Here is a 112,661-nt window from a genome sequence, read left to right as displayed (position 1 = left end):
CGCTTGAGAGAACTATGTTGAAGGAACTCGGCAAATTGCACGCGTAACTTCGGAAGAAGCGTGACCCCAATTTACGCAAGTATATTGGGGTGGCACAGACCAGGGGGTAGCGACTGTTTATCAAAAACACAGGGCTCTGCGAAGTCGCAAGACGACGTATAGGGTCTGACGCCTGCCCGGTGCTGGAAGGTTAAGAGGAGAGGTGCAAGCTTTGAATCGAAGCCCCAGTAAACGGCGGCCGTAACTATAACGGTCCTAAGGTAGCGAAATTCCTTGTCGGGTAAGTTCCGACCTGCACGAATGGCGTAACGACTTCCCCGCTGTCTCCAACATAGACTCAGTGAAATTGAATTCCCCGTGAAGATGCGGGGTTCCTGCGGTCAGACGGAAAGACCCCGTGCACCTTTACTATAGCTTTACACTGGCATTCGTGTCGGCATGTGTAGGATAGGTGGTAGGCTTTGAAGCAGGGACGCCAGTTTCTGTGGAGCCATCCTTGAAATACCACCCTTATCGTCATGGATGTCTAACCGCGGTCCGTTATCCGGATCCGGGACAGTGTATGGTGGGTAGTTTGACTGGGGCGGTCGCCTCCGAAAGAGTAACGGAGGCGCGCGATGGTGGGCTCAGACCGGTCGGAAATCGGTCGTCGAGTGCAATGGCATAAGCCCGCCTGACTGCGAGACTGACAAGTCGAGCAGAGACGAAAGTCGGTCATAGTGATCCGGTGGTCCCGCGTGGAAGGGCCATCGCTCAACGGATAAAAGGTACGCCGGGGATAACAGGCTGATGACCCCCAAGAGTCCATATCGACGGGGTTGTTTGGCACCTCGATGTCGGCTCATCGCATCCTGGGGCTGGAGCAGGTCCCAAGGGTTTGGCTGTTCGCCAATTAAAGCGGTACGTGAGCTGGGTTCAGAACGTCGTGAGACAGTTCGGTCCCTATCTGCCGTGGGTGTAGGAATATTGACAGGATCTGTCCCTAGTACGAGAGGACCGGGATGGACATATCTCTGGTGGACCTGTTGTCGTGCCAACGGCATAGCAGGGTAGCTACATATGGACGGGATAACCGCTGAAGGCATCTAAGCGGGAAACCCACCTGAAAACGAGTATTCCCTATCAGAGCCGTGGAAGACGACCACGTTGATAGGCCGGGTGTGGAAGTGCGGCAACGCATGAAGCTTACCGGTACTAATAGCTCGATTGGCTTGATCGTTCTCATTGATCAATGCTCATCTCCCGGGCAAGGCAAAGCCTTGCTCCGGACGGTGATGCAAGACGTGTTCACACATAAAAGCGGTTGAAAAACTGCACCAGCTTCTCAAAGTTGCGCTTCGCTGACCTGGTGGTCATGGCGGGGTGGCTGCACCCGTTCCCATTCCGAACACGGCCGTGAAACGCCCCAGCGCCTATGGTACTTCGTCTTAAGACGCGGGAGAGTCGGTCGCTGCCAGGTCTGCAAAACGCAACTAATCTTCTCATCACAGTCTACGGCCCAAAGCCGATCAAAGGGCCGCTCGCAAAGCGGCCTTTTTGGTTTGAAACCCTATATCAGACTGAAAAATTGGCGCATCACATCTATAATGGTGCGTCCCTCGCGGGGTGGAGCAGCCCGGTAGCTCGTCAGGCTCATAACCTGAAGGCCGCAGGTTCAAATCCTGCCCCCGCAACCAAATCATCTTCATGGATACAAAACAGAATAAACAAAGCCCGCGTTAAGCGGGTCTTTTGCGTTCAACTCTATTGTGAGCGGACGGCACGCGGGATTGGGCGGGGAAGAAATGAAGTAGGCCAAAAGGCCGAAGACTCTACCGCTCGCCATGTCTCACGACGCAATCTTCACGACAGTATATTTACGTGCTAATGTAAACCTGCAGTGATAGATTTTGATCATGCCCTGCGTGGCGACAGTTTGTCAGGCCAGCGTTATTTCATCGGCCCCGCCACGTATCTGCATATATCCAGATAATTTCTTCCTCGGGGAGGGAACCATGGGGAAATTTGCGGCCTTTCTGGCGAATATTCTGCATATCAGATTCTCGTTTTCAGCGAGCAGGGCTTTCGGCCTTCTTGTCTCGTCCGCGATGTGCCTTGCAGCCGGCGCAACTTACGCGCAGCAGCCGACTGATGCCCAGCGGAATGCGGTCCGGTCGGCGTGTCGGTCCGATTTCATTGCGCAATGTTCGGGTGTGACGCCCGGGGGCATGGAGGCGTTAAATTGCCTTCAGCAGCATGATGCATCGCTCTCCAAGGCCTGCCGCGACGCGATCTCGGCTTTGGGCGGGACGAAGAAGAAATCGACCGACGCGGCGCCGGCGCAAACGCCAGCGGTCCAGCCAACCACAGCCGCAGCTCCGGCCGTTTCACCAAAACAGACTGCGCAGCCGACGGAGGCGCAGCGCGATGCGATCAAATCGGCCTGCCGCTCGGATTTCATGGCGCAGTGCTCGGGTGTGACGCCGGGTGGAGCGCAGGCGCTTGCCTGCCTGCAGCAGCATAATCCAGCGCTTTCGCCATCCTGTCAGGCCGCCATTGGCGCGATTGGAGGAAACGGATCATCTCTTCCTGCTGCCAATACAGCCAAGGCGGCCGGTGGTGCTGGAGCGATGGCAGCGATGCCGATGGCGTCTTTCACGCCGCGCGAAGAACTGATTGTTCTCCGGCGCACCTGCGGGCCGGATTTCCGGTCGCTTTGCCGCTCCGTGCCGCTCGGTGGCGGCCGTGGGGTCAATTGTCTGCGGGACAATTTTCAACGGCTGTCGCCAACATGTCAGCGGGTGCTGACCAGCGGCCTATAGCTTCGCGATCTTCAGACGTTCCCATTGCCGTGGAGGGGGAGATGGGAGTGGCGTGCTCCATTCATGATTCCCTCAAACCTTGCGGCCGCTCGCGGCTGAACATCGCCTGCATCGATAATGCTGAAATTTCATCCATTCTCTGATCTTGCAGATCGCCGGTAGGATTCTCGCTGAAGGGCACCTGTCCGGAGACTTGGGGATCAACATGATCGAAGGGAAGGCATTGCAATGTCATCGGTTCCCCATTTCAGAACGCTGCGGCACCTGCTCGTCTGCAGCTCCTTTGCCGCCTGCCTGATCCTGCCCGCGACCGCTGCGGCCGACGATGCGAAAGATATCCTGAAGTCCATGTCGGATTATCTGGCGGGGCAGAAGGCGATATCGTTCAGCTACCAATCGTCGATCGAAGCGGTCACGCCCGACTTCGAGAAGCTGCAGTTCGTCAGCTCGGGAACTGCGAGCCTGGCACGGCCGGACAAGCTGCGGGTCACCAGAACCGGCGGATTTGCCGATGTCGATGTCAGTTTTGACGGGACGACGCTGACCGTGCACGGCAAGAACCTCGATGCCTATGCCAGTATTGAGGCCAAGGGCTCGGTGGACGAGCTGTTCGAGCGGTTGGCGGATGCGGGTATCGAGGCGCCGGGAGCTGATCTGCTGTCGGCTCATGTTTTCGACATTCTGATGACCGACGTGACGGATGCCAAGCATATCTCCAGCGCCTATGTCGGTGGGGTCGAATGCGAATATCTGACGTTCCGCACGCACGAGATCGACTGGCAGATCTGGATACAGTCGGGCGCCAAGCCCGTGCCGCTGCGCTATGTCATCACCAGCAAGCATGTCGGGCAGGCGCCGCAATACACGCTGGAGATCAGCGATTTCAAGAGCGGGCCGGATGTCGCCAAGGCGTCCTATGCGATCGAGATTCCGAAGAGCGCCAAGAAGGTCGATCTCAGCGAATTGCAGTCGCTCGATGAACTGCCCGCACCCACCCAACCTGGAGACAGCAAATGAGATATCCGAAATCCCTGCTTGTTGCCGGGCTGACCGGCGCCTTTCTCCTTGCCGACGCTCATGTCGAGCCGGGCGGATGGGTACCGTTATCGCTCAGCTTCGGCACGCCCGCCAACGCCGTGATCGGCAGGCCGTTGACACCGCTTTCCTATGCTGGCGTTGCGCGCCGGACTACGCGGCGCGTGGTAACGAGGACAACGACGACGATTGCCGTCTTGCCCGCGGGCTGCGTCTACGGCGCCTATTACGGTGGCTATTATTACAGGTGTGGATCCGGCTATTACGCCAAGAGCGGCGGCGTCTATGTGCGCGTCGTCGTTCAATAGAGCGAAGCGCTGATCACTCTGCCGCCTGCGGCGCCGTGTTCGTGCGCCGCTTTCTGTATTCCTCGAACCGTTGCAGCACAACATAGAACGACGGAACGAAGAGAACAGCAAGGCAGGTCGAGGCGATCATGCCGCTGAAGACCGATATGCCGATCGACTTGCGGGCCGATGCGCCGGCGCCGCTCGCCAGCACCAGCGGCAGGACGCCGAGGATGAAGGCGAAGGATGTCATCAGGATCGGCCGGAAGCGAAGGCGCGCGGCCTCCACCGCGGCCTCAAGAATCTCCATGCCCTCGGCCCGCTTCTCGCGCGCATATTCGACGATCAGGATCGCGTTTTTCGATGCAAGCGCGATCAGCAGTATCAGGCCGATCTGCGTGTAGAGATTGTTGGCAACACCGGCCGCACTTAGTGCGCCGACCGTTCCGAGAAGCGCCAGCGGCACCGCCAGCAATACGGCGAGTGGCAGGATCCAGCTCTCATATTGCCCGGCAAGCACGAAATAGACGAGCAGCATGGCAAGCGCGAAAACGAAGTAGATCTGCCCGCCGACGGTTTTCTCCTGATAGGAGAGGGCTGTCCACTCGTAGCCTGCGCCGGGCGGCAATGTTCGGTCGGCGATCTGCTCCATGACATCGAGCGACTGCCCCGAACTAAATCCGGCGGCAGCCCCGCCGACGATGGTGGCGGTCGGATAGAGGTTGTAGAGGCTGATCAGCGACGGCCCCTGAACGCTCTTAACGTCGACGACAGTGCCAAGCGGCACCATCGTGCCGTCGCCAGCCTTGACCTTCAGGTTGCGGATATCGTCAGGGCGGACGCGGAATTCGGGCGCTGCCTGCGCGTAGACCTGGAAGGTTCGTCCGAACTTGTTGAACTGGGTGACGTAGCTCGATCCGACATAGCCTGACAGCGCTGAAAACACCTGCCCGACGGTGATGCCGAGCGTCTCGGCCTTGATGCGGTCGACCGACACCGAAAGCTGGGGCACGCCAGCGCGAAACGATGTGCTCAGCCGCTGCAGCGACGATTGGGCATTGCCGTTGCTGACGATGGTATCGGCCATGCTCTGCAGCAGCGGATAGTCGAAATTGCCGTTGCGGATTTCCACCTGCATGGTGAAGCCGTTGGCATTGCCGATGCCCTGGATCGGTGGCGGGACGACGACCAGAGTCTTCGCCTTCAGCACATCCGACAGTGCGCCGTTCAGGTGCTCGTAGATCGACAGCAGGTCCTGTCCCTTTTCCTTGCCCCTGACATCCCAGTCCTTGAGCACGACATAGGCGACACCGGCATTCGGCAGGCTGGCGCTGTTGTCGAGGATCGATATGCCGCTGATCGTCAACACCTGATCGACGCCCGGCGTCTGCTGCGCGATCTTGCCGACCTCGGCCATGACGGCGTCGGTGCGCTCTTTCGAGGCGCCGTCGGGCAGCTGCGCGCTGATCAGCACATAGCCCTGATCCTCGAGCGGCAAAAATGCCGTCGGCAGGCGGGTGAGCCCCCAGATGGCGACGCCGATCAGCGCCAGAGCAAAAAGAACGGCAATGGCGCTGTGATGGACCATGCCGCCGATCAGCTTCGCATAGCCGTTCTCGGCCTTGTCATAGACCTTGTTGAAACCACGATAGAAGACGTTGCGTTTTTCGGGAGGCACCGGCGTGCGCAGCCAGAGGGCGCATTGCGTCGGCTTCAGCGTCATCGCATTGATGGCACTGATGAGTGCGGTTGCGGCAATCACCAACGCAAACTGCTTGTAGAGCTGCCCGGTCAAGCCCGGAAGGAAAGCGGCGGGAATGAATACCGCCATCAGCACGAGCGTGATGCCGATAACAGGGCCGAAGAGCTCGTCCATCGCCTTCTCGGCGGCCTTCTTGCCGGGCATCCCTTCCTCGATATGGCGGGCAACACCCTCGACGATGACGATGGCGTCATCAACGACGATGCCGATCGCCAGCACGATGGCGAAGAGCGTCGAGAGATTGACAGTGAAGCCGAGCGCCGCCATGGCCGCAAAGGCGCCGATAATCGTCACCGGCACCGTCGTCGCCGGAACCAGCATCGCCCGCCAATCCTGCAGGAAGACGAGAATAACGATCAGCACGAGAACGCCGGCTTCGATCAGCGTGACATAGACCTCATCGATCGATGCCTTCACGAATTTGGTCGTATCGAATGGCACGGTATAGGCGAGACCGGGGGGGAAGCCTTTCGAAAGCTCGGTCATCTTCGCCGCGACGTCCTTGGCGACGTCGATGGCGTTGGCCTCGGGAAGCTGGAAGATGCCGATACCGGCCGCCGGCCGCCCGTTCTGCATGAAGGACTGGCTGTAGGTCTGCGCACCCAGCTCGACGCGGCCGATATCGCGAATGCGGGTGATCCGGCCTCCGCTCTGGTCGTCGACCTTGATGATGATGTTCTCGTAGTCGACAGCGTCGTTCAGCCTGCCGTTGACATTGAGCGTGTATTGGAAGTCCTGACCGGCAGGCACCGGCGGAATGCCGACCTGACCGGCGGTCACCTCCTGGCTTTGCTGCTGCACCACGTTGATGACATCCTGCGGCGTCAGCCCGCGGGATTGCAGCAGCCCGGGGTTCATCCAGATCCGCATCGCATATTGGCCGGCGCCGAAGACGGCGACGTTGCCGACGCCGGGCAGGCGGGCGAGCTCGTTCTGCAGGTTGATGACGGCATAGTTGGAAAGGAAGAGACTGTCGTATCGGCTGTCAGGCGATGTCAGGCTGACGAATTCGAGGATCGAGGTCGATTTCTTTTGCGTCGTGACGCCCTGCAGCTGAACCGCGTCCGGCAGCGAGGGCATGGCGATCGCCACGCGGTTCTGTACCAAAACCTGCGCCTGATCGGGATCGGTGCCGATTGCGAAGGTAACGGTCAGCGAATAGGTGCCGTCGCTGGCGCTCGTCGACTGCATGTAGAGCATGTTCTGAACGCCGTTGACCTGCTGCTCGATCGGCAGTGCCACGGTGTCGATCAGCGTCTTGGCGCTGGCGCCGGGATAGCGGGTCGAAACCTGCACGGTCGGCGGCACGACATTCGGATACTGGGCCACCGGCAACTGGAACAGCGCAACGGCGCCGATGAGAACGAAAACCAGCGCCAGGACATTGGCGAGGACCGGCCGCTCGATGAAGAAGCGCGAGATCATGCCATCCTCCTCCGCTGAGCTGACAATGCCGGGCGCGGGCTCATTGCGCGACAGCCTGGGGTGCGGTAGCGGCTGAGGCCTCCGCCGCTGGAACGTCCATCGTCACCTTTTCCGGTGCTACCCTGTTGCCCGGAATCGCCTGCTGGATTCCTTCGATCACCACCAGGTCTTCAGCACTGAGGCCGGATTCGATAACGCGCAGGCGGCCCTCGCTCTGGCCGGTCTTTACGGTTTTCTGCTCAATCGTATCGTCCTTGCCGACAACCAATACGTAGCTGCCCTGCTGGTTGGTGCCGATCGCATCGTCCCGAACCAGAAGCGCCTTGTCCTGATGGCCAACAGGCACACGAACGCGAACGAAGAGGCCCGGGATAAGGGCATGGTCCTTGTTGTCGATGATCCCGCGCACGGTCAGCGTGCCCGTCGCCGCATCGACCTGTGGCGCCGCATAGTCGAGATGGCCCTTGAAAGGATAGCTGGTCTCGCCCTGCAGGCCGATTTCGAACGGGATGGCGGGAAGATCTGTCTGCTTGAAGGTCCTGCCCTGAGCGGCCATACCCTGCTTGATCAACAGCACCTGCGTCTCGCTAATGCTGAAATTGGTATAGATCGGATCCGTCTGGACGATCGTCGCCAGCGTCGTCGGGCCGGATACACCGACCAGCGTGCCGACATCGACGAGATGCGCTGTCACTGTGCCATCGAACGGCGCCTCGACCTTGGTGTATCCGAGGTTGATTTTGGCGAGATCGAGACTCGCTTGGGCATTGAGGATCGCTGCGTTCGATTGGTCGAGCGTTGCCTTGGCGCTGTCGAGTGCCGTCTGCGTTCCGACCTTCTGGGCGCTGAGATTGACCTGACGCGTATATTCCTGATTGGCGCCGACCTGTGCGGCCTGCGACGAAGCGAGCGTTGCCTGCGCCTGGTCGACCTGCGCCTGATAGGTGTTGCTCTGGATGCCGAAGAGCTGCGTGCCCTTGGTCACCATCATACCGTCGCGATAGTCGATGGTTTCGACGAACCCTTGGACGCGGGCTTCGATATCGACCGATTTGAACGCCGCCGTGTTGCCGGTCAGTTCGAAATATTGGGTTACATTCTGCTGCAGCGGCGGTGCCACATGCACTTTTGCCGGCGGCGGGGCAACATAGGTGTTGCTGCCGCTGTCGCATGCTGCAAGGCCCGTCGCGCATAAAGCCGCGGCGAACAATTGCAGACCTCGAGACCCCCCCTCACGCATCCTGTCACCTCATAATTTACGAGTTGCAGTCCTCATGCGCGTCCCTTTGCAGCCTACCGGTTGCAAGGTTCAAAGCTGCCACAATATGAAGCCGCATTTTGAAGAATTGCAATAGCCCTCGATTGCACAGGAAGGACGGCATCAGGCTAAGACCAAAGGGCTAGGCCGCGCGGACTTTCCGATAGGTCAATGCGCAGGCGATCACGAGGGCCACTGCGGTCGCGATGGCGATGAGAACGTGCCGGTGAAGCGGCAGATGGCCAAAAATCTGTTCGATGCCTTGTCCGAAGAGATAGCCGATGGCGGTGAAGACCGTTCCCCAGATCACGGCCGCGGCGGCATTGACGGCCATGAATTTCGCGGCCGGGACATCGGACATGCCGATCGCAACCGGGCTGATCGTCCGCAATCCGTAGATGAAGCGAAATGCGAAGATGAAGCTCGCAGGGTGGCGCTCCAGAAGCTGGGTAGCGCGCTGAAAGGCCGGTCTCCCGGCGATTTTCTGGATTCGCGGCCAGCGCCGCGCATGGCGGCCGGTGAAGAAAAACAGCTGGTCGGCGATGAAGGAACCGGAGCTCGCAGCAATGGCTGCCTCCCAGAACGTCATGAGGTGGCGATGCGAAAACACGCCACCCAGAATGACGATCGTCTCCCCTTCTATCCCGGCGCCAAGAAAGACTGCCAGCAAGCCGTATTTCGCAATCAGAAGCTCGAAAGTCATTGCTGCAGGCTCCTGCCGTTGCGGCTTATTGCTGGAAGATCAGCAGGACGTAGGCCAGGAAAAGCACCAGATGGACGGCTCCCTGCATCATGTGGGTCCGGCCGCTGGCAAACGTGATCATACTGACGGCAAGCGTCAAGGTCAGCATCACCAGATCGCTGCCTTCGAGACCCAAGGTGATGGGATGACTGGTTAGATGGGCAACGAGCAGCATCGCCGGCACTGTCAGGCCGATGGTCGAAAGCACGGAGCCGAGAAAGATGTTGACCGAGCGCTGCAGGTTGTTGGCGATCGAGGCGCGAACGGCGCTGAGCGCCTCCGGCGTTGCTACCAGCACTGCCATGATGATGCCGCCCAGAGCGGCGGGCGCGTGCACGGTCTCGATGATGTAGTCGATCGGCCGTGCCAGTTGTTCGACGAGAAAGACCACCGGCGCCATATAGGCGAAGAGCAACACGGCATGGAGCAGGATCGTGCTCTTCTGCGCTGCGCCATCGCGCTTCTCATGCCGCGGTTCGCTGCCATCGGTGAAATAGCGGTGATGGCGTCCTGCCTGGAGCATCAAGAACACGCCGTAGAGGCCAACCGAAATGACAACCAGGATCATCTGCCTTGGCGTCGAGGCCTGGCTGCCGTCGGTATGAAGAAAACTCGGCAGGATCAGGCTTAGCGCCGCCAACGGCACGATGAGACCGAGATAAGCGTTTGCGCCCTGCATGTTGTGCGACTGCTCCGGACGCCGCCAGCCACCAACCAGAAGCGACAGGCCCACCATGCCGTTCAGGATGATCATGACCACGGCAAAGAGCGTGTCGCGGGCGAGTGTTGGATTGTTCGCCCCGTGGATCATCACGGCCGAGATGGCCATGACTTCGATCGAGGTGATTGCCAGCGTGAGGATCAGCGTGCCGTAGGGCTCGCCGAGCTGTTCTGCCAGATGATCGGCGTGCCGTACCACCGACAGCGCCGAGCCAAGAACCGCCGCAAAGAGCCAGAAGAAGACCAGCACGAACCCGGCCGGACTGGACATCTGTGCAAACAGAGGCTCGCCGAAACCGAGGATGATGGCGCTGGTCAGCAGCCCGACCGCAAGAAACCATTCCCGGCGCAGGAGGCGCGACATGGTGAAGGATGGGACGGTGAGACTGTTCGTCATGGCCGCGGCAGCCGTTCAGGGATATGCCGCCGCCGAATGATCATCAACGCCATCAAGTCTCCCAACCCGGCCGCCCGCCTCTCGCGCACCGATCCTCGCTAAACCTCGCCGCAGATTACATCTGTTTGCGATTTTCAGCGAGGGCCGTTTGCAGCTGCGCTCAGGTCAGATCAGCCGGCGCAGGTCAGGCTGTCCGCAAACTGTACCCGTTCACCGCGTCAAGCATCTCGCGGACCTTGCGGCGCTCGGCTTCCAGTTCCTGCATCAAAGCCTGATTCTGCTCGGTCAGTTTCCGGGACTGGCTCACCAGATCGCGGATATTGGCGAAGTTGATTCTCCGGCCGAGAGGCGCCACCAGCGCCGAGGCGTTGGGTTGCAGATTGATGCCAGTGACGGAACTATGGAAGCGGAGATCTGCAACGTAGTAGTCGATGATCGTCTGAGCAGCCACGTCGTATCCCAGATGCTCGAAGGTCTGGAAGATCAAGTCGCCGATCTTATCCTTGGTATCGGAAGTGGGAGGCGCCACGCCGCGCATGTCCGAGAGCAGGTCCCACAATGCGCGGAAAATCAGGTAGCCGAATTCGATCGGCTGGTCATAGGACCATTCGAGGTCGATGAAGCGCTGCTGTTCACCGACGATCAGGTTGCGCGGAATGGCGTCGAGCAGCGAGCCCGGGATCATATCCGTCAAAGCTGAGGGTGCCGGATGGCCCATGCCGGTAAGGTGCTGTGCCAGCGCCTCGCGCCAGACACCGATCCAATTTGCCAGATGAGCGGCGGACCATCCATCCTGCAGCAGGCACCGCTTGCCGATGTCGCGCCACAGCAGTCCGTTCTCGAAACTCTCGTTCTCGAGATTAATCTTCAACGGCCTTCCGGCATCATCCTCGGAAGGCTTGAGTGCCTCGCGCTCGACCACCAGTTCATTGCCCTTACGGACGAACTGCACCAGCTTCTGGTAATGGGCTTCGCGCCCGCCGGTGAAATGCGTCGCCATGACGTCATGTGCGGGGATAGCCTGATCGGAGGACACGAGAAGGAACGAGTTTGCGAGGTCGCCCTGAAGACCGTTTCGAGCGATCACATCCCAGGCGAGGTCCTGCTCGAACGCGAGAAGGCTCGGCCGCTGCGGGTCGGTGTTGACGGCGCTGCGGATCAGCGACGAAAAGTCGGTCGGCAGGTCGGCATCAAGTGCCTCGTCGTTCAGCACGAAGCGGGGCAGCTTGTAGTCCGGGAAGGGGAACCAGTATTTCTGATGCGGCAGGCCGGCAGCCTTGACGCGGTGCGACAGCTCGCGCTTGCCGAAGGTGACAGGCCCCGTCTGCGTATACTGGTCCTCGACGCCGACCATCGGCCGCGACAGGTGATCCTCGGGGAAGCCTGCGAGATACTTGAGACCGATCTGGTTTTCGATGGCGATGATCAGCTGACCGCCGGGCTCCAGGAAGGACCGGGCCTTTGCCAGCATGTGATCGATCGCGTCCTGGCCTGCTTCCGCGCCGAAGAAGACGCGGGCATATTCCAGCACGCCGATCAGTGTAACCGTCGCGAATTTCTGCTGCACTTCGAAATGCTGCAGCGGCTCGGCGAGGACGGTGACATTCGGAAGGTCACGGCATCTCTCGGCGATCGTGTTTGCGCGGCGCGCACTGCCCTCAAGCGCGAGAACGGTGTGGCCTTCCTCACCTAGAAATCGGGTGATCGCGCCGCAGCCGGCGCCGATCTCGAGGATAGGTCCGCGCAGCATATGCTTGATCGGACGGAAGAGATTGGCGCGTATCGGGCTGAGATGGTAGTTCGACGGCCAGTCGGAGATCGCGCCTGCGAGCTCTTTCGAGAAGAGCGAGGTATCGGTCGCCGACTGCATGATATTCAGAATACGCGTTTCGGATGCGTCGCCATCGTTATACCGAAAAGCGCCTCGGGCGTCCTGATATGTCCAGATTTTACCGTTCTTGCGGTAACCCGATGCCTGTAAGAGGTCTTGCATGTCTTCTCCATTACGGCCGTGCTGATTCTGACGGGTGGTGGGAAACCAGTGGCACGACAGGCTGGATTGAAGCTGACGAAGGCCCTTTCCGGAGGGAGGAGTGCTCATTGCAAGATGATAGACTTCCGTGGTCTCGATCTTGCTGCCGCCAACTGCAACGCAAAAGAGCCCGCATCGACGGGCTCTTTCGTTGTTTTCAGCTGAAACTTCAGCTTCTGATCGTCGCCTTGCCTTCTTCGACGAGCCGCTGCGCAGCCTCGGCGGGCGTGGTTCGTTCGAAGGCGAGTTCATCGGCGATCGGGCGGAACAGGCGTTGGTCGAACTCCGTCGATCCCAATGGCGCCGGTGCCGGATAGTCGCCGACCTGGTCCTTCAGAAGATCCACGTATTTGACCGCTGCCTGCTCCGTCGGGTTGAGATTCGGCAGGATCGCCTGGCGCACGGCCGGCGACATCGGTACGCCGCGCTCGACGCCGAGGATCTTGCCAGCATCGGGGTCATTGACGAAGAAGTCGATGAACTTGGCGGCGGCCTCGCCATTCTTCGTCGTCGCGCCGACGCTCCAGATCAGTGCCGGGCGATAATAGTGGCCGGAAGGTCCGCCCTTCTTCTCGCGCGGCAGCGTGGTGATCGCCAGCTTGTTCTTGGAGATCAGCTGGTAGCCGACGAGCTGGTTGGAATAGGCCATGCCCATAGCCGACTTGCCGAGTGCCAGCGCGTTGGTATCGATGGTGTTCTGGTCGAGTGTCTGCACATCGGCAGCGACCGTGCCACCTTTCTTGCGCAGATCCTCCCAGAAGCTGTACCACTCCTTGGCATCGTCGACGCCGAAGCCGAGCTTGCCGTCAGCATAAAGGCTCTTGCCGCGCTGGCGCAGCCAGGCATCGAAGACATAGGTATAGCGGGCACCGTAGGGACCGCCCCAGTAATTATCCTTGCCGCCGGCCTTGGTGAGCTCGACGGCAAGCTTGGCATATTCGTCCCAGGTCAGGTCCGTCGTCGGAAGCGGCAGGCCCGCCTTTTCGAATACGGCTTGGTCGAAGAACAGCGCAAAGGAATTCAGTCCAAGGCCGATGCCATAGAGCTTGTTGTCGACAGTCGTCAGCTTCAGCATGTCCTTGCCAAACGCATCAACCTTCAGCGTCGATGGGACGAACTCGTCGAGAGCAAGGCAGGCGCCGCGCTTGGAATAATCGGAAATCGTTCCCGGCTCGAGCTGGAAGACGTCGGCAATGGCGCGGCCGGCCATCTGCGTCGCCAGTTTCGTCCAGTAGCCATCACCACTCATGGATTCGCCAACGATTTTCACACCTGGCGTCTTGCCTTCATAAAGCTTGGCAACGTCGAGTGTCCGCTTGGCGCGATCGTTCGATCCCCACCACATGGCGCGCAGCTCTGTACCCTCTGCATAGGCCGGGATGGCGCTTCCGGCGCCGAAGGCAAGCCCGGTGGCGACGCCAGCCGAACCCATCAGAAATGTCCGTCGATTGATCTGCATGATGTTCCTCCTTGTGCCTGCCCCTCGCCGTCCTCCAACATCTGAGGGCAATGCGGCGAAGACTACGCAAAAAAAATAAACTTGCAAGAAATTATATAACAATTGCAAATTTGCATTATTTGCATAAGATCGGGCCATGAACGAAATGAAACCCAAACGGCCGCGACAGGCCGATATCGCAACAGCGGCCGGCGTGTCCGTTTCCACGGTTTCTCGCGTGCTCGCCAATGAGCCGGGTATCAGCGGCAATGTGCGCGAGCATATTCTGCGGGTGGCCGCCGAGCATGGCTATCAGCCGAGGTCCACGGTCGAGCCGCCGCCCGGCGGCTTGGCGCTGATCGCCAGCGATGGGGTCACGGGTGGGCTCAGCGTCTTCTACGAAGCGATCGTCGAAGGTCTGCGGGCGAGCGCTCTGGAAGCTGGGATGGCCTTCGAAGTCCGGCTCATCCGGGAGGACCGCGCTACGCCCGAGGTTGTTCGCAGCTACATGACGACGGCGCGGGCCGAGGGGCTCTTTCTCGTCGGTATTGATCCGAGCGATGCGCTTCGCAGCTGGATCGAAGCGGAGAAAGTGCCGGTGGTGCTCGTCAACGGAACGGATCCCCGCCTGCAGATCGACGGCGTGTCTCCGTCAAACTTCTTCGGTGCCTATCAGGCAGCCGAGCGTCTGCTCGATGCCGGACATCGCAAGATCCTTCACTTCACCGGATCGCATCGCCATACGATCCGCGAACGCGTTCGCGGCTTCGATGCGGCTGTCGCCGTTCATGGCGGCGAGCGGCGCCTAGTGTCGATGGGATTTCAGGGCAGCGCCTCGCGCGAGGCGCATGAACTGATGGCTGCCGTTCTCGCAGAAAACAAGGGTTTTACCGCCGCCTTCTGCATGAACGATTTCGTCGCCGTCGGCGTCCTCGAAGCCGTCACCGAAGCAGGTCTTCGCGTTCCCGAAGACTTTGCGATCGTCGGTTTCGACGATCTCCCCTGTGCGATGATGACCAACCCACCGCTGTCGACGATGCATGTCGACCGGGCCGCAATCGGCCGTGAGGCGATTGCCTTGATGATAGCCCGCTTCCGCGACAGGACGGCTCCTGCGCGCCATGTATGCCATGCGGTCGTCCCGGTTGCCGGGGGGACTGTGCCAGATGCAAGAATCGATGAGTGATGCAGATGACCTATGATCCGGCCAGCGCCAATCCGCTCGCAGGCAATCCTCTCCAGACGCGCAGCGACATGAGCCGCGCCCTTCATGATCTCTTCAATCCGCTGCTTCCCTATTTTTCCGAGGGCAACGCGCGTGTCAGGCTCGATGGCGCGGGCGCACATTTCGACCGGGCGGCCGCTGATCTTGAAGGTTTTGCCCGGCCTCTCTGGGGCCTGGCGCCGCTTGGCGCCGGAAAGGGCGACTTCGCACATTGGCAGCGTTTCGCCGACGGTATCGCCAACGGCTCCGATCCCGATCACCCGGAATATTGGGGCACGGTCGGGGGCCGCGATCAGCGGATGGTGGAACTTGCGGCTCTGGGCTTTGCGATCGCGCTGGTGCCGGAGAAGATCTGGGAACCGCTCGATACCGCCCAGCGCGCCAATGTTATCGCCTATCTCAAGCATGCCCGCCAATTCGACTATGCCGACAACAACTGGAAATTCTTCCGCATCTTCGTCGACATCGCACTCGATCGCGTCGGGGCCGATTTCGATCGCAGCCTGACCAAGCAATATCTCGAAGAGCTCGAAGGCTTTTATGTCGGTGATGGATGGTACCGCGATGGCAATGTCCGCCGCGTCGATCACTACATCCCCTTCGCGATGCATTTCTACGGGCTGATCTATTCGAAGCTAGTCGATGACGACTATGCGAAACGCTACCGGGAACGGGCCCTGCTCTTTGCCCGGGATTTCCAACATTGGTTTGCCGACGATGGCGCGACCATCCCCTTCGGCCGCAGCCTCACCTACCGTTTCGCCTGCGCAGGCTTCTGGTCGGCGCTTGCGTTTGCGGATCTGGAAGCGCTGCCCTGGGGCGAGGTCAAGCATCTCTGCCTTCAGCATCTGCGCTGGTGGCGGGACAAACCGATGACGAACCGCGACGGTATTCTGTCGATCGGCTTCGGCTATCCGAATTTTCTGATGTCCGAGAGCTATAATTCGGCCGGTTCGCCATACTGGGCGTTCAAGGCTTTCCTGCCGCTGGCAATCCCGGAAGATCATCCGTTCTGGACGGCGAAAGAGGTGGTGCCGGCCGCCGCGCCCGTCACACCGCAGCGCCATCCCGGCATGGTGATCATGCACACTGGCGAAGATGCGGTGGCCCTGTCATCGGGGCAGGAAAATCTTCAGATGCGGTTTGGTACCGAAAAATACGCCAAATTCGCATATTCGGCCCGCTATGGCTTCAGCGTCGAAGCCGACGAGCGGAGTTTTGCCGGCGGCGCCTTCGATTCGGCACTGGCTTTCAGCGATGACGGCTTTCACTATCGCGTCCGTGAAACCAACACGGTGGCGAAGATTGCCGGCGACGTGCTCTATGCAAAATGGTCGCCTTTCAAGGATGTCAGCGTCGAAACCTGGCTCGTTCCGGCCGCGCCCTGGCATATTCGCGTCCATCGCATCCAGTCGCCGCGTGCGTTGCAGATTGCCGAGGGCGGCTTTGCGATTGCCAAGCAGGATTTCGACCTCGATACGCTCGAAGCCGCGGCCGGCCAGGCCTGCGTCCTTGGCGAAGCTGACTTCTCCGGCATCGCTGATCTCGGCTCCAGCATCGAGCGCCACGGCCTCGTGCAAAAGGCATTGCCGAATACCAACATGATCGTTGCCAAGACCCTGGTGCCGCAGCTCCGTGGTGAAATTCCGGCGGGCGAGACCGTGTTGTTCACGGCCGTCATAGCCACGGGAGATCGGCAGGCTGTGTCGCGGGCGTGGCTAACGCCACCTGGGAAGCCGGATTTGTCTTCGCTGGAAGCGATCGTCGCCAAGGAAGGCATCACGGTCAGCGCCATCGAGGCGCCAGGGCAAATGCCATGAGACAAAGAGGTATTGCGCTCGCCATGCAGCCCGGGCAGCGGACGGAGCATGTTCTCCCTGATGCCTTGCTCGACCGGCTGGAACAGCTCGGTGTCCTGCTCGACCGGCATCCGCTCGAGAATTTCAGCGATGAGCGCGCCAGGCGCATCCTTGCCGAAACCGAAATCCTGATCACCGGCTGGGGCGCGCCTCATGTTGGTGCCGATGTGCTTTCGGCCGCGAAAGGGATGAAACTTGTGGCCCATGCCGCCGGCACGGTCAAAGGCATCATCGGCGAGGAGGTCTTCAGATCAGGTGTGCAGGTCACCCATGCGGCAGAGGCCAATGCCGTTCCCGTCGCGGAATTCACCCTTGCGGCGATCCTGTTTGCCGGCAAGCAGGTCTTTCGCTTCCGGGACTACTACACGGATGACCGGAACCGCGAGCGGACCTATCCGATGCAGCGGCTGGCGATCGGCAACTACGGCCGGACGGTCGGTATCATCGGCGCTTCGCGTATCGGGCGGCGAGTGATCGATCTGCTGAAACCCTTCGAATCCAAGATCCTGCTTTTCGATCCGACATTGAGCGCCTCGCAATGCGCAGAGCTGGGCGTTGCGAAATGCGACCTCGATACATTGATGCGGATGTCGGATATCGTTTCGCTGCATGCGCCGTCGCTTCCATCGACCCGCCATATGATCGATGCGCGGAAGTTGGCGATGATGAAGGATGGCGCAACGCTGATCAACACGGCGCGCGGCGCAATCATCGACGAGGCGGCATTGCTGACGACGCTGGCCACCGGCCGGATTGATGCCATTATCGACGTCACCGATCCGGAAATTCCCGAGACGAGCTCGGCATTCTACGACCTGCCGAACGTGTTCCTCACGCCGCATATCGCCGGCGCGGTCGGATTGGAGCGTTCTAGGCTTGGCGCAATGGCTGTCGATGAGATCGAGCGCTTTCTGAAGGGCGAGCCGCTGCTCTACGCGCTGACGCTGGCCGATCTCGACCGGCTTGCTTAGGGCCTGCGCCAACATTCGAAATTGAAAGCGCCAGCTCCACTCGAACTGGCGCTTCGATTTTATTAGCCGGCTTTTACGCTATTCGGCGAGCCGTCGTTGGCCAGCTCCGGCATCAGGTCGGCGAGCGTCACCACCTTGCCCGTGCGCGAACTTTGTAGAGCTGCAATCCCGCAGAGAACAGACATTGCCCCGGCGCGCGTACCGGCGCGCTGATGCAGCCCATCTTCCATGCCGGGCTTGAAGATCATGTTGCGCATCCGGTCGTCACCACCGTAATGCCCGCCGGACGAATGCGGAACGACGATGCGTTCGAGCGCTTCCTTGCCGTTGGGGAAGTTGCGGATCAGCAGGATTTCGTCTTCCTTCTTCACCTCCCATGGCTGCGTTTCATGCTGGCGAACCTCGATCCGGCCCTTGGTGCCGTTGAACGCCAGATGATGACCCTCGATCGGCTGGAAGGTGTTCAGCGAGTAGGAAACATGCACGTTGTTGCGGTAGCGGATGCTCACCACCATCGTATCAGGGATGTCGATATCCTCGCGGAAGACGCAGCCGTCGCGGAAGTAACCGTCGATCTTCGAGGGGTCTTCGTAAAGCGTGTCCAGGAACGGATCTGCCTCAAGGTCGAGGTAGTAATCGCAGTCGGCGGTGTGAGGACAGAGCTTGCAGCGCGGGCCGCGGAAGGGGCCTTTGCGGCCGTAATTCTGCAGATCGGCAAAGGATGTGACGGCTTCGGGATCGCTGTCGAGATACCAGTTCAGCAGATCGAAATGGTGTGTCGCCTTGTGGACGAAGAGGCTGCCCGAGTTCTCGGTATAGGCATGCCAGCGACGGAAATAATCGGCGCCGTGCTTGGTGTTCAGGTACCAATGAAAATCGACAGAGGTGACGCGGCCGATCTCGCCTGAGTTCAGCAGCTCCTTGATGCGCGCTGCCGTCGGCGAATAGCGGTAGTTGAACGAAACATCGACGCGCTGGCCTGTCCGCTTCTCGGCGTCCATGATCCGCCGGATCTTGTCGACCGCTGTCGTCATCGGCTTTTCGGTGATCACGTCGATCCCGGCCTCGAGCGCCCGCACGACGATCGCGTCATGGGTATGATCAGGCGTACAGACGATCACGAGGTCGGGCTTCACCTCCTTCAGCATCGCCTCGATGTCGTCATAGATGGGGGCATTGCTGCCGATCATCGTACGCGCACGCTCGCCGCGCAGCGAGTTCTTCTCGACGATAGCGACGAGATCGACATGCTCCCGCCACCCGGCGAGCAGATCCTTCCCCCACATCGTGGTCCCGCGATTGCCGGTCCCTATCAGTGCAAAACGGCGCTTCTCCATCGAATGATCCTCCTTCATACGTGCTGAAACGAATATATCCAATTAAACCAGGCAGCAGCCATGATACCGGTCGACGCAGGTGGCGATGACCTCCTCCGCCGGGCGCTTCCACCAGTTGTCTGCCGAAAAGATCTCCACCTCCTGCGCGCCGAAGAAGCCCGCCTTCTCGATCATCCGCCTGATGCCTTTGAGATCGATCACGCCGTCGCCCATCATGCCGCGGTCGGTGAGCATGTCCTTAGTCGGCACCAGCCAATCGCAGATGTGATGCGCGAAGATGCGCTTCATCTGCCCGGCGCGTGCGATCTGTTCGGCGAGTTCCGGATCCCACCAGACGTGATAGACATCGATGGCGACGCCGACGTCGGTGCCGAGAAGCTCGCACATGTCGAGCGCCTGGCGCAGGGTATTCACGCAGGAGCGGTCGGCGGCATACATCGGGTGCAGTGGCTCGATCGCCAGCGGCACGCCTGAGGCTCTCGCATGCGGTAAGACGGCGGCGATGCCGTCCGAAACCATCTGCCGGGCAGCACCGATATCCCGCGATCCACCCGCCAATCCACCGACAACGAGCACCAGGCAATCGGCGCCGAGCGCAGCGGCCTCGTCGATCGCTCGTCGGTTGTCGTCGAGGTTTTTCTGCCAATCGCGGTCATTAGCCGCCGGAAAGAAGCCCCCTCGGCAAAGGCCGGTCAGCTTCAGGCCGTTCGATTTCACGATGCGGACGGCTTCGTCGAGACCGGCCTTGGCGATCTGATCGCGCCAGGGCGCGATCTTGGTGATGCCGTGCTTCAGGCAGAGATCGACGGCTTCGGCAAAGCCGCATTGCTCGCGGATCGTTGCGAGATTAATCGAAAGTCCTTCGACCTGCATGTCATGCCCTCCCTGCCTGATGGTTCACTGTACGCCGTGAACGGCAAGCACCTGCTTCATGCGGCTGACCGCGAGATCGGGATCGGCGAGGACCCGCGCCTTGTCAGCCAGTCGGAACAATTCGGCGAGATGCGTCAGCGACCTTGTGCTCTGCTGCCCGCCGACCATCACGAAATGGTCCTGCAGGCCGTTCAGATAGGCAAGGAACACCACGCCGGTCTTGTAGAAGCGGGTCGGCGCCTTGAAGATGTGGCGCGACAACGGAACGGTCGGGTCGAGCAGATCGAAAAACTCGTTGTTGCTGTGGCGCCCGAGCGCATCCATTGCCGCCGAAGCTGCCGGTGCGATCGCATCGAAAATGCCGAGCAGGGCGTCCGAATAGCCCTCTTCATCGCCGGCGATCAGTTCGGCATAGTTGAAGTCGTCGCCGGTATACATGCGCACCGCCTTGGGCAGCTGGCGGCGCATCGCCACTTCCTTCTCCTTCGAAAGCAGCGAAATCTTGATGCCATCGACCTTGGCGGCATTGGCTTCGATCACCTGAAGGCTCGTCGACATTGCCTTGATGTGGTCGTCATTGCCCCAGTAGCCGGCGAGCGCCGGGTCGAACATTTCACCCAGCCAATGGATGATCACGGGTTCCTTGACCTGGCGAAGGATGCGGTCATAGACCCGGATATAGTCGTCCGGGCCCTTGGCGGCGGCGGCCAGCGCCCGGCTTGCCATCAGGATGATGCGCCCGCCTTCCGCCTCGACGGCCTCGATCTGCTCTTCGTAGGCCCGGATGATTGTGTCAACCGTTACGTCAGGGCCCGGTGTCAGATGATCGGTGCCGGCGCCGCAGGCAATCAGCGCGTCCTTTCGGGTGCGTGCCTCGCGCAACGCCCGGCGGATCAGCTCGCGGGCCTCAGGCCAGCCGAGGCCCATGCCGCGCTGAGCCGTATCCATCGCCTCGGCAACGCCGAGACCGAGATCCCAGAGCCGGTGGCGGAACGCAAGCGTCCGCTCCCAGTCGATCGCCGGTGTCAGCCACGGGTCGTTGTCTTGAAGCGGATCGGCTACCACATGGGCGGCCGCATAGACGACGCGCGGAAAATCCTTGGCATCGCGCTTCTTCAGTTCGATCGGCACGCCGGTCAGCTCATAGGGCGCGATCTTGCCGTCCAGCGGGAGATTGATCGTTCTTGCCATGATCAGAATTCCAGCCGGGGAACGTCGAGCCAGCGGCGTTCGGCCCACGACTTGAGGCCGAGTTCTGCCAGCTGCACGCCCTTGGCCCCGGCCTCCATGCCATAGGGCCACGGCGCATCCTCGGCGACATGGCGCAGGAACATTTCCCACTGCGCCTTGAAGCCGTTGTCGAAGACCTGCGTATCCGGCACTTCGTCCCAGGTCTTGTAGAAGTCGATTGTCTGCGGCTGGTCGGGATTCCAGACCGGCTTCGGCGTGTTGACGCGGTGCTGGGTCCAGCATTTCGTGAGCCCCGCGACCGCGGAACCATGCGTGCCGTCCACCTGGAACGTCACGAGGTCGTCGCGGCGGACGCGAACCGCCCAGGAGGAGTTGATCTGCGCGATCACCCCGCCTTCAAGTTCGAAGGTCGCGTAGGCGGCGTCGTCGGTATCGCAAGTATAGGTCTTGCCCTGTTCGTCGACGCGGCTGCCGATATGGGTGGCACCGAGGCAGGAGACGGATTTCACTTCGCCAAAGAGATTGTCGAGCACGTAGCGCCAGTGGCACAGCATATCGAGGATGATGCCGCCGCCGTCACCCTTGCGGTAGTTCCAGGACGGGCGCTGTGCCGGCACGCCCCAGTCGCCCTCGAACACCCAGTAGCCAAACTCGCCGCGCACCGAGAGAATCTTGCCGAAGAAGCCGGAATCGCGCAGCAGCGCCAGCTTGCGCAGGCCGGGCAGGAACAGCTTGTCCTGAACGACGCCGTGCTTGAGCCCGGAAGAGCGGGCCTTCCGGGCAAGATCGACCGCAACCTGCAGGTCGTCGGAAATCGGCTTTTCGCAATAGACATGTTTGCCGGCGTCAAGCGCCCGGGACAGCAGCTCGGCACGCATCAGCGTCGTGCCGGCGTCGAAGAAAATATGGTCGTCGGGGTTGGCAAGTGCGGCGTCAAGGTCGGTCGACCAGCGCTTGATGTTATGCTTCTTCGCCAGCTCTTCCATTTTGTCGCGGTTGCGGCCGACAATGATCGGATCGATCTCCAGCCGTTCCCCCGATTTTAGCAGAAGGCCGCCCTGATCGCGGATGGCCAGGATCGATCGCACCAGGTGCTGATTGTATCCCATGCGGCCTGTAACGCCGTGCAAAATGATCCCGAGACGTGCCATTTGTTCCTCCCTGCCAATCGTTTTCCGGCAGGGAGCGGGCTTGGCCCAGCCCTCCCAAGCCAGTAACTAAACAGTTACTTGATGGCAGAAGCAAACCGGACCTGTCAATAGGCAAATCCGTTTCGGCTTCTCAGCGCTTGATGGAGGCGAGCGTCACGTGGACGATATGGCGCTCCCAGGTGTCCAGATTCGTGGCCTCGATCAGGGGGCGGCCGAAGATGGTCGAGAGCGTGTACTGGTTGGAAAGATAGAAATATCCGAGCGATGCGATCGTCAGATAGACATGCAGCGGATCGGCCGTCTCGATGAAGACGCCTTCCTTTTTGCCGCGTTCAAGCACCTGGGCCAGTTCGCCGATCAGATGCGAGTGAAGCTCCTTCAGCCGCACCGATTGGCGCAGCCAGCGGGCGCGATGCAGATTTTCCGTTCCGAGCAGACTGAGGAACTCCGGATGCTGGAGGAAATAGCGCCAGGTGAAGAGCGCGAGTTCTGTGATGCCTTCTTCCGGATTGCGGTCGCCGATATGCAGCGCGCGTTCGGCGGTGCGGATGCCGACATAGGCCTCTTCGAGCACGCGCAGGTACAGCTGCTCCTTGTCGCCGAAATAGTGGTAGAGCATGCGCTTGTTGGTGCCGGCACGTTCGGCGATCGCATCGACGCGGGCGCCGCCCATGCCGTTCTCGGCAAATTCCTGCGTTGCCGCCTCAAGGATCGCCGCCTTGGTCCGTTCGGGGTCGCGCTGAAGCACGCGCTCGCCGCTGGCGCGCTTCGGCTTTTTCTTGTCCCCAGTCTGGCCGGTATCGTTCATCGGCTTATCTCCCCAGACGCTAATGTTGCGCTCATAAGGCTTCGGTGCGAGGTTGTACAAGCGAAATTCGAAGAGGAGACCTCGCGAAACCAAGACCGCTTGACAGGCTTCGTGCTTGTCCATAGCTTGTAACCAATTAGTTATTTGTTGCAAGAGAAACCAGCAAGGAGCGTGTGGAGGCGCTCCCCAAGGGAGGAGGAAAAACAGATGACATTCAGCATTAATAGACGTGGCTTCATGGCGGGAGGGGCTTCGCTGCTCGCGCTTTCGGGTATGGGTGCCCCTGCATTTGCGCAGGACGCCCGTCTCCGGCTGATCTGGTGGGGCTCTCAGCCCCGCGCCGACCGCACCAACAAGGTGTCGGATCTCTACAAGGCCAAGAATTCCGGTGTTTCGATCACCGGCGAATTCCTGGGCTGGGGCGATTACTGGCAGAAGCTCGCGACCCAGGTTGCGGGCAAGAACGCCCCTGACGTGATCCAGATGGATTACCGTTATATCGTCGAATATGCCCGGCGCGGCGCTCTTGCTCCGCTGGAATCCTACATGCCCTCGAAGCTGCAGCTCGGCGATTTCGATCCGGCTCAGATCGAAGGCGGCAAGGTCGATGGCCATCTCTATGGCATCAGCCTCGGCGCGAACTCGGCAGCGACTGTAATCAACACCGTTGCGCTGCAGGAAGCAGGCGTCGAAGCCCCGAACAACAAGACGACGTGGGAAGAACTCGGCAAGATCGGTGCTGAAATCACCAAGGCCGGCAAACGCAAGGGCTTCTTCGGCTTCGCCGATGGCAGCGGTGCCGAGCCGCTCTTCGAAAACTACGTTCGCCAGCGCGGCAAGGCGCTGTACACGGCGGATTCGAAGATCGCCTTTGGCGTCGAAGATGCGTCCGAATGGTTCGACATGTGGGCGAAGTTCCGCGAAGCCGGTGCCTGTGTGCCGCCTGATGTTCAGGCGCTCTACAAGGATACGATCGACACCGCCCCGCTGACGATGGGCAAGGCTGCGATCGACTATGCGCACAGCAACCAGTTCGTCGGCTTCCAGGCCGTCGTCAAGGACAAGCTGACGCTCAGCAACTACCCGCGCGTCACCGCGGACTCGAAGGGCGGCCACTACCGCAAGCCATCGATGTTCTTCTCGGTGTCGGCGCAGTCCAAGGTCCTCGATCAGGCCGTCGATTACGTCAACTTCTTCGTCATGAACCCCGATGCCGCCAAGGTGCTCGACGTCGAGCGCGGCATTCCGGAATCGAAGTCGATGCGTGATGTCGTCGCCGGTACGCTCGATGATGTCGGCAAGATCCCGCTGAACTACGTGGCCAATCTTGGCGATCTCGCCGGTCCGTTGCCGCCACCGCCGCCGACAGGTGCCGGTGAAGGCCAGACGGTTCTGCGCCAGCTCGCCGAGCAGGTTGCCTTCGGTCAGGTAACCCCTGCCGATGCCGGCAAGCAGCTCGTGGATGAAATTACGCGCGTCCTCGCGCGGGGTTGAACCACATGAACAATGCGATGCGCACAACGGCCGACGGAGCCGTGACGGTGGAACGTTACCAGGGAGCAGTGGCAGACAGCCGCCTCAGGCGGCTGTGGAATGCCAATGCTCCAGGCTATCTCTTCCTGCTGCCCTGGCTCCTGGGTTTTTTCGGGCTGACGCTCGGCCCCGCCCTGATTTCTCTCTACCTGTCGTTCACGGACTTCGACATGTTGAGAGCGCCGGGCTGGGTCGGCACGGACAACTATGTGCGCATCGCCACCGCCGATCCGAAATTCGCCGCGGCGATGAAGGTGACGCTGACCTATGTCGTGCTCTCCGTCCCCTTCAAGCTCACTTTTGCGCTGATGGTGGCAATGGCGCTGAACCGGGGCATTCGCGGTCTTCCCGTCTACCGCGCCATTTTCTATCTGCCCTCGCTGCTTGGCGGCAGCGTCGCCATCGCAGTTCTCTGGCGGCAGCTTTTCGCCGGTGACGGCCTTGTTAATGCGGCGCTGGCACAGTTTGGCATTCAGGGGCCGAGCTGGATCTCGCATCCGAGCTATTCGATCTACACGCTGGTGGCGTTGTCCGTCTGGCAGTTCGGCTCGCCGATGATCATCTTCCTCGCCGGTCTGCGCCAGATCCCGCAGGATATGTATGAGGCGGCCAGCCTCGACGGCGCCTCGACATTCCGCCAGTTCTACAAGATCACCCTGCCGCTTCTGACGCCCGTCATTTTCTTCAATGCCGTGGTGCAGACGATCGAGGCCTTCAAGGCCTTCACGCCTGCTTTCATCATCTCAGGCGGCACCGGCGGTCCGATCAATTCGACGCTGTTCTATACGCTCTACCTCTATCAAGAAGCCTTCGGCAATTTCCGCATGGGCTACGCTTCGGCACTCGCGTGGATCCTGGTGGTCATCATCGCGATCTTCACCGCCTTCTCGTTCCTGTCCTCGCGCTATTGGGTTCATTACGATGACTGAGATGACCGCTGCAGTCACCGCGGCCAGGCCGCCATCCGACATCAACAAGCGCAGCCTGCCGGGTTCGATCGTCGTCCATGTCCTGCTGATCGGTGCGTCGCTGCTGATGCTCTATCCGCTGCTCTGGATGCTCTCGGCCTCGGTGCGCCCGGAAAACGAGATCTTCTCGTCGACCTCAATCATCCCGTCATCGATCGATTTTGCGTCCTACGTGCGCGGCTGGACCGGCCTCGATATCAGCTTTGGGCGCTTCTTCTGGAATTCGCTGGTCATCTCGCTGCTGACGGTGACCGGCAATGTCATTGCCTGCTCGCTGACGGCTTTCGCCTTCGCGCGGCTGCGCTTTGCAGGCCGGAATTTCTGGTTCGCGATCATGCTCGGCACACTTATGATCCCGTACCACGTGACGCTGATCCCGCAATATGTGCTGTTCCTCAACCTCGGCTGGGTCAACACCATCTTGCCGCTGGTCGTGCCGAAATTCCTCGCCAGCGACGCCTTCTTCATCTTCCTGATGGTGCAGTTTTTCCGCGGCATCCCGCGCGAGCTCGATGAAGCGGCGATGATGGATGGCTGCAGCGCCTGGCGGATCTATTGGAAGATCATGCTGCCGCTGTCGCTGCCGGTGCTGGCAACGGCTGCCATCTTCTCCTTCATCTGGACCTGGGACGATTTCTTCGGGCCGCTGATCTATCTGAACGACATGAACACCTACACGATCCAGCTCGGCCTGCGCACCTTCGTCGACTCGACCAGCGCATCGGACTGGGGTGGCCTGTTCGCCATGTCGACGCTGACCCTCGTGCCAGTGTTCTTCTTCTTCCTGTTCTTCCAGCGCCTGCTGATCGAAGGCATCGCCACAACGGGCATGAAGCGCTGATGCCGATGGGAAAGAGTGACATGAGCATCAAGACTGTCGCCATCGTCGGCTGCGGTATCGGGCGTTCGCATATCGTCGAGGGCTACCTGCCGCATCCTGATCGCTTCAAGGTCGCAGCGATCTGCGACCTGAACGAGGAACGGCTGAAGACCGTCGGCGACGAATTCGGCATCGCGCGGCGCACCATGTTCTTCGACGAGCTTCTGGCGGACGACGCCATCGACATCATCGATATCTGCACGCCGCCGGGCATTCATAGGGAACAGGTGATCGCAGCCCTTGTCGCCGGAAAGCATGTCGTCTGCGAAAAGCCGCTGACAGGATCGCTGGCTGGTGTCGACGAGATCATGCGTGCCGAGAAGACGGCCAAGGGCACGCTGATGCCGATCTTCCAGTATCGCTATGGTGATGGCATCGAGCAGGCGAAGCGCATCATCGATGCAGGCATTGCAGGCAAGTTCTATATGGGTTCGGTTGAGACCTTCTGGCTGCGCAAACCCGAGTATTACGCCGTGCCCTGGCGCGGCAAATGGGCGACCGAGCTTGGCGGTGTGCTGGTCACGCATGCGCTGCACCTGCACGATATGCTCTTCCATCTTGCTGGCCCGGCTGCGCGCGTCTTCGGCCGCGTTGCTACTCGCGTCAACGATATCGAGGTCGAAGACTGTGCCTCGGTGAGCCTTGAGATGCAGAACGGCGCCTTCGTGTCGCTCGCGTGCACCCTGGGTTCACAGCAGGAAATCAGCCGCCTTCGGCTGCATTTCGAAAACGTCACGTTCGAGAGCAATCACGAACCCTACTCGCCGGGCAAAGGCCCCTGGCAGATCATCGCCGCAAATGATGACGTGCAGGCGCAGATCGACAAAGTGCTCGCCGACTGGCAGCCGGTGGCGCTGCGCTTCAACACGCAGATGGTCCGCTTCCACGACTATCTCAGCGGCAATGGGCCGCTGCCGGTGACGTCGGCAGATGCGCGCCGCGCTCTGGAGCTGGTGACAGCAATCTATCAATCCTCGGACAGTGGAGCTGACGTTGCGCTGCCGATCGGGCCGGAGAGCTCCAAATACGCCGACTGGCGTGCAAAAACGCGATAACGGGATCAGGAGGGATTTGGGAAGATGGCAACGAGTGTCGTTCTTCAGAAGGTCGAGAAGCGCTACGGGTCGCTGGATGTCATTCATGGCATCGACCTGACGATCGATCCCGGTGAGTTCACCGTCTTCGTCGGCCCGTCCGGCTGCGGCAAGTCCACGCTGCTGCGGATGATAGCCGGGCTCGAGGAGATTTCCGGCGGCGCGCTGCTTCTGGACAACGAGCGCATGAACGAGGTCGCGCCGGCAAAGCGCGGGATCGCCATGGTGTTTCAGTCCTATGCGCTTTATCCGCATATGTCGGTCTACAAGAATCTGGCTTTCGGGCTGGAGACAGCCGGCTACAAGAAAGCTGAAATCGAGCCGAAGGTGCGCCGCGCCGCCGAGATTCTGCAGATCGAAAAGCTGCTGGAACGCAAGCCCAAGGCACTTTCCGGCGGCCAGCGCCAGCGTGTTGCTATCGGCCGCGCCATTGTCCGGGAGCCACGCATCTTCCTCTTCGACGAGCCGCTGTCGAACCTTGATGCCGAACTGCGCGTGCAGATGCGCGTCGAGATTTCCCGGCTGCACAGCAGCCTTGGCAATACGATGATCTATGTGACGCACGATCAGGTCGAGGCCATGACCATGGCAGACAAGATCGTCGTGCTGAATTCCGGCCGCATCGAGCAGGTCGGAGCCCCGCTCGACCTCTACAACAACCCGGCCAACCGTTTCGTCGCCGGTTTCATCGGCAGCCCGAAGATGAACTTCCTGAAGGCGAAGATCGAGCAGGTGAATGAAGGGGACACGAGTGTCAGCGTCTGCGGCAGTTCGATCCGGCTGCCTCGACGCCTGAAGGGCTCCGCAGGCCAGGATGTGACATTCGGAATTCGCCCTGAGCATCTCGGCGTTGCCGATGCCGGAACGGCGCTTGCGACCGTCAATGTCGATCTCGTCGAAAATCTCGGCGGCGCCACGATGCTTTACACGACGACGCCGGATGGCCAGCAGCTGACCATCGCTCTCGATGGCCAGCAGAAGGTCGAGCGCGGCACCAATGTGAAGACATCCTTCGATCCGGCCCGCTGTCACGTCTTCGACGCGTCCGGCGCCACGATCTGACCGGGCCTCTGCTTGACAGCCGATCCCCCTCTGGCCCATCATTTTGAAAATGGGCCGCGAGGGGGACAGGCGTGACGCCTGAAGATAGGATTCATGCACTCGGCATCTGGCACGGGCCGGTCGAGATCGAACCTATCACCGGCGGCATCACCAACCGCAACTACCTCGTCAGGGATCGCAGCACGCGGCGTGTCGTGCGGCTGGGCGATGATATCCCGGTTCATCACATCAACCGCCAGAATGAGCTCGCCGCCAGCATCGCTGCCCATGCCGCCGGTCTTTCGCCCGCCGTCATCCATCATGCGCCCGGTATCCTCGTTCTGGACTTCATCGAATCGCGGGCGCTGTCTGCGGCTGATCTGCAGGATGAAGCAACCTTGCTGCGGACGCTGCCGCTGGTCCGGGCCTGCCACGGCGACATCGCTCGCCACTTCCGCGGCCAGGCGATGATCTTCTGGGTCTTCCACGTGATCCGGGATTATGCGGCTAATCTTGCCGCAGCAGGTAGCGCCTACGCACCGCTTCTACCCGGCTTGCTTGAAAAGGCCGAGCGTCTGGAAGCTGCGGCCGGCCCCTTCGAAATCGGCTTCGGGCACAACGATCTGCTGGCCGCGAATTTCCTCGATGACGGCAAACGGCTTTGGTTGATCGACTGGGACTATGCCGGCTTCAACACGCCGCTCTTCGATCTCGGCGGCCTTGCCTCGAACAACGAGCTCCCGGAAGCCGCCGAACGGACGATGCTTGAAAGCTATTTCGAAAAGCCGCTGACCCCCGATCTCTGGCGCCGCTACAGCGCGATGAAATGCGCCTCTCTGCTGCGCGAGACGCTCTGGAGCATGGTCTCCGAGATCCATTCGACCATCGATTTCGATTACGCCGCCTATACCGCCGAAAATCTCGCCCGCTCCGAGCGCGCCTACAAGGCATTTGAACAGGATCAGTAGAATGACGAAGGAATTACCGAAGACGGCGAAGGCCGTGGTCATCGGCGGCGGTATCATCGGCTGCTCGACGGCCTATCACCTCGGCAAGCTCGGCTGGACCGATACCGTGCTGCTCGAGCGCAAGAAGCTGACATCGGGCACGACCTTCCACGCTGCCGGCCTCGTCGGCCAGCTGCGCACCAGCGCCAACATCACCCAGCTGCTCGGCTACTCCGTCGATCTCTACAAGAAGCTTGAAGCGGAAACCGGGCTCGGCACCGGCTGGAAGATGAATGGTGGCTTGAGGCTCGCCTGCAACGAGGAGCGTTGGACCGAGGTGAAGCGCCAGGCGACCACGGCGCAGTCCTTCGGCCTCGAAATGCATCTGCTGACGCCGCAGGAGGCTTTCGATCTCTGGCCGCTGATGACAACAGATGACCTTGTCGGCGCGGCCTTTCTGCCGACCGATGGTCAGGCTAACCCTTCGGATATCACTCAAGCGCTTGCCCGTGGCGCCCGCATGGCTGGTGTTTCGATCTTCGAAGACACCGAAGTCATCGACCTCGAGATCGACAAGGGACGTATCCGCGCCGTCATCACCGCCAATGGCCGCATCGAATGCGAGCGCGTCGTCGTCTGCGCCGGCCAGTGGACCCGCGCCTTCGCCGCGCGCTTCGGCGTCAACGTGCCGCTCGTCTCCGTTGAGCATCAATATCTGATCACCGAATCCTTCGGCGTACCCTCGAACCTGCCGACGCTCCGCGATCCCGATCGCCTGACCTATTACAAGGAAGAGGTCGGTGGCCTCGTCATGGGCGGCTACGAGCCGAACCCGATCCCCTGGGCAACTGGCGGCATTCCCGACGGCTTCCACTACACGCTGCTCGACAGCAATTACGATCACTTTGAGCAGATCATGGAACAGGCACTGGCCCGCGTTCCCGCTCTCGAAACCGCCGGCGTCAAGCAGCTGTTGAACGGTCCGGAGAGCTTCACGCCTGACGGAAACTTCATCCTCGGCGAAGCGCCGGAACTGAAGAACTTCTTTGTCGGAGCGGGTTTCAACGCCTTCGGTATCGCGTCGGGCGGCGGTGCCGGCATGGCACTGGCCGAATGGGTAGCGAAGGGCGAGCCGCCCTACGATCTCTGGCCGGTCGATATCCGCCGCTTCGGCCGTCCGCATTTCGACACCGACTGGGTCCGCACCCGCACGCTGGAGGCCTACGGCAAGCATTATACGCTGGCCTTCCCCTTCGAAGAACATTCGAGCGGTCGCCCCTGCCGCAAGTCGCCGCTCTATGATCGGCTGAAGGCGCAGGGCGCCTGCTTCGGCGAGAAGCTCGGCTGGGAGCGGCCGAACTGGTTTGCCGATCTCTTCGCCAACGAGGAGCCGAAGGATATCTACAGCTACAACAGGCAGAACTGGTTCGACGCCGTTGGCCGCGAGCACAAGGCAGTGCGCGAGGCAGCCGTCATCTTCGACCAGACCTCCTTCGCCAAGTTCGTGCTGAAGGGCTGCGATGCCGAAGCAGCGCTCGGCTGGATCGCTTCGAACGACGTGGCAAAGCCTGTCGGCTCGCTTGTCTATACCCAGATGCTGAACGACAAGGGCGGTATCGAATGCGATCTCACAGTCGCCCGCATCGCCGAGAACGAATATTACATCGTCACCGGCACGGGATTTGCGACTCACGACTTCGACTGGATAGCCCGCAATATTCCTGAGGGAATGCAGGCCGAGCTGGTCGATGTCACCTCCGCCTATTCGGTTCTGTCGCTGATGGGGCCGAATGCCCGCGCCGTGCTGGAGAAGGTCACCTCATCGGATGTCTCGAACGCTGCCTTCCCCTTCGGCCGCGTCAAGACCGTCGGCATCGCAGGCTGCCCGGTCAGGGCGCTGCGCATCACCTATGTCGGCGAGCTCGGTTACGAGCTGCACGTGCCGGTCGAATACGCAACGACGGTCTATGACGCGCTGATGGCCGCCGGAAACGGCCTCGGTCTCGTCAACGCCGGCTACCGCGCCATCGAAAGCTGCCGCCTGGAAAAGGGCTATCGCGCCTGGGGATCGGATATCGGTCCTGACCATACGCCCGTCGAGGCTGGCCTTGCCTGGGCGGTGAAGACGAAAAAGAACACTCCCTTCCGCGGCCGCGATGCCGTGGAGCGTCAATTGACAGGTGGCGTCAAGAAGATGCTGGTCTGCTTCATGCCGGATGATCCTGATATCGTCCTGCTCGGCCGCGAAACCATCTACCGCGATGGAAAGCGCGTCGGCTGGCTCTCGAGCGGCGGGTTCGGCTACACGCTCGGAAAGGCGATTGGCTACGGCTACGTCCGCAACGTTGACGGTGTGACGGAGGATTTTGTGCTGTCAGGCAAGTACGAGCTCGATGTTGCGCGCGAGCGGGTGCCGTGCTCGGTGTCGCTGAAGCCGTTGTATGATCCCGAGATGACGCGGGTGAAGGGGTAGGCTGTTCCCTTGGGAGACCACGGGTGCCGCGAATGCTTCCCTCATTCCTGTGCTCGTCACAGGAATCTAGCCACTGCGCGTCCGCGCGGTGAATGAATCTGTCAGTTAGACGAAGAGTCTTTCCGGCCCAAGGCCTTGGGCCGGCTGGATCCCTGTAACAAGCACAGGGGTGAGGAGGGAGAGGTTGGTGCCCTCTTTTCCGAGATCACCTCAGAACAACGGCAACCTGTTATCCTGGATCAGGATATCCAGCTTGTTCGCCACGTCTTCGGTCCAGATGACATTGTCCGTCAACGCCTTCGGGAACAGCCCCGGCAACTTGAACAGAGCCGCCGAAACGGCGCTGCCGTTGCGCGGCACGTCGGCGAGCAGCGTCGCAATCTCTTCCGCTCGCGGATCACGCAGCTCGTAGGCCTTGCCGTTGCGGTCGACGCCGATGGCATAGCGCATCCAGGCTGCGACGGCGATGGCGTAGGTCTCGGCCTTGCTGCCGTGGGCCAGTGCTTCGGTTACCGGCTCCAGCAGGCGCTGCGGCAGCTTCTGCGTGCCGTCCATGGCGATCTGGTAGGTGCGGTGGGCGATCGCCTTGTTTGCAAAGCGGGCTATCAGTTCGTCGGCATAGTGGTCGAGATCGATGCCCGGAACCGGATCGAGCGTCTCGGCAGCGGCATTCATCTGACGCCGGGCAAGAGCCGCCAATCCTTCGTCGTCCATGACGTCGCGGATATATTCATAGCCGCCTATGTAGCCGAGATAGGCGAGCAGCGAATGCGCACCGTTGAGCATGCGCAGCTTCATCTTTTCATAGGCCGAGACCTCATCGACCATCAGCACGCCGACCTTGTCCCATGCGGGGCGGCCGCTGGCGAAATGGTCCTCGATCACCCATTGGGTGAATGGCTCGGTCTCGATCGCGGCCAGATCCTGCCGTCCTGTCAGCCGCTCGGCATCCGCATAGGTGGCGTCGGTGCTGGCGGGCGTTATGCGGTCGACCATGGTCGAGGGGAAGGGCACATTGGTTTCGATCCAGGTGCGAAGCTCCGGATCGACACGGCCGGCGAAATCGAGGACGAGGCGCTTCAGCACCGCGCCGTTGCTCGGAAGATTATCGCAGCTGAGCGGCGTGAAAGGGGCGATACCCTTGGCGCGGCGGCGGGCAAGACCTTCGACGAGATAGCCGACGACGCCGCGCGGTGCGTGGCGGTTGGCAAGATCGGCGGCAACATCTGGATGGGTCAGATCAAGTCCGCCGGTGCGCACGTCAAGGCCATAGGCCTTTTCCGTCACCGTCAGGCTGACAATGCGGATCGCCGGGTCTTCGAGCCGCGAAAGGAGCAAGGCCGGGTCGCGCGGCGCCACATGCGCCTTCAGGATCGGACCGATCACTTCGGCCGTCGTGCCCGACGTGTCGCGGATCAGCACCGTGTAGAGGCCGTTCTGCGCGTTGAGATTGTCGGCAACATCGGGCGTGCGCAGGCTCGCCACCTCGATGCCCCAGTCGCCGCCCTCAGCGGCTAGCGCTGCGTCCGTAAACGGCGCGAAATGGGCGCGGAAGAAGGCGCCGGGGCCAAGATGCAGGATGCCCGCCTTCAGCGTGCTGCGGTCATAGGCGGGAAGCTTTGCGGTCGGCGCCAGACCGTTCAGGTCCTTCAGTCGATTGCTCACAGCTTGTAGGCCTTCTTCGCGTTGTCATAGGAGAGTTCGCGCGCGACGATTGCCGCATCTTTCCTGGAGATCCGGTGTTCGGCGGCAAGCTGCGCCAGGAAGCCGCAAACCTCGCGGCGCCAGACGTCGTGGCGGGCGGGGATCGAGAGCAAGGCGCGGGTATCGTCGTTGAAGCCGGCCAGATTGGCAAAACCCGCCGTCTCGACGACCTGGTCGAGATAGCGGCGGATGCCATTCGGGCTGTCGTGGAACCACCAGGGTGGGCCGATCATCAGGCATTCCCAATGGCCGGCCATCGGCGCCAGCTCGCGCGAATAGGTCGTCTCGTCGAGCGTGAAGAGCAGGATGCGAAGGCCCTGCGAATGGCCGTACTTTGAGAGCAGCGCATTCAGCCCGCCGATCCAGTCAGTCCGGGTCGGGATATCGGCGCCCATGTTCGGACCGCGGGTCGCAAAGAGACCGCTGTCGGTGTTGCGGCGCGAGCCCGCGTGGATCTGCATGACCATGCCGTCTTCGGCCGAAAGCCCGGCCATCTCGGTCATCATCTGACCACGGAACAGCTCGGCATCGGCAGCCGAAAGCGAACCCTTAAGTGCCTTGTCGAGAAGCGCCTGCCGCTCGGTGGCCGAGAGGTCGGCGGTGAATGCGGTCGGCACGCCGTGGTCGGTCGCTGTGGCGCCGAACTGGCGGAAATAGGCGCGGCGCTTGCGATGCGCGTCGATCATGCCGTCCCATTTGGTGACGTCAGAGCCGGTGATCTCACCGAACTTGATGAGATTGTCGCGGAAGCCGACGGCATCAGGATCTGTAACGCTATCAGGGCGGTATGTCGTACGAACCTTACCGATCCAGCCATCCTTCTGCATCTTCTGATGATGCACCAGCGGATCCAGCGCGCCTTCCGTCGTGGCGATCGTTTCGATGCCGAAGCGCTGATGCAGCGCACGCGGGCGGAACTCGGGCTTGGCGAGCTGCTCGTTGATATGGTCGTAGAGCGTGTCGGCATTCTCAGGCGTCAGCGGTTCGGTACAGCCGAGCACGGCAGACATCGCATGATCGACCCACAGGCTGGACGGCGTGCCGCGGAAGAGATGATATTTGGCAGCGAAAGCGCGCCAGATGTCACGGCCCTTGGCGACAGGCTTGCCATCAAGTCGGGGAACGCCGAGCTCGTCGAGTTTGGTGCCGGTGCTGTGCAGCATGCGGAACAGGTAATGGTCGGGGATGACGAGCAGCGATGCGGCATCTTCAAAGGGCTTGTCGTCAGCGAACCACGAGGGCTCGGTATGCCCGTGCGGGCTGACGATCGGCAAAGCGGCAACGGTCTCGTAGAGGTCGCGCGCGATGCTGCGGGTTGCCGGATCGGCCGGAAAAAGCCGGTCCTGGTGAAGAAAGCCGTTTCGTGAATCCATAAGATTTCCTCCCTGATGGGTTAGGGCCTACTCCACGATCAAAGACACGGCAAGGCCCATTAGTAACCAATGAGTTCACTTTAGGAATCGATGCTGGGCGCCCCATTGACGCAGCCGCCGCTATAGGTTTTGGAAGAGCAGCAAACCGGTGGAGAACAACCATGGCCGAAGACATCAGCCGCATTACCCAGCTTGAAGAAGCCTTGGCCCATCAGGCAAAGACCATCGAAGAGCTTTCGGATCAGCTTGCCGAGCAATGGAAAGTGGTCGAACAGACCCGAGCGAAATTGGACCGCTTGACGGAACGCTTCCTGTCGCTCGAAGAGCAATCGCTGGAAGCGCCGGCGGTGACAAGGCCGCCGCATTATTGAATGCCGAAATGAAAAGGGCGCCCGAAGGCGCCCTTGCGATTTTAGAGATTGCCGATGCAGAGATATTTCATCTCGAGGTAATCGTCGGCGCCATGGCGCGAGCCTTCGCGGCCGTTGCCGGATTGCTTGATACCGCCGAAGGGCGCGGTTTCCGTCGACATCAGGCCGGTATTGATCCCAACCATGCCGTATTCGAGCGCTTCCGCAACCTTCCAGACCTTCTTCAGATCGCCCGCGAAGAAATAGGCGGCGAGGCCGAACTCGGTGTCATTGGCCTGCAGGATGACTTCTTCAACGGTGTCGAAGCGGAAGAGCGGCGCGACCGGGCCGAAGGTTTCTTCCCTGGCGACCTTCATGCCCTTGGCAACGCCCGTGAGTACGGTAGGCGTGAAGAAGGTACCGGCACCTTCGATACGCTTGCCGCCGGTCAGCACCTTGGCACCCTTGGAGACCGCGTCGCTGACATGGTCCTCGACCTTGGCAAGACCCTGCTCGTCGATCAGCGGGCCGATGGTGACGCCCGAGGTGAAGCCGTCGCCAACCGACATGGCTTCAACCTTGGCAGCCAGCTTGGCCGCGAAGGCATCATAGACGCCTGACTGTACGTAGAGACGGTTGGCGCAGACGCAGGTCTGCCCGGCATTGCGGTACTTCGAAGCGATCGCGCCTTCGACGGCGGCATCGAGATCCGCATCATCAAAGACGATGAAGGGTGCGTTGCCGCCGAGCTCGAGGCTGACCTTCTTGATCTGGTCGGAGCACTGGCGCATCAGGATGCGGCCTACTTCGGTCGAGCCGGTGAAGCTGATCTTGCGCACCTTGTCGTTGCCGCAAAGCTCCTTGCCGATCGCGGGGCCGTCTTCGCCGACGATGACGTTGAAGACACCGGCGGGAACACCGGCCTGTTCGGCGAGAACCGCAAGCGCGATGGCCGAAAGCGGGGTCTGTTCCGCGGGCTTCGAAACGACGGTGCAGCCAACGGCAAGCGCCGCCGCGATCTTGCGGGTGATCATCGCTGCCGGGAAGTTCCAGGGCGTGATCGTGCCGACGACGCCGACCGGCTGCTTGATGACGATCATCCGCTTGTCGTTCGACGGTGCCGGAATGGTTTCGCCGTAGATGCGCTTGGCTTCTTCCGCATACCATTCGATGTAAGCGGCAGCGTAGAGGATCTCGCCGCGCGCTTCGGCAAATGGCTTGCCCATTTCGGCTGTCAGGATCGCCGCCAGCTCGTCGGCATTGGCGACCATCAGGTCGAACCACTTGCGCAGGATGGCGCTGCGGTCCTTGGCGGGTTTTGCCGCCCAGGCTGGCTGGGCTGCATAGGCCGCATCAATCGCCTTGCGGGTGTCGGCAGCGCCCATATCAGACAGCGAGGCCAGAACTTCGCCGGTGGCCGGGTTCAGGACGTCGAAGGTTTTCGTTGCGCCGCCCTTCGTCCATTCGCCGTTGATGTAGCCGGTGTCGCGCAGGAACGGAGAGGAGAAAGGGACGTGTTTGGTCAGTGCGGTCGTGAATGCCATGTCATTTACTCCGAAGGCGGTTACTTGCCCGCGCTTGCTTCAAGAATGGAGGCTTCGAGGATATCGAGCGCTTCGCCGAAGATATTGTCCTGAATGGTGATCGGGGCAAGGAAGCGGATGACGTTTCCGTGCACACCGCAGGTCAAAAGGATGAGACCCTTCTCCAGCGCGATCAGGCGCACCTTGTTGGCGAATTCGGCGCTCGGCAGCTTGGTGGTCTTGTCGTTGAATTCGACAGCGTTCATGAAGCCCGGGCCGCGGATATCGACAATCTCCGGCGCCTTGTCGCGCAGCGATTCCAGACGCTGCTTCAGGCGGCCGCCGAGCTGGTTGGCGCGGTTGCAGAGGTCTTCGTCCTTGATGACGTCGAGCACGGCATGAGCGGCGGCGATGCCGAGCGGATTGCCGCCATAGGTGCCGCCGAGGCCGCCGGGGCCGGGCGCATCCATGATCTCGGCACGGCCGGTGACGGCAGCGAGAGGGAAACCGCCGGCGAGGCTCTTCGCCATGGTCATCAGATCAGGAGCAACCTCATGGTGATCCATCGCAAACATCTTGCCGGTACGGGCAAACCCAGTCTGCACTTCGTCGGCAATGAGCAAGATGCCGTGCTCGTCGCAAAGTTCGCGCAGCGCCTTCAGGAAGGCAGCAGGTGCCGCATAGAAACCGCCTTCGCCCTGCACGGGCTCGATGATGATCGCAGCCACACGCTGCGGATCGACATCGGCAGCAAACAACTTTTTCAAGGCTGCGAGCGACTGCTCGGCGCTGACGCCATGCAGCTCGACCGGGAAGGGCACGTGGAAGACATCGCCAGGCATTGCGCCGAAGCCGACCTTGTAGGGCACGACCTTGCCGGTCAGGGCCATGCCCATGAAGGTACGGCCATGGAAGCCGCCGCCGAAGGCGATGACGGCGGAACGGCCGGTCGCGGCTCGGGCGATCTTCACGGCGTTCTCTACGGCTTCCGCACCCGTGGTGACGAAGATCGTCTTCTTGGCGAAGTTGCCGGGCGCCAGCTCGTTCAGGCGTTCGGCAAGATGCACATAGGTTTCGTAGGGCACGACCTGGTGGCAGGTGTGGGTGAAATGGTCGAGCTGGTCTTTGACGGCAGCGATGACGCGCGGATGGCGGTGGCCGGTGTTCAGAACGGCGATGCCAGCAGCGAAATCGATATAGCGGCGGCCCTCCTTGTCCCAGATTTCGGCATTCTCTGCGCGGTCGGCGTAGATCTGTGTCGTCATGCCGACGCCGCGGGAAATTGCGGCATTCTTCCGGTCCGTAAGGGTGGTCGCGTTCATCTATGCGCTCCTGCGCTCAAAGGGATTGGGAATTATCTTGCATAAGTTCTGCAAGATATGTAGAAAAGTCCTACATTTTTCCTGCAAGAAATCAAGCGGCATTTTTTGCTTCAAACATCACGCCTTTTGATGGATGCTCACGACCAGAGATTCTGTCGCGGCAGGATGCATAAAGCACCACGGAATCAGGGATTTATTGGCGAATGAACAATAACGGGCCGGTGCGCTACAAGGTCGCCGAGGCAGCGCGGCTGGCGGGAATTTCCGCCTCCACCGTACGGCTTTGGGAAAGCCAGGGCCTGCTTGTGCCTGATCGTTCGGAGACCGGCCACCGGCAATACAGCGCCGATGACGTCGCGCGGTTGAAGAAGATCTCCTGGTATCGTGTCGAGCGTGGCCTCAACCCGGCCGCGATCCGCGAGGCGCTGGAAAGCGAAGAGCCCTCCGGCGACAATGGCGAGACAGGCGGCGCGTCCGATATCGGCCGCCGGCTCCGCAGCCTTCGCCATGCCGCGGGCAAGACGCTGGATCAGGTCGCTGGCGAGATGGGCATCACGTCATCGACGCTATCGACGCTGGAGCGCACGTCGCAGGGCGTCAGCTTCAAGACCCTGCATGATCTCGCGGAATATTACGGCACCACCGTTTCGCGCCTCTCGGGCGAAGAAGCCGATGATGCCACGGCGGTCGTCCGCTCCGGCGAATGGCGCACCTGGCCGGAAACCACACCGGGCGTGACCGTGCAGCTGCTGGCCGAAGGGCGGCGGATGATGGATTGCCACCGTTTCGTGCTGGCGCCCGGCGCTACCAGCGAAGGCGCCTACCGGCACGAGGGCGAGGAATTCATGCATGTCCTGGCGGGCCGCCTGGAGCTGGTTCTCGATTCCGACCAGTTCTTTGATCTGGGGCCCGGTGACTCGCTTTATTTCGAAAGCCGCCGCTATCATTCCTGGCGCAATCGCCATGATGGCGAGACGGTGTTGCTCTGGATCAATACGCCGCCAACCTTCTGAGGTCGAAAGCCGTATCGCCGCCAGCGCCTTTGCGCTATAGCGCCGGAAGAAACACGCGAGGTAAAAGAAGAGCCATGGCCGCCACCATCCGTTATCATGAAGGCGATATCTCCGCGGCGGATGCCGCGCGCTACAAGGGCGCAATCGCGATCGATACCGAGACGCTGGGTCTCGTTCCGCGCCGCGACCGTCTTTGTGTCGTCCAGTTGTCGCCGGGCGACGGCACGGCCGACGTCATCCGTATCGCCTCCGGCCAGAAGGAAGCGCCGAACCTGACGATGATGCTGGCCGATCCGGCGCGCCAGAAGATCTTCCACTACGGCCGCTTCGATATCGCCGTGTTGTTCCACACCTTCGGCGTGACCACGACACCTGTCTTCTGCACCAAGATCGCCTCGCGCCTGTCGCGCACCTATACGGATCGTCATGGCCTGAAGGACAATCTGAAAGAGATGCTGGAGGTCGATATTTCCAAGGCACAGCAATCTTCGGATTGGGCAGCGGCAACGCTGTCGCAGGCACAGCTTGAATATGCCGCCTCCGACGTGCTCCATCTCCATGCGCTGCGCGACAAGCTGACCGAACGCCTGCTGCGCGATGGCCGATTCGACCACGCCACCGCCTGCTTCGCGTTCCTGCCCACCCGCGCCAAGCTTGATCTTCTCGGCTGGGAAGAGACCGATATTTTCGCTCATAGTTGAGCAACGCGATATTTGAGAGCCATGAGACGGCCGGGCAGGATTGGCATCCTGTCCGGCCGTTAGTTTTTCATTAACGGCCATTCGGTAGAATCATCATCAATTTTTAAGCATTCGTCGGTGCGATGACGCGCCATGCGGACGGGAGGATCTGCGGAAGAATGCGAGGGGTCCGATGAGCGCGGCCCTCGTGTGATCTGCTTCGATTGTCACTTGCGAAAGTAGGAGCATGCCATGTTGACTCCGGTTCGTGCAGCGTCAAATACGAGTCTTTCTTCCAACGGACAGGCTGCGGCGATTGTCGCCAGCGGACTTGCCCGGTCGATCGTTGCCCCGGCGCCCGTTCAGGCGGTCGAAGGCTCCGATCTGAATTCGGCAATTGCCGGAAAGCTTAACCTCCTCTTGGCGGCAGCCCGCGAACGCATGTTCGACGCGCTGCTCGATGCTATCAATGCAGCATCCGAGGCCCTGCCGCTGCCGCGTCAGGATGGCGAAACCAATCTTACCTTCGCGTCCCGCCTTGCCGATGTCATCCAGAAGCTGCCTGCAACCCGCATCAACGAGATCGAAACGCAGCTCGCCGCCGATGGCCACACGCTGCCGCTGCGCCTGATCGCCGAAGCACTGAAGAACCCTGCAGGGCCGGAAGCCGCCCGGGTCGTCGCCTATCTGGAGACCGTCCGCTACAAGGATCGCGATTTGGTTGCCCGCGCGGTCGTTCGTTCGTATCGCCAGAACGATGCTTCACCGCTTCGGGCAGAGTCCCGACCTGACATAACACTGCACGAAGACAGCGTTCTGCCGGCTCCGAAATCAGGGACCGATGCAGCGCATGAAGCGCAGCCGCAGGCGCAAGCCAGACCGGCAGCATCTGCGACCCCGCCTTCTCCACTTGCCGGTTTGTCCGATCTACCGGTTGACGTGATCGAAGAGATTGCCGAAGAGCCGCTGGCCGCCAACGAATTGGCGCAGGCTGCCGCATCGGAAGACCCGGAGCAACCGGAAACGGAAGCGATGGCGCCTGATGCGCCGCAGGTGCTTGAGGAAGCCGAAGCGCCACACGCGCCGCTCGCCAGGGAGCGCGCCGAACCCGATATTCCGAAGATCTGGCCTGCTGTTCTCGCGTCGATCACCGAGGAAGCATCCGAACTGCTGGTCGCCATCATCAACGAACAGGAGACCGCAACGCTTCTCGAGGCCCTGGCGGACGCACCTGAGGATATCGAATCAGCGCTCGATCAGCCGGCGAGTGATGACATGCGCGAAGCGATGGATGGTCCGGACCAGATGGCGAGCGCCAAAGCCGCGCCGGCGGAAGCGGCACGCGCAGCGCCTGCAGCCGATCCGGCCCAGCTCGCTCGCCAGCAGAAGGAGATCGCCGCACAGCCGCAGATCCTTCCGGCCGATCTTGCCGAGATGGTTCAGAAAGCCGGTCTGCTGCGCTCACCCGACGGCGTCGGCTATATCGCTCAGCCCTATCAATTCGCCAAGGATGGCGCCGAACGCCGCGACGGCCAGATGCATCGCAGCGACTATGAGGGCGGTACGGGCGAAGAAGAGCAGGATGCGCAGTCTGGCGAGGAGCAGCAATCGGCCTCTCAGCAGGAGCAGCGTCCGCAGGGCAGGGTGCCCGCCGATCTTCCCGAGATCGAAGCGCGTCACGAAGAGCCGCCGGTCGCCGATCCGGTTTTCGCGCTCTACCAGCGCATGGTCGGCTGGGAATAGCGCTTCTTCAAAAATTCAGCGCAAAGAAAAACCCGCCGGAGCGATCCGGCGGGTTCTTTGTTTCAATGCTTGTAGCGATTACTCGCCGCGGTTCTTCAGAGCCGCGCCAAGGATGTCGCCGAGCGAAGCGCCGGAGTCGGACGAACCGAACTGAGCGACGGCTTCCTTCTCTTCTGCGATTTCCAGAGCCTTGATGGACAGCATGATCTTGCGGTCCTTCTTGGAGAAGTTGGTGACGCGGGCGTCAACAACCTGGCCAACCGAGAAGCGTTCCGGACGCTGGTCGTCGCGGTCGCGTGCGAGATCTGCACGGCGGATGAACGAGGTGATGTCTTCGTGTTCGACGAGCTTCACTTCGATGCCGCCATCGTTGACTGCGGTGATTTCGCAGGAAACGACTGCATTCTTGCGCAGGTCGCCAGAGGCAGCGGCGTCGCCGACTGCATCCTTGCCGAGCTGCTTGATGCCGAGCGAGATGCGTTCCTTTTCGACGTCAACATCGAGAACGACAGCCTTGACGACGTCGCCCTTGTTGAACTCTTCGATGACCTGCTCGCCCGGACGGTTCCAGTCGAGGTCAGAAAGGTGCACCATGCCGTCAACGTCGCCGTCGAGGCCGATGAACAGGCCGAATTCGGTCTTGTTCTTGACTTCGCCTTCGACTTCAGTGCCAGCCGGGTTGTTGCGGGCGAATGCTGCCCACGGATTTTCCAGCGTCTGCTTGAGGCCGAGCGAGATACGGCGCTTGGACGGATCGACTTCGAGAACGACGACTTCGACTTCCTGGCTCGTGGACAGGATCTTGCCGGGGTGTACGTTCTTCTTGGTCCAGGACATTTCCGAGATGTGGATCAGGCCTTCGATGCCCGGCTCCAGTTCGACGAACGCACCGTAGTCGGTGATGTTCGTGACGGTACCGGAGATCTTCTTGCCTTCCGGATACTTCGCCTGGATGCCATCCCACGGATCCGACTCGAGCTGCTTCATGCCGAGCGAGATGCGGTGGGTTTCCTGGTTGATGCGGATGATCTGAACCTTGACCTGTTGGCCGATGTTCAGGATTTCCGACGGATGGTTGACGCGGCGCCATGCCATGTCGGTAACGTGCAGCAGGCCGTCGATGCCGCCGAGGTCAACGAACGCACCGTAATCGGTGATGTTCTTGACGACGCCGTCAACAACCTGGCCTTCTTCGAGGTTCTGAACGATTTCAGAACGCTGCTCGGCACGGGATTCTTCCAGAACCGTACGGCGCGAAACCACGATGTTGCCGCGGCGCTTGTCCATCTTGAGGATTTCGAAGGGCTGCGGGTTGTGCATCAGCGGGGAAACGTCGCGGATCGGGCGGATGTCGACCTGAGAACGCGGCAAAAAGGCGATCGCACCGTCGAGATCGACCGTGAAGCCGCCCTTGACCTGGTTGAAGATCACGCCTTCGACGCGCTCGCCAGCTTCGAACTTGGCTTCGAGCTTGATCCAGCTTTCTTCGCGGCGAGCCTTCTCGCGCGACAGAACAGCTTCGCCAAGGGCGTTTTCGATGCGCTCGACGTAAACTTCGACTTCGTCGCCGACCTTCAGCGAACCGTCCTTGGCGCGTGCGCCGAATTCCTTGAGCGCGATGCGGCCTTCGACCTTCAGGCCGACGTCAACAACAGCGACATCCTTTTCGATGCCGGTGACGATGCCCTTGGTGACATAGCCTTCGGCCAGGTCGTTCTTGGCAAAGGACTCTTCGAGAAGGGCCGCGAAATCTTCGCGAGAGGGAGTAGCTACTGACATAAAATCTCCTGCGTGGCCTTCGATAGCTGCAAGGCCCACGTATGCGCCGGTTGGTTCGTGTTGAACAGGCCTGAACCCAGTCCGCCTCCTTAATGGAAGCAATCCGGCGCTTGGACGGAATTTCAGGCTTTTAAAAAGCGTCCCGCCGCGCAAGGCGCCAACGGACCGCTCGAATTTCAGTTATTTCGGCTCAAGGCCGCATCGATGATCGACTTTGCGGCTTGAAACGCGGCCTCTATACTCATTTCCGACGTATCAAGCAAGTGCGCGTCATCGGCTGGTTTCAAAGGGCTGTCGGCCCGTCCCATGTCGCGTTCGTCGCGCCGCTTCACATCCTCGAAAATCGCCTCGAAATCGGCAGCCGTCCCCTTGGCCGTGATTTCGTCGTAGCGTCGCCTCGCGCGCACCTCGGGCGAAGCCGTCACATAAAGCTTCACCGGGGCATCCGGGCAGACGACGGTACCGATGTCGCGGCCGTCGAGCACCGTTCCCGGCGCCATTCCGGCAAAGCGCTGCTGCGCTTCGACAAGCGCGCGGCGCACCGCAGGCATCACGGCAATCTTCGAGGCGGCTTCGCCGATCTCGTGTTTCGAAAGAATATCGCGATCGAGCCCGGCGAGTTCAACCTCGCGGGCGATCTTTTCGGCCACCGCCTCGTCATCGAGCGGCAGGGCGGCATCGATGAGCGCCTTGGCGGTCGCCCGGTAGGTCAGCCCCGTATCGAGGTGGTGGAAGCCGTATTCATCGGCGATCCGGCGCGAAAGCGTACCCTTTCCGGCCGCTGCCGGGCCGTCGATGGCAATCGTGAATGTCGTTTTCAATGGTTTCCTTCCAGCCCGCCATAGCGTTTGACGAGCTCGATCATGTCTTCCTGGCCGCTTGCCGCGCCCAATCCTGCAGCAACGCCTTCGCGGTCGGCAACGGGGCGGTTCTGACTGACCTTCCATTTGCCTTCAAGCGCCGATATCTCGATTTCGATGCCGATGATGCCCTTCATCTGCGCCCGGATGAAATCGTCGGGCGCATCGTCCACCGCCCATGGCTTCTCGCGGCTGCCCTCATGCTGGCCGGTGAGCGCGTTGATCTGCGACCGCAGCCAGTCCGCATCGTCGATCACCCGGGCGCTGCCGCGCGCCTGAACGATCGCATAGTTCCAGGTCGGCACGACCTTGCCGGTCTCCTGCTTGGTCTTGTACCAGGATGGCGTCACATAGGAGTTGGCGCCCTGGAAGACGGCAAGAATGGGTGCTCCATCCTGGATGTCGCGCCACTGGCCGTTGGCTTTTGCCAGATGCAGCCGCAACGTCCCTTTTTCCGACGCCGCGGCATCGAGATGGAACGGCACCGGATTGGCGACCAATCCGCTCGCTCCGGCGGTGATCAGCAGTCCGAGTGGATGGGCGCGGATCAGCTGGTGCTGGGTCGCCAGATCGTCTTCCCGAAAGTGAGGCGGCTGATACATTGGTTTCTCGCCGGTTTCTGTGTCTTCGGCGCTTCCTAACACAATGTTATTTGCCGGTCATCTTGCGATACGAAGTTTCGCTTTGACATCATTGGCCGCAACGATTATGGGGACCGGCTTATAAATTCCGAAAAGAACGCCGGTTTACACGGCACAGCCGAATGTATTCGGCCATTCTCACGAGGCTTATAGTGGCGAAAACGGAACTTGGAACCAAGCGTACCGATCCGGAAACCGGCAAGAAGTTCTACGATCTGAACCGGGATCCGATCGTTTCTCCGTATACCGGCAAATCCTATCCACTCTCCTTCTTCCAGGAAACCTCGGCTGCAGCAGCCGCTGAGGCGGCAAGCGAAGACGACGACGTGCAGGAAGTCGATACCGAGAGCACGGAAGTCGAACTCGTGTCGCTCGAGGACGCCGATGAAGGCGCAAGCGGCGACGACATTCCTGACATGGGCGATGACGACGTCGAGATCGAAGGCGATGACGACGACGATACCTTCCTCGAAGCCGACGAAGACGATGAAGATGACGACATGAGCGACATCATCGGCGTTACCGGCGACGAAGACGAAGTCTGATCCGATATAAATCACGGCCCGGACGACAAAAAATCTCCGGGCCGTTTTTTTAGGCTTGCCATCTGCGAAAACCGCAAGTAATAAGCCGCCACTCCGCCGGGTTAGCCCGCTTCGGAGGATCCCAGGACCGGAAGAAATACCGGACCACCCTGATGGGGCTATAGCTCAGCTGGGAGAGCGCTTGCATGGCATGCAAGAGGTCAGCGGTTCGATCCCGCTTAGCTCCACCAAATTTCCCCAAGATCTAGGTTGTCTATCAGGCTCTTCCCGCGGTCTTTGACGTCTCGTGAGCTTAAAGCCAAAGCGCAAACCTCCGAAATTCCACCCGGCTACATCAGGCAAATGCGTGCTTTGATGTGATCGATGCACTTTAGGCTATCGCGCTGCGTCATCGTCGGCGCAGACGTGACTACCGCGACCCCGCGAACCACGGCGGCAGACCATGCTCGTCTACGTGGAGTATTCCGGCAAGGCACTGATTTACGATAGAAAAATCAATCCAGCGGGCCGCCGATGAAGGGGCGTAGTGTCTCTTATCCAATCCTTCAAAAGTGCTAGTCCCTTTAAGCTAGACCTTATGAATAGGAAGTTGGCTATGGATTAAGATGTAATGGCGATGGCAACGTTCATAGCTGGGAGCAATGCATAGCTAATATAAAATCTATTTCGTTAGCATTTTGTTAACTAGGGAGTTGCCCCATGTTAAGAACAGCAGCGAAATACGGCGTGGCCATCGCCTATCTCATGGCCTCCAGCAGTCTCGCATTCCGCGCCTCTTCCTCTTCGCATCGACTGTCGTCTCGTTAAGCCGGGAACCCTTGAAGCCCGCCTCTGCCGCCCGACGGCCGCGATTCCAGCGGATAACTACCAAGGCTCTAACGATGATGCCGGAGGAACCGGCGGCGCTCCGCAGGTATCGGCATCGAGCGCCGGTTCCGGTGGCAGTCCGGGTAGTGGTGGTGACCCGGGTAGTGGCGGAACTGGACCCGGCAACGGCGGAACTGGACCCGGCGACGGTGGCCATGGTCCTGGTGACGGTGGTCACGGCCCCGGCAACGGTGGTCATGGTCCAGGTAACGGCGGTCATGGTTCTGGCGGCGGTGGTCAGGGATCCGGCAAAGGCGATCACCATCATGGTGGGCATGGTGGTAACGGGAACAAGGACAGCGGCCATTCCGGTGATGGAAAGCATGGCCGTGATCCGGGCAAGTCCTGGGGCGGCCATGGTGACAGAAAGGACGGCGGTAAGTCTGGCGGCCACAAATCTGACGGTGGTAAACCCGGCGACCACAATTCCGGCGGCGGCAGGCCTGGTGGCGACCACTCCAGTGGTGGACAGCCTGGCGGCAATAAGTCTGGTGGCGACAGGCACGGTGGTGGCCATTCCGGCGGCGGCAACCATGGTGGTGGCAAGCCCGGAAATGGCCACTCCGGTGACAAGCCTGGAGACAACCGTTCCGGTGGCAGCAGACCCGGCGATAACCACCGTGGCGATGACAGATCCGGCAATGATCATTCCGGAAGCCACGGAGATGGCGGCCACCAGAAAGGCCGCGATGACAGCCACAGATCTGGCGGCGGCAAGTCCGGAGGCCACTGAGCGCCCGGGCATACGATTGGTGACAACGAGCCCGGCTGGAAGGCCGGGCTTCGTCATTCCCGGGATTGTGCTGCAAGCAGAGCATATGGGGCAGATCGCGGCCTGCACCATTCGTTTGTGCCTTAGCCTTGCCATGCCTGCCGGTTCGGCTTAGCTCTGCCCGGAACACGAATCCGGACAAACGATGCCTCACAAGGTCTTTCTCTCCCGCCTCAAGCTGACGGACTTCCGCAATTATGCGGCAGTGTCGCTTGATATGGACGGCCGCCATGTCGTGCTGACAGGCGACAATGGCGCGGGAAAAACCAATCTGATGGAGGCGGTTTCGTTCCTGTCGCCGGGGCGGGGTCTCCGCCGTGCCGCCTATTCCGATATCACCCGTGTCGGCGCCTCTGCCGGCTTCTCGATCTTCGCCGAACTCGAGGGGATGGAAGGTGGCGTGGAGATCGGCACCGGGGCCGACACGACGGACGAGAATACGGCGCGCAAGTTGCGGATCAACGGCACGACGGCGAAGACGGCCGATGAGCTCACCGATCATCTGCGCGTACTGTGGCTGACGCCATCCATGGATGGCCTGTTCACCGGTGGCTCCTCCGATCGCCGCCGCTTTCTCGACCGCCTCGTGCTCTCGCTCGATCCCGCCCATGGGCGCCGCGCCAGCGATTTCGAGCGCGCCATGCGCAGCCGTAACAAGCTGCTCGACGAAGGCAGGTTCGATCCGTCCTGGCTCTCCGGCATCGAACAGCAGATGGCAAGCCTTGGCATCGCCATGGCGCTTGCCCGCCAGGAGATGCTCGGTCTGCTGACCCGGCTGATCGAAGAGACGCGGGAGACCTCGCCTTTCCCTTCGGCCGCACTTGCGCTTTCGGGCTTCATGGATGGACAATTCGCGCGTCCTGCCGTCGATCTCGAGGACGATTATGCGGCGATGCTGGCCGACAGCCGCTATCGCGATGCCGCCGCCGGGCGCACGCTGGATGGGCCGCACCGCGCCGATCTGCTTGTCCGCCACCGCGAGAAGCAGATGGAGGCGGAGCGCTGCTCCACAGGCGAGCAGAAAGCGCTGCTGGTCGGCCTGATCCTCGCCCATGCGAAACTCGTCGCCAATCTGACGGGACACGCCCCGGTGCTGCTGCTCGACGAGATCGCCGCGCATCTCGATGAAGGGCGCCGTGCGGCTCTCTTCGATCTTATCGATTCGCTCGGCGGGCAGGCCTTCATGACCGGCACAGACCGCTCGATGTTCTCCGCCCTCGGCGAGCGGGCGCAATTCCTGACGGTCTCCGACGGGCATGTCGGGGAATGACGGACGGTGCTTTCCTCTTCGGTTCGGGCCATGATAGCATTCCCGCCATGGAACCGCTCAGTCCCGAAGAAATCGCGCGATATCAGCGTCATATCCTGCTGCCGGAGATCGGAGGGGCAGGCCAGCAGAAGCTCAAGGCCGCCCGGATACTGGTGATTGGAGCCGGTGGCCTCGGCGCCCCGGTTCTGCAATATCTGGCGGCTGCAGGTGTGGGCACGCTTGGCATTGCTGATGACGACCGTGTTTCGCTTTCCAATCTGCAGCGGCAGGTTATCCACGATTCCGGCACTATCGGCGAGTTGAAGACGGAGAGCGCTGCCTTTGCGATCGCCCGGCTCAATCCGCATGTGAACATCATCCGCTTCGAGGAGCGCTTCTCTTCCGAATCGGGCCGCCGTCACCTCTCGGGCTTCGATCTGCTGATCGACGGATCCGACAATTTCGAGACGCGCTACGCCGCAGCCGATGCAGCCGAGCAGGCGAGGGTGCCGCTGGTGACCGGTGCCGTCGGCCGGTTCGATGGATCGCTGACGGTTCTGAAACCCTATGAGGCTGCCGCGGATGGCACCCTCAATCCGGCTTACCGGGATCTCTTTCCCGAAATTCCGCCGGACGGGTTGATCCCCGCCTGTGCCGAAACCGGCATCATCGGTGCGCTGACCGGTGTCATCGGCACGCTGATGGCCATGGAAGCGATCAAGCTGATCACCCGCAGTGGCGAGCCGTTGATCGGGCGGCTGCTGCTCTACGACGCGCTGACGACGCGTTTCGATACGATACGATACAAGCGGCGGAAGACATGACCGATATTATCAGGCTCGATCAAGACTTCGGCCGCTGGGCCGAACTGCTCGACCTCATCCTCTCATCCTTTGCCTATATGAACGGCCGCATCGATCCGCCGTCCTCCGGCCTTTCGCTGACGCCCGAAGCGTTGCAGGCGAAGGCCGCAGCCGAAATCGGCTACGTCGCGCTGGATGGCGACAGGCTCGCCGGATGCATGTTCCTGCGCCCCGAAGAAGACAGCCTCTATCTCGGCAAGCTGGCGATCGCGCCCGATTATCAGGGCAAAGGCATCGGCAGGCAGCTGTTCGCGATTGCCGAGGCGGTCGCGAAGGAGCGGGGATTGAATGTGATCCGGCTCGACACGCGGATCGAGCTTACCGGCAACCATGCGATCTTCGGCGCCTGGGGCTTTGCCAGGACCGCCGAAAAATCCCACCCGGGATACGACCGGGTGACCTATGTCGAGATGCGCAAGACCCTGGCTTAACGGCCGGGTAGAACGCGGTTCGGCGGCCGGTGGCCGTCGATGAAGGCGCGGATGTTGATGATCACCTTGTCGCCCATGTCGATACGGCCCTCGATCGTCGCTGAGCTCATATGCGGCAGCAGCACGACCTTGCCCTCGTTGGCGAGCTTGATCAGCTTCGGATTGACCGCGGGCTCGTTCTCGAACACGTCGAGACCGGCGCCGGCAATCCGGCCTTCGCGCAGGCACTTGATCAGCGCCGCTTCATCAACGACGTCGCCGCGCGCGGTGTTCACCAGATAGGCCGTTGGCTGCAGCAGGGCGAGCCGCCGGGCCGACAGCAAATGGAACGTCGCCGGTGTCGACGGGCAGTTGACGGAAACGATATCGACCCGCGCCAGCATCTGGTCGAGGCTTTCCCAATATGTCGCCTCCAGCTCGTCCTCGGTCGCGGGGTTGACGCGCTTGCGGTTGTGATAGTGGATCGACAGGCCGAACGCCTTGGCGCGGCGGGCAACGGCGGTACCGATCCGGCCCATGCCGACAATGCCGATCCGCTTGCCGTGGATGCGCCGTCCGAGCATCCAGGTCGGCGACCACCCGGCCCATTCCCCAGGCTTGTCGGTCAGGACGCGCGCACCTTCGCCGAGGCGCCGCGGCACCGCGAGGATCAGCGCCATCGTCATGTCGGCGGTATCTTCGGTCAGCACGTTCGGGGTGTTGGTGACGGTGATGCCCTTGCGGGCCGCGGCCTCGACATCGATGTGATCGGTGCCGTTCGAAAAGCTGGAAATCAGCTTCAGCTGCGGTCCGGCCTGCTCGATCAGCGCGGCGTCGATACGGTCGGTCACCGTAGGAACCAGAACGTCGGCGCTCTTCACCGCCTCGGCGAGCTCGGCCGCGGAACGCGGCGAATCGTCGATGTTGAGTTCGGCGTCGAAGAGCTCGCGCATGCGGGTCTCTACCGCGTCAGGCAGCTTCCGGGTGATGTAGACCTTCGGTTTTTTCTTCGATGTCATCGCGGCCGGCCATGCCTTGTTCAGATGTCTTTAACCAAGACGGGGGATAATTTTAACGTTCGGGCAATTTCTACCAGACCCGCACGCGAAGACAAACAAAACTCGCGGGCACCGGTCGGCGTATGTCGAAGCCCGGACAGCGAGCGGGTAGAGCCCCGCTTACGAATTCGAGCGAACGGAAACCTCCATGCGTGGAATCAATCTGAAGTCCTGCCTCGCCTTTGCGGTCGGTCTGATGCTGACGGCGGGTGCTGTCGAATCTGCGTATGCGCAAGCGGCCAAGGGCCCAAGCGGCCTGCCGCTGCCACGCTTTGTGACGCTGAAATCGAAGCGCGTCAATCTGCGCATCGGGCCGGGAACCGACTACGCTGCCTCCTGGATGTACCTGAAGGCAGGCCTGCCGGTGGAGATTATCCAGGAATATGACAACTGGCGCCGCATCCGCGATGCCGACGGCACCGAGGGCTGGGTCAACCAGTCGCTGCTGTCAGGTCAGCGCTCGGCGCTGGCTGCGCCGTGGATGAAGGGCAAGGGAAAATCCGTTTTCGTCAACATGCGCCGCGAGCCGCAGTCGTCCGCGACCATCGTCGCCAAGCTTGAGCCTGGCGTGATGATCCATATCGGCGAATGCAATGGCGACTGGTGCCATGCCGATGCCGACGGCGCCGAAGGATGGGTGGCGCAGCCGGAAATCTGGGGTGCGTACCCCGGCGAAGCCTTTAAATAAGCTTCGCCTCGCGGGCGGCCTCGGCAAGCGACTTCATCGGCCGTGGTCCGATCTGCTGGATGACGATACCGGCTGCAAGGCAGCCGAGCTTGCCGCAATCCTCAAGCGTGCGGCCCTGCGTGTAGCCGTAGAGGAAGCCTGAGGCGAAGAGATCGCCGGCGCCCGTCGTATCGACCACCTCGTTGATGCTGATCGCATCGACATACCAGCGCTCGCTGCCCTTCAGGATCACTGCGCCGTCTTCGCTCATCGTCACCGCGGCGATCTTGCAGTCCTTGGCAATCTTGTTCAGCGCTTCCTCGAAATCCTCGGTCTCGTACAGCGACAGCGCTTCCTGCTTGTTGGCGAAGACGATGTCGACGGTGCCGGAACGCATCAGGTCGAGGAATTCGGCGCGATAGCGGCCGACGCAGAAGCTGTCGGAGAGCGTCATCGACACTTCGCGGCTGTTCTCATGCGCGATGCGGGCGCATTCGCGGATCGCTTCCTTGGCGCGCGGCGGATCCCAGAGATAGCCTTCGAAATAGGTAACCTTTGCATCGGCGACGACGTCGGCTTCGACGTCTTCAGGGCCGAGCTCGACGCAGGCGCCGAGATAGGTGTTCATCGAGCGCTCGCCGTCATCGGTAACGAAGATCATCGAACGGGCGGTCGGCGGAAAGGTGCCCTTCGGCTGCGTCTGATAGTGAACGCCCTGGGCGCGGATATCATGCGCGAAGATTTCACCGAGCTGGTCGTCGGCGACCTTGCCGAAATAGGCGGCCTTGGCGCCAAGGCTGGCGACACCAGCCGCCGTATTGCCGGCGCTGCCGCCGGAAGCTTCGAGCGCCGGTCCCATGCGGGAGTAAAGCAGCTCGGCGCGCTCGGCGTCGATCAGATTCATCGCTGCCTTGGTGATCGCGTTGTCAATGAGGAACTGGTCGTCGCAACGCGCGATGATATCGACGATGGCGTTGCCGACAGTCAGAACATCGAATTTGGTCATGAAATGGGAGGTCCCGGATTAAGTGATAGCCGGGATTTGGTCTTAGCGGAATTTCCGCTGATGGGAAGGAAAAACAGCTATTCCAGGCAAAAACCGGCGGCGCTTCTGCGAAATAATGTTGACTAGGAAACCAATTCAAATTAGTTTCCTAGTCAACAAAGATGGTTCGATGGCTGGCAAAAATCATATCTCCGATCTCGATTCGCACCTCGGCTATTGGCTGCGGATCGTCTCGAATGCCGTATCCCAGGAGTTCGCGCGAAAGCTCGAGCGCGAGTGTGTTACGGTTGCCGAATGGGTGTTTCTTCGCATGCTTTACGCAGCAAGCCCCGTTGCGCCCTCGAAGCTTGCCGAGCGGATGGGGATGACAAAGGGGGCAATCTCCAAGCTCGCCGATCGCCTGACGGCAAAAGAGCTGGTCGAGCGCGGTGCCGATCCAGACGACCGGCGCGGGCAGACATTGTCTCTTACGGCCGCGGCGCGACCGCTCGTCGAACGGCTGTCAAAGCTTGCGGATGCAAATGACATCCAGTTCTTCGGGGCACTGAGCCTGGAGGAGCGCGCTGAGATGGAACGGCTTTTGAGAAAGATCGTCGCGGAACGCAGTCTTCGGAACGTCGCGACGGATTAGATGCGGGCATCACCAACACTATCGAGGAGGGCGCTATGGACGCGCAACGGACTGTTATTGCCCAAACGTGCTTGAACGCCGCCTATGACAAGGCGATGGATTTTCCTGACATTATCAGAACGCTTCTGGCGGCCGGCTTCGAGGGTTACACCGTCGATTACCGTCAGAATACGACGTCGTATTTCCTCGCCGATGGGAACAGCGTCAGTCTTGAAAACCGTGTGTCGGATGGTGGCGTGGCGGCCGAGTTTGATCAAGCCGGAATTGCCGCGCAGGTTCGGTGGGCGCAGGCGAACCCCGCGGATTATTCCTATGGTGCCTTCTGCAAGAACGTGAAGGCAATGGGATGTGCCGGCTACATCGTCTCATTCCTGGGGCGCCGCGTTCTCTATTTCGGCCGGACGGCAGAAACGCATGTGGAGCATTTCCCGCAATGACCGGGGCCGGGACCAGTTGATAATATTCGCAAAAATGCCGCCAATTCGTCATGCGGCTGTCACTGTGAACTTCTAGAAAAGCTCTCAAGCAGACCGGCATGAGCATCCAAGGATGCGGCCGGGTGAGAAGGGATGATGCCCTTCGACTGTTCCGGAGCGGCGCTGACCACGGATGAACTGGCAGCATCGCATACCGGGTGTCCGGCAAGTCCGGATGCGGAAAAGCGGGCCTTGCCCGCTTTTTTTGTTTCTGCCGCTTCGTTTGTTTGCGCCAACAGGTTTGTCAATGCGCGCCGTTTGCTGTTAGACCTTTGGCTCCCGCGCCAAGGCAGTTCTCCCCGCATGACAGCAATCGTTTTCGACGTTCTTCCCATCTTCATCATGATCCTGATCGGCTGGCTCATTGTGAAAGTGGGGTTGATGACCGCCGATACCGGTGATGCGCTGAGCGATTTCGTTTTCAAGATCGCCGTGCCGATGCTGCTGTTCCGGACGATTGCCGAGGCCGATTTTCATGGCGCTTCGCCGTTCCGGCTCTGGATCGCCTATTTCTCCGGCGTCGCCGTCACCTGGACGGTCGGTCACATCGCTGCAACGCGGCTCTTCGGCCGCGATGCGCGCATCGGCGTGCTCGCAGGTGTCTCCTCGGCTTTCGCCAACACCATTTTCGTCGGCCTTCCGCTGGTGCAGCGAACCGTGGGAGACAAGGGTCTGGTGCCCCTGTCGATCCTGATTGCCGTGCATCTGCCTGTTATGATGGTCGTCGGGACGATCCTCATGGAGCGCGCCGAACACAAGATTTCCGGTGCTGCCGACCGCAGTATTCTGAGGCTCCTGAAGCAGATCGGTCTCAATCTCATTCGCAACCCACTGGTGATCGGTCTTGCGGCCGGTGCGGCGATGCATCTGCTCGGGCTAACCATGCCGGCCCCGGTCGAAAATATCGTCGATCAGATCGCCGGTGTTGCTGGACCCGTCGCGCTGATCTCGCTCGGCATGGCCCTGCAGAAATATGGGGTTTCCGGGAACCTCGGCATCGCCAGCGTCACCTCGGCCTGCAAGCTGCTTCTCTTGCCCTTCTGCGTCTGGATTGCAAGCCACATCGTCGGCCTCGCCGAGGACTGGACGGCAGCGCTAGTTCTGATCGCCGCGGTGCCGACAGGCGTCAATGCCTGGCTGATCGCCAACCGCTTCGGCGTCGGCCACAGCCTGGCTGCATCAACCATCACCATGACGACGGCGCTTGGCGCAATTTCCGTGTCGCTCTGGGCCTACCTGCTCGGGCCATAAGCCGCGAAATCGCGACAAGGAAAAAGCCCGGTTTGCGGCCGGGCTTCAATCTCATTTCCGATGTCGCGATCAGCTTACTGCGTGATCGTATCCGGAGCGTTCGGATCCGGCAGCGGAGCGGGTGTGTCGGCCAGGGTGTGCAGATAAAGCAGCACGTTGGCGCGATCCTGTTCCTTCGGCAGACCGGCAAAGCCCATCGCCGTACCCGGAATCTGCTTCTTCGGTGCCATCAGGAAGTGGTTCAGGTGGTCGAAGGTCCACTTTTCAGCACCGCCCTTGGAGAAATCCTTCATAGCCGACGAATAGGCGAAGCCTTCATGCGAAGCGATCGGGCGATCGACGAGACCATAGAGGTTCGGACCGACTTTGTTCGGCCCCCCCTTGGTCGCGTCATGACAGGCCTGACACTTCTTGAAGATGGTTTCGCCAGCCTTGGCGTCGGCCGTCGGCAGCAGCTTTCCAATCGGAACCATGGCGGCAGCAGCGGCCTCGCCCCCACCGGCAGCCGGTGTTTCCTCGGCGACGATCGTGAAGCCTTCTTTTTCCGGCGCTTCGGAATGGAAGATTCCTTCGGACGCGATAGACACCGACATCAGCACGAAAATCGTTCCGAGCAGTGCACCAACGGCCGTATTGACGTAAGAATTCATCTGCAATGCTCCCCGTGCAGTCGGCAGACCCTAAAAAGGTACCATCTTGAAATCGCGCGGAACCTATGTCTTTTGGCTGTTCGTTGCAACTGTCTAAATGGTCCTGTACGTGAGACTTTTTGACACTTTTCCGCCCGGAATAGAAGGCCCGACAGATGACTGGTTCAAATTTAGATGACGTCCTCGTTCTGATCCCGGCACGCATGGCTTCGACCCGGCTTCCGGGCAAGCCGCTGGCCGATATCTGCGGGCTGCCCATGATCGTTCAGGTCGCCATGCGTGCTCGGGAAGCCGACATCGGCCGCGTCGTCGTCGCGGTCGATGATCAGCGCGTCTTCGACGCCGTCGCCGAGGCCGGCTTCGAGGTGATCATGACCGGCGGTCACCACCAGTCAGGTTCGGACCGCATTCACGAGGCGATGACCAAGATCGATCCTGAAGGCAGGGCCAAGATCATCGTCAACGTGCAGGGCGATCTGCCGACCATCGAGCCCGAAACCATCCGCGCTTCTCTGCGCCCGCTCGACGACGAAGCGGTCGATATCGCCACGCTGACGATCGAGATTGACAACGAGGAAGACAAGACCGCCCCGCATATCGTCAAGGTCGTCGGCTCGCCGCTTTCCGAGACGCGCCTGCGCGGCCTCTATTTCACCCGCGCCACTGCGCCCTATGGCAAGGGTCCGCTCTATCATCATATTGGCCTTTACGCTTACCGCCGGCCGGCGCTGGAGCGCTTCGTGACGCTCGGCCCGTCGGTGCTGGAGCTGCGCGAATCGCTGGAGCAGCTGCGGGCGCTGGAAGCGGGTATGCGCATCGATGCCGAAATCGTCGAAACCGTACCGCTCGGCGTCGATACCCCCGCCGATCTCGAAAAGGCCCGCCGGATTCTCGCGGCAAGACAGGCTTGAAGGACATAGCCATGAACAACAAGACAAACCGGATTTCATTCCAGGGCGAATTCGGCGCCAATTCCGATATGGCCTGCCGCGACATGTTCCCGACCATGGAACCGCTTCCCTGCCAGACCTTCGAGGACGCCTTCACCGCGCTCGAAAGCGGCGAAGCCGATCTCGCCATGATCCCGATCGAGAATACGATTGCAGGGCGCGTTGCCGATATCCATCATCTACTGCCGGATTCGAGGCTGCATATCGTCGGCGAATATTTCATGCCGATCCGCTTTCAGCTGATGGTGCTGCCGGGCGTCTCGAAGGACGAGATCCGCACGGTTCACAGCCACATCCACGCGCTCGGCCAGTGCCGCAAGATCGTCCGTGCCAATGGCTGGAAGCCTGTCATCGCCGGCGATACGGCCGGTGCCGCAAAGATGGTTCAGGAAACCGGTGACCGGACGATGGCCGCGCTTGCGCCGCGCCTGGCCGCCGATCTCTATGATCTTGAGATCGTTGCCGAAAATGTCGAGGACACTGAAAGCAATGTCACCCGCTTCGTCGTGCTGTCGCGCGACGAGAAATGGGCGAACCGTTCGAATGAAGAAGAGAAGATCGTCACGACCTTCGTCTTCAACGTCCGCAATATTCCGGCCGCCCTTTACAAGGCGCTCGGTGGTTTCGCGACCAACAACATCAACATGACGAAGCTGGAAAGCTACCAGATCGGCGGCAAGTTCATCGCCACGCAGTTCTATGCCGATATCGAAGGCCACGCCAATGACAGCAATGTCCGCCAGGCGCTCGAGGAGCTCAGGTTCTTCTCCGAGAAGGTTCGCATCCTCGGGGTCTATAAAGGCCATCCGATGCGCGGCCTGTTGCACAAATAGTCGTAAAAAAGGGCGCCTCGGGCGCCCTTTTCATTGTCACTTGTCCGGTTCGCAAACCCGCAGACGGTGGCCATCCGGGTCGAGCACCACGAAGGTCGGTCCGAAATCGAGATCGACGAGCTCCTGGGCGATCGGCAGGCCGCGCTTGCGCCAGTCCTCATATTGCTTGGCCACCGCACGGTCTCCCGGTACCATGAAGGCGATTTCGCCGCGATTGCCGATCGCCGACGGCTGCGGCTCGACATTGCTGCGGCGCCAGAGGCCGAGCGTGAAACCGCCATCGAGCGGAAAGGCGACGAAGTTGGGCGAAGAGAACGCCGCGTCGCGGCCGAGGATGTCCTTGTAGAAGCGTTCGCTTTCGGCCGGGTCCTTGACGTAGAGAATGATGGAATTCGGGCTGGTCATGGTCTTATCCTCTTGGTTGAGATGGCTGCAATGAAAAGGCGTGCCGCGGTGCGTTGCAGCGGCGGTATGAAATGTCTGCTGTCGGGGTGTGCTGGGCTGTATGCTGCCGGCTATGCCTCGCCCTCTCGGGAGGTCCAGCCGGAAAGGCCGAGGTCGCGCCGCATGTTTGCCGGCATCGACCGCGGGTCGAGGCGGGGGGCATCACCCCTCGCCATGTTGCGCGATGCTTTCTGCATCATACGCAGCATCAGGGACTGCGGATATCCCGCATGTGCAGAAGACGTCTCGACAAGGCAGTCGCCGTAATTTGCGGTGCTGAGTTTCACGCTCGTCATTATCGGTCCTCCTTATGGATTGGTACCGATAATAGCGCGGCCTACTGTCAGATTCTGGCAGTAGCCTTTAGCGTTCGACAGGCACGTGCTCTGCCTCGCGCCACTCTTTCATCAGCGCGGTCCGGCGGCGGGGATAGCGCTCCTCGTGCTGCGTCATGTCGATGATCCGGTCCGTGCGGAAATGGCGGAAGCCGCGGCGCAGCTCGCACCAGGCCATCACCATCCGGATATGCTCGAAATAGCCGAGGGCGAAAGGCCAGACGCGCCGGAGCGAGATGCGTCCCTGCTCGTCGCTATAGTGCAGTTCGAGAATGCGTTCGGTACGGATCGCCTTGCGGATCAGGGCGACATCCGCCTTGTCCTCGTTGGCGCGCTTGGGGCCGACAAGCAGCGTTGCCGATTCGATCGTCTCGCGCATTTCGGCAGGCAGGACGGCGGCGATCTTCGCCAGCGCATCGGCAGCAGCGCCCGCTAGCCGCGGTTCCGCCGAGCGGTTCACCCAGCGTGAACCCAGCACCAGCGCTTCGAGCTCCTCTTCGGAAAACATCATCGGCGGCAGCATGAAGCCGGGCTTCAGCACATAGCCGACGCCGGCTTCCCCTTCGATCATCGCACCCTGGCTCTGCAGGCTGGCAATGTCACGGTAGAGCGTGCGCAGGCTGACGCCGGTCTGCTCTGCGAGAATGATGCCGCTGACAGGACGGCGGTGCCGGCGGAGCACCTGCAGAAGAGCAAGCAGCCGTTCCGAGCGCGAAACCGGCATGGCCTATCGCTTCCACTCCACCCAGTCGCGCATCAGGCGGTGGGCGATGGCGCCTTTCGGCGGAGAGGCCTGGCCGTTGGCGCCGGGGCGCTCCAGCATCTCGATCGTTTCCTCGCGGGTAAACCAGCGGCAATCCTCGAGCTCGGCCTCGTCGCGGGTGATCTCGCTGGATTTCGCCTCGGCATAGCAGCCGATCATCAGCGTATGCGGCATCGGCCAGGGCTGGGAGGCGTGATAGCGGACGCGCCCGGTCCTGATGCCGGATTCCTCAAGCGTTTCGCGGCGCACGGCGTTCTCGATGGTTTCACCGGGCTCCACGAAGCCGGCGAGACAGGAATACATGCCGGGCGCGAAATGCGGTCCACGGCCAAGCAGGCAGAGATCGCGCTTCTCGTCGATCGTCAGCATGATGACGACGGGGTCGGTGCGCGGGAAGATCATGTGTTCGCAGGCAGTGCAGACGCGTTTGTAGCCGCCGATCTTCTGCTCCATGCTGCCGCCGCAGCGGCCGCAGAACTTGTTGTCGCCGTTCCAGCGGATCAGGCTTGCAGCCTGGGCAAATTCGCCGAGCAGCACCTCGTCGACAAGCTGATCGCGATAGAGCGTGCGTCCGTCGGCCGGCTTGTAGTGGCTTTCGAGTTGCTCCTCCGGCACGCCGACCGGCACGGCTAGCCGCGGCTCGCCGGATTTGCGATAGCCGAGCAGGATCGTCTCGTCCCAATGGGGCTGCAGTTCCTGCAATTCGTAGCGGGCAAAGAGCGGATCCAGCACCTGGCCATCATGCTTCAGGACCAGCTTGTCCTTGGCAAAGGCAAAGATATGCGTGCCTTCCTTCGCCAGCGCCGTCTCGACCGATTTCTCGTCGCGGTGTTCGGAATCACGGTTCAGGTCGTTGGCGGCGAAGGCGGTGAGGTTGCTCGGCTCCGGATGCGGAACGTCCGTATCGAAAATTGAAGAACTCATGATGAAAGGGCTTCCCGCAATGTCGCTATGAACTGCTCCCGCTTCCCGTCCTCATAAGGCTCGGCCGTGCCGAAACCCCAGATCGGACCCGGCCAATTGGCATCGCCTTCGAAGCGGGCGATGACATGAACATGAAGCTGGCGGACGATATTGCCAAGAGCCCCGACATTGATTTTTGTCGCCCCGGTCAGCTTCTTGAGCGCGCTGGCCACCACCTCGGTCTCGAATGTCAGCATCACCTGATCGAGCGGCGTCAATTCGAAAATCTCGGTGATCCCGGTCCGCCGCGGAATCAGGATCAGCCAGGGCCAGCGTGCGTCCTTCGATAATCTGAGATCGCAAAGGCCAGTCTGCATGACGCTGATGCTGTCTTTTTCGAGCCGGGGGTCGAGCGCGAAATCCGTCAACGGGCATTCCTCCATTGTTTTCCAATGATTAGCAGTTTTTTTTGAGCTTGGCTTGCTTTTGATGACGATATTGCCGATATGTGCATTCGGGAGGTTGGTGGTGGACGAGCCACTCGCCAACCGGGTCAGGTCCGGAAGGAAGCAGCCCTAACGAGCCCGGCACGGGTCATCGTGCCAGCCTCCCACCCTTCTCTCCATCCTTTGCCCGGGATTCCGGGCGCCAAGCAGGGCGATGAGCGACACCGAGCGACAATCACAAGATGCCGCCTCGACGGGCACCGGATACCGGGTGCTGGCACGCAAATACCGCCCCAAGGATTTCACGGACCTGATGGTCGGCCAGGAGCCGATGGTCCGTACGCTGACCAACGCCTTCGAGACCGGCCGCATCGCGCAGGCATATATGCTGACCGGCGTTCGCGGCGTCGGCAAGACGACGACCGCGCGCATTCTGGCGCGTGCCCTGAACTACAAGACCGCTGAGATCGACAAGCCGACGATCGATCTGCGTGTGCCCGGCGAACACTGCCAGGCAATCATGGAAGGCCGCCATGTCGATGTGATCGAGATGGACGCTGCCTCGCATACCGGCATCGACGATATCAGAGAGATCATCGAGCAGGTGCGCTATCGCCCGGTTTCGGCGCGCTACAAGGTCTACATCATCGACGAAGTGCATATGCTCTCGACGGCAGCCTTCAACGGACTGCTGAAGACGCTCGAGGAGCCGCCGGAGCATGTGAAGTTCATCTTCGCGACCACAGAAATCCGCAAGGTTCCGATCACCGTCCTGTCGCGCTGCCAGCGCTTCGACCTGCGCCGCATCAGCGCTTCCGATCTCGTCGGCCTGTTCACGACTATTGCTTCCAAGGAAGGCATCGAGGCCGAGCCGGATGCGCTGGCCATGATCGCCCGCGCTGCCGAAGGTTCGGCGCGTGACGGTCTCTCGCTGCTCGACCAAGCCATTGCCCATGGCGGCGGTGCCGTCCAGGCCGAGGCCGTGCGCAGCATGCTCGGTCTCGCCGACCGCGCCCGTATCGTCGATCTTTTCCAGCATGTGGTGAAGGGCGATGTCGCTTTGGCACTCAACGAGTTTCAGGCACAGTACGAGGCAGGCGCCAATCCCGTCGTAGTGCTGACCGACCTTGCCGACTTTACGCATCTCGTCACCCGTTTGAAATACGTGCCTGATGCCGCCAACGATCCGTCTCTGAGCGAGGTCGAGCGCACCAAGGCTGCGGAATTCGCCCAGGGTGTGGCGGTGACCACGCTGTCGCGCATCTGGCAGATGCTGCTGAAGGGCATTCCGGAAACCGAGGCGTCGTCGCGCACGGCGGGTGCGGCCGAAATGGTGCTGATCCGTCTTGCCCACGCCGCGCATCTGCCGGCACCCGAAGATGCGGCCCGCAGGCTCGCTGAATTTTCAGACAATGGCGGCGGCTCCGGCCGCCCGGCACCGGGTTCCTCGGGCAATGGCGGTGGCGCGACCGTCGCCTATCAGTCGGCGGCCATGGCGCGCGCACCGGAAACTGCGCCGCGCCCGCAGCCGAATGGCCCGACCGCGATGCTGCGCGCCGTTCCGAACCCCGATCCGCAGCCGATGCAGGCCGGGCGCCTCGAGACCAAGCCCGCCGAAGCGCCGAAGCCGCTGGTTGCCGTGAATTCGATTGCCGATATTGTCAATCTGGCCGGTGAAAAGCGCGATGCCAAGATCAAGGCGCTGGTCCGCACCTTCGTGCGTCCTGTCCGGGTCGATCCCGGCCGCCTGGATGTCAATCTGACGGACGGCGCTCCGGCAACGCTGCTCAATGAACTGGCCGTCAAGCTCAAGGAATGGACGGGGATCCATTGGATCGTTAGTCTGAGCCGCGAGCCCGGTGATCCGACCATGGTCGAAGCCGAGGCCAAGGCCAAGGAACAGCAGGTCAGCGATGCCCGCCAGGACCCGGATGTGGCGGCGATCCTCGCGCGGTTTCCGGGCGCCAAGATTATCGACGTCCGCGTCCGGGCGCCGGAGCCGGAGGAAGAGGGCGATATCAAGCCGCCCGCCGTCGCCGAATCCGAAGATGGCGACATCCTGCCGGGCGACGACATAGAATTCTAGACTTTCAGAGAAGGAAAAGACGATGCGCGACCTCATGGGAATGATGGGCAAAGTCAAGGAAATGCAGGCCAAGATGGAGCAGATGCAGGCGGAGATCGCCGAGCTCAAGGCCGAAGGCAAGTCCGGTGGCGGACTGGTCACCGTTGTCCTCAACGGCAAGGGCGAAATGCAGAGCCTGAAGATCGATCCGTCCCTGTTCAAGGAAGACGACGTCGAGATCCTCGAAGACCTGATCGTTGCCGCCCACAAGGATGCCAAGGACAAGGCCGAGGCCGTCACGGCTGAAAAGACCAAGGCGCTGACGGCCGGCCTGCCGATCCCGCCCGGCTTCAAGATGCCGTTCTGATAAGGCCACGTCCGGGATGAAGCCTTTATGATGACGCTGACGGCCCTGCTGGTATTTGCCGGCGCTCTCTTCATCGCCGCCGGCACGCCCGGCCCGAGCGTTGCGGCGCTCGTTGCCCGTGTCATCTCGAAGGGCGCGCGCGATGTGCTGCCCTTCCTCTTCGGTATGTGGGCAGGTGATGCGATCTGGCTGACCTGCGCCATCGCCGGCCTTTCGGCCATTGCCGAAACCTTCTATCACGCCTTCGTCGTCATCAAATGGCTCGGCATTCTCTATCTCCTCTACCTCGCCTGGAAAATGTGGTTCGCAAGACCTGATGTCGAGGAAGAGGAGCTTCCGCAGGCCCGTTCGCGAAGCCGGATGTTTCTGACGGGTCTGGCGATCGCGCTCGGCAATCCGAAGATCATGATGTTTTACATCGCCCTTCTGCCGTCGATCATCGACATCCGCGCCGTTTCCTTCGGCGGCTGGGCGGAGCTCGTCGTAACACTGATCGTGGTGCTGGCGGTCGTCGATTTCAGCTGGATGTTCCTGGCCGCAAAAGCCCGCGGCTTCCTGAAGAGCCCTCGCGCCGTGCGGATTGCCAATCGTGCGAGTGCCGCAACGATGGCCGGTGCCGCGATGGCGATCGCCACGCGCTGATCTCAGGCCTGCGCCTCGAGCAGAGCCCGCAGCTTGTAGTGAATGGGTGCTGCGAGATACCGCTCCCGGTCTTCGGGCGAGAGCTTTTTCCCGAACGTCTCCATCATTTCAGGCATGGTCACCCTGGCGCCTGAAAACGGCTGATAGGTCACCGGCATTTCCGCCTCGACGATCGCGCCGGCAAGAACCCGGCAATAGATGCCTGGCCGCCCGGCCTTGGTGTAGCGCTTGACGAAGCGTGGGTCTTCCATCTTCGCGGCGAAGGTGGCGCAGGGAATGCGGGCGGACGTGACTTCCAGAACAAGATCGCCTGCGATGAACCTGTCGCCCACCGCCACATCGCGATTGTCGAGCCCCTCGATGACGAGGTTTTCGCCGAAGGTGCCCGGTGTGACCGGTTTACCGAGTTCGCCGCTCCACCAGTCGAGCGTCCGCGATCCCTCGACATAAACAGCCTGATCCGCGCCACCATGATAGGTGCGATTGCAGATCGCGTCGCCGACCAGCCCTTGCGCATCGATCATCAGGGCGCCGTTGACCGGCTGCTTGAAGATACCGGTCTTGTATTTCTTGCCCGGCAGCCGTTCGGCGCTGCCGGTACAGACCGCACTGATTTTCATGACGGCAGCAATCCTTCCGCGATTCCGTTTTGACGACATATGGGCTAAGAACGGCGCATGGCAAAGCGAGTCACTGGCCCCGAAATCGAAAAACTCATTCAGCTTCTGGCGAAAGTCCCGGGCCTCGGCCCCCGGTCGGCGCGCCGCGCGGCGCTGCATCTGATCAAGAAGAAAGACCAGCTTCTCGGTCCTCTCTCCCATGCCATGGGCGATGCCTATGACAAGGTGAAGGTCTGCTCGCGCTGCGGCAATGTCGATACCTCGGATCCCTGCACCGTCTGCACCGATGATCGCCGCGACCAGTCGGTCATCATCGTCGTCGAGGATGTATCGGATCTCTGGGCACTGGAGCGCGCCGGCGCGATGAATGCCGCCTACCACGTTCTCGGCGGCACGCTGTCGCCGCTGGATGGCGTCGGCCCGGATGATCTGAATATCCGCGGGCTGATCGAGCGGCTTGGCGAAGGCGGCGTGCGCGAACTGATCATCGCGGTCAACGCCACCGTCGAGGGGCAGACCACAGCACACTATATAACGGATCAGCTCACCGGATTGGACGTCAAGATCACCCGGCTGGCGCATGGCGTGCCTGTCGGCGGCGAGCTCGATTATCTCGACGAAGGCACATTGGCGGCCGCGCTTCGGGCGCGAACGGTCATTTGAGGGGGAATGCCTGAGGTGAAGACGATCATCCGCCTTTCGATCCTGACGGCGATGCTTGCCGCATCGTTTCATCTTCCCGCCTCCGCCGCGCCTTCGAAGGCTGCTGTCGAGGCGCAGTTCGAAAAGTGGGTGCAGACCGAACTGCGCCCAGAAGCCGAGAAGAACGGCATATCAGCCAAGACATTTCAGGCCGCTTTTGCAGGCATCGAGCTGAACTGGGATCTTCCGGATCTGGCACCTCCAGGCTTTCCGCCGCCGAAGGAACGCAAGCAGACACAGGCTGAGTTTTCCTCGCCTGCGCCCTATTTCAATGAGGAGCGCCTGAGCAAGCTCGCCATGACGGGCCGCGGCTTTGCCTCGCAATATGCTTCGACGCTGAAGCGGATCGAGAAGACCTACGGCGTGCCAGGATCGATCGTGCTGGCGATCTGGGGCCGCGAGACCGGCTTCGGCGCCGCGAAGATCCCGAACTCGGCGATCCAGGTGCTGGCGACGAAGGCCTTCATGTCGACGCGCAAGGAGATGTTCCGCACCGAACTGATTGCGGCACTTCACATCATCGATGGCGGCGATGTGGCGCCGGCCGATTTCAAGGGCTCCTGGGCAGGCGCGCTCGGCCAGCCGCAGTTCATGCCGACAAGCTACCTGAAATATGCCGTCGATTTCGATGGCGACGGCCACCGCAACATCTGGACCTCGGTGCCGGATACGCTGGCATCCATCGCCAACTATCTTGTCAAGAAGGGCTGGCAGCGCGACCGCGACTGGGGCTTCGAGGTCACCATTCCTGCCGCCGTCTCCTGCGCCCAGGAGGGGCCGGATCTCGCCAAGCCGCTGTCGCAATGGGCATCGCTCGGAATAGCCAGGATCTCGGGCAAGGGCTTTCCCTCATCCGAGCTGAAGGCCGACGGGATGATGCTGGTTCCGGCCGGCCGCGACGGCCCCGAATTTCTCGTCACGCCGAATTTCTACGTCATCAAGGAATATAACAATTCCGATCTCTATGGGCTCTATATCGGCAACCTCGCTGATCGGATTGCCTATGGGGCTGGCGGTTTCCAGGGCGCCTGGGGCGATGTCGGCAAAATGCTGCGCTCGGATGTCGCTGCCATGCAGAAGGCGCTGGAGCGTCAGGGCTATGACGTCGGCGGTTCCGACGGCTTGCCGGGCTACAAGACCCGCCGTTCGATCGGCCAGTGGCAGGTCAAGAACGGCGAAAAGCCGACCTGCTATCCGGAAGCGTCGATGAAGGGCAAACTGAAATAGGCGTCAGAGAGTAAGCTTCATGCCCTCGTGGCTCGCCTGGAAGCCAAGCTTTTCATAGAAACGGATGGAATCGGCCCGCGACTTGTCCGATGTCAGCTGCACGAGCTTGCAGCCACGATCCCGGCAAACGCCGATGGCCCATTCGATGAAGCGTGTGCCAAGTCCGGTGCCGCGCTCCGTTTCGGTGACCCGTACGCTCTCGATCTGTCCGCGCCACATGCCGCTGCGCGAAAGCCCCGGAATGAATGTCAGCTGCAGGCAGCCAACCGGATGGTTGTGGGCATTGACCGCAACAGCAAGCAACTGGTTCTCGTCGGCAACGATGGCCGCAAAGGCTGCCCTGTAGCGCTCGTCAACGGGATCGGAGACCACCTCGCGGTTGCGTCCCAACACATCATCAGCGAGCATGGCAATGATCGCGGGGAGATCGCTTTCTCTGGCTTGCCTGAACATCCTGCCGCTCCCTAGTGATGAATATCGATCGGCGCCTTGTGAAAGACATCGTCGGAGGGTGGGATCGCCTGGCGTTCGATCATCCGGTGTACATGCGGCAGATCGGCGCCGCGATGCAGGTTGCGCAGCCGGTCGGTATTTTCCGCATCGGCCTGCGTGCGCCGCTGGTTGTGGCGGATATATTCGACCCACGTCGGGGTGTGATAGGTCTCCGTCCAGATGCCGGGGTTCTCCAGATCGCGCATCAGCGCCCAGGCCCGGGCGCCGTCGCGAATGCGGATGCGCCGCCGTTCGCCCATCAGCTTCAGGAATTCCGGCAGGTCCTCGTCGCTGATCTGATAATCGACCTGTATGACGATCGGCCCGCTGCGCGGCGTGATATCGAGCCCGAGCGCCGGTTCGACAAAGCGGTTCAGCGGGTCGAGATTGAGCGAGGCAAATGCCGGCATCGAGAAGCGGAAGCCGATCAGCACGCCGATCACCATTACCGCTGCAGACCCATAGAGCGCATTCGAGACGCCGAAGCGGTCTGCCACGATCCCCCAGAACCAGCTGCCGCCGGCAATCCCGCCAAACGTTACCGTCTGATAAAGCGAGAGCGCCCGCCCGACCACCCAGCGCGGTGTCGACAGCTGGACGATCGTATTGAACAGCGACAGCGCCAGCACCCAACAGGCGCCCGATACCAGCAGCCCGGCGCAGGTGAGCACCGCAAAGGGGCTGGCCGCGGTGATCGCCATGCTCACCGCAAAGCCGGCAAAGGCGTAGCGGATGATGATCTCGCTGCTCAGCGCATCGCGAAGCCGGGCATTGAGCGCCCCGCCGCCGATCGCGCCGATGCCGAAGGAGCCGAGCATGAAGCCGTAGGTCAGCGGCCCGCCCGAGACGAGGTCGATCGCGACGATCGGAAGCAGCGCGAGCACCGAGCTGGCGCCGACACCGAACGTGAAGCCGCGCACCAGAACCTTCTCAAGGTTCGGCGACATCGAGATATAGCGCAGGCCGGCAAAGATCGCGCTGCCGAGACTTTCACGCGGCAGCGTCGAGGCGGGCAGGGCGGGTTTCCAGCGCATCAGCGCGTAGATCAGCGCCAGATAGCTGACGGCGTTCACCGCAAAGGCGGCCGCTGCACCGGCTGCCGCCACGATGACCCCGCCGATCGCTGGTCCGACGCTGCGGGTCATGTTGAAACCCATGCTGTTCAGCGTCACGGCGGCAGGCAGATCGGCGCGCGGCACCATGTCGCCGACCGACGCCTGCCAGGAGGGATTGTTGAGTGCAGTGCCGCAGCCGATGAGGAAGGTGAATAACAGAAGAAGCCAGGGCGTGATCCAGCCGAGCAGGGCGAAGACCGTTAGGATCGCGGAAACAACGAGCATCAGGACCTGCGCCGTCAGCATCACCCGGCGCCTGTCGAAATTGTCGGCGAGCGCGCCCGAGATCAGCGAGAAGAGCATGATCGGCAGCGCTGTCGAGGTCTGTACCAGCGCCACCATGTCTTCCGAGGCGGTGATCGTCGTCATCATCCATGCGGCGCCGACGGCCTGGATCAGCCCGCCGAAGTTCGACGCCAGGCTCGCAAACCAGATCCGGCGGTATGTTTCGTGTTTCAGCGGCGCCAGCGTGGAAGAATTCGACGGCACGTTCCCTCCGCCCGGATTTGCTCCGGCTTGTCTTGTTCTGTTCCCGCCCAATATATGGCGAAGCGTGCCTGAGGCCAGCGAAGGATTGCAGCCTTGGCGCATTTGGCGCCGGAGCTTGCAATTTCAGAAAAACGGGCCTATATGCCACTCAAATTCTTGATCGTATGATGAAGAGTGGGCCGCAAGGACCCGCTCTTTTTTATTAGCGCGATCATCCAAAATGCTTGAAATTTACTAGGAGCGCGCCGCTTGTCGGATCAGACAACCGCAGAAAACGAACTTGAGCCACGGCTGATTACCGAGACCGGGCTTGACCAGCGCCTTGCCGACATCATCGAACCAGTGCTTGTCGGTATGGGCTTCCGCCTGATCCGCGTCCGGATGCTCAATCAGAACGGCGCGACGCTGCAGATCATGGCCGAGCGCAATGACGGAACCATGTCCGTTCAGGACTGCGAAGCGGTCTCGACGGCTGTTTCCCCGGTTCTGGATGTGGAAGATCCGATCGATCGGGAGTATCATCTCGAAGTGTCTTCGGCCGGTATAGACCGTCCGCTGGTGCGCAAGTCGGATTTCGTCCGCTGGCAGGGACACCTTTTGAAGTGCGATACGTCGATCATGATCGGCAACCGCAAGCGGTTTCGTGGCAAGATACTGGAATCGAATGCAGATGGTTTCACGCTTGAGCGTGACCAGGTTGCCTATGGCGAAGAGCAGAAGGTGGAAATCCCCTTCGCGGCTCTGGCCGAAGCCAAGCTTATCCTGACCGACGATCTGATCCGCGATGCGCTTCGCGCCGACAAGGCAGCGAAGTCGGAAGCCGCGAACCAGAACGAAGCGGAAGACCAGGAATAACCGATCAACTACAGGCTCCAGGGACGGGAACCCGGCAAGCCGAGACGGAGAGATAAAACAATGGCAGTCAGTGCGAACCGCCTCGAACTTCTGCAGATCGCAGATGCAGTGGCGCGCGAAAAAGTCATCGACCGCGAAATCGTGCTGGCCGCAATGGCCGATGCGATCCAGAAAGCTGCACGCTCCCGTTACGGTTCGGAATCGAACATCCGCGCCGACATCAATCCGAAGACCGGTGAGATTCGCCTTCAGCGTCTGCTCGAAGTCGTCGAGAAGGCCGAAGACTATTCCACGCAGATCCCGCTGGAATTGGCCCGCGACCGCAACCCCGATGCCGCCCTTGGCGATTTTATCGCCGATCCGCTGCCGCCGATGGACTTCGGCCGTATCGCTGCGCAGTCTGCCAAGCAGGTCATCGTCCAGAAGGTTCGCGAAGCCGAGCGCGACCGCCAGTTCGACGAGTTCAAGGATCGCACCGGCGAAATCGTCAACGGCACCGTCAAGCGCGTCGAATACGGCAACGTCATCGTCGATCTCGGCCGCGGCGAAGGCATCATCCGCCGCGACGAAATGATCCCGCGCGAAAACGTTCGCTACGGCGATCGCGTCCGCGCCTATGTTTACGACGTCCGCCGCGAACAGCGTGGCCCGCAGATTTTCCTGTCGCGTACCCATCCGCAATTCATGGTGAAGCTCTTCACCATGGAAGTGCCGGAAATTTACGACGGTATCATCCAGGTTCGCTCGGTTGCCCGTGACCCGGGTTCGCGCGCTAAGATCGCCGTCATCTCGAACGACTCGTCGATCGATCCCGTCGGTGCCTGCGTCGGTATGCGCGGTTCGCGCGTTCAGGCCGTCGTCGGCGAGCTTCAGGGCGAAAAGATCGACATCATTCCTTGGTCGCAGGACCCGGCGACCTTCGTCGTCAACGCCCTGCAGCCGGCTGAAGTCGCCAAGGTCGTTCTTGACGAAGATGCAGAGCGCATCGAAGTCGTGGTTCCGGATGAGCAGCTGTCGCTCGCCATCGGCCGCCGCGGTCAGAACGTTCGCCTCGCATCGCAGCTGACCGGCTGGGATATCGACATCATGACGGAAGCCGAAGAGTCGGAGCGCCGTCAGAAGGAATTCAACGAGCGGACCAACCTGTTCATGGACTCGCTCGACGTCGACGAAATGGTCGGCCAGGTTCTGGCCTCGGAAGGCTTTGCTGCCGTTGAGGAGCTGGCTTACGTCGATCTCGACGAAATCGCCTCGATTGACGGTTTCGACGAAGACACCGCGCAGGAAATCCAGACCCGTGCCCGCGAATTTCTCGAAAAGCTCGAAGCCGAGATGGACGAGAAGCGCAAGTCGCTCGGCGTCTCCGATGATCTTCGCCAGATCGAAGGCATGACCGCACAGATGATGGTCGCGCTCGGCGAAGACGGCATCAAGACGATGGAAGATTTTGCAGGCTGCGCAGCAGACGATCTCGTCGGCTGGAGCGAGCGTAAGAACGGCGAGACGAAGAAGTTCGAGGGTCTGTTCTCGAAGTTCGACATCTCCCGCGTCGAAGCAGAACAGATGGTCGTGCAGGCCCGCCTCGCGGTTGGCTGGATCACCGAGGACGACCTTGCGAAGGATGCGGAGCCTGTTGAGGCCGATGCTGCCGAGCAGGAAGCGTAATGACCGCGCAGCCGGACACATCTCCTGAGGATGATGATCTTGCAGGTTATGACGTGAACGGCCGCATGTGCATCGTGACGCGCGAAAGCGGATCGCCGGATGAGCTGATCCGCTTTGTCGCCGCTCCCGATGGAACGGTCATCGCCGATCTGAAGCGCGAGCTTCCGGGACGCGGATGCTGGGTAAAGATCGACCGCACGCTGGTCGACAAGGCGGTGGCGAAGAAGACCTTCGCGCGCGCCTTGAAGGCGGATGTGAAGGCTGCGGCTGATCTCGGTGAGACCGTCGACCGGCTGCTCGCCAAGCAGTTGATGCAGATGATGAACATGGCCCGCAAGGCCGGTCAGTTCGTCACCGGCTCCGCGAAAGTGGATGCCGCGGTCAGAAGCGGAGCAGCCCTTGCGGTGTTCCATTCGACCGGTGCGGCCGACGATGGCGTGCGAAAAATAGACCAGGCTCGCAAGGCCTGGCACCTCGGAATGGAAACCGAGGAAGAAATACCTTCCTTCCGTCTCTTCTCGGAGAGCGAAATGGAAGGGGTGATGGGCGAGAATGCTTTTATCCATGCCGCAGTGCTTGCAGGGCAGGCGGGTGAGGGTGTAGTGAAGCGCGCAAAGATGCTTGAGCAGTACCGTAACAGCGGTCAGTCCCGGGCACCGGACAGCGCGGGCCGGCAAAAACAATGATACGGGCGACCGGCAGATGCCGGCCCATCATTGATCGACTGTATTTGATTGACAGGGACTGATGACGTCATCGCTCCCTGTCCGAAGGAACGGGAACGAATGACCGATAGCAATGACGACAAGACACTTGGTGCAACGGGCAAGAAGACGCTGACCCTGAAACCGTCGGGGATAAGCCAGGGCACCGTGCGCCAGGATATGGGTCGCGGTCGCACAAAAGCGGTCGTCGTCGAGACCCGTAAGCGGCGTCCGATGCGCCCCGAAGACGAACGTCCGGTCGCACCTGCTCCGGTGGCGCCCCGCGCTGCCGAGCCTGCACCAGCACCAGTCCAGGCACGTCCGCAGCAGCAGACACCGGCGCCGCGTATCCAGCAGCCAGGTGGCAACTCTCAGCCGTCGCAGCACTCTCCGCGCCAGCAGGACCGTCCGCGTCCGGTGGTGCTGAACCATCTGTCGCCGGAAGAAATGGATGCGCGCCGCCGTGCACTTGCCATGGCGCAGGTTCGCGAAGCCGAAGATGCGGCCCGCCGCGTCGAGGAAGACAAGCGCCGTGCTGTAGAAGAAGCTGCCCGTCAGGCTGCGGAAGCCGAAGAGGCTGCGCGCCGCGCCGCCGAAGAAGCTGCCCGTCCGCCGGCGCCTTCGGTTGTTGAAGCCCCTGCTCCGGCACCGGCTGCAGCGCCCGTTCAGGCCCGTTCGGCTCAGCCGTCTGCACCGGCTGCCCGCCGCCCCGATGCCGCCCCGGCACCTGGCGCTGCGCGTCCCGGATCTGCCGCTCCGGCAGCGGCTCGCGGCCGCCGTGAAGGCGAAGAAGACGATCGCGGCGGTGCTGCACGCGGTGGCCCGGTTCGTGGCCGCGTCGTGCGTCCGGAGCCGGCAAAGCCGGTCACCACCCGTCCGAAGGGCGAGGAAGACCGCCGTCGCGGCAAGCTGACGATCGGTACCGCGGGCGTCGACGACGAAGGTGCGCGCGGCCGCTCTATGGCTGCCATGCGCCGCCGTCAGGAAAAGTTCCGCCGCAGCCAGATGCAGGAAACCCGCGAAAAGGTTATGCGCGAGGTCATTCTGCCCGAGACCATCACCATTCAGGAACTGTCGCAGCGTATGTCTGAACGCGCCGTCGACGTTATCAAGTACCTGATGAAGGAAGGCCAGATGATGAAGCCGGGCGACGTCATCGACGCCGACCTGGCTGAACTGATCGCCGGCGAATTCGGCCACACCGTCAAGCGCGTTTCGGAATCCGACGTCGAAGAAGGTATCTTCGACAAGGCCGACGATGCTGGCGAAATGGTTTCGCGTCCGCCTGTCGTCACCATCATGGGTCACGTCGACCACGGCAAGACCTCGCTGCTCGACGCCATCCGTCAGGCGAACGTCGTCTCTGGCGAAGCCGGTGGCATCACCCAGCATATCGGTGCCTATCAGGTCGAACAGAACGGCCAGAAGATCACCTTCATCGACACGCCCGGCCACGCCGCCTTCACGGCCATGCGTGCTCGTGGTGCGCAGGCAACGGACATCGCGATCCTGGTGGTTGCGGCCGACGACAGCGTCATGCCGCAGACGATCGAATCCATCAATCACGCCAAGGCGGCCGGTGTTCCGATCATCGTGGCGATCAACAAGATCGACAAGCACGAAGCCAAGCCGGACAAGGTCCGCCAGCAGCTTCTGCAGCACGAAGTCTTCGTGGAATCGCTGGGCGGTGAAGTGCTCGACGTCGAAGTCTCGGCCAAGAACAAGACGAACCTCGACAAGCTGCTCGAAGCCGTCCTGTTGCAGGCCGAAATTCTCGACCTGAAGGCCGATCCGACCCGCACCGCCGAAGGTACCGTCATCGAAGCTCAGCTTGACCGTGGCCGCGGCGCGGTTGCGACCGTTCTCGTCCAGAAGGGCACGCTGAAGCCAGGCCAGATCATCGTTGCTGGCGATCAGTGGGGCCGCGTCCGCGCGCTCGTCACCGACAAGGGCGACCATGTCAAGGAAGCCGGTCCGGCGACCCCGGTCGAAGTGCTCGGTCTTTCCGGCACGCCTGCTGCCGGCGACAAGTTTGCGGTCGTCGAGAACGAAGCCCGTGCTCGCGAAATTTCCGAGTACCGCCAGCGTCTGGCGCGCGACAAGGCAGCTGCCCGCCAGTCCGGCCAGCGCGGTTCGCTCGAACAGATGATGAGCAAGCTGCAGAATACCGGCTACAAGGAATTCCCGCTTGTCATCAAGGGTGACGTGCAGGGTTCCATCGAAGCCATCATCGGTGCTCTCGACAAGCTCGGTACCGACGAAGTTCGGGCTCGCATCGTTCATTCGGGTGCTGGTGCCATCACCGAGTCGGATATCGCGCTTGCGGAATCCTCCGACGCGGCGATCATCGGCTTCAACGTTCGCGCCAATGCACAGGCACGGACCGCTGCCGAGCGTGGTGGCATCGAGATCCGCTACTACAACATCATCTACGATCTCGTGGATGACGTGAAGGCAGCGATGTCGGGCCTGCTGTCGCCGGAGCGCCGCGAGACCTTCCTCGGCAATGCCGAGATCCTCGAAGTGTTCAACATCACGAAGACCGGCAAGGTCGCGGGTTGCCGCGTCACCGAAGGCAAGGTCGAGCGTGGTGCAGGCGTGCGCCTTATCCGCGACAACGTCGTCATCCACGAAGGCAAGCTCAAGACGCTCAAGCGCTTCAAGGACGAAGTCTCCGAAGTGCCGGTCGGTCAGGAATGCGGTATGGCCTTCGAGAATTACGAAGACATCCGCGCAGGCGATGTCATCGAATGCTTCCGCGTCGAGCATATCACCCGCTCGCTCTGATCGCGCGGATCTGTATCTTGGACGGGCGCCGGATCATCTGAGGCCGGCGCCCGAACCTTTTGAGGCAAAGAAAAATGGCAACAAGACCGACAACCTCCGCACCTTCGCAGCGCATGCTGCGCGTCGGCGAACAGGTGCGCGCAGCGATCACCCAGGTTCTGCAGCGCGGCGAAGTGCGTGACGACGTGATCGAAAAGACCGTCATCTCGATCTCCGAAGTGCGTATGTCGCCCGATCTGAAGATCGCGACCGCTTTCGTCACGCCGCTTGGCGTCGCCGATCACGACACGGTCATCGCAGCGCTGAACAAGAATGCGAAATACATCCGCGGCCGCCTCGGCGCACAGCTGCGCCAGATGAAATACATGCCTGAAGTCCGCTTCCGCGACGACACGAGCTTCGACAATTACAAGAAGATCGATGAGCTCCTGCGTTCGCCCGAGGTCGTGCGCGATCTCGATGACGGCAAAGACGGCGAATAACAGAAGAAAAGAATGTCCAAACCACGCAAACCCAAAGGCCGCCCGGTTTCCGGCTGGCTGATCCTCGACAAGCCGGTGGATTTCGGCTCGACGGAAGCCGTTTCCAAGATCAAGTGGCTGTTCAAGGCGCAGAAATGCGGCCACGCCGGCACGCTCGACCCCTTGGCCTCGGGCATGCTGCCGATCGCTCTCGGCGATGCGACGAAGACGGTCCCCTACGTCATGGATGGCCGCAAGATCTACGAATTCTCGGTCACCTGGGGCGAAGAACGCGCCACCGACGATCTCGAGGGCGACGTCACGCAGAGTTCGGACAAGCGTCCGGCCGAGGGTGATATCCTGGCGCTTCTGCCGAATTATACCGGCGTCATCAGCCAGGTGCCGCCGCAGTTCTCGGCGATCAAGATCGCCGGCGAGCGCGCCTATGATCTGGCCCGCGAAGGCGAAGCCGTCGAGATTCCGTCGCGCGAGGTCGAGATCTTCCGCCTGACGCTGCTCTCCTGCCCGGATGCCAGCACGGCGCATTTCGAAGTCGAATGCGGCAAGGGTACCTATGTTCGCGCCTTGGCCCGCGATTTCGGCCGTGATCTTGGCTGCTACGGTCACGTCTCCGGCCTGCGCCGGACATTCGTCGCGCCGTTCCCCGAAGACAGCATGATCCCGCTTTCCGAACTCGTCGCCCTTGAAGCGATCGAGGATCAGGACGAGCGGCTGGCAGCTCTCGACGCGCTGCTCATCGACACCAGCGAAGCGCTGTCTTCCCTGCCGCATCTGGCCGTCAACGACGATCAGGCGCATCGTCTGAAGATGGGCAATCCAATCCTCGTGCGCGGCCGTGACGCCCCGATCACCGAGAGCGAAGCCTATGCGACGGCGCGCGGCAAGCTGATCGCCATCGGCGAGATCGGTGAAGGCGAATTCCGCCCGAAGCGCGTCTTCATCTGACGACGCGACCGGCGCGCCGCAGGCCTGCCGGTCATGCCTCTTCCCTTTGCCGTCTGAATGGTCTATAGGCAGCGCCAGCATCAGGCAGGCCTGAATGCTTTCGCGGCCAAAGCTGGACGACATCCCGGCTTTTGGCGACCTTATCTCCTCTCATCGAAAGGAACATCCGATGTCGATTACTGCTGAGCGCAAGACCGCCCTCATCAAGGAATACGCAACGTTCGAAGGCGACACCGGTTCTCCGGAAGTCCAGGTTGCGATCCTGACCGAGCGGATCAACAACCTCACGGAACACTTCAAGGGCCACAAGAAGGATAACCATTCCCGCCGTGGCCTGCTGACGATGGTTTCGAGCCGCCGTTCGCTTCTCGACTACCTCAAGAAGAAGAACGAAGGCCGTTACACCAAGTTGATCACCAGCCTGGGTATCCGTCGCTAAGGTTTTCCGGCGGGCGCTCTTCGGGCGCTCGCCGGTTGCTTATCAGGGGTTGGAAAGCCCCAGAGATTGACCACCGCATTTGATGTTTTCATGGGGTGGAACTGAGGCAGACCCGGATGGGCCGGTTTTGCCAGAACAACCGTTGACCTGTCATGGGGCAGGATTGCCGGATGCTTTCCGGCCAAGGTACGGAACCTTGGCCCGGCTTTCTCGAAAGCCGCCGCCGCAAAGCCTCCCGTTGTCTTGCCCATGATGTGTCACATAATTGCGGTCGATCGCGCGCTGTGCCTTGAAAGGGTCGTGGCGCCTGTTCCCGCATTGAAGGACAAGACATATGTTCGATACCCATAGCGTGGAAATCGAGTGGGCAGGCCGCCCGCTGAAGCTCGAAACCGGCAAGATCGCCCGTCAGGCTGATGGCGCCGTTCTCGCGACCTACGGTGAAACCGTCGTTCTCGCGACCGTTGTTTCCGCCAAGTCGCCGAAGCCGGGCCAGGATTTCTTCCCGCTCACCGTCAACTACCAGGAAAAGACCTACGCAGCCGGCAAGATCCCCGGCGGCTACTTCAAGCGCGAAGGACGTCCGTCGGAAAACGAAACGCTCGTTTCCCGCCTGATCGACCGCCCGATCCGCCCGCTCTTTCCTGAAGGCTACAAGAACGACACCCAGGTCGTCGTCACCGTCATCCAGCACGACCTTGAAAACAACCCCGACATCCTGTCGATGGTCGCCACTTCGGCAGCCCTGACGCTGTCAGGCGTTCCGTTCATGGGCCCGGTCGGCGGCGCACGTGTCGGCTACATCAACGGCGAATACGTCCTCAACCCGCATCTCGACGAAATGGAAGAGTCCGTTCTCGACCTCGTCGTTGCCGGTACGCACGATGCCGTTCTGATGGTTGAATCGGAAGCCAAGGAACTCAACGAAGAAGTCATGCTCGGCGCCGTCATGTTCGGCCACCGCGGCTTCCAGCCGGTTCTCGATGCGATCATCAAGCTCGCCGAAGTTGCTGCCAAGGAACCGCGCGATTTCCAGCCGGAAGATCATTCCGAGCTCGAAGCCGAAATGCTGAAGCATTTCGAAGCCGAACTGCGCGTCGCCTACAAGAACACCCAGAAGGCTGAACGCTACGCAGCCGTCGATGCCGTCAAGGCAAAGGTCAAGGCTCACTTCTTCCCGGAAGGCGTCGAGCCGAAGTACACTGCCGAAGTCATCGGCGCGACCTTCAAGCATCTGCAGGCGAAGATCGTTCGCTGGAACATTCTCGACACCAAGAGCCGTATCGATGGTCGCGATCTGTCGACCGTTCGTGCGATCGTTTCGGAAGTCGGCCTACTGCCGCGCACTCACGGTTCGGCTCTCTTCACTCGTGGTGAAACGCAGGCGATCGTTGTTGCCACGCTCGGCACCGGCGAAGACGAACAGTATGTCGACAGCCTGACCGGCATGTACAAGGAGCGCTTCCTGCTCCATTACAACTTCCCTCCCTACTCGGTTGGCGAAACCGGCCGCATGGGCTCCCCGGGCCGCCGCGAAATCGGTCACGGCAAGCTCGCATGGCGCGCTATCCGTCCGATGCTGCCGTCTGCCGAGCAGTTCCCCTACACGCTGCGCGTCGTCTCCGAGATCACCGAGTCCAACGGCTCGTCCTCGATGGCAACCGTTTGCGGCACGTCGCTCGCTCTGATGGACGCCGGCGTTCCGCTGGCTAAGCCGGTTGCCGGTATTGCCATGGGCCTGATCCTCGAAGGCGATCGCTTCGCCGTTCTCTCCGACATTCTCGGTGACGAAGATCATCTCGGCGACATGGACTTCAAGGTCGCCGGTACCGCCGACGGCATCACCTCGCTGCAGATGGACATCAAGATCGCCGGTATCACCGAAGAGATCATGAAGGTCGCTCTCGGCCAGGCACAGGGTGGCCGCACGCACATTCTCGGCGAAATGGCCAAGGCCATCACCGAGAGCCGCGGCCAGCTCGGCGAATTCGCACCGCGCATCGAAGTCATGAACATCCCGGTCGACAAGATCCGTGAAGTCATCGGCTCCGGCGGCAAGGTCATCCGCGAAATCGTCGAAAAGACCGGCGCCAAGATCAACATCGAAGACGACGGCACGGTGAAGATCGCTTCTTCGTCCGGCAAGGAAATCGAAGCGGCCCGCAAGTGGATCCACTCGATCGTTGCCGAGCCGGAAATCGGCGTCATCTACGAAGGCACGGTCGTCAAGACCGCCGACTTCGGTGCTTTCGTCAACTTCTTCGGCGCCCGTGACGGTCTCGTCCACATCTCGCAGCTCGCTTCCGAGCGCGTTGCCAAGACGCAGGACGTCGTCAAGGAAGGCCAGAAGGTCTGGGTCAAGCTCCTCGGCTTCGACGAGCGCGGCAAGGTCCGCCTGTCGATGAAGGTCGTCGATCAGGAAACCGGCCAGGAAATCCCTGCCGACAAGAAGAAGGAAGAAGCAGCCGAATAAGCTGCGCCTTTCCAGAACTTCATGGGCGCGGGACTGTTTCCGCGCCCTTTTTGTATTCGAAGACGAGATGAGCCCATGAGCCGCGAAACGCTGAAAACCCTGTTCCACCCCTTTGCCAGCGGCACCGTCGATGCGCCGGGCGAGGGGCAGCGCGTGCTGTTCTTGGGCGCCGAGGCAGGCTTTGCCTTGCCGGAGGGCTTTGCCGCCTCGCTGAGCGCCGTACAGGGCTTCCGTCCGCTATATCGGCAGCTGCAGGCACAGCGCATCGAAACAACGCCTGAGATCGAAGGCGAGGACTATGACGCGGCCTTGGTCCTCTGCACCAAGCACAAGGGTGAGAACGAGGCGAATATCGCCGCCGCCCTGTCGCGCGTGAAATCAGGCGGCCTGATTGTCGTTGCCGGTGGCAAGGAAGACGGCATCCAGCCGCTGCGCAAGCGCATGGACGGCTTCGGTTTCGATATCGAGCACATGCCGAAATATCACGGCGTCGCCTTCTGGTTCGTCCGTCCTGACGATGTCAGCGAAGCCGTGTCAAAATTCGCCAAAGCGCCGGTTCGCGTCGACGGCCGCTTCATCGCCTCGCCGGGAATGTTCTCGCATGACCGGATCGACGATGGTTCCGAGCTGCTCGCCTCGCGCCTGCCGACCGATTTCACCGGCGATGCCGCCGATTTCGGCGCCGGCTGGGGCTATCTCTCCGCCGAACTCATCGCGCATTCACCGAAGCTCGCACGTATCGACCTCTACGAGGCCAACCACGCCTCGCTGGAGGCCGCCAAGGACAATCTGGCAGAGAATTGCCCGAACGCACCGGCGCGCTTCTTCTGGCACGATCTGGCAGGCGAACCGGTCAAGGACAAGTACGACCTCGTCATCATGAACCCGCCCTTCCATGAAGGCCACGCAGCCGAGCCTTCGCTCGGCCAGGCGATGATCAAGACCGCAGCTTCGGCGCTGCGCGGCGGCGGCCGCCTGCTCATCGTCGCCAACCGCGGCCTGCCTTATGAGCCGGTGCTGGCAGCCAATTTCCGGGAAAGCGGCGAAACCTGCCGCAACGCTCGCTTCAAGGTTCTCTGGGCGAAGAAGTAAGCCGCGTCACGCGGCTTCGATTTCCTTGCGAGCAGCGCTCGCAAGAAAGGCCGAGCGGGTCAGCCCGCGCTCTTTGGCGGCAGCGTCGATCGCATCGAGCATGCCCTTTTCGAACGTGACGTTGGCACGCACGATCCGTGTCTCGTCTTCGATGAAGGGAATACGCGTCAGGAACGCGCCCGCCGCGAGCTGCTCTCGCACATCCGCACGGCTGGAAATGGTGTCGAAAGACGACGGGACGGGAAGTGTCTCGTCTTCGGCCCAAAGCCGCAGCGCCTCGATTGCGTTTGCGGTCAGATCGTCTTCTTCATCGGCGGCGGAAAACACCGACGGCAAGTCAGGGAAGCTGATCCCGAAAGCGCTGTCTTCGTCCTTGTGAACAAGAGCGATGAAATATTTCATCCGTTGATCCTCATGCCCATCCGGCTTGCTTTGCGATTGCCAACGCCGTGCCCGCCGGCAGGTCTTTCTTCGGGTGCGGCACGATGATCGTCCGGTCGCCTTTCCGGAATTTGTGATGCGATCCTTTTACGGAAACGAGCTCGAACCCATCGCGTTTGAGACGCGCAATGATCTCTCTGCTGTTTCGCTCCATGCGCGCTCCCATCCCGAAGGCAATATATGCCGCAGGGCCGAAAACAGCAAGGGCGTGCGCATCATGATGCGCACGCCCTTGAGGGGTCTGATTGAAATCTGATCTTACTCGACGTCGGCGGTCCGAAGTGCGTCCAGCGTCGGCATCGAGGTGATGTTGAAGCCTGCGTCGACGAAGTGGATTTCGCCGGTGACGCCGGCCGACATGTCAGACAGCAGGTAAAGTGCCGAATTGCCGACATGGTCGATGCTGACGGTCTTGCGCAGCGGCGCGTTCCGCTGGTTCCACGACAGAATCGCGCGGGCGTCGGAAATGCCGGCGCCGGCGAGTGTGCGGATCGGACCAGCGGAGATCGCGTTGACGCGGATGCCCTTCGGGCCGTAGTCGGCGGCCAGATAGCGCACGGAGGCCTCAAGAGCCGCCTTGGCGACACCCATGACATTGTAGTTCGGGATGACACGGGTGGACCCGTTATAGGTCAGCGTCAGCATCGAGCCGCCGTCGGCCATCAGCGGCGCGCAGCGCTTGGCGATCTCGGTGAAGGAGAAACAGGAGATCACCATCGTGCGGCTGAAATTGTCGCGCGTGGTGTCGGCATAGAGGCCCTTCAGCTCATTCTTGTCCGAGAAACCGATAGCGTGAACGATGAAGTCCAGCTTGCCCCAGCGCTCCTTGATCGATTCGACCACGGCATCGACCGATGCGGTATCCTCGACATCGCAAGGCAGCACGAAATCCGAGCCGGTTTCGGCTGCGAGCGGCTTGACCCGCTTGCCGAGCGCCTCACCCTGGAAGGTGAAGGCGAGCTCCGCGCCCTGCGCCGCCAGCGCCTTTGAAATGCCCCAGGCAATCGAATGGTTGTTTGCGACGCCCATGATGAGGCCGCGCTTACCCTGCATGATTCCCGTCATGGTATTATCCGTTGTAGCGCTGGAAGACGAGCGTAGCGTTGGTGCCGCCGAAGCCGAAGGAGTTGGAAAGGGCAATGTCGATCTTGGCGTCGTCGATGCGCTTGCGAACGATCGGCACGCCGTCGAATTCAGGGTCGAGTTCCCTGATATGGGCGCTCTCGCCGATAAAGCCGGCCTGCATCATCAGCAGCGAATAGATCGATTCCTGAACGCCAGCGGCGCCGAGCGAGTGACCCGTCAGCGACTTGGTCGACTGGATGTGCGGGATCTTGTCGCCGAAGACTTCGCGGATCGCGCCGATTTCCTTCGAGTCGCCAACCGGCGTCGAGGTGCCATGCGTGTTGACGTAATCGACGTCGCCCTTCACCGTTGCCAGCGCCTGGCGCATGCAGCGGATCGCGCCTTCGCCCGACGGAGCGACCATGTCGTAACCATCGGAGGTCGCGCCATAGCCGACGATTTCAGCGTAGATCTTGGCGCCGCGGGCCTTGGCATGCTCGAGTTCTTCGAGAACCAGGACGCCTGCGCCACCGGCGATGACGAAGCCGTCGCGGCTGACGTCATAGGCGCGCGAAGCGGTATCCGGCGTGTCGTTGTACTTGGAAGACATCGCGCCCATGGCGTCGAAGAGGTTCGACATCGTCCAGTCGAGGTCTTCGTGACCGCCGGCGAACATGATGTCCTGCTTGCCCCACTGGATCATCTCTGCGGCATTGCCAATGCAATGTGCCGAGGTCGAGCAGGCCGACGAGATCGAGTAGTTGACGCCGTGGATCTTGAACCAGGTGGCGAGCGTCGCCGAAGCCGTCGAGGACATCGCCTTCGGAACGGCAAACGGGCCGATGCGCTTCGGGCTGTTGTTCTTGATGGTGATGTCGGCGGCTTCGATCAGCGTGCGGGTGGACGGGCCGCCCGAACCCATGATGATGCCGGTGCGCTCGTTGCCGCCGATATCGGCGTCTTCGAGGCCGGAATCGGCGATCGCCTGTTTCATGGCGACGTGGTTCCACATGCCGCCCTGCGATAGGAAGCGAGCCGCGCGGCGATCGACGAGTTCAGTCACGTCGATCTTGGGCGAACCCCAAACCTGGCACTTGAAGCCATGCTCGGCAAAATCGTTGGAAAACGAAATGCCGGACTTGGCTTCGCGCAGCGACGCGGTGACTTCCTGTGCATCATTACCGATGGAAGAAACGATACCCAGACCTGTGACAACTACCCGTCTCATGTCGATGACCTCTTCTATAACGTCTTTGTATTTGGAGCGGTCTTGCCGCGGTTCAGGCTTTCGACAGGCCGACGCGCAGGTCGCTCGCCTGGTAGATCACTTCGCCGTCGGCCTTCAGCCAGCCATCGGCAGTGCCGAGGACGAGGCGGCCGCGCATGACGCGCTTGAAGTCGATGCCGTATTCGAGAAGCTTGGTTTCCGGACGGACCATGCCCTTGAACTTCACTTCGCCGGTGGAGAGCGCCATGCCGCGGCCGGGCTCACCGAGCCAGCCGAGGAAGAAGCCCGTCAGCTGCCACATGCCGTCAAGGCCGAGGCAACCCGGCATGATCGGGTTACCCTGGAAGTGGCAGGGGAAATACCAGTCGTCGGGGCGCACGTCATATTCGGCGCGAATGTAACCCTTGTCGAACGCTCCGCCGGTTTCGGAGATATCGGTAATGCGGTGGACCATCAGCATCGGCGGCAAGGGAAGCTGCGCATTGCCGGGGCCAAACAGCTCGCCACGGCCGCAGGACAGGATTTCCTCATAGTTGAAGCTGGATTGTCTCGTCGTCATGAAAAGTCTGGGTCCCCCGCAACGTGCTGATGGATTGAGTGTTAGTCCAAGTTCTTCGGAAAATGAAGCATAAGCATGGCTGCCTCCCATTCCGCGCCGGACCAGCGATCTGCCTTATTTGGTGGTCGCATACAGGAAGGCCAAGGCCGCGACCAGACCTAAATGCGCCAAAGGCCGGATTTTAAGGCATTTCCGCCCCTATTGTCCCCATTGAAACTATTGAAAGGCTTTTGCGCAAAAGTTATATGGCTTAGGAAACTTGATTAGTTGATGCTAGAATTAAACGGAGTTCTTCCTTCATGGCGGCTGAAGTCCCGATCGGTATCGAAGCGAGACTGCGCAGCGCCGGCCTTCGCCCGACGCGCCAGCGCGTTGCCCTCGGTGATCTGCTGTTCGCCAAAGGCGATCGTCACCTGACCGTCGAAGAACTGCACGAGGAAGCCGTGGTGGCCGGTGTGCCGGTATCGCTGGCGACCGTCTACAACACGCTGCACCAGTTTACCGAGGCCGGCATGATCCGCGTTCTCGCGGTCGAAAGCGCCAAGACCTATTTCGATACAAACGTCTCCGATCACCATCATTTCTTTGTCGAGGGTGAAAACGACGTTCTGGATATCCCGGTCAGCAATCTCACCATCGGCAATCTGCCGGAGCCGCCTGAGGGCATGGAAATCGCCCATGTCGACGTGGTGATCCGCCTGCGCCCGAAGAGCCGCTGATCTCACATCACATCATCAGGATGCCGGCCAGGCCTGTGCTTGTAGGTCGGGAAGGTCCATCCGAACCACAGCGCGCCGCCGCGGATTGCGAAGGCCGCGGCTGCGCCGAGCGCTGATGCCGCATAGAGCGGCACGCCGAATTCCGTCGCACCGGTAAAGACGCCGGCACCGATCAGCGCCGCAGTGATGTAGATTTCCGGCCGCAGCAGTACGGAAGGCTCGTTTGCCATCAGATCGCGCAGCACGCCGCCGAAGGTCGCCGTCAGTGTTCCCGTTACTATCGCGATCGTCGGCGACCCTGTCGCCGCCAATCCCTTCGCCGCGCCCATGACGCAATAGGCTGACAGCCCGATGGCATCGAGCCAGATCAGCAGCCGGTAACGGGATTCGACAAGGTGGGCGGTGAAAAACACCACCACGCCGGTGACGCAGCAGATGACGATATAGGCCGGGTTCAGCACCCAGAACACCGGAACGCGGCCGAGCACGATATCGCGCACCGTACCGCCGCCGATGCCGGTCACGGTCGCGAAGAACAGGAAGCCGATGAGATCAAGCTGCTTGCGTGAGGCGGCAAGCGCGCCAGTTGCCGCAAATAGCGCAATGCCTGCATAATCGAGATAGACGAGCAGCGACATCAGAAGTCCTTGGAGCGGCGGATCGTGCCGAGACTGAATCACGGCGGCAAGGGCGGCGCAAGGCGGGGCGTTCAGAATGCGCGACTGTCAACGCCCTTATCCGCCAGAAAGAGGAAAGCCGTGAAAGCGCTTCTCATCGCCGTCAATCTCGTTGCGCTGCTCGTGGTTCCGGCCGCCGCCTTCGCCCAGCAGTCGCTGCTCTCCGATCCGGAGATCTACGAGAAGAAGCACTTCACCGAGCAGTGCACCAAAGCCGAATTCGGCGAGGGCTACGTCAAACGCCTCGATATCAACAACGATGGCCTCATCGATGCGGTCGTCAATGAAGGCGAGCTGACCTGCGACGGCGAGAAGGGCCCGCAGTGCAACGACGACGGCTGCCCCTACAATTTCTATCTCCAGGTCGCCGAAGGCGGCTACTTCATGATCGCCACGGCGCAGATCTATGGCTACGATTTCGTCCAGCGCTTCGGCAACATGGTACTGGCCATGAAGATGCATCCACGCTTCTGCGACCGCACTGAGGGTGACCCCTGCATCGTCACGGCCCGCGTCCGCGGCACCAAGTTCGTCACCATCTCGAAGAAATAGCGGTTATCGAGGATAGACCTCCGACGTTCGCCCCGCCAGATAATAGCCCACGAGGCCAAACCATTCGCGCACCGCGGTCGAAGTGTTCTGGGCGTTGAGGCTCGGCTGGGTAAAGTCGATGCTGGGGCGGACCTCGCCGTCCGTCCGGAAATCGGTGGGCCAGGGCGTGACGTCGATGCCGAGCTTGCGGAAAATGCCGACGGACCGTGGCATGTGATATCCGGAGGTGATCAGCAGGCAGTTCGAAAGTCCGTTCTGTGCAAGCAGATCCTTGGTGTTCATCGCGTTCTCGAAGGTCGTGCGCGAAGCTGTCTCCTCCACCAGCCGCTCGCGCGGTACGCCGAACAACGGGAAAAAGCGCGTCGACACGGCGGCATCGCCTTCGTAGGTGCCTGAAATCGAGCCATCTCCGCCCGAAATCAGGATGCGCGACTGCGGGAATTTCTGTGCCAGTCTCAGCGCTTCTATAAAGCGGTCTGCCGCGGCACTGAATTCGATCCCGTGGCGGGCGGTGTTGACCTCGCTCTCGAAGGCACCGCCAAGCACGATCATGCATTGCAGGCTTTCCGGGTCCTGTGCGGGTTTGGGGAAACGGTTTTCCAAGCCTTGCAGCAGATAATTGCCGACCGTCGTATAAAGCGTCACGAACAGCACGACGGCGCTAAGCCCGGAGAGCAATAGTGCGCTTTTGCGCAGCCGGAGCGCCAGGGCCAGGAGCCCGAGAACGATAAGGAAGAAGGCAACGGACAGCGGCTGGCCGAAAACCCAGACAAGCTTGGAGAAGATAAACACGAAATGCTCCCGGTATCGAACTGGGCAGCATCCTATGCGATTCGGCTTCCAGGAAAACGACCGCCGTTAGCGGGACTGGCGCGTCACTGCGGTAAGCGGAAAAATCAATGTCCATTCAATTATTTAGTGGAAAGGAGGAGAGATCATCCGCAGCTGTTTCTCTGTCTCTACGACGGCGCGCTCAATCCAGTAAAGAATTTCGGGCTGATGATTAATATTTAAGCGGAGCGCCGCGAGCCCATCAAGTATCGAGGAAAGATTTCGCTGCGTTTCATCGGCTGCGATGCTGGGCAAGGCGTCAGGCAATTCAATGTCGAATTTCATTGCGGCGATCGTGCCTCCATCGGGCGGCAAACTCTTTTTGTTTCCGGCGAAAATTACCTATCGTTACGCAGCCGTCTGTCAATCGGATCAGCCCTTAAATTGTGGCCTATCCCCCTTTGTGTTCCGCTTGGCTTGCGGCTAGTTTGAGCGCGACTCATCTCCTGAAAGCCATTGCGGACATGTCTGCACTTGAGAATTTTGCCGAAAACTTACGGCGGCTCTGCCTCGCAAAGGCGGGCAGCATCAGCGCTGCCGCGCGCGGCATGGAAATTGGCCGCTCGCAGATCGAATCCTATCTTCAGGCTCGCCGGGCGCCGGGACGCGCTTCGGTCAAGAAAATCTGTCAGTACCTCGATGTCACCGAGGAAGAAATGTATCAGCGGCCGATTGCCGTCGATCTCGATCACGGCCGTCCCTCGGGCACGCGCGTGCTCTCTGCTGCGCGTGACGCGCTGGAGCCGCTGCTCTTTGCCGATCCGGCCGCCGGGATCGCTCCGGGCCTCTACCATGCCTATATGACGATACCGAGTACGCCCGACAGCCTGCTCTGCGCGGTCGTCGTTATCGCCAAACAGGGCAATGCCACCACCTTCCGCCGGCTGACCAATCGGGCCGTCAAGAAGGGCGAATACTGGTCGCGGTTCACCGGCGATCACAAGGGCATTGTCGTCGAGCGGCTGAACTGCCTGTCCTTTGCTGCCGCAAACCAGATCGGCACCCAAGAGCCGACCCTGATGCGTTTGCGCTGGCTGCCCTTCTCCGACAAGCTGCTCGGCGGCCACTCGATGATCTTTACTCCGGCCGGGCCATCATTCAGCGCTGTGGTCATGGTGCCGCTCAACAGCCGCATCAACTTGCGAACCGCACTGCGGCTCGCCAAGGTCTATCGCACGACCGATGAGGCCGTGCCCCGGATCGTCAGGGATATGATCGTTCAGCAGCGCGCCGACTTCATCTCCGCAGTCACGCGCGACCTCACTTAGTTCAGCGACAGTCCCATATCATGGGTCGCCGCAGCCGGTTCAACGCTGACCCGGTGCGCCTCGATCAATGCCATCGATAGGAGATAGGTCAGCATCGGCTGCTTCGCGCTCCTGCTCTGTGCGATCAGCGTGTTCAGCATGTCGATGGTGTATCCACCGAGGGCATCGTCCAAAGTCAGCTCTTCTTCGGTCTGTACAGTCTTTTTAAGGCCCATTCTGCTTCTCCGGCGGTCCTACCGAATTATTCTCACAGCATGATTGTCATAGTTCTCTTTTTTGGGCTACATAATTCTACGTAAAGACAAAAATAACGAATTTAATTCAGCAATTATCTGTTTTTGACTTTAATTGAAGCAATGCATCACTTTGATGTATCAAAACAATATTTCCGCATTAATTGAATATTTCTGGTTGCTGTTTCATCCTTCGGCCGCGATCAAGGGGATCGTTCATACAACCGTGGAGATGGATCATGCAGAACAAGACGAAGCCGAACCTCAAGGTAACGCCTGTTAAGGCTAAGCCGACGTTTGTCAGCCGCGGCATGATGTTCCGTATTGATTAAGTTCATAAGCGCCTGCTGCGAGCCTCGCGGCAGGCGCATCTGATTCGATGCGCTATCGCTCTTCCCGCACTCTCGTTTTTCATAACGATGGCGACGCCTTCGTCGCCTGCAACTTTCTCACCAAGGCTGTGTTCGAATGCAGCCCTGATCTCCTGGAGTTTCTGCGCGCGCTCGCCTCCTGGAGCGACCGCGCTGCAATCCGCGATCAGGCGCCCGGCTACAGCGCCGAAGAACTGCACGAGACGCTCGCCTCGCTGGTCGAGATGTCGGCACTCATCGAGGAGGGTTCCGCCCTCCACGCGCGTGAAGAGGCCTTCTCCGAAAACTGGAAATGGGGTGTGCCGTCGGCGCTGCTGCATTTCTGCGTTCAGGATCCTGAGTACATGTCGCTGAACGAGGCGGAGGATCTGCAGCGCACGACGCTTGCCACTGAAGGCGAGATCGCGCTCTACAGCCTGAACGCAGACAAGAGCGACGTCATAGCGCTGCCGCCAGCGCTTGGTGGCAACACTTTGCTGCAACTGATGTCGCGCCGCCGGACGCAGCGTCGTGGCCTGCCGCAGGCCGCCAGCATCGGTGTGCTCTCTGAAGCGCTGTTCGCCGGTCTCGGCATTACCGGCAAGGCGCGCAATGCCGTCGTCGAATTGCCGCTGGGCATGACCCCCTCAGGCGGCGCCCGCAATCCCTATGAAGCCTATGTGTTTGCCCGGAATGTCGAAGGGCTCGAGCCCGGCATCTATCACTATTCAGCGCTGGAGCATTCGCTGGCGCGCGTCTCGGCCGCGACGCCCGCATTGTCGGATCTGGTCGGTGGCCAGGAATGGGCCGATACCATGCCCTGCATGATCGTTCTCGTCGCGCACATGGACCGGACCATGTGGAAATACAGCGATGCGAACGCCTACAGGGTGGTGATGATCGAAGCGGGACATATCGGCCAGAACATCATGCTCGCGGCTACCGCGCATGGCATGACAGCCTGCCCGACAGCCGCACTCAGCCATAGCGCGATCTGCGAATTGCTCGAAATTAGCAATCCGGCCCATGCGCCGATCTATGCCCTTACTCTGGGTTGGCCTGACGCAACGTAAAGACCAAAAAAAGTCGGTTGAATTTTGCAACTCGCGGGTTGCGATATTTGAAATACCCGGCATATTATGGTGAGCAAATCGTTTCTAAATGAGGGATCGCTCACGTGCCGGATCCAGTCGATATCCTAGTCGGTCGCAACGTAAGACAATTGCGTGCCAGACGCCGCGTTTCACAGCTGGAATTGGGTGAGGCCCTCGGCCTGACCTTCCAGCAGATTCAGAAATATGAGAAAGGCACGAACCGCGTTTCCGCGAGTAAGCTGCATCAGATCGCCCAGTTTCTGGGGGTCGAAATCTCAGCCCTTTTCGAAGGTGCCGAAACGAGTCAGCCCGAGAAGATCGAGCTGAGCCCGGAGGCCTATCAGCTGGCGCTGCATTACGACAAGCTCCACTCGCCGGCAGGCAAGGAAGCGGTCAAGACTATCCTGACTTTGATGAGCAATGAGACGGCGGCGTAATCCGCCCCAATCGACCGGCGGATATGGGTCACACCGTTTCCCGGTACTTTAGCCCGCCTCACGGCGGGCTTTCTTTTTCTAGTGCCGCTCGCATTCATGCAGCGCTGTCAGCAGCTCGTCCTGCGTATGGTGGCCGGCGTGATAGAGATCGATCGCGATACTGGCGATCGACAGTCCTTGCTGGCTGCGGAGCTTGATGTTTCGCTCTGCGCACCACGAGTAAAGCGCGCCGGCGAGGACATCGACATCATCCGCCGGAGCGGACATGGAAAGTGCTGCGGTCATGTGAAATGCCCTTTGGTTCGTTCCCCAATTCTGTTCAGAAGATTGAAGTGATTTAGAGAACTTGCAAGTCCGTTTCAGGGCCTGCGTTAACGCCGGACATATGGGTATTTCATGCCGTCCCAAAACGGCACGGAAATGGCATCCGTGCCGCTATGGAACGCCTTTGGCCGATTATAGGACGTGTAGCGACCGTGTCTCTACGCCGAAAAGCTGCAGCTTGTCAGCCGCTCGCTGAGCGTCCAGAGCCTTTCGGCTGCCTCGGCATCGCAGGCCCACGGCCAGACCCCGACAGGTCCCGTGTGGCCTTCCCCGACCAGTGGAGATATGTCGCAGTCCTCACAATAGACGCCACCCAGACCGGCGAGCTTAGGGCTGGTCGCGCACCATACCGAGGTGGCCGCACCCTCTTCGACAGTCTTGAAGCTGCGCTGGCTCTCTTCGCTGACGTCCATCCCGCCATCGGCATGGCGGGTGATGCCGAAGGCCTTGAAATCGTCATCGGTCAGATGGCGTACGAGATCCGTGATGATGGCGCCGGGGTGGAGCGAGAACGCACGGACGCCCGACACCTCGCCCCGCCTGTCGAGGCCAAGGGCAAAGAGCGCATTGGCTGTCTTCGACTGGCCATAGGCTTTCCACTTGTCGTATTCGCGGGTCTCGAAGTTCGGATCCGTGAAATCGACAGGTGCAAAGCGGTGCCCCCGTGAGGAGACCGCCACGACCCGTGCGCCGTTCGCCTTCGCGAGCGCCGGCCAGAGGCGCGCGGTGAGCTGGAAATGTCCAAGATGGTTGGCGGAGAACTGGACCTCGTAGCCACGGCTGTCGCGCGTCAGCGGAGAGGCCATGACGCCGGCGCTGTTGATCAGCATATGCAGTGGTCTGCCGCTCGCCAGGAAGCCAGCAGCGAAACGGTCGATCGAAGCCGGATCGAGCAGGTCGAGCGGCGCGAGCTCGACCCCTGCGATACCGGCGAGGTTCGCCTCCGCCTTGGCGGGCGACCTGACCGGGACGACGACCGTTGCACCGGCTTCGCTGAGTGCCCGCGTCGTCTCGACACCGATGCCGGAATAGCCGCCGGTGACGATGGCGATCTTGCCGCCGAGGTCGATCCCGGCCAAGGCGTCTCGCGCTGCCGTTTTGCTACCGAAACCAGAATGGATAGGCTTTTGTTCTGTCGTCATTGACGAACTCCTTTTGAACCACAGCCCGGTATAGATTGCCGAAATGGGATGATCCATGTAAGAAAGTTCCGATTTCTTGCTGGATCGTTCAGAAATGGATCCCCTTTCCGATATCCTTGCGCTATTGCAGCCAAAAAGCGTCGAGACCTATGGCGTCATGTCCGGCGGCGAATGGGCGCTCGACTTTCCGCGCAGCTATGAAGGCATAAAGTTCGGCGCAGTGGCCCGCGGCGGATGTTTTCTAAGGGTCTCCGGCGAACCGGCACCATTTAGGCTGGAGGAGGGCGATTGCTACCTTCTGACCGGGCAGCCCTATTGGCTGGGCAGCGATCTTTCGCTCGCGGGGATCGATGCCCGCACGCTCTTTGTCGATCTGAAGACGCGTGTTGCCCGGCATGGCCCTCATGACGATACGTTCCTGGTCGGTGGCCGCCTGATGTTCGATGCCAGTCATCAGATACTGCTGACCGGCGCACTTCCCGCAGTGATGCATATTCCGGCAGCCGCTGATGAAGCCGCCGTGCTGCGCTGGACGCTGAAACAATTGGCGAAGGAACTGACGGAGCTGCGGCCAGGCGGTCTGCTGATGTCAGAGCATCTCGGCCATATCCTCTTCGTCAATGCGTTGCGTCTGCATATGGCGGCAGAGGGTGAGGTGGCGCCGGGTTGGCTGAAGGGGTTGAACGATCCGCGGATCGGCAGGGCGTTGCGGGCCGTGCATGCCGAACCGGCAAGGCGCTGGACGCTGGAGGTTCTGGCGAAAGAGGCCGGGATGTCGAGAACGGCCTTCGCTCTGCATTTCAAAGCCTTGGTCGGCTGGCCGCCGCTCGATTATCTGCTCCGGTGGCGCATGCGGCTGGCGGCCCGCGCGCTGCTGTCGCTGGAGCGCAACCGCTTGTCCGATATCGCGCTATCTGTCGGCTACGAGTCCGAAAGCGCCTTCAGCGCGGCTTTCAAGCGCGCCATGGGCTGCGCGCCGAAGCACTATCAGGGTAGGGCGAAACAACCTGCGTAGTACGAAAAAAGCCGGTGGAGCTACCACCGGCTTTTCTTTGTCTTCGCGAAGTGCTTGCTCAGCCCTCGAAAAATTCCTTCATCCGGGCAAAAAAGCCCGTCGATTCAGGATTGTTCTCTTTCGAGGAGAGCTGCTCGAATTCCTGCAGCAGCTCGCGCTGGCGCTTGGAGAGCTTCTGCGGCGTCTCGATCTGGATCTGGATGTAGAGATCACCCGTCTGGCTGGAGCGCAGCACCGGCATGCCCTTGGCCTTCAAGCGGAACTGTTTACCCGCCTGCGTACCTTCAGGAACGGTAACGCGCGACTTGGTGCCGTCGAGCGTCGCCACATCGAAAGTGCCGCCAAGTGCTGCCGTCGTCATCGAGATCGGTACGGCGCAATAGAGATCGGCTCCATCGCGCTGATAGAACTCATGCGGCTTGACCGACAGGAAGATATAGAGGTCGCCCGCAGGCCCGCCACGCGTGCCTGCCTCGCCTTCGCCCTGCAGGCGGATGCGGGTGCCGTCTTCGATACCGGCCGGGATGTTCACCGAGAGCGAACGCTCTTCCGTCACGCGGCCCTGGCCATGGCATTTGGTGCAGGGATCGGGAATGATCGTGCCGCGGCCATGACAGGTCGGGCAGGTGCGCTCGATCGAGAAGAAGCCCTGAGCTGCACGCACACGGCCTGAACCCTGACAGGTGCCACAGGTCTTCGGCTGCGTGCCCGGCTTGGCGCCCGAACCCGAACAGACATCGCAGGTGATCGACGTCGGAACGCGGATCTGCGCCGTCTTGCCGGAGAAGGATTCTTCCAGCGTGATTTCCATGTTGTAGCGAAGGTCGGCGCCGCGCTCGCGGCCACCCGAAGAGCGCTGCCGTCCGCGGCCGCCGCCCATCATCTCGCCGAAAATATCCTCGAAGATATCGGAGAAACCGCCGCCGCCGGCAAAACCGCCACCGCCGCCGCCAGGCCCCATGCCGCCATGTTCGAAGGCTGCATGGCCATAGCGATCGTAGGCCGCGCGTTTCTGCGGGTCCTTGAGCGTCTCGTAGGCTTCGTTGATTTCCTTGAACTTGACTTCGGCGCTCTTATCGTCCGGATTCTTGTCCGGATGATACTTCATGGCCAGCTTGCGGAAGGCGCTTTTCAGCTCTTTCTCATCCGCCGTTTTGGCGACGCCCAGAGTTTCGTAAAAGTCCGCTTTTGCCAATTTAAACCCCGGAAATGGATTTCCGGCTGCCGTCAGGCAGCCGGATCACAGTGTTTAGCATAACCGCTTTGCCGCGGATTACGCGGACTTCTTGCGGTCGTCGTCTTTGACTTCTTCGTAGTCGGCATCGACGACGTTGTCATCACCCGCGGAAGCATCAGCCGTGCCCGCTTCAGCCTGCTGCGATTCGTAAATCGCCTGGCCGAGCTTCATGGAAACTTCCATGAGCGTCTGGGTCTTCGCCTTGATGTCTTCGGCATCCGGCTCGGTTGCTTCGATCGAAGACTTCAGCGCAGCGATCGCGTCGGAGATCGCGGTGCGGTCGGCTTCCGAAACCTTGTCACCGTAATCCTTCAGCGACTTTTCGCTGGAGTGAACAAGGCTTTCGGCCTGGTTCTTCGCTTCTACGGCTTCGCGGCGCTTCTTGTCGGCTTCGGCATTGGCTTCAGCGTCCTTGACCATCTTCTCGATGTCGGCGTCGGAGAGACCACCAGAAGCCTGGATGCGGATCTGCTGTTCCTTGCCGGTGCCCTTGTCCTTGGCCGAAACCTGCACGATACCGTTCGCGTCGATATCGAAGGTGACTTCGATCTGCGGAACGCCACGCGGTGCTGGCGGCAGGCCGACGAGGTCGAACTGACCGAGCAGCTTGTTGTCCTGAGCCATTTCGCGCTCGCCCTGCGAAACGCGGATGGTGACGGCCTGCTGGTTGTCGTCAGCGGTCGAGAAGGTCTGGCTCTTCTTGGTCGGGATCGTGGTGTTACGCTCGATCAGACGGGTGAAGACGCCGCCGAGGGTTTCGATACCGAGAGACAGCGGGGTCACGTCGAGAAGCAGAACGTCCTTGACGTCGCCCTGAAGAACACCGGCCTGGATGGCAGCGCCGAGTGCGACGACTTCATCCGGGTTGACGCCCTTGTGCGGCTCCTTGCCGAACAGCTGCTTGACGACTTCCTGCACCTTCGGCATGCGGCTCATGCCGCCGACGAGAACGACTTCGTCGATCTCGGCTGGGGTGACGCCGGCATCCTTCAGCGCTGCCTTGCACGGTGCGATCGTGCGCTGAACGAGATCGTCGACCAGGCTTTCGAACTTGGCGCGGGTCAGCTTCAGCGTCAGGTGCTTCGGACCGGAAGAATCGGCGGTGATGAACGGCAGGTTGATTTCGGTCTGCTGCGAGGACGACAGTTCGATCTTGGCCTTTTCGGCAGCTTCCTTGAGGCGCTGCAGGGCAAGCTTGTCGTTCTTCAGGTCGATGCCCTGATCCTTCTTGAACTCATTGGCAAGATATTCGACAAGACGCATGTCGAAGTCTTCACCACCGAGGAAGGTGTCGCCGTTCGTCGACTTCACTTCGAAGACGCCGTCGCCGATTTCGAGAACCGAGATATCGAAGGTACCGCCACCCAAGTCGTAAACGGCGATCGTCTTGCCGTCCTTCTTGTCGAGACCGTAGGCGAGTGCTGCTGCCGTCGGCTCGTTGATGATGCGCAGAACTTCGAGACCGGCGATGCGGCCGGCATCCTTGGTTGCCTGGCGCTGGGCGTCGTTGAAGTAGGCCGGAACGGTGATGACGGCTTTTTCGACCTTTTCACCGAGGTAGGATTCGGCGGTTTCCTTCATCTTCTGAAGGATCATCGCGGAAATCTGTGCGGGCGAATAGCCCTTGCCCTGAGCTTCGACCCAGGCGTCGCCATTGTCGCCGTTGACGATCTCGAAGGGAACGAGGCCCTTGTCCTTTGCAACGGTCGGATCATCGTAGCGGCGGCCGATCAGGCGCTTCACTGCGAAGAGGGTGTTCGTGGGGTTGGTGACGGCCTGGCGCTTTGCCGGCTGGCCAACGAGGCGTTCGCCATCATCGGAGAATGYCACCATGGAAGGGGTCGTACGCGCGCCTTCCGCATTTTCAATGACCTTCGCGTCCTTGCCGTCCATGACAGCGACGCAGGAATTTGTCGTTCCGAGGTCGATACCGATTACTTTTGCCATGTCATTTACTCCTTGAAGCAAGCTGTCGGAACCCTTGGTTAAGGCATTTCCCTGACAGCCCCTTGGGGGATGGGGGTCTTCGAACTAACGCAATCGTGATTGCGGTGATGCGGCGTATATAAGGAGCGGTTTTCGGGACTGCAAGGCGAGAAATAGCCCGAAATCCAGCAAAACGAGCGTGTTGTCTTCAATTTTTACGGTAGCCGGAAAACAAAGGTTTTCGGCTGCACGGCAGCGTAACTGCGCGTTGCAGATCGTCCCTTTCTGCTTCTACTGTCCCATGATCAGATCAAGGAGCGTTGTGCGCCGCGGCTGGCCCTGATGCACCGGCTGCCCCTGGCCGATATCGCCGGGTGGAACCGCGCCGTCATAGCCGTCGTCGGGCCCGACATCGCCGGGAGGAAGAGGGCCGCCAGAGGCCTGTTGCTGCTGCACGGGTGCCGGCGGATATTGCTCGGACGAGCCACCACCGAATACACCGGAAATGATGCCGCCGATCGTCGAAGGCTGCTCCTGCATCGGCTGCGGTTCGCCCTGCGCCATCGGCTGGTTGGCGGTCGCGTTCGGGTCGGCAACGAACTGGCCGCTGCCGAACAGCGGTGCCGGCGACAGCCCCTTATGCGCCGCGATCATGAATTCCTGCCAGGCCTTGGCCGGGAGCCCGCCGCCCGTCACCTTCTTCATCGGCGTGCCGTCGTCATTGCCGAACCAGACGCCCGTCGTCAGGTTGCTGGTAAAGCCGACGAACAGCGCATCGCGCGAATTCTGCGTCGTTCCCGTCTTGCCGGCCGCCTGCCAGCCGGGAATTTTTGCGCTGCGACCGGTGCCGAACTCGATCGTGCCCATCATCATCGCGTTCATATTGGCAGCGATGGCCTCGGAAAGCACACGTGGCGGATTGTCGTAAGTGTTTTCGTAGAGCACCTTGCCTTCGGCCGTCGTCACCCGGCGGATCACATGCGGCGTCGCCTTGTAACCGCCGTTCATGAAGGCGGCATAGGATGCGGTCAGTTCTTCCAGTGTCACTTCGGATGTTCCGAGCGCTATCGACGCATTGGACTGAAGTTCGGTTTCGACACCCAGCCGGTGTGCCAGCTTGATCACCTGGTCGGGGCCATCATACATCACGAGCTGGGCTGCAACGGTGTTTAGCGACTTCGCGAGCGCCGTCGCCAGAGTCACTTCGCCGTTATATTTCTTCTCGTAATTCTCGGGCGTCCAGTTGCCGATGCGGATCGGCGCGTCGTTGAAGACGGAAGCTGGTGTCAGGCCCTTCTCGAGCGCCGCCGCATAAACGAATGGCTTGAAGGAAGAGCCGGGCTGGCGCTTGGCCTTGACCGCGCGGTTGAATTGGCTTTCGGCATAATCCTTGCCGCCGACCAGAGCCCGGATCGCGCCGGTGCCGTCGATCGAAACGAGGGCCGCCTGCGAGGCATCGAGCTTGACGCCTTGCTTCGACAGGATATCGTTCAGCGCCTCGTCTGCCTTCTTCTCCAGCCCCTTGTCGATCGTCGTATCGACGATCACGTCTTCCTTGACCGCGCCGCCGATCAGTCCGGGCAGCTCATCCATAACCATGTCGGCGACATACTGCCCAGCGCCCGACCAGTAGCTCTTTGCCTTGGCCGGGGTCTGCGACATCGCCGTCTTGACTTCGTCGTCGGTAATATAGCCCTGGTCGCGCATCGCCTGCAGCACCACCTGGGCGCGGGCATTGGCGGCTTCCGGATCGCGTGCCGGCGACAGCCGCGTCGGCGCCTTCACGAGGCCAGCGAGCAGCGCCGCTTCACCAAGGTTGACGTCACGGGCCGACTTGTTGAAGTAACGGCGGGCGGCGGCCTCGACGCCATAGGCGTTCGAGCCGAAATAGACGCGGTTCAGATACATCGCAAGGATCTGGTCCTTGGTGTATTTCTGCTCCAGCCAGAAGGAAAGCAGCACTTCCTGCACCTTGCGTTCCAGCGTCCGGTCTGGCGACAGGAAGAGGTTCTTGGCAAGCTGCTGCGTCAATGTCGAGCCGCCCTGGATCGGCTGTCCCGTCAGGTTGTTGACGAATGCTCGGGCAAGGCCCATCGGATCGACGCCGAAATGCGAATAGAAACGCCTGTCTTCGATCGCCACGATCGCCTGCGGAATGTAAGGCGACATCTGCTCAAGCGGCAGCGCCTCACCGCCGGTGGCACCGCGATTGGCAATCACGCTGCCGTCGACTGAGGTGATCTTGACGTTCGGTGGGCGGTCCGGGATCGACCATGTGCTGGCGCTCGGCATGCGTGAGCCATAATAGAAGACCAATCCGGCAACGCCGATACTGGCCCAGATGCCGAGCACGATGCACCAGTAGATCAGCCGGCGCAGCAAGGCGAAAAGCCCGCCGCCATCGCGTTCAGGCGGCTCGCGCCTTTCGCGGCGCTTGCGTTCAGGCGTGCGGCTGCGCGATGGTTTGGGGGATGGAGCGGAGCTGCGTTTTGCGCCGTGGCGGCCGTCGATACGGTCTTCGTCATCGAGCGCAAAATCGTCTTCGTCGTCCTCACGGCGGTCGCGGCCGCTGAAGGACGGTTCAATTCTGTCGCGTGATCTGCTTTTGCCTGCCATTCCGGACCGGTCGTACCCTTTGCCGCCCGCATTTCACTCGTCACGCGGAGCTACCCGATTGAATTGTAAATACGGCGATTTAAGGGGGCGTTAACGTTATTGGATGAAGCCATTTGACGCGGTTCGAGCTCTCGCTTTTGCGCATAGCTGCCATTCGTTGCGAATGTCATGAAACTGACATATATGCCGCCATGTTGCGCCCAAGAAAAAAGCAATAAGCGTAATGCATAGGCATTTGTCATGAGCATCGATCTCAATAGAATTGAAGAAACCCGTCTGCGGGAAATCTGGAGCGTCCACGATTTTGCCCGGCAGTACCGTCTCACCAAGATGGAAGAGAGCCGGCTGAAGATGCTTCACGGCCCTTTTGCAGCGATGCAGGATCTCGTCGCCGCGCATAAGAGTGTCGTCATCTGGTAATTGGGAACCTTTAGGCGTCCCCGCTGTTTCTTCTGCAGCGGGACAGCCCCTCACGTTCCGCTTAAGGTCGGCCGTCCCCCCTCAATACGTGCCGATCGAAATCAGGCCCGGTGTCTCCTTCGGAGCGCCGGGCTTTTTTCGTTCGGCCTCTTCGGCAAACAGAAAGGGCGGCATCGCTGCCGCCCTTGGGGATCAATTGTTACAATTCGGATCGTCGGGCTGGCAGGCGCCGCGCGGCGGTCTGCGGCGGTCGTTGTCATTGTTATTGACGTCGCCGTGCTGCATGATGCCCCTTAGATTGTCGCGCAGACGCTGGCGGGCGGCATCATTGTTGTTTTCGCGGGCGTCCGGTTGACGGTCGGATTGCGGGCGGCGGTTCCGATCGCCGTCATCCCGTCTGCGGTCGGGGCCGCGGTTGAAATCCGGGCGCGGGTCCCCGCCGCGATCAAAATCCGGGCGGCGATCGAAATCTGGCCTCCGATCAAAATCAGGGCGCCGGTCAAAGTCCGGACGGCGATCGAAATCGGGACGCCTGTCGAAATCCGGGCGGCGGTCAAAGTCGCGGGGCGGCGGCGGACGGTAGAATTCCGGGCCGCGGCGCCAGCGGTCACGGTCGCGGTAGAAATCGCGGTTGCGATAGTAGCGGTCCCAATAGTTGCCGACGCTGAAGACCACGGTCGGAATGCCGAGCGGTCGGTAATATTCCGGCCCCACATAGACGCGGCGGCTCTGATAGAGCGCCTGGACATAGCGGCCAGCGACCCAGCCGCGTCCGCCGTAGAACTCGACGTCGCACCACGGCACATCGGCAAGGCAGCCATGGATTTCAACGGATTCGCCAGCCGGGATGACGGCGACTGCCGGATAGCCGGTGCTCGGCCCGGCCCGCATGTTGACGTTGGCAGTCGCATAGCCTTCGGCGGCTTGTGCGATCGCCGGGGCAAGTAGAAGCAGCCCCGTTGCCGCGATCCTGAGAAGCGTGTTTCGCACGTTTCAACTCCCTATTGGGCGCGGCAAAGCCGACGCCTATATGTTCTCCAGCCGGCTTCGGGCCGGCATCAGACAAAGCTAGAGCGCTTGCCGGCTTTTATGAGGCGGCGTGCATTCACGTTGTCTTTCAAAGGCTTGTAATGTGTTTCCGATGAATGCAGCTTGAACGGCGGGGCAAAATCGCGGCGTCTTGAAAAGCGGCGTGCGAATGCCGATATGGGGTCTAAGAGATCGCGGCCTGGACGCGGCGAAGGCACGAGATGCCTGAAGCGTTCTGATCCGAGGGCGAAACGCCTTAATGGTTTGTTAACCTTTCCGGATCAGTCTGGCTGCAATATCTGCTTCCTCCTTGACCACGGATGTACTGGCACCGAAGCGAAGCAGATGACGAAAGGCCGGTTCTTGCCGGCCTTTTTGTCTGTCTGGATGGCGCGCGCTCTTTCGAGCTGCGCGCCTTTTCTGTCTTAAGCCAGTGCTTCCAGGATGCGCACCCAGGAGCGGATGCCCTTGTGGTAGGAGGCAAGCTCGTACTTCTCGTTCGGCGAGTGGATTCGGTCATCGGCAAGGCCGAAACCGACCAGCAGCGATTCCATGCCGAGCATCTTCTGGAAATCACCGACGATCGGGATCGACCCGCCCATGCCGATGACGACAGCCGGCTTCGGCCACTCGTCGGAGAGCGCGTTTTTCGCCTTGGTGATGACAGGCGAATCGTAGGACAGATGGATTGCCGGAGAGGCGCCGTGCGGGTGAAACTCGACCGAGCAGTCGGCCGGGATCTTCGAGCGGATATAGGCGCGGAATGTCTCGCGGATAGCGACCGGATCCTGCTTGCCGACAAGCCGGAAGGAGACCTTGGCCGATGCCTTGGCAGCGATGACGGTCTTGAAGCCTTCGCCGGTATAGCCGCCCCAGATGCCGTTGACCTCAGCCGTCGGCCGCGCCCAGGTGAGCTCCAGAACCGAACGGCCCTTTTCGCCCGATGGTACGGAAAGGCCGACCTGGCCGAGGAAGCTCTCGGATGTCTGTCCGAGCTTGTCCCATGACGACTTGATGTTCTCAGGTGTTTCCTCGACGCCCTCGTAGAAATTCTCGAGCGTGATGCGGCCGGTCTGGTCATGCAGACCCGCCAGCGCTTCCGTCAGGATATGGATCGGGTTGGCGGCAGCACCGCCGAACAGGCCCGAATGCAGGTCGCGGTCGGCAGCCGTGATGACGACTTCCTCACCGACGAGGCCGCGCAGGGCAGCGGCGATCGCCGGTGTCTCGTGGTCCCACATGCTGGTGTCACAGACCAGCGCGTAATCCGCCTTGAGCTCAGCGGCATTGGCCTCCAGGAACGGCTTCAGCGAAGGCGAGCCTGATTCTTCTTCGCCTTCGAAGAGGATGGTGACGCGGCAAGGCAGCGCACCATTGATTTCCTTGTAGGCGCGGCAGGCCTCGACGAATGTCATCAGCTGACCCTTGTCGTCGGCGGTACCGCGGCCGGTCAGGATCTTGCGGCCGTTGCCGGCATCCTTGATCGCGGGTTCGAAGGGATCGTTTTCCCAGAGCTCGATCGGATCGACTGGCTGCACATCATAGTGACCGTAAAAAAGCACATGCGGCGCATTTGGTGTGGCGCCGTCGTGATGGGCGACCACCATCGGATGGCCGGGCGTGTCACGCACCGAAGCCTCGAAGCCCAGCGTCTTGAGATAGGCGACGAGCCATTCCGCCGCCTTGCGGCAATCGGCCTTGAAAGCCGGATCCGTCGATATCGATTTGATGCGCAGCAGCTCAAACAGCTTGTCGAGGCTTGAATTGAGATTCTGGTCGGCGCGCGAAAGCACCGGGGTGACGTCAGTCATTTCCGACTCCTCTTGAAATTCCGGCCGGACGATAGACCAAAGGCCGGCGGGTTTCGAGGAGAAAAACCTATGTCGTTCAGCGGCCGCTTCTCGCAGGTCCGGCGAGTGTCCCACTTTGGCAATGTGTAATAAATGGAGAGAAAGAAATCACTAATGCAATTTACGGTTATTTAGCAAACACTAAATAGCTTGGCTGAAAACGCGGTGAGGTGACCAATGTTTTCAGTGATTGCTTGCGTCAGGGATTACCACGATTGGCGCCTTGTCGGGGCAGCCGCCGTTGTCTGCCTCGTCGGCAGCCTGGCCACCATGCTGCTGCTTTCGCGCGCTCAGGAATGCGACGCAGGGCAGCGGCGTTTGTGGATCGCCGCCTCGGCTTTTGCCTGCGGCATCGGTATATGGGCAACGCATTTCATTGCCATGCTTGCCTATGATGGCGGCCTGCCGATCAGCTACGGGCTTGGTCTCACCGGTCTTTCGGTCGTGCTGGCGATCGCCGGATCCTGGGGCGCGATCCTCGTCGCTTCGGAAGGGACAAGTGGCTACTCCTTCGCCTCAGGCGGCGTGCTGATGGCGCTGGCGATTGCCACCATGCACCTGACGGGCATGCAGGCGATCGAAGCGCAGGCAACGATCGAATACGATCCCTATGTCACGCTCGCCGCCGTCGTTACTGGTGCCGGCCTGGCGACACTGTCTTTCCTGACCTTTTTCAAGCTGACGGGCGCGAAGCGCATCGTCATCTCGTCGCTGATTTTCGTGCTGTCGATCTGCGCACTGCACTTCACCTCGATGAGCGGCATCGTCCTTGTTCCTGATCCGGCCAAGGACGTTGCCCAAATGACGATTGCAACCGATGTCCTGGCAGCCATCATCATGGCTGTATCGACTGGGCTGATCCTTGTCGCGCTCGGCGCCGTCTTCCTCGAAAGCCACCTCACCGACCTGCGCGGCCTCGCCAACGCCTCGCTTGAAGGCCTGCTGATCCTGCGCGACGGCCGGATCATCGATGCCAATGAGCGGTTCCAGGAAATGTCCGGCTGGAAACTCACCGAGCTTCAGGGAAATGTCCCCGATGTGGTCTTGATCTCCCATAGCGCCGACGGCGAAGGGCATCGCGAGATGCTGCTGATCGCCCGCGACGAAACCGAAATATCCGTCGAGGTAGTGGCCAAGAAGATCGTCTATCGCGGACGCGGCTGCGAGGTGCTGGTGATCCGCGATCTCACGGAGCGCAAGCGTGCCGAAGAGATGATCGAGCATCTCGCCCATCATGACGTGCTGACCGACTTGCCGAACCGCTCGCTGTTCGATACCCGCATCCGCCAGGCGCTGCAGATCGCCCACCGCAAACGCAGCCAGGTCGCTGTCTTCTGCCTCGACCTCGATCGGTTCAAGGCGGTCAACGATATCTTTGGCCATGCAGAGGGTGACCGTATCCTGTGCAAGGTCGCCGCGATCCTCAAGCGTTGCGCCGCCGATGGCGAAACGGTGGCACGCCTTGGCGGCGACGAGTTCGCGATCATCCAGCCCGGAAAGCAGCCGGAGGCCGCCCGCCGGCTCGCGGCCCGCATCCTTGATGAATTCGCTGCCGGAATGGACACGACGTGCGATCCGACCGCAGTCGGCGTCAGCATCGGGATCGCGCTCTTCCCCTCCGACGGAACGACTGCGGAAGATCTCTGCAACAATGCAGATACGGCGCTTTATCGCGTCAAGCATGCAGGCCGCGGCAGCGCCTGCTTCTTCGATGCGGAGATGGACGAGGCGGTGCGTGCCCGCCGCCAGATCGAAAACGACCTGCGCCACGCGATCATCCGCAATCAGATCCATGTGAGCTACCAGCCGATCCTCGACACCAGGACGGGTGAAATCAACGGCTACGAAGCGCTGATGCGCTGGAACCGGCCCGGCCATGGCATGAGCGAACCCAATATCTTCATCCCCATCGCCGAGGAGAGCGGCACGATCGTCCAGCTCGGCGAATGGGTGCTGCGGCAGGCCTGCATGGAGGCGGCGCGCTGGCCGGATCCGCTATCCATAGCCGTCAATGTTTCTCCCGTGCAGTTCATGCTGCCCAATCTCTACGATCAGATAGCCGGCATTCTAACGGAAACCGGTCTCGTGCCGGCCAGGCTGGAGCTTGAGATCACCGAGGCCGCACTGGTGCGCGATCGCGCCCGTGTCATGGCCACGCTGGTCAGGCTGCGCGAACTCGGCGTCAGGATCGTCATGGACGATTTCGGAACCGGTTTCTCGTCGCTGAGCAACCTCAGGACTTTCCCCTTCGACAAGATAAAGGTTGATCGCAGCTTTACCGGCGCTCTTGAACATGACGCTGCGGCGCGCTCGATCGTCCGTGCGATCATCGGCCTTGGTCATAGCCTCGGAATGCCCGTTGTAACGGAAGGCGTCGAAACCGAAGTGCAGCGCCAGATCGTCATGGACGAAGGCTGCGCGCAGGTGCAGGGGCTGTTGCTTGGCAAGCCGGATATCGAACCCAGCATCAAGGCGGCGGCGCGCGAGAGCTTCCTCTCCGCCCAGACGGGAACCGAGGTGCTGAAAATTCACCGCACGGCCACGCGTCAGGGGTAATGCTCAGATCTTCTTGGCGTTCTCCAGAAGCCGGCGGATATATTCCAGCATCAGTTCGCGCTCGAAGGTCTTGAAGCCGTCGAACAGCGCCAGATCCGCTTCGCGGGCCGTATCGACCGCCTCGTCCCGCATCGCCTGCGCTTTGGGCGTCAGGAATATCAGCTGGGCCCGCTTGTCGGAAGGATGCGGACGCCGCTCGATCAGCCCGTCGCGAACCATGCGCGACAGGGTATTGGCCATCGTTGCCTGCTCGATATCGACCCGCTCAAGAAGCTTTTTCTGCGTCAGGCCATCCTCGGCCCACAGTTCCAGCAGGATTGGAAACTGGCCGGGAGAAAAGCCGAGACGCCCCGCGCGCTGCTGCAGCGAGCGGGCGAAACCCTTCGCCAGCTGGCTGGCAAGGTAGGCTCCCGAATCCATGCGATTAAATCCCATGATTGTAGTTAGGCCCAAAAGCGCGGCTGAAACAATGCAACAAATCGCATGCGATGGATCAAAAGATGCCTTTTTGCTTCAGATTTATCCATTGATGCAGAAAACAAAGCCGCCATGGTCTGGAGGTTGACCATGGCGGCTCAAAAATGGGGACAAAGGCCCGGAGAGGGGAATGAGGCCTTTGTCCAAGTCTGATGCGGCGGGGGACAAGCCGGGTATCAGACCCGCGGCGCGATCAAACGCCGGTGACTTTGATTTGTGATCTGGAATGTGGTTTTTCAAGGGAACGCGAATAAGCCGCCGATTACAAATTGGTAACAGTTCGGTGAAGGGGTGAATCCCGGATGCCACAGAACTTTATATGGATTTCGCGATGCCTCCACGCTATCCATGCTGCCATGAAAAAAGGCGATCATCTCTTCCTCGTAGACGGCTCCGGCTTCATCTTTCGCGCATTCCACGCGCTGCCGCCGCTGACCCGCAAATCCGACGGTTTGCCGGTTGGCGCCGTCTCCGGCTTCTGCAACATGTTGTGGAAGCTCCTGACCGACGCGCGCGACACCTCGGTGGGGGTGACGCCGACGCATCTGGCCGTCATCTTCGACTATTCCTCGAAGACCTTCCGCAAGGATCTCTACGACGCCTACAAGGCGAACCGCTCGGCGCCGCCTGAGGAGCTGATCCCGCAATTCGGCTTGATCCGCCAGGCAACCCGCGCCTTCAATCTGCCCTGCATCGAGACCGAAGGTTTCGAGGCTGACGACATCATCGCCACCTATGCCCGCCAGGCCGAAGCCACCGGCGCCGACGTCACCATCGTCTCTTCGGACAAGGACTTGATGCAGCTGGTGACGCCGAATGTCCATATGTATGACAGCATGAAGGACAAGCAGATCGGCATCCCTGACGTCATCGAGAAATGGGGCGTGCCGCCGGAAAAGATGATCGACCTGCAGGCGATGACCGGCGATTCGGTCGACAACGTCCCAGGCATTCCCGGCATCGGCCCGAAGACTGCGGCGCAGCTGCTGGCCGAATATGGCGATCTCGATACGCTTCTGGAGCGCGCCCACGAGATCAAGCAGGAAAAACGCCGCCAGACGATCATGGAAAACGCCGATAAGGCGCGTCTTTCGAGAGAGCTCGTGCGGCTGCGTCTCGACGTTCCGCTGGAGCTTAAGGTCGAGGATCTGGTGCTGGAGCCGCAGAACGGTCCGAAGCTCATCGGCTTCCTTAAGACCATGCAGTTCACGACGCTGACGCGCCGCGTCGCCGAAGCCTGCGATTGCGATGCCAATGCCATCGAGCCTGCCGAAGTGGCCGTCGAATGGGGCGCCGCAGCGCACGGCCCGGATCTCGATGTGGCTGAGCCCGCCCCGGTTGCCGGCGGTATTCCGGATGTAGCCGGCGCCTCCGTTCCGGTGCCGGAGAAAGCCAGGGCCGCTGCGGTCGAGGGTGCCTTCGTTGCTGCCGATCTTGCCAAGCAGCGCGCCGAAGCCTTCGCTGCCTTGCCGTTCGACCATTCGGCTTATGTGACGATCCGTGATGTCGCGACGCTCGATCAGTGGATCGCCGCTGCACGCGATACCGGCCTTGTCGCCTTCGATACCGAAACGACGTCGCTTGATGCGATGCAGGCCGAGCTCGTCGGCTTCTCGCTAGCGATTGCCAACAACGCCAAGGATCCGACAGGCGTGTCGATTCGTGCCGCCTATGTGCCGATCGGACACAAGACCGGCGTCGGCGATCTGCTCGGTGGCGGGTTGGCTGAACACCAGATCCCGATGCGCGATGCGCTGCCGCGGCTGAAGGCGCTGCTGGAGGACGAATCGGTTCTGAAGGTGGCTCAGAACCTCAAATACGATTACCTGCTGATGAAGCGCTACGGCGTCGAGACGAAGAACTTCGACGACACGATGCTGATTTCCTACGTCCTTGACGCCGGCACCGGGGCCCACGGCATGGATCCGCTGTCTGAGAAGTTCCTCGGCCACAAGCCGATCGCCTACAAGGACGTCGCCGGAAGCGGCAAGTCGAACGTCACCTTCGATCTCGTCGATATCACCAGGGCAACGCACTACGCCGCCGAAGATGCGGATGTCACTCTGCGCCTCTGGATGGTTCTGAAGCCGCGGCTCGCCGCCGCCAAGCTGACGACGATCTACGAGCGTCTGGAGCGTCCTCTCCTGCCCGTTCTCGCCCATATGGAAGAGCGCGGCATCACCGTCGACCGTCAGATTCTCTCGCGCCTCTCGGGCGAGCTGGCGCAGGGCGCTGCACGCCTCGAGGATGAAGTCTACACGCTGGCGGGCGAGCGCTTCAACATCGGTTCGCCGAAGCAGCTGGGCGATATCCTGTTCGGCAAGATGGGCCTCGAAGGCGGCACGAAGACCAAGACCGGCCAGTGGTCGACATCGGCAAGCGTTCTCGAAGACTTGGCCGCGGCCGGCTTCGAGCTGCCGCGCAAGATCGTCGACTGGCGCCAGCTGACCAAGCTGAAGTCCACCTATACCGACGCGCTTCCGGGATACGTGCATCCGCAGACCAAGCGGGTTCATACGTCCTATTCGCTGGCCTCCACCACGACCGGCCGACTTTCGTCGTCGGAGCCGAACCTTCAGAACATTCCGGTCCGCACTGCCGAAGGCCGCAAGATCCGCACGGCCTTCATCTCGACGCCGGGACACAAGCTGATCTCGGCCGACTACAGCCAGATCGAACTGCGCGTGCTGGCGCATGTCGCCGATATCCCGCAGCTGACCCAGGCATTCGCCGACGGCGTCGATATTCATGCCATGACCGCCTCCGAGATGTTCGGCGTTCCTGTCGAGGGCATGCCGAGCGATGTCCGCCGCCGCGCCAAGGCGATCAATTTCGGCATCATCTACGGCATCTCGGCCTTCGGCCTCGCCAATCAGTTGTCGATCGAGCGTTCCGAGGCGGGCGACTACATCAAGAAGTATTTCGAGCGCTTCCCCGGCATCCGCGATTACATGGACAGCCGCAAGCAGATGGCCCGCGACAAGGGCTATGTCGAAACCATCTTCGGCCGGCGAATCAACTATCCGGAAATCCGCTCGTCCAATCCGTCGGTGCGCGCCTTCAACGAGCGCGCTGCGATCAACGCGCCGATCCAGGGCTCGGCTGCCGATGTCATTCGCCGCGCGATGATCAAGATGGAACCGGCGCTTGCCGAGGCCGGTCTGGCCGATCGTGTGCGCATGTTGCTGCAGGTGCACGACGAACTGATCTTCGAAGTAGAGGACGCCGACGTCGAGAAGGCCATGCCGACCATCGTCTCTGTCATGGAGAACGCCACCATGCCGGCGCTGGAAATGCGCGTTCCGCTCAAGGTTGATGCGCGCGCGGCTAGCAACTGGGACGAAGCGCACTGAGCGCTTCGTCCGATATTTGCAAAGATTTTTCTTAAAGATCCAAGTCTTTGATTCCGTTTGATTTACGGCAAAATGCGCGTGGCATTTTAACGCGGAAGGAAGGAACTTATTAACCTTCCTTTTCTAATCCGTTCAGGTCGGTAATTTGAGTGAGCAGCAGGTCGCATGCGTTTTCCCAGAACGAACTTGACGGATGCCGCGGAGATTTCTGCGGAAGTTGACGTGCATCAGGATGAAGACGGCACAGGTGAGCGCCCGGCGCCGCCAATCTGGCAGAGCAATTTTTCGCTGGCGCCGAATGTCCGGTTCACCCGTACGCCGGAGAACCTGCTGCGCCGCACCCCACCCGAAATCCCGCAGCTGGATGAGCCTGTAGAGGTCGTCGTCGCCGAAGCGGCTCAGGCCGTGGAAAGCCGTACGCCGATCGTCGTCGATGTCCCCTTCGACGCGCATGCCCCGCAGCTCGCGCCAGCCGTCCGCGTCCCGGTCCCGCCGGTGACCCGCGTGACGGCACAGCCTGTCGTCAGGCCACCGCTGCTGCCCATCGTCCGCACACCGGTCCAGCCCGCTGCACCCGTTCACGTTCCGTCTTTGCCGGAAGCGCCTGTGGCGGCAGGGCCTTATCATGCCGCCGGTGAGCTTGCCTCGATTTCGGACTTCGCCTTCTGGGAGGTCATGGCCTTCGAAGAGGGCGCTGCACCTGCCGCGCCGCAGTTCCACCCGGTTCCGATGCCGAAGGTAGAAGTATCCGCCGAGTCGATCATCGCCAATTTCCGCGTCATGGAATGGCACCCGCACCGGCGCATGGAAGCGGCACCTGCAATCGCACCGGCGCCGATCGCGGCACCGGCGCCCGCTGCGCCAGCCCCCGTGGCCGCCCCGCCCCAGGCAAAGCCGGTTCAAGCGGCAGCACCCGTGCCACAGCCGGCAGCGGTAGAAGCCCGCGCGCAGCCGATCGCACCGATCCCGGTCCGCACACCCGCCGTCGCCCCGGTGACGATGCCGGCGCCGCGTCTGGCTGCTGCAAAGCCTGCTGCCGCGAAGGTCGATGCATCCGGCTACGAATTCCCGCCGAACGAGTTGCTGCAGCAGCCGCCCGAGCGGCTGGGCGAAATCATGACCCAGGAAGCGCTCGAGCAGAACGCCGGCCTCTTGGAAAGCGTGCTCGAAGATTTCGGCGTCAAAGGCGAGATCATCCATGTCCGTCCCGGTCCGGTCGTCACCCTCTACGAATTCGAACCGGCGCCCGGCGTGAAGTCGTCGCGGGTGATCGGCCTTGCCGACGATATCGCCCGCTCGATGTCGGCTCTCTCGGCGCGCGTTGCCGTGGTGCCTGGGCGCAACGTCATCGGTATCGAACTGCCGAACCAAACGCGCGAAACCGTCTATTTCCGCGAGATGATCGAGAGCCAGGATTTTGCCAAGAGCGGCTACAAGCTGGCGCTCGGCCTCGGCAAGACGATCGGCGGCGAGCCTGTCATCGCCGAGCTCGCGAAGATGCCGCATCTGCTCGTTGCCGGCACCACCGGTTCAGGCAAGTCCGTTGCCATCAACACGATGATTCTGTCGCTGCTCTACCGCATGTCGCCGGAGCAGTGCCGCCTGATCATGGTCGATCCGAAGATGCTGGAGCTGTCCGTCTATGATGGCATTCCGCACCTGCTGACCCCCGTCGTCACCGATCCCAAGAAGGCCGTGATGGCGCTGAAATGGGCGGTCCGCGAGATGGAAGAGCGCTATCGCAAGATGTCGCGTCTTGGTGTCCGCAATATCGACGGCTATAATGGCCGCGTGGCGCAGGCCCGCGAAAAGGACGAGACCATCCACATTATGGTCCCCGTCGGCTTCGACAAGGGCACTGGCGCGCCGATCGAGGAACAGCAGGAACTCGACCTGACGCCGATGCCTTACATCGTCGTCATCGTCGACGAGATGGCCGACCTGATGATGGTCGCCGGCAAGGATATCGAAGGCGCGATCCAGCGTCTGGCGCAGATGGCCCGTGCCGCAGGCATCCACCTGATCATGGCGACGCAGCGTCCGTCTGTCGACGTCATCACCGGCACGATCAAGGCGAACTTCCCGACCCGCATCTCCTTCCAGGTGACGTCGAAGATCGACAGCCGTACGATCCTCGGCGAGCAGGGTGCGGAGCAGCTGCTCGGCCAGGGCGACATGCTGCACATGCAGGGCGGCGGCCGCATCGCCCGCGTCCACGGTCCCTTCGTCTCCGATCTCGAAGTCGAAAAGGTCGTTGCACACCTGAAGACGCAGGGCCGTCCAGAATATCTGGATACGGTCACGGCGGGCGACGAGGAAGAAGAGGAAGCCGAAGACAGCGCCGTCTTCGACAAGAGCGCCATGGGCGCCGAGGATGGCGACGAGCTCTATCAGCAGGCGGTCAAGGTTGTGCTGCGCGACAAGAAGTGCTCGACTTCCTACATCCAGCGCCGCCTAGGCATCGGCTACAATCGCGCCGCATCGCTGGTGGAACGCATGGAAAAGGAAGGCCTCGTCGGCCCGGCAAACCATGTCGGCAAGCGTGAAATCGTCTCGGCGCGAGGCGAGGGCGAGTAGGTATGCGATTGCAGCGCCGGTTTAACGGCGCTGCAATTCAGCTAGGCGCACCGTCTCGCGAACAAACTCCGTCTTTCCGCCGGTATAATAAGCCCAGTCGTCCTTTGCCTCGCCCATCAGCCGCAGCTTCAGCGCGGCATAGGCGGCTGCCCTTTCGGGGTGTGTCATAAGATAATCGCGAAACAGGATGCGGTCGCGCAGGACGTGGCTCTCCAACGTGCAAAGATATAGCCGCGCCCCATAGGAGCCGCGGCCGCTGGTGAAGGTCCAGCTCTGATCGCCGTATTTGTCGCCGTGATAAGTGTAACCGGGCACCGCCTGCATCCGCTCGACGGCCGTGGTAACGGTTTCCAGATCAGCAAAGGCCGCATGCAGATCGATCTTCGGCTTTGCCGCCAATCCGGGAACGGATGTGCTGCCGACATGGTGGAACACCGGCGCCAACCCGGCGAACACCGGCGCGAGTTCGGCGCTCACCTGCGCAAAGAGATCCGGCCAACTGTCATCGTAGGGTAGGACGACGATGGCCATGGGATCTCCTTCGATCAGCCTACTTCCGCGAGGAAGCCGTTCAGCGTATCGACGATCTTGCGTTCGGCCTCGGCCAGCGTCCCGCTATTGTCGAGATCGGTGACGTCGTAGTCGCCGCGAACCGTCAGCGAGCCGCGGGCGAGACGGGCCATGATGTCTTCATGGGTTTCGCGGCCGCGGGCTTCGAGGCGGCCTGCGAGCACTTCAGGCCGGGCCGTGACGTTGATCACCTTGAGACGCGGGAAGGCGGCCTGGAAGTGGTGCAAGGCTGAGCGTGATCCGTTGGCGATGACCAGGTGTCCCTTGCCGAGCGCCACGGACACCTCGGCCGGAATGCCGTATTTCAGGCCATGCGCTTCCCACCAGACGGCGAAGCTGCCGGATTGCTCCATCGAGGCAAAGCCGGCATCCGATACCGAGAGATGGTCCTCGCCGCCGGCATCGCCATCACGGGTGATGACGCGGCGGACAAAATGGACGTCGGGACGGCTGCCGAAATGCTCGGCGGCGACGGCGATCAGCGTATCCTTGCCGGCGCCGCTCGGGCCGACAACGACGACCATGATGCCGCGTTCGCTGCCGGGAACTGCGTGGGGTTCGTGCGACGGGATCATGCGACACGGCGTCCTTCGCGCCAGACAGAACGGGTGACCGGCACGCCTTCGTCACGGAAGACGCGCACCAGATCGGCGCGCAGCCCGGTGGCGATCCGGCCGCGGTCGTCGAGGCTGACGGTGCGGGCCGGCGTCGAGGTGACCATGGCGATCGCCTTCGGCAGCGAAATGGATTCAACCTCATCGGCGATGATGAAGGGCGCATAGAGCATGCTGAGCGGAACGTAGTCCGAAGACAGCACATCCAGAACGCCGCGCTCGGCGAGATCGCGGGCGGCGATATTGCCGGAATGCGACTTGCCGCGCACGATGTTCGGCGCACCCATCAGGACGCTCATGCCGTGTTCATGGGATGCCTTGGCGGCGTCGAAGCTGGTTGGGAACTCGGCAAGGCGGACACCGTTCTCGATCGCCTCGTCCACATGATCGAGCGTCGCGTCGTCGTGGCTGGCGATCGTGATGCCGCGTTCCTTGCAGATCTTGGAAATGGCGATGCGGTGCGGCGTCGAGTTGCGGGCAGATTCGGCAAGCCGCTTCTCGATGAACTTGGCGAACACCTCGTCGGAGATGCCGCGCTTCTTCTGATAATAGAAGATGTACTGGTCCATGGTCTGGAATTGCCGCTGACCGGGCGCGTGGTCCATCAGCGAGACGAGCCGGACATAGGGATCGTTCTCGAAGTCGGCGAAATGCTCCATGACGTTGTCGGCCGAAACCTCGCAGCGCAGATGCAGCAGATGCTCGGCCCGCAGGCGGCCTTCCTGTTCGGCCTTCTGGATGGCGTCTGCCATGTCGCGCATCTCGCCGCGATCGAAGCCGCCATCCTCGTCCGCGCCCATGCGCAAGCAGTCGAAGACGGTGGTGATGCCGGAGGTGACGATCTGCGCATCGTGCGCCTGGATCGCTGCCGTCTTGTGCCAGCGCAGGCCGGGGCGTGGCGAGTAATGGCCTTCCAGATGGTCGGTATGCAGTTCGACGAGACCGGGAAGCAGGTAGTCGCCCTCGAAATCCTCGCCATGGGCCGAGTTGCCCTCGGAAATGTCGGCGATCTTCCCATCGCGGATCAGCAGCGAGCCGTGAAGGATGTCATCCTCGAGAATGATGCGGGCGTTGGAAAGCACGGTCTCTTTTGTCATTGCATCGTCTTTCAGCGTTTGGTGCCGGTAAGCGGCAAAAGGCTATGAACCTTGAAATCGGCGCCGCGTGTCTCCTCGGTGAAGACGGCGATGCCGGAAATGGGAAGCGGGCGGCCGGTGAAAGCGCCAAAACGCCGCTCCAGGATCGATTTCATCAGCGCCGAGCGCTCGTCGGGAACCTGGCCGGTCAATGTCATGTGGAAGCCGAAATCGTCCATGACATAGGGATAGCCCCAGCGCATCAGATTGGCTCTCTGGCTTTCCGTCAGCTTCTCCGGCTTGCGCCTGGCAATATCGGCCTCGGACAGGGCGGCACGCAGCGGCTCGAAGGACTTTACCACGCTTGCGGCAAAATCCTGAAGCGGCGGATGCAGCGAACCGGGCACGAGTGCGAAGAACCGGCCAAGCTGGCCGAGCACCAGTTCGGGAATTTCGAAGGCTGGAGTGCGGGCCGCGAAATCCTCGACCACGGCCATCAGGTCGCTCTCGGTCACCGAGGAGGCAAGCGCGAATGGCGCCTTGATCGTCGCGTGGAAGCCGTAACGGCGCGGATCTGCGGTCAGTGCCAGCTGCTCTTCGGCAGGAAGCCCCGCCTCTTCGGGAGCCGGGTAAGTTTCGCCGGAAAACGCATCGCGGCCGAGCCATTCGGCAGCCGCCCGCGTCAGGAAATCATCCTGCGGCGGCGTGAAATAGAGAGCGTATCGCAAAGGTCTTGTCCCGGGAAAGCGTCAGAAACAGGGGTCGCAATGTCAGTGATTTGACTGCGGACTGCAAGCTGGTTCCCGGCTAAAAGATTTCCGTGACAGAATGATGATGACGCCGGGGCGCCATCATCTTTTTAATGAGTCTTGCTGCCCATCAGCCGGTGGCGAAGCGCATTCGAAGCCA

General features: G+C 61.1%; 104 protein-coding genes, 2 tRNA genes, 2 rRNA genes and 1 other RNA gene (2 of these 109 cut by a window edge). 57 read left to right on the top strand and 52 right to left on the bottom strand.

Annotation, left to right across the window (positions count from 1 at the left end):
- From AC1DJO_RS14380 to AC1DJO_RS14365, 4 genes are all read left to right on the top strand, one after another.
- Positions 1-1,219 (top strand): 23S ribosomal RNA (locus AC1DJO_RS14380) (it extends 1,582 nt beyond the left edge of the window).
- Positions 1,220-1,344: 125 nt separating this feature from the next.
- Positions 1,345-1,459: ribosomal RNA gene (gene rrf, locus AC1DJO_RS14375) — 5S ribosomal RNA — on the top strand.
- Between the two features lie 140 nt (positions 1,460-1,599).
- Positions 1,600-1,676 (top strand) — tRNA-Met (locus tag AC1DJO_RS14370).
- Between the two features lie 318 nt (positions 1,677-1,994).
- Complete coding sequence (locus AC1DJO_RS14365; protein ID WP_477971279.1) at positions 1,995-2,801, top strand: cysteine rich repeat-containing protein; 807 nt, start codon at positions 1,995-1,997, stop codon at positions 2,799-2,801.
- Between the two features lie 61 nt (positions 2,802-2,862).
- Here the strand turns inward: AC1DJO_RS14365 and AC1DJO_RS14360 are convergent, their stop codons facing one another.
- Positions 2,863-3,036 carry a hypothetical protein gene (locus tag AC1DJO_RS14360; RefSeq protein WP_477971258.1) on the bottom strand — a complete coding sequence of 58 codons (174 nt, stop codon included), beginning with the start codon at positions 3,034-3,036 and terminating at the stop codon, positions 2,863-2,865.
- On the opposite strand from AC1DJO_RS14360, the gene AC1DJO_RS14355 reads away from it, so the two are divergent.
- Both AC1DJO_RS14355 and AC1DJO_RS14350 read left to right on the top strand, forming a co-directional pair.
- Positions 3,030-3,818 (top strand): DUF2092 domain-containing protein, encoded by a 789-nt coding sequence (locus AC1DJO_RS14355; protein ID WP_477971257.1) that lies wholly within the window; start codon positions 3,030-3,032, stop codon positions 3,816-3,818. The genes AC1DJO_RS14360 and AC1DJO_RS14355 overlap by 7 nt on opposite strands.
- Positions 3,815-4,144, top strand: a complete 330-nt coding sequence (locus tag AC1DJO_RS14350; protein WP_112384957.1) for a hypothetical protein — start codon at positions 3,815-3,817, stop codon at positions 4,142-4,144. The genes AC1DJO_RS14355 and AC1DJO_RS14350 overlap by 4 nt, the downstream gene beginning before the upstream one ends.
- A 13-nt stretch (positions 4,145-4,157) precedes the next feature.
- On the opposite strand, the gene AC1DJO_RS14345 is transcribed toward AC1DJO_RS14350, so the two are convergent.
- The 6 genes from AC1DJO_RS14345 to AC1DJO_RS14320 all read right to left on the bottom strand — a co-directional run bounded on the left by AC1DJO_RS14345 (position 4,158) and on the right by AC1DJO_RS14320 (position 13,918).
- Positions 4,158-7,310 carry an efflux RND transporter permease subunit gene (locus AC1DJO_RS14345; RefSeq protein ID WP_477971255.1) on the bottom strand — a complete coding sequence of 1,051 codons (3,153 nt, stop codon included), beginning with the start codon at positions 7,308-7,310 and terminating at the stop codon, positions 4,158-4,160.
- A gap of 40 nt (positions 7,311-7,350) precedes the next feature.
- Entirely contained in the window at positions 7,351-8,550 is a 1,200-nt protein-coding gene (locus AC1DJO_RS14340; protein ID WP_477971253.1) for an efflux RND transporter periplasmic adaptor subunit, read from the bottom strand.
- Between the two features lie 160 nt (positions 8,551-8,710).
- Positions 8,711-9,271 carry a DedA family protein gene (locus tag AC1DJO_RS14335; RefSeq protein WP_477971251.1) on the bottom strand — a complete coding sequence of 187 codons (561 nt, stop codon included), beginning with the start codon at positions 9,269-9,271 and terminating at the stop codon, positions 8,711-8,713.
- A gap of 25 nt (positions 9,272-9,296) precedes the next feature.
- A complete protein-coding gene (locus AC1DJO_RS14330; protein WP_477947487.1) occupies positions 9,297-10,427 on the bottom strand; it encodes a calcium:cation antiporter in 1,131 nt (376 codons plus the stop codon).
- 184 nt (positions 10,428-10,611) lie between these two features.
- Complete coding sequence (locus AC1DJO_RS14325; protein ID WP_477971249.1) at positions 10,612-12,420, bottom strand: class I SAM-dependent methyltransferase; 1,809 nt, start codon at positions 12,418-12,420, stop codon at positions 10,612-10,614.
- A gap of 208 nt (positions 12,421-12,628) precedes the next feature.
- Complete coding sequence (locus AC1DJO_RS14320) at positions 12,629-13,918, bottom strand: ABC transporter substrate-binding protein (RefSeq protein WP_112384963.1); 1,290 nt, start codon at positions 13,916-13,918, stop codon at positions 12,629-12,631.
- Positions 13,919-14,054: 136 nt separating this feature from the next.
- Here AC1DJO_RS14320 and AC1DJO_RS14315 point away from each other — a divergent pair, with 136 nt between their 5' ends.
- From AC1DJO_RS14315 to AC1DJO_RS14305, 3 genes are read left to right on the top strand one after another with little or no spacing between them, the layout of a single operon-like run.
- Positions 14,055-15,083: a LacI family DNA-binding transcriptional regulator gene (locus AC1DJO_RS14315; RefSeq protein WP_477971247.1), complete on the top strand. Its 1,029-nt coding sequence runs from the start codon at positions 14,055-14,057 to the stop codon at positions 15,081-15,083.
- 5 nt (positions 15,084-15,088) lie between these two features.
- Positions 15,089-16,942 carry a DUF2264 domain-containing protein gene (locus AC1DJO_RS14310; RefSeq protein ID WP_477971245.1) on the top strand — a complete coding sequence of 618 codons (1,854 nt, stop codon included), beginning with the start codon at positions 15,089-15,091 and terminating at the stop codon, positions 16,940-16,942.
- Positions 16,939-17,952: a hydroxyacid dehydrogenase gene (locus AC1DJO_RS14305; RefSeq protein WP_477971243.1), complete on the top strand. Its 1,014-nt coding sequence runs from the start codon at positions 16,939-16,941 to the stop codon at positions 17,950-17,952. The genes AC1DJO_RS14310 and AC1DJO_RS14305 overlap by 4 nt, the downstream gene beginning before the upstream one ends.
- A 62-nt stretch (positions 17,953-18,014) precedes the next feature.
- Here the strand turns inward: AC1DJO_RS14305 and AC1DJO_RS14300 are convergent, their stop codons facing one another.
- The 5 genes from AC1DJO_RS14300 to AC1DJO_RS14280 all read right to left on the bottom strand — a co-directional run bounded on the left by AC1DJO_RS14300 (position 18,015) and on the right by AC1DJO_RS14280 (position 23,312).
- Positions 18,015-19,289, bottom strand: coding sequence for a Gfo/Idh/MocA family protein (locus AC1DJO_RS14300; RefSeq protein WP_477971241.1), 1,275 nt, complete (start codon positions 19,287-19,289; stop codon positions 18,015-18,017).
- 42 nt (positions 19,290-19,331) lie between these two features.
- Positions 19,332-20,162 carry a sugar phosphate isomerase/epimerase family protein gene (locus AC1DJO_RS14295; protein ID WP_477971239.1) on the bottom strand — a complete coding sequence of 277 codons (831 nt, stop codon included), beginning with the start codon at positions 20,160-20,162 and terminating at the stop codon, positions 19,332-19,334.
- A 24-nt stretch (positions 20,163-20,186) separates the two neighbouring features.
- Positions 20,187-21,353 carry a dihydrodipicolinate synthase family protein gene (locus AC1DJO_RS14290; RefSeq protein ID WP_477971237.1) on the bottom strand — a complete coding sequence of 389 codons (1,167 nt, stop codon included), beginning with the start codon at positions 21,351-21,353 and terminating at the stop codon, positions 20,187-20,189.
- 2 nt (positions 21,354-21,355) lie between these two features.
- A complete protein-coding gene (locus AC1DJO_RS14285; RefSeq protein WP_477971235.1) occupies positions 21,356-22,504 on the bottom strand; it encodes a Gfo/Idh/MocA family protein in 1,149 nt (382 codons plus the stop codon).
- A gap of 130 nt (positions 22,505-22,634) precedes the next feature.
- On the bottom strand, positions 22,635-23,312 hold the full coding sequence (locus tag AC1DJO_RS14280; protein ID WP_112514374.1) for a TetR/AcrR family transcriptional regulator: 678 nt from the start codon (positions 23,310-23,312) through the stop codon (positions 22,635-22,637).
- A gap of 207 nt (positions 23,313-23,519) precedes the next feature.
- Here AC1DJO_RS14280 and AC1DJO_RS14275 point away from each other — a divergent pair, with 207 nt between their 5' ends.
- The 7 genes from AC1DJO_RS14275 to AC1DJO_RS14245 all read left to right on the top strand — a co-directional run bounded on the left by AC1DJO_RS14275 (position 23,520) and on the right by AC1DJO_RS14245 (position 32,248).
- Positions 23,520-24,806: an ABC transporter substrate-binding protein gene (locus AC1DJO_RS14275; protein ID WP_112384971.1), complete on the top strand. Its 1,287-nt coding sequence runs from the start codon at positions 23,520-23,522 to the stop codon at positions 24,804-24,806.
- Positions 24,807-24,811: 5 nt separating this feature from the next.
- Entirely contained in the window at positions 24,812-25,774 is a 963-nt protein-coding gene (locus tag AC1DJO_RS14270; RefSeq protein ID WP_112539858.1) for a carbohydrate ABC transporter permease, read from the top strand.
- Positions 25,767-26,654: a carbohydrate ABC transporter permease gene (locus AC1DJO_RS14265; RefSeq protein ID WP_477971232.1), complete on the top strand. Its 888-nt coding sequence runs from the start codon at positions 25,767-25,769 to the stop codon at positions 26,652-26,654. Before AC1DJO_RS14270 ends, AC1DJO_RS14265 begins: the two co-directional genes overlap by 8 nt.
- A gap of 20 nt (positions 26,655-26,674) precedes the next feature.
- A complete protein-coding gene (locus tag AC1DJO_RS14260) occupies positions 26,675-27,748 on the top strand; it encodes a Gfo/Idh/MocA family protein (RefSeq protein ID WP_477971230.1) in 1,074 nt (357 codons plus the stop codon).
- 24 nt (positions 27,749-27,772) lie between these two features.
- The gene (locus AC1DJO_RS14255) at positions 27,773-28,849 is read left to right on the top strand and encodes an ABC transporter ATP-binding protein (RefSeq protein ID WP_310293717.1); all 1,077 of its coding nucleotides are present in this window, start codon (positions 27,773-27,775) and stop codon (positions 28,847-28,849) included.
- Between the two features lie 71 nt (positions 28,850-28,920).
- A complete protein-coding gene (locus AC1DJO_RS14250; protein ID WP_310293715.1) occupies positions 28,921-29,796 on the top strand; it encodes a phosphotransferase in 876 nt (291 codons plus the stop codon).
- 1 nt (position 29,797) lies between these two features.
- A complete protein-coding gene (locus AC1DJO_RS14245) occupies positions 29,798-32,248 on the top strand; it encodes a GcvT family protein (protein ID WP_477971228.1) in 2,451 nt (816 codons plus the stop codon).
- A gap of 210 nt (positions 32,249-32,458) precedes the next feature.
- On the opposite strand, the gene AC1DJO_RS14240 is transcribed toward AC1DJO_RS14245, so the two are convergent.
- Positions 32,459-33,913: a mannitol dehydrogenase family protein gene (locus tag AC1DJO_RS14240; protein ID WP_477971226.1), complete on the bottom strand. Its 1,455-nt coding sequence runs from the start codon at positions 33,911-33,913 to the stop codon at positions 32,459-32,461.
- Positions 33,910-35,325 (bottom strand): glucuronate isomerase, encoded by a 1,416-nt coding sequence (gene uxaC, locus AC1DJO_RS14235; protein WP_477971224.1) that lies wholly within the window; start codon positions 35,323-35,325, stop codon positions 33,910-33,912. Before uxaC ends, AC1DJO_RS14240 begins: the two co-directional genes overlap by 4 nt.
- 161 nt (positions 35,326-35,486) lie before the next feature.
- On the opposite strand from uxaC, the gene AC1DJO_RS14230 reads away from it, so the two are divergent.
- Positions 35,487-35,696 (top strand): SlyX family protein, encoded by a 210-nt coding sequence (locus tag AC1DJO_RS14230; RefSeq protein ID WP_112514309.1) that lies wholly within the window; start codon positions 35,487-35,489, stop codon positions 35,694-35,696.
- A 41-nt stretch (positions 35,697-35,737) separates the two neighbouring features.
- Here AC1DJO_RS14230 and AC1DJO_RS14225 read toward each other — a convergent pair whose 3' ends face one another.
- Together AC1DJO_RS14225 and AC1DJO_RS14220 are read right to left on the bottom strand one after the other, a co-directional pair.
- Positions 35,738-37,219: an NAD-dependent succinate-semialdehyde dehydrogenase gene (locus tag AC1DJO_RS14225; RefSeq protein WP_477971222.1), complete on the bottom strand. Its 1,482-nt coding sequence runs from the start codon at positions 37,217-37,219 to the stop codon at positions 35,738-35,740.
- 20 nt (positions 37,220-37,239) lie between these two features.
- Complete coding sequence (locus AC1DJO_RS14220; protein WP_477971220.1) at positions 37,240-38,520, bottom strand: 4-aminobutyrate--2-oxoglutarate transaminase; 1,281 nt, start codon at positions 38,518-38,520, stop codon at positions 37,240-37,242.
- A 203-nt stretch (positions 38,521-38,723) separates the two neighbouring features.
- Between AC1DJO_RS14220 and AC1DJO_RS14215 the strand changes: the two genes are divergently transcribed.
- From AC1DJO_RS14215 to AC1DJO_RS14205, 3 genes are all read left to right on the top strand, one after another.
- A complete protein-coding gene (locus AC1DJO_RS14215) occupies positions 38,724-39,533 on the top strand; it encodes a MerR family transcriptional regulator (RefSeq protein ID WP_477971218.1) in 810 nt (269 codons plus the stop codon).
- A 74-nt stretch (positions 39,534-39,607) separates the two neighbouring features.
- The gene (locus AC1DJO_RS14210) at positions 39,608-40,234 is read left to right on the top strand and encodes a ribonuclease D (protein ID WP_310293699.1); all 627 of its coding nucleotides are present in this window, start codon (positions 39,608-39,610) and stop codon (positions 40,232-40,234) included.
- Between the two features lie 231 nt (positions 40,235-40,465).
- Entirely contained in the window at positions 40,466-41,956 is a 1,491-nt protein-coding gene (locus AC1DJO_RS14205; RefSeq protein WP_477971216.1) for a hypothetical protein, read from the top strand.
- Between the two features lie 78 nt (positions 41,957-42,034).
- On the opposite strand, the gene rpsA is transcribed toward AC1DJO_RS14205, so the two are convergent.
- The 3 genes from rpsA to AC1DJO_RS14190 all read right to left on the bottom strand — a co-directional run bounded on the left by rpsA (position 42,035) and on the right by AC1DJO_RS14190 (position 45,197).
- Positions 42,035-43,735, bottom strand: coding sequence for a 30S ribosomal protein S1 (gene rpsA / locus AC1DJO_RS14200; protein ID WP_112384986.1), 1,701 nt, complete (start codon positions 43,733-43,735; stop codon positions 42,035-42,037).
- Positions 43,736-43,911: 176 nt separating this feature from the next.
- The gene (cmk, locus tag AC1DJO_RS14195; protein ID WP_112384987.1) at positions 43,912-44,556 is read right to left on the bottom strand and encodes a (d)CMP kinase; all 645 of its coding nucleotides are present in this window, start codon (positions 44,554-44,556) and stop codon (positions 43,912-43,914) included.
- Positions 44,553-45,197 carry an FMN-binding negative transcriptional regulator gene (locus tag AC1DJO_RS14190; RefSeq protein WP_477971214.1) on the bottom strand — a complete coding sequence of 215 codons (645 nt, stop codon included), beginning with the start codon at positions 45,195-45,197 and terminating at the stop codon, positions 44,553-44,555. The genes cmk and AC1DJO_RS14190 overlap by 4 nt, the downstream gene beginning before the upstream one ends.
- A gap of 191 nt (positions 45,198-45,388) precedes the next feature.
- On the opposite strand from AC1DJO_RS14190, the gene AC1DJO_RS14185 reads away from it, so the two are divergent.
- The 6 genes from AC1DJO_RS14185 to AC1DJO_RS14160 all read left to right on the top strand — a co-directional run bounded on the left by AC1DJO_RS14185 (position 45,389) and on the right by AC1DJO_RS14160 (position 49,963).
- Positions 45,389-45,781 carry a TIGR02300 family protein gene (locus tag AC1DJO_RS14185; protein ID WP_112385374.1) on the top strand — a complete coding sequence of 131 codons (393 nt, stop codon included), beginning with the start codon at positions 45,389-45,391 and terminating at the stop codon, positions 45,779-45,781.
- Positions 45,782-45,935: 154 nt separating this feature from the next.
- Positions 45,936-46,011: transfer RNA gene (locus tag AC1DJO_RS14180), tRNA-Ala, on the top strand.
- A gap of 741 nt (positions 46,012-46,752) precedes the next feature.
- Entirely contained in the window at positions 46,753-47,535 is a 783-nt protein-coding gene (locus AC1DJO_RS14175) for a hypothetical protein (protein WP_477971212.1), read from the top strand.
- 30 nt (positions 47,536-47,565) lie between these two features.
- Entirely contained in the window at positions 47,566-48,690 is a 1,125-nt protein-coding gene (gene recF, locus AC1DJO_RS14170; protein WP_477971210.1) for a DNA replication/repair protein RecF, read from the top strand.
- Positions 48,687-49,493, top strand: coding sequence for a molybdopterin-synthase adenylyltransferase MoeB (locus tag AC1DJO_RS14165; protein ID WP_477971208.1), 807 nt, complete (start codon positions 48,687-48,689; stop codon positions 49,491-49,493). Before recF ends, AC1DJO_RS14165 begins: the two co-directional genes overlap by 4 nt.
- Positions 49,490-49,963, top strand: a complete 474-nt coding sequence (locus AC1DJO_RS14160) for a GNAT family N-acetyltransferase (RefSeq protein ID WP_477971206.1) — start codon at positions 49,490-49,492, stop codon at positions 49,961-49,963. The genes AC1DJO_RS14165 and AC1DJO_RS14160 overlap by 4 nt, the downstream gene beginning before the upstream one ends.
- Here the strand turns inward: AC1DJO_RS14160 and AC1DJO_RS14155 are convergent.
- On the bottom strand, positions 49,960-50,961 hold the full coding sequence (locus tag AC1DJO_RS14155) for a 2-hydroxyacid dehydrogenase (protein WP_112514300.1): 1,002 nt from the start codon (positions 50,959-50,961) through the stop codon (positions 49,960-49,962). The genes AC1DJO_RS14160 and AC1DJO_RS14155 overlap by 4 nt on opposite strands.
- Positions 50,962-51,148: 187 nt before the next feature.
- Between AC1DJO_RS14155 and AC1DJO_RS14150 the strand changes: the two genes are divergently transcribed.
- The gene (locus AC1DJO_RS14150) at positions 51,149-51,688 is read left to right on the top strand and encodes an SH3 domain-containing protein (RefSeq protein ID WP_477971204.1); all 540 of its coding nucleotides are present in this window, start codon (positions 51,149-51,151) and stop codon (positions 51,686-51,688) included.
- Here AC1DJO_RS14150 and AC1DJO_RS14145 read toward each other — a convergent pair.
- Positions 51,681-52,673 carry an adenosine kinase gene (locus AC1DJO_RS14145; RefSeq protein WP_477971202.1) on the bottom strand — a complete coding sequence of 331 codons (993 nt, stop codon included), beginning with the start codon at positions 52,671-52,673 and terminating at the stop codon, positions 51,681-51,683. The genes AC1DJO_RS14150 and AC1DJO_RS14145 overlap by 8 nt on opposite strands.
- Positions 52,674-52,842: 169 nt before the next feature.
- On the opposite strand from AC1DJO_RS14145, the gene AC1DJO_RS14140 reads away from it, so the two are divergent.
- From AC1DJO_RS14140 to AC1DJO_RS14130, 3 genes are all read left to right on the top strand, one after another.
- Complete coding sequence (locus AC1DJO_RS14140) at positions 52,843-53,304, top strand: MarR family winged helix-turn-helix transcriptional regulator (protein ID WP_477971200.1); 462 nt, start codon at positions 52,843-52,845, stop codon at positions 53,302-53,304.
- A gap of 35 nt (positions 53,305-53,339) precedes the next feature.
- Entirely contained in the window at positions 53,340-53,741 is a 402-nt protein-coding gene (locus AC1DJO_RS14135) for a DUF1398 family protein (RefSeq protein WP_477971198.1), read from the top strand.
- Positions 53,742-54,083: 342 nt separating this feature from the next.
- Complete coding sequence (locus AC1DJO_RS14130) at positions 54,084-55,031, top strand: AEC family transporter (protein WP_477971196.1); 948 nt, start codon at positions 54,084-54,086, stop codon at positions 55,029-55,031.
- Positions 55,032-55,105: 74 nt separating this feature from the next.
- On the opposite strand, the gene AC1DJO_RS14125 is transcribed toward AC1DJO_RS14130, so the two are convergent.
- Positions 55,106-55,681: a c-type cytochrome gene (locus AC1DJO_RS14125; protein ID WP_112384997.1), complete on the bottom strand. Its 576-nt coding sequence runs from the start codon at positions 55,679-55,681 to the stop codon at positions 55,106-55,108.
- A 155-nt stretch (positions 55,682-55,836) separates the two neighbouring features.
- Between AC1DJO_RS14125 and AC1DJO_RS14120 the strand changes: the two genes are divergently transcribed.
- Both AC1DJO_RS14120 and AC1DJO_RS14115 read left to right on the top strand, forming a co-directional pair.
- On the top strand, positions 55,837-56,592 hold the full coding sequence (locus AC1DJO_RS14120; protein WP_477971194.1) for a 3-deoxy-manno-octulosonate cytidylyltransferase: 756 nt from the start codon (positions 55,837-55,839) through the stop codon (positions 56,590-56,592).
- A gap of 11 nt (positions 56,593-56,603) precedes the next feature.
- Positions 56,604-57,464 (top strand): prephenate dehydratase, encoded by an 861-nt coding sequence (locus AC1DJO_RS14115; protein ID WP_477971192.1) that lies wholly within the window; start codon positions 56,604-56,606, stop codon positions 57,462-57,464.
- A gap of 36 nt (positions 57,465-57,500) precedes the next feature.
- Here the strand turns inward: AC1DJO_RS14115 and AC1DJO_RS14110 are convergent, their stop codons facing one another.
- The 5 genes from AC1DJO_RS14110 to AC1DJO_RS14090 all read right to left on the bottom strand — a co-directional run bounded on the left by AC1DJO_RS14110 (position 57,501) and on the right by AC1DJO_RS14090 (position 60,337).
- A complete protein-coding gene (locus AC1DJO_RS14110; RefSeq protein ID WP_112385000.1) occupies positions 57,501-57,869 on the bottom strand; it encodes a VOC family protein in 369 nt (122 codons plus the stop codon).
- Positions 57,870-57,979: 110 nt separating this feature from the next.
- Positions 57,980-58,204 (bottom strand): hypothetical protein, encoded by a 225-nt coding sequence (locus AC1DJO_RS14105; RefSeq protein WP_310293666.1) that lies wholly within the window; start codon positions 58,202-58,204, stop codon positions 57,980-57,982.
- Positions 58,205-58,271: 67 nt separating this feature from the next.
- On the bottom strand, positions 58,272-58,967 hold the full coding sequence (locus AC1DJO_RS14100) for a helix-turn-helix transcriptional regulator (protein ID WP_112385002.1): 696 nt from the start codon (positions 58,965-58,967) through the stop codon (positions 58,272-58,274).
- A gap of 3 nt (positions 58,968-58,970) precedes the next feature.
- Positions 58,971-59,930 carry an NAD(+) diphosphatase gene (gene nudC / locus AC1DJO_RS14095; protein ID WP_112385003.1) on the bottom strand — a complete coding sequence of 320 codons (960 nt, stop codon included), beginning with the start codon at positions 59,928-59,930 and terminating at the stop codon, positions 58,971-58,973.
- A complete protein-coding gene (locus tag AC1DJO_RS14090) occupies positions 59,927-60,337 on the bottom strand; it encodes an HIT domain-containing protein (RefSeq protein WP_477971191.1) in 411 nt (136 codons plus the stop codon). Before AC1DJO_RS14090 ends, nudC begins: the two co-directional genes overlap by 4 nt.
- Positions 60,338-60,426: 89 nt before the next feature.
- Between AC1DJO_RS14090 and ffs the strand changes: the two genes are divergently transcribed.
- The 4 genes from ffs to AC1DJO_RS14070 all read left to right on the top strand — a co-directional run bounded on the left by ffs (position 60,427) and on the right by AC1DJO_RS14070 (position 63,429).
- An RNA gene (gene ffs, locus AC1DJO_RS14085) (signal recognition particle sRNA small type) lies at positions 60,427-60,523 on the top strand.
- Between the two features lie 46 nt (positions 60,524-60,569).
- Positions 60,570-62,441: a DNA polymerase III subunit gamma/tau gene (locus AC1DJO_RS14080; RefSeq protein ID WP_477971189.1), complete on the top strand. Its 1,872-nt coding sequence runs from the start codon at positions 60,570-60,572 to the stop codon at positions 62,439-62,441.
- A gap of 22 nt (positions 62,442-62,463) precedes the next feature.
- On the top strand, positions 62,464-62,787 hold the full coding sequence (locus AC1DJO_RS14075) for a YbaB/EbfC family nucleoid-associated protein (RefSeq protein WP_112514290.1): 324 nt from the start codon (positions 62,464-62,466) through the stop codon (positions 62,785-62,787).
- A gap of 30 nt (positions 62,788-62,817) precedes the next feature.
- Positions 62,818-63,429, top strand: a complete 612-nt coding sequence (locus tag AC1DJO_RS14070; protein WP_112385007.1) for a LysE family translocator — start codon at positions 62,818-62,820, stop codon at positions 63,427-63,429.
- Positions 63,430-63,431: 2 nt separating this feature from the next.
- Here the strand turns inward: AC1DJO_RS14070 and AC1DJO_RS14065 are convergent, their stop codons facing one another.
- Positions 63,432-64,049 carry an MOSC domain-containing protein gene (locus tag AC1DJO_RS14065; RefSeq protein ID WP_477971187.1) on the bottom strand — a complete coding sequence of 206 codons (618 nt, stop codon included), beginning with the start codon at positions 64,047-64,049 and terminating at the stop codon, positions 63,432-63,434.
- A gap of 57 nt (positions 64,050-64,106) precedes the next feature.
- Between AC1DJO_RS14065 and recR the strand changes: the two genes are divergently transcribed.
- Both recR and AC1DJO_RS14055 read left to right on the top strand, forming a co-directional pair.
- Positions 64,107-64,712, top strand: a complete 606-nt coding sequence (gene recR, locus AC1DJO_RS14060; protein ID WP_112539896.1) for a recombination mediator RecR — start codon at positions 64,107-64,109, stop codon at positions 64,710-64,712.
- 51 nt (positions 64,713-64,763) lie between these two features.
- The gene (locus AC1DJO_RS14055) at positions 64,764-65,978 is read left to right on the top strand and encodes a lytic murein transglycosylase (RefSeq protein WP_477971278.1); all 1,215 of its coding nucleotides are present in this window, start codon (positions 64,764-64,766) and stop codon (positions 65,976-65,978) included.
- Positions 65,979-65,981: 3 nt separating this feature from the next.
- Here AC1DJO_RS14055 and AC1DJO_RS14050 read toward each other — a convergent pair whose 3' ends face one another.
- Together AC1DJO_RS14050 and AC1DJO_RS14045 are read right to left on the bottom strand one after the other, a co-directional pair.
- Positions 65,982-66,431, bottom strand: coding sequence for a GNAT family N-acetyltransferase (locus tag AC1DJO_RS14050; RefSeq protein ID WP_112514286.1), 450 nt, complete (start codon positions 66,429-66,431; stop codon positions 65,982-65,984).
- A gap of 11 nt (positions 66,432-66,442) precedes the next feature.
- Positions 66,443-68,074, bottom strand: coding sequence for an MFS transporter (locus tag AC1DJO_RS14045; protein WP_477971184.1), 1,632 nt, complete (start codon positions 68,072-68,074; stop codon positions 66,443-66,445).
- A gap of 249 nt (positions 68,075-68,323) precedes the next feature.
- Between AC1DJO_RS14045 and rimP the strand changes: the two genes are divergently transcribed.
- From rimP to AC1DJO_RS14000, 9 genes are all read left to right on the top strand, one after another.
- Positions 68,324-68,929 carry a ribosome maturation factor RimP gene (gene rimP / locus AC1DJO_RS14040; RefSeq protein ID WP_112385013.1) on the top strand — a complete coding sequence of 202 codons (606 nt, stop codon included), beginning with the start codon at positions 68,324-68,326 and terminating at the stop codon, positions 68,927-68,929.
- Positions 68,930-68,989: 60 nt separating this feature from the next.
- On the top strand, positions 68,990-70,594 hold the full coding sequence (gene nusA / locus AC1DJO_RS14035; protein ID WP_112514285.1) for a transcription termination factor NusA: 1,605 nt from the start codon (positions 68,990-68,992) through the stop codon (positions 70,592-70,594).
- Positions 70,594-71,280 carry an RNA-binding protein gene (locus AC1DJO_RS14030; protein ID WP_112539904.1) on the top strand — a complete coding sequence of 229 codons (687 nt, stop codon included), beginning with the start codon at positions 70,594-70,596 and terminating at the stop codon, positions 71,278-71,280. Before nusA ends, AC1DJO_RS14030 begins: the two co-directional genes overlap by 1 nt.
- A gap of 99 nt (positions 71,281-71,379) precedes the next feature.
- Complete coding sequence (gene infB, locus AC1DJO_RS14025) at positions 71,380-74,085, top strand: translation initiation factor IF-2 (RefSeq protein WP_477971181.1); 2,706 nt, start codon at positions 71,380-71,382, stop codon at positions 74,083-74,085.
- Positions 74,086-74,159: 74 nt separating this feature from the next.
- A complete protein-coding gene (gene rbfA / locus AC1DJO_RS14020) occupies positions 74,160-74,567 on the top strand; it encodes a 30S ribosome-binding factor RbfA (protein WP_112385017.1) in 408 nt (135 codons plus the stop codon).
- A gap of 12 nt (positions 74,568-74,579) precedes the next feature.
- Positions 74,580-75,512 carry a tRNA pseudouridine(55) synthase TruB gene (gene truB, locus AC1DJO_RS14015; RefSeq protein WP_477971179.1) on the top strand — a complete coding sequence of 311 codons (933 nt, stop codon included), beginning with the start codon at positions 74,580-74,582 and terminating at the stop codon, positions 75,510-75,512.
- A gap of 169 nt (positions 75,513-75,681) precedes the next feature.
- On the top strand, positions 75,682-75,951 hold the full coding sequence (gene rpsO / locus AC1DJO_RS14010) for a 30S ribosomal protein S15 (protein ID WP_026283114.1): 270 nt from the start codon (positions 75,682-75,684) through the stop codon (positions 75,949-75,951).
- 334 nt (positions 75,952-76,285) lie between these two features.
- Positions 76,286-78,424: a polyribonucleotide nucleotidyltransferase gene (gene pnp, locus AC1DJO_RS14005; RefSeq protein WP_112385019.1), complete on the top strand. Its 2,139-nt coding sequence runs from the start codon at positions 76,286-76,288 to the stop codon at positions 78,422-78,424.
- A 75-nt stretch (positions 78,425-78,499) separates the two neighbouring features.
- Complete coding sequence (locus AC1DJO_RS14000; RefSeq protein WP_112385020.1) at positions 78,500-79,516, top strand: class I SAM-dependent methyltransferase; 1,017 nt, start codon at positions 78,500-78,502, stop codon at positions 79,514-79,516.
- A 6-nt stretch (positions 79,517-79,522) separates the two neighbouring features.
- Here AC1DJO_RS14000 and AC1DJO_RS13995 read toward each other — a convergent pair whose 3' ends face one another.
- The 5 genes from AC1DJO_RS13995 to fabA all read right to left on the bottom strand — a co-directional run bounded on the left by AC1DJO_RS13995 (position 79,523) and on the right by fabA (position 82,809).
- Positions 79,523-79,918 (bottom strand): type II toxin-antitoxin system HicB family antitoxin, encoded by a 396-nt coding sequence (locus AC1DJO_RS13995; RefSeq protein ID WP_477971177.1) that lies wholly within the window; start codon positions 79,916-79,918, stop codon positions 79,523-79,525.
- A gap of 10 nt (positions 79,919-79,928) precedes the next feature.
- Entirely contained in the window at positions 79,929-80,111 is a 183-nt protein-coding gene (locus tag AC1DJO_RS13990) for a type II toxin-antitoxin system HicA family toxin (RefSeq protein WP_477938727.1), read from the bottom strand.
- Positions 80,112-80,215: 104 nt separating this feature from the next.
- Positions 80,216-81,022: an enoyl-ACP reductase FabI gene (fabI, locus tag AC1DJO_RS13985; RefSeq protein WP_477971175.1), complete on the bottom strand. Its 807-nt coding sequence runs from the start codon at positions 81,020-81,022 to the stop codon at positions 80,216-80,218.
- A gap of 4 nt (positions 81,023-81,026) precedes the next feature.
- Positions 81,027-82,250 (bottom strand): beta-ketoacyl-ACP synthase I, encoded by a 1,224-nt coding sequence (fabB, locus tag AC1DJO_RS13980; protein WP_477971173.1) that lies wholly within the window; start codon positions 82,248-82,250, stop codon positions 81,027-81,029.
- 52 nt (positions 82,251-82,302) lie between these two features.
- Positions 82,303-82,809, bottom strand: a complete 507-nt coding sequence (fabA, locus tag AC1DJO_RS13975) for a 3-hydroxyacyl-[acyl-carrier-protein] dehydratase FabA (RefSeq protein ID WP_112385023.1) — start codon at positions 82,807-82,809, stop codon at positions 82,303-82,305.
- A 299-nt stretch (positions 82,810-83,108) separates the two neighbouring features.
- Between fabA and irrA the strand changes: the two genes are divergently transcribed.
- Positions 83,109-83,528 (top strand): iron response transcriptional regulator IrrA, encoded by a 420-nt coding sequence (gene irrA, locus AC1DJO_RS13970; RefSeq protein WP_477971171.1) that lies wholly within the window; start codon positions 83,109-83,111, stop codon positions 83,526-83,528.
- Between the two features lie 2 nt (positions 83,529-83,530).
- Here the strand turns inward: irrA and AC1DJO_RS13965 are convergent, their stop codons facing one another.
- Positions 83,531-84,166, bottom strand: coding sequence for a trimeric intracellular cation channel family protein (locus tag AC1DJO_RS13965; protein ID WP_112514278.1), 636 nt, complete (start codon positions 84,164-84,166; stop codon positions 83,531-83,533).
- A gap of 120 nt (positions 84,167-84,286) precedes the next feature.
- Between AC1DJO_RS13965 and AC1DJO_RS13960 the strand changes: the two genes are divergently transcribed.
- Positions 84,287-84,757, top strand: coding sequence for a hypothetical protein (locus tag AC1DJO_RS13960; RefSeq protein ID WP_112385026.1), 471 nt, complete (start codon positions 84,287-84,289; stop codon positions 84,755-84,757).
- A 3-nt stretch (positions 84,758-84,760) separates the two neighbouring features.
- On the opposite strand, the gene AC1DJO_RS13955 is transcribed toward AC1DJO_RS13960, so the two are convergent.
- Together AC1DJO_RS13955 and AC1DJO_RS13950 are read right to left on the bottom strand one after the other, a co-directional pair.
- Positions 84,761-85,549, bottom strand: a complete 789-nt coding sequence (locus AC1DJO_RS13955; RefSeq protein WP_477971169.1) for a YdcF family protein — start codon at positions 85,547-85,549, stop codon at positions 84,761-84,763.
- Positions 85,550-85,672: 123 nt separating this feature from the next.
- Positions 85,673-85,873, bottom strand: coding sequence for a hypothetical protein (locus tag AC1DJO_RS13950; protein WP_112385028.1), 201 nt, complete (start codon positions 85,871-85,873; stop codon positions 85,673-85,675).
- Between the two features lie 179 nt (positions 85,874-86,052).
- Here AC1DJO_RS13950 and AC1DJO_RS13945 point away from each other — a divergent pair, with 179 nt between their 5' ends.
- A complete protein-coding gene (locus tag AC1DJO_RS13945) occupies positions 86,053-86,856 on the top strand; it encodes a helix-turn-helix domain-containing protein (protein WP_112385029.1) in 804 nt (267 codons plus the stop codon).
- On the opposite strand, the gene AC1DJO_RS13940 is transcribed toward AC1DJO_RS13945, so the two are convergent.
- A complete protein-coding gene (locus AC1DJO_RS13940) occupies positions 86,853-87,071 on the bottom strand; it encodes a hypothetical protein (RefSeq protein ID WP_112385030.1) in 219 nt (72 codons plus the stop codon). The genes AC1DJO_RS13945 and AC1DJO_RS13940 overlap by 4 nt on opposite strands.
- Positions 87,072-87,468: 397 nt before the next feature.
- Between AC1DJO_RS13940 and AC1DJO_RS13935 the strand changes: the two genes are divergently transcribed.
- Positions 87,469-88,512: a SagB/ThcOx family dehydrogenase gene (locus AC1DJO_RS13935; protein ID WP_477971166.1), complete on the top strand. Its 1,044-nt coding sequence runs from the start codon at positions 87,469-87,471 to the stop codon at positions 88,510-88,512.
- Between the two features lie 104 nt (positions 88,513-88,616).
- The gene (locus tag AC1DJO_RS13930; protein ID WP_112385032.1) at positions 88,617-88,970 is read left to right on the top strand and encodes a helix-turn-helix domain-containing protein; all 354 of its coding nucleotides are present in this window, start codon (positions 88,617-88,619) and stop codon (positions 88,968-88,970) included.
- A 78-nt stretch (positions 88,971-89,048) separates the two neighbouring features.
- On the opposite strand, the gene AC1DJO_RS13925 is transcribed toward AC1DJO_RS13930, so the two are convergent.
- Together AC1DJO_RS13925 and AC1DJO_RS13920 are read right to left on the bottom strand one after the other, a co-directional pair.
- Complete coding sequence (locus AC1DJO_RS13925) at positions 89,049-89,255, bottom strand: hypothetical protein (protein ID WP_112385033.1); 207 nt, start codon at positions 89,253-89,255, stop codon at positions 89,049-89,051.
- Between the two features lie 197 nt (positions 89,256-89,452).
- Positions 89,453-90,436: an oxidoreductase gene (locus AC1DJO_RS13920; protein ID WP_477971164.1), complete on the bottom strand. Its 984-nt coding sequence runs from the start codon at positions 90,434-90,436 to the stop codon at positions 89,453-89,455.
- A gap of 94 nt (positions 90,437-90,530) precedes the next feature.
- Here AC1DJO_RS13920 and AC1DJO_RS13915 point away from each other — a divergent pair, with 94 nt between their 5' ends.
- A complete protein-coding gene (locus AC1DJO_RS13915; protein WP_477971162.1) occupies positions 90,531-91,451 on the top strand; it encodes an AraC family transcriptional regulator in 921 nt (306 codons plus the stop codon).
- A gap of 58 nt (positions 91,452-91,509) precedes the next feature.
- Here AC1DJO_RS13915 and dnaJ read toward each other — a convergent pair whose 3' ends face one another.
- The 3 genes from dnaJ to AC1DJO_RS13900 all read right to left on the bottom strand — a co-directional run bounded on the left by dnaJ (position 91,510) and on the right by AC1DJO_RS13900 (position 97,230).
- Complete coding sequence (gene dnaJ, locus AC1DJO_RS13910) at positions 91,510-92,646, bottom strand: molecular chaperone DnaJ (protein WP_112385036.1); 1,137 nt, start codon at positions 92,644-92,646, stop codon at positions 91,510-91,512.
- 78 nt (positions 92,647-92,724) lie between these two features.
- Positions 92,725-94,635, bottom strand: coding sequence for a molecular chaperone DnaK (gene dnaK, locus AC1DJO_RS13905; RefSeq protein WP_477971160.1), 1,911 nt, complete (start codon positions 94,633-94,635; stop codon positions 92,725-92,727).
- A 270-nt stretch (positions 94,636-94,905) separates the two neighbouring features.
- Positions 94,906-97,230: a transglycosylase domain-containing protein gene (locus AC1DJO_RS13900; protein ID WP_477971158.1), complete on the bottom strand. Its 2,325-nt coding sequence runs from the start codon at positions 97,228-97,230 to the stop codon at positions 94,906-94,908.
- A 240-nt stretch (positions 97,231-97,470) separates the two neighbouring features.
- Here AC1DJO_RS13900 and AC1DJO_RS13895 point away from each other — a divergent pair, with 240 nt between their 5' ends.
- Positions 97,471-97,650: a hypothetical protein gene (locus tag AC1DJO_RS13895; protein WP_112385039.1), complete on the top strand. Its 180-nt coding sequence runs from the start codon at positions 97,471-97,473 to the stop codon at positions 97,648-97,650.
- 192 nt (positions 97,651-97,842) lie between these two features.
- On the opposite strand, the gene AC1DJO_RS13890 is transcribed toward AC1DJO_RS13895, so the two are convergent.
- Together AC1DJO_RS13890 and AC1DJO_RS13885 are read right to left on the bottom strand one after the other, a co-directional pair.
- Complete coding sequence (locus AC1DJO_RS13890) at positions 97,843-98,640, bottom strand: SH3 domain-containing protein (protein ID WP_477971156.1); 798 nt, start codon at positions 98,638-98,640, stop codon at positions 97,843-97,845.
- A 464-nt stretch (positions 98,641-99,104) separates the two neighbouring features.
- On the bottom strand, positions 99,105-100,490 hold the full coding sequence (locus AC1DJO_RS13885) for a dipeptidase (RefSeq protein WP_477971154.1): 1,386 nt from the start codon (positions 100,488-100,490) through the stop codon (positions 99,105-99,107).
- 216 nt (positions 100,491-100,706) lie between these two features.
- On the opposite strand from AC1DJO_RS13885, the gene AC1DJO_RS13880 reads away from it, so the two are divergent.
- Entirely contained in the window at positions 100,707-103,085 is a 2,379-nt protein-coding gene (locus AC1DJO_RS13880; RefSeq protein ID WP_477971152.1) for a bifunctional diguanylate cyclase/phosphodiesterase, read from the top strand.
- A gap of 3 nt (positions 103,086-103,088) precedes the next feature.
- Here AC1DJO_RS13880 and AC1DJO_RS13875 read toward each other — a convergent pair whose 3' ends face one another.
- Positions 103,089-103,505, bottom strand: coding sequence for a MarR family winged helix-turn-helix transcriptional regulator (locus AC1DJO_RS13875; protein WP_112385043.1), 417 nt, complete (start codon positions 103,503-103,505; stop codon positions 103,089-103,091).
- Between the two features lie 413 nt (positions 103,506-103,918).
- On the opposite strand from AC1DJO_RS13875, the gene polA reads away from it, so the two are divergent.
- On the top strand, positions 103,919-106,915 hold the full coding sequence (gene polA, locus AC1DJO_RS13870; protein ID WP_477971150.1) for a DNA polymerase I: 2,997 nt from the start codon (positions 103,919-103,921) through the stop codon (positions 106,913-106,915).
- A gap of 165 nt (positions 106,916-107,080) precedes the next feature.
- Positions 107,081-109,492, top strand: coding sequence for a DNA translocase FtsK (locus AC1DJO_RS13865; protein ID WP_477971148.1), 2,412 nt, complete (start codon positions 107,081-107,083; stop codon positions 109,490-109,492).
- 21 nt (positions 109,493-109,513) lie between these two features.
- On the opposite strand, the gene AC1DJO_RS13860 is transcribed toward AC1DJO_RS13865, so the two are convergent.
- The 5 genes from AC1DJO_RS13860 to phnE all read right to left on the bottom strand — a co-directional run.
- The gene (locus tag AC1DJO_RS13860) at positions 109,514-110,023 is read right to left on the bottom strand and encodes a GrpB family protein (protein ID WP_477971146.1); all 510 of its coding nucleotides are present in this window, start codon (positions 110,021-110,023) and stop codon (positions 109,514-109,516) included.
- Positions 110,024-110,037: 14 nt separating this feature from the next.
- Positions 110,038-110,637, bottom strand: coding sequence for a phosphonate metabolism protein/1,5-bisphosphokinase (PRPP-forming) PhnN (phnN, locus tag AC1DJO_RS13855; RefSeq protein WP_477971144.1), 600 nt, complete (start codon positions 110,635-110,637; stop codon positions 110,038-110,040).
- Positions 110,634-111,773 (bottom strand): alpha-D-ribose 1-methylphosphonate 5-triphosphate diphosphatase, encoded by a 1,140-nt coding sequence (locus AC1DJO_RS13850; protein ID WP_477971142.1) that lies wholly within the window; start codon positions 111,771-111,773, stop codon positions 110,634-110,636. Before AC1DJO_RS13850 ends, phnN begins: the two co-directional genes overlap by 4 nt.
- Positions 111,774-111,784: 11 nt before the next feature.
- A complete protein-coding gene (locus tag AC1DJO_RS13845; RefSeq protein ID WP_477971140.1) occupies positions 111,785-112,480 on the bottom strand; it encodes a DUF1045 domain-containing protein in 696 nt (231 codons plus the stop codon).
- 131 nt (positions 112,481-112,611) lie between these two features.
- Positions 112,612-112,661 carry the 3' end of a phosphonate ABC transporter, permease protein PhnE gene (gene phnE / locus AC1DJO_RS13840; RefSeq protein ID WP_477971138.1) on the bottom strand. 1,291 nt of this gene lie beyond the right edge of the window, so the window shows 50 of its 1,341 coding nt (coding positions 1,292-1,341); its start codon lies beyond the right edge, outside the window — the gene reads right to left on this strand; the stop codon is at positions 112,612-112,614.

The organism is Rhizobium sp. 05N430 (assembly GCF_056396985.1).
Note: the sequence above shows the minus strand (reverse complement) of the source record. Positions and strands in the feature narration are given on the sequence as shown.

Bases quoted from the DNA above. Each gene is read 5' to 3' on its own strand.
- AC1DJO_RS14365 (WP_477971279.1), top strand. From the start codon at position 1,995: ATGGGGAAATTTGCGGCCTTTCTGGCGAATATTCTGCATATCAGATTC.
- AC1DJO_RS14355 (WP_477971257.1), top strand. From the start codon at position 3,030: ATGTCATCGGTTCCCCATTTCAGAACGCTGCGGCACCTGCTCGTCTGC.
- AC1DJO_RS14360 (WP_477971258.1), bottom strand. From the start codon at position 3,036: ATGACATTGCAATGCCTTCCCTTCGATCATGTTGATCCCCAAGTCTCC.
- AC1DJO_RS14350 (WP_112384957.1), top strand. From the start codon at position 3,815: ATGAGATATCCGAAATCCCTGCTTGTTGCCGGGCTGACCGGCGCCTTT.
- AC1DJO_RS14345 (WP_477971255.1), bottom strand. From the start codon at position 7,310: ATGATCTCGCGCTTCTTCATCGAGCGGCCGGTCCTCGCCAATGTCCTG.
- AC1DJO_RS14340 (WP_477971253.1), bottom strand. From the start codon at position 8,550: ATGCGTGAGGGGGGGTCTCGAGGTCTGCAATTGTTCGCCGCGGCTTTA.
- AC1DJO_RS14335 (WP_477971251.1), bottom strand. From the start codon at position 9,271: ATGACTTTCGAGCTTCTGATTGCGAAATACGGCTTGCTGGCAGTCTTT.
- AC1DJO_RS14330 (WP_477947487.1), bottom strand. From the start codon at position 10,427: ATGACGAACAGTCTCACCGTCCCATCCTTCACCATGTCGCGCCTCCTG.
- AC1DJO_RS14325 (WP_477971249.1), bottom strand. From the start codon at position 12,420: ATGCAAGACCTCTTACAGGCATCGGGTTACCGCAAGAACGGTAAAATC.
- AC1DJO_RS14320 (WP_112384963.1), bottom strand. From the start codon at position 13,918: ATGCAGATCAATCGACGGACATTTCTGATGGGTTCGGCTGGCGTCGCC.
- AC1DJO_RS14315 (WP_477971247.1), top strand. From the start codon at position 14,055: ATGAACGAAATGAAACCCAAACGGCCGCGACAGGCCGATATCGCAACA.
- AC1DJO_RS14310 (WP_477971245.1), top strand. From the start codon at position 15,089: ATGACCTATGATCCGGCCAGCGCCAATCCGCTCGCAGGCAATCCTCTC.
- AC1DJO_RS14305 (WP_477971243.1), top strand. From the start codon at position 16,939: ATGAGACAAAGAGGTATTGCGCTCGCCATGCAGCCCGGGCAGCGGACG.
- AC1DJO_RS14300 (WP_477971241.1), bottom strand. From the start codon at position 19,289: ATGGAGAAGCGCCGTTTTGCACTGATAGGGACCGGCAATCGCGGGACC.
- AC1DJO_RS14295 (WP_477971239.1), bottom strand. From the start codon at position 20,162: ATGCAGGTCGAAGGACTTTCGATTAATCTCGCAACGATCCGCGAGCAA.
- AC1DJO_RS14290 (WP_477971237.1), bottom strand. From the start codon at position 21,353: ATGGCAAGAACGATCAATCTCCCGCTGGACGGCAAGATCGCGCCCTAT.
- AC1DJO_RS14285 (WP_477971235.1), bottom strand. From the start codon at position 22,504: ATGGCACGTCTCGGGATCATTTTGCACGGCGTTACAGGCCGCATGGGA.
- AC1DJO_RS14280 (WP_112514374.1), bottom strand. From the start codon at position 23,312: ATGAACGATACCGGCCAGACTGGGGACAAGAAAAAGCCGAAGCGCGCC.
- AC1DJO_RS14275 (WP_112384971.1), top strand. From the start codon at position 23,520: ATGACATTCAGCATTAATAGACGTGGCTTCATGGCGGGAGGGGCTTCG.
- AC1DJO_RS14270 (WP_112539858.1), top strand. From the start codon at position 24,812: ATGAACAATGCGATGCGCACAACGGCCGACGGAGCCGTGACGGTGGAA.
- AC1DJO_RS14265 (WP_477971232.1), top strand. From the start codon at position 25,767: ATGACTGAGATGACCGCTGCAGTCACCGCGGCCAGGCCGCCATCCGAC.
- AC1DJO_RS14260 (WP_477971230.1), top strand. From the start codon at position 26,675: ATGAGCATCAAGACTGTCGCCATCGTCGGCTGCGGTATCGGGCGTTCG.
- AC1DJO_RS14255 (WP_310293717.1), top strand. From the start codon at position 27,773: ATGGCAACGAGTGTCGTTCTTCAGAAGGTCGAGAAGCGCTACGGGTCG.
- AC1DJO_RS14245 (WP_477971228.1), top strand. From the start codon at position 29,798: ATGACGAAGGAATTACCGAAGACGGCGAAGGCCGTGGTCATCGGCGGC.
- uxaC (WP_477971224.1), bottom strand. From the start codon at position 35,325: ATGGATTCACGAAACGGCTTTCTTCACCAGGACCGGCTTTTTCCGGCC.
- AC1DJO_RS14230 (WP_112514309.1), top strand. From the start codon at position 35,487: ATGGCCGAAGACATCAGCCGCATTACCCAGCTTGAAGAAGCCTTGGCC.
- AC1DJO_RS14225 (WP_477971222.1), bottom strand. From the start codon at position 37,219: ATGGCATTCACGACCGCACTGACCAAACACGTCCCTTTCTCCTCTCCG.
- AC1DJO_RS14220 (WP_477971220.1), bottom strand. From the start codon at position 38,520: ATGAACGCGACCACCCTTACGGACCGGAAGAATGCCGCAATTTCCCGC.
- AC1DJO_RS14215 (WP_477971218.1), top strand. From the start codon at position 38,724: ATGAACAATAACGGGCCGGTGCGCTACAAGGTCGCCGAGGCAGCGCGG.
- AC1DJO_RS14210 (WP_310293699.1), top strand. From the start codon at position 39,608: ATGGCCGCCACCATCCGTTATCATGAAGGCGATATCTCCGCGGCGGAT.
- AC1DJO_RS14205 (WP_477971216.1), top strand. From the start codon at position 40,466: ATGTTGACTCCGGTTCGTGCAGCGTCAAATACGAGTCTTTCTTCCAAC.
- rpsA (WP_112384986.1), bottom strand. From the start codon at position 43,735: ATGTCAGTAGCTACTCCCTCTCGCGAAGATTTCGCGGCCCTTCTCGAA.
- AC1DJO_RS14190 (WP_477971214.1), bottom strand. From the start codon at position 45,197: ATGTATCAGCCGCCTCACTTTCGGGAAGACGATCTGGCGACCCAGCAC.
- recF (WP_477971210.1), top strand. From the start codon at position 47,566: ATGCCTCACAAGGTCTTTCTCTCCCGCCTCAAGCTGACGGACTTCCGC.
- AC1DJO_RS14165 (WP_477971208.1), top strand. From the start codon at position 48,687: ATGACGGACGGTGCTTTCCTCTTCGGTTCGGGCCATGATAGCATTCCC.
- AC1DJO_RS14160 (WP_477971206.1), top strand. From the start codon at position 49,490: ATGACCGATATTATCAGGCTCGATCAAGACTTCGGCCGCTGGGCCGAA.
- AC1DJO_RS14155 (WP_112514300.1), bottom strand. From the start codon at position 50,961: ATGACATCGAAGAAAAAACCGAAGGTCTACATCACCCGGAAGCTGCCT.
- AC1DJO_RS14150 (WP_477971204.1), top strand. From the start codon at position 51,149: ATGCGTGGAATCAATCTGAAGTCCTGCCTCGCCTTTGCGGTCGGTCTG.
- AC1DJO_RS14145 (WP_477971202.1), bottom strand. From the start codon at position 52,673: ATGACCAAATTCGATGTTCTGACTGTCGGCAACGCCATCGTCGATATC.
- AC1DJO_RS14140 (WP_477971200.1), top strand. From the start codon at position 52,843: ATGGCTGGCAAAAATCATATCTCCGATCTCGATTCGCACCTCGGCTAT.
- AC1DJO_RS14135 (WP_477971198.1), top strand. From the start codon at position 53,340: ATGGACGCGCAACGGACTGTTATTGCCCAAACGTGCTTGAACGCCGCC.
- AC1DJO_RS14130 (WP_477971196.1), top strand. From the start codon at position 54,084: ATGACAGCAATCGTTTTCGACGTTCTTCCCATCTTCATCATGATCCTG.
- AC1DJO_RS14125 (WP_112384997.1), bottom strand. From the start codon at position 55,681: ATGAATTCTTACGTCAATACGGCCGTTGGTGCACTGCTCGGAACGATT.
- AC1DJO_RS14120 (WP_477971194.1), top strand. From the start codon at position 55,837: ATGACTGGTTCAAATTTAGATGACGTCCTCGTTCTGATCCCGGCACGC.
- AC1DJO_RS14115 (WP_477971192.1), top strand. From the start codon at position 56,604: ATGAACAACAAGACAAACCGGATTTCATTCCAGGGCGAATTCGGCGCC.
- AC1DJO_RS14110 (WP_112385000.1), bottom strand. From the start codon at position 57,869: ATGACCAGCCCGAATTCCATCATTCTCTACGTCAAGGACCCGGCCGAA.
- AC1DJO_RS14105 (WP_310293666.1), bottom strand. From the start codon at position 58,204: ATGACGAGCGTGAAACTCAGCACCGCAAATTACGGCGACTGCCTTGTC.
- AC1DJO_RS14100 (WP_112385002.1), bottom strand. From the start codon at position 58,967: ATGCCGGTTTCGCGCTCGGAACGGCTGCTTGCTCTTCTGCAGGTGCTC.
- nudC (WP_112385003.1), bottom strand. From the start codon at position 59,930: ATGAGTTCTTCAATTTTCGATACGGACGTTCCGCATCCGGAGCCGAGC.
- AC1DJO_RS14080 (WP_477971189.1), top strand. From the start codon at position 60,570: ATGAGCGACACCGAGCGACAATCACAAGATGCCGCCTCGACGGGCACC.
- AC1DJO_RS14075 (WP_112514290.1), top strand. From the start codon at position 62,464: ATGCGCGACCTCATGGGAATGATGGGCAAAGTCAAGGAAATGCAGGCC.
- AC1DJO_RS14070 (WP_112385007.1), top strand. From the start codon at position 62,818: ATGACGCTGACGGCCCTGCTGGTATTTGCCGGCGCTCTCTTCATCGCC.
- AC1DJO_RS14065 (WP_477971187.1), bottom strand. From the start codon at position 64,049: ATGAAAATCAGTGCGGTCTGTACCGGCAGCGCCGAACGGCTGCCGGGC.
- recR (WP_112539896.1), top strand. From the start codon at position 64,107: ATGGCAAAGCGAGTCACTGGCCCCGAAATCGAAAAACTCATTCAGCTT.
- AC1DJO_RS14055 (WP_477971278.1), top strand. From the start codon at position 64,764: ATGCTTGCCGCATCGTTTCATCTTCCCGCCTCCGCCGCGCCTTCGAAG.
- AC1DJO_RS14050 (WP_112514286.1), bottom strand. From the start codon at position 66,431: ATGTTCAGGCAAGCCAGAGAAAGCGATCTCCCCGCGATCATTGCCATG.
- nusA (WP_112514285.1), top strand. From the start codon at position 68,990: ATGGCAGTCAGTGCGAACCGCCTCGAACTTCTGCAGATCGCAGATGCA.
- AC1DJO_RS14030 (WP_112539904.1), top strand. From the start codon at position 70,594: ATGACCGCGCAGCCGGACACATCTCCTGAGGATGATGATCTTGCAGGT.
- infB (WP_477971181.1), top strand. From the start codon at position 71,380: ATGACCGATAGCAATGACGACAAGACACTTGGTGCAACGGGCAAGAAG.
- rbfA (WP_112385017.1), top strand. From the start codon at position 74,160: ATGGCAACAAGACCGACAACCTCCGCACCTTCGCAGCGCATGCTGCGC.
- truB (WP_477971179.1), top strand. From the start codon at position 74,580: ATGTCCAAACCACGCAAACCCAAAGGCCGCCCGGTTTCCGGCTGGCTG.
- rpsO (WP_026283114.1), top strand. From the start codon at position 75,682: ATGTCGATTACTGCTGAGCGCAAGACCGCCCTCATCAAGGAATACGCA.
- pnp (WP_112385019.1), top strand. From the start codon at position 76,286: ATGTTCGATACCCATAGCGTGGAAATCGAGTGGGCAGGCCGCCCGCTG.
- AC1DJO_RS14000 (WP_112385020.1), top strand. From the start codon at position 78,500: ATGAGCCGCGAAACGCTGAAAACCCTGTTCCACCCCTTTGCCAGCGGC.
- AC1DJO_RS13995 (WP_477971177.1), bottom strand. From the start codon at position 79,918: ATGAAATATTTCATCGCTCTTGTTCACAAGGACGAAGACAGCGCTTTC.
- AC1DJO_RS13990 (WP_477938727.1), bottom strand. From the start codon at position 80,111: ATGGAGCGAAACAGCAGAGAGATCATTGCGCGTCTCAAACGCGATGGG.
- fabI (WP_477971175.1), bottom strand. From the start codon at position 81,022: ATGACGGGAATCATGCAGGGTAAGCGCGGCCTCATCATGGGCGTCGCA.
- fabB (WP_477971173.1), bottom strand. From the start codon at position 82,250: ATGAGACGGGTAGTTGTCACAGGTCTGGGTATCGTTTCTTCCATCGGT.
- fabA (WP_112385023.1), bottom strand. From the start codon at position 82,809: ATGACGACGAGACAATCCAGCTTCAACTATGAGGAAATCCTGTCCTGC.
- irrA (WP_477971171.1), top strand. From the start codon at position 83,109: ATGGCGGCTGAAGTCCCGATCGGTATCGAAGCGAGACTGCGCAGCGCC.
- AC1DJO_RS13965 (WP_112514278.1), bottom strand. From the start codon at position 84,166: ATGTCGCTGCTCGTCTATCTCGATTATGCAGGCATTGCGCTATTTGCG.
- AC1DJO_RS13950 (WP_112385028.1), bottom strand. From the start codon at position 85,873: ATGAAATTCGACATTGAATTGCCTGACGCCTTGCCCAGCATCGCAGCC.
- AC1DJO_RS13945 (WP_112385029.1), top strand. From the start codon at position 86,053: ATGTCTGCACTTGAGAATTTTGCCGAAAACTTACGGCGGCTCTGCCTC.
- AC1DJO_RS13940 (WP_112385030.1), bottom strand. From the start codon at position 87,071: ATGGGCCTTAAAAAGACTGTACAGACCGAAGAAGAGCTGACTTTGGAC.
- AC1DJO_RS13935 (WP_477971166.1), top strand. From the start codon at position 87,469: ATGCGCTATCGCTCTTCCCGCACTCTCGTTTTTCATAACGATGGCGAC.
- AC1DJO_RS13925 (WP_112385033.1), bottom strand. From the start codon at position 89,255: ATGACCGCAGCACTTTCCATGTCCGCTCCGGCGGATGATGTCGATGTC.
- AC1DJO_RS13920 (WP_477971164.1), bottom strand. From the start codon at position 90,436: ATGACGACAGAACAAAAGCCTATCCATTCTGGTTTCGGTAGCAAAACG.
- AC1DJO_RS13915 (WP_477971162.1), top strand. From the start codon at position 90,531: ATGGATCCCCTTTCCGATATCCTTGCGCTATTGCAGCCAAAAAGCGTC.
- AC1DJO_RS13900 (WP_477971158.1), bottom strand. From the start codon at position 97,230: ATGGCAGGCAAAAGCAGATCACGCGACAGAATTGAACCGTCCTTCAGC.
- AC1DJO_RS13895 (WP_112385039.1), top strand. From the start codon at position 97,471: ATGAGCATCGATCTCAATAGAATTGAAGAAACCCGTCTGCGGGAAATC.
- AC1DJO_RS13885 (WP_477971154.1), bottom strand. From the start codon at position 100,490: ATGACTGACGTCACCCCGGTGCTTTCGCGCGCCGACCAGAATCTCAAT.
- AC1DJO_RS13880 (WP_477971152.1), top strand. From the start codon at position 100,707: ATGTTTTCAGTGATTGCTTGCGTCAGGGATTACCACGATTGGCGCCTT.
- AC1DJO_RS13875 (WP_112385043.1), bottom strand. From the start codon at position 103,505: ATGGATTCGGGAGCCTACCTTGCCAGCCAGCTGGCGAAGGGTTTCGCC.
- polA (WP_477971150.1), top strand. From the start codon at position 103,919: ATGAAAAAAGGCGATCATCTCTTCCTCGTAGACGGCTCCGGCTTCATC.
- AC1DJO_RS13865 (WP_477971148.1), top strand. From the start codon at position 107,081: ATGCGTTTTCCCAGAACGAACTTGACGGATGCCGCGGAGATTTCTGCG.
- AC1DJO_RS13860 (WP_477971146.1), bottom strand. From the start codon at position 110,023: ATGGCCATCGTCGTCCTACCCTACGATGACAGTTGGCCGGATCTCTTT.
- phnN (WP_477971144.1), bottom strand. From the start codon at position 110,637: ATGATCCCGTCGCACGAACCCCACGCAGTTCCCGGCAGCGAACGCGGC.
- AC1DJO_RS13850 (WP_477971142.1), bottom strand. From the start codon at position 111,773: ATGACAAAAGAGACCGTGCTTTCCAACGCCCGCATCATTCTCGAGGAT.